Raw genomic sequence first — 110239 nt, forward strand, 5'->3', positions numbered from 1 at the left:
CTTGCAGGAAAGGCCGTATGCTGCCGCATACCGGCCTTTTTCTGTTATGGAAAGTTGCACTTCAAATGCGAATCCGCCGCCTCTTACTGTAAACGGAAGATATGCGGATGATATTCCTACAAAGCCGGGGAATTTTCGAGCAGCAAACCGCCTCCGCGGCCGCGCTGTTTATATTTTCCTGCCTTTTGCCGCCAACATATCCAGCATTCCCGCCAGATGGCTTCTGCCCTCTTCCTTGCTCACAATCGGCTCGCCGCCTTTGCGCCCTAAAATCTTGATGTCTTCCTGCGGCATTTCGTCTATAAAGCGGCTGGGTTCGGGGAACTGCCATGTGCCTTGTTTTTTGCGTTTGACGCAGTGGGTCAGCGTAAGCTGGCGTTTGGCGCGGGTGATGCCGACGTACATCAGGCGGCGTTCTTCTTCGACGTTGTCTTCTTCGATGCTGTCGTTGTGCGGCAGGATGCCTTCTTCGCAGCCGACGAGGAAAACGTAGGGATATTCCAAGCCTTTGGAGGCGTGCAGGGTTGAGAGTTTGACGGCATCGACTTCTTCTTCGCTTTTGCCTTCCAAAAGCGTCATTAGGGCGACGGTTTGGGCAAGTTCGATGATGTTTTTGCCGTCTTGCTCGCCTTTGCGCTCTAGCCAGCCGGTCAAGTCGCTGACGTTGCGCCATTTGATTTCGCCGGCTTTCCCCTCTTCGCTGGCAAGCAGGTGGTTTTCGTAGTCGATTTCTTTGAGCAGGCTGTTGATGAGTTCGCCCGCTTCGCTGGTTTCGGCTTTGGCGCGGTAGCTGCCGAACATATCCATAAAGGCTTGCAGGTGTTGGCGGTTGGTATTGTTCAGTAATGCTAGAGCTTCTTCGGTTTGCGCGGCTTCATACAGGCTACATTCGTGTTCGTGTGCGTAGGTATTGAGTTTGCCCAGCGTTACATCGCCGATGCCGCGTTTGGGCGTGGTTACGGCGCGCAGGAAGGCGGGATCGTCGTTGGGGTTGGCAAGCAGGCGCAAATAGGACAACACGTCTTTGATTTCGGCTTTGTCGAAAAAGCTTTGTCCGCCGGAGAGTTGGTAAGGAACGCGCGCGCTGCGCAAGGCTTCTTCAAAAATCCGCGCCTGATGGTTGCCGCGGTATAACACGGCGAAATCGGCGTATTGGGTTTTGTCGCCGCCGACCAGCTTCTGCTTGACGATTTGGCTGACGACCCAGTCGGCTTCGTGTTGCTCGTTTTGGCAGGCAACGACTTTGACGATTTCGCCTTCGCCGAACTGCGACCAAAGTTTTTTGGTAAACAATTTAGGATTGTTTTCAATCACTTTGTTGGCGATTTTGAGAATCCGCGCGGTGGAGCGGTAGTTTTGCTCCAATTTGATGACTTTCATCTGCGGATAGTCTTCCTGCATTTTGCGCAGGTTCTCCATGTTCGCGCCGCGCCAAGCGTAGATGGACTGGTCGTCGTCGCCGACGGCGGTAAACATGCCTTCCGCGCCGGTCAAGAGCTTCATCAGGGTAAATTGGCAGGTATTGGTGTCCTGACATTCGTCAACCAACAGATAACGCAGCCGCCGCTGCCATTTGTTGCGCACTTCGCTGTTTTGCTGCAACAGCACGGCGGGCAGGCGGATTAAGTCGTCGAAGTCCACCGCCTGATAGCTTTTTAGGGTTTCCTGATAGCTCGCATACACGCGCGCGATTTGTTCTTCCCAAGCGTTTGAGGTCGTCTGAAGCACGTCTTCGGGCGTTTTCAAATCGTTTTTCCACAGGGAAATCTGGTGCTGCGCCTTGAATAAGGCTTCTTTCCCCGTGCCGCCCAAAAGTTCGCCGATGATTTTCGCGCTGTCGGTGGAATCGAGGATGGAAAAGTTTTTTTTGTAACCGATATGGTTCGCCTCTTCGCGCAGAATCTTCATGCCTAAAGAGTGGAACGTGCAAATCGTCAGCCCGCGCGTTTGCGACTTGGACAGCATTTTGGCGACGCGTTCCTGCATTTCCGTGGCGGCTTTATTGGTGAAGGTAATCGCGGCGATGGTGTGCGGCAGATAGCCGACGTTGACAATCAAATGCTTGATTTTTTGCGTAATTACGCCGGTTTTGCCACTGCCGGCGCCGGCAAGCACGAGCAAGGGCCCGCCGAGGTAGCGGACGGCTTCGATTTGCTGTGGATTGAGTTTCATGGGGATTTTGACGCGGAAAGGCCGTCTGAAAAAGGCCGGATTATAACGCAACGGACGGTTTTCAGACGGCCTGCCATTATGGACGGACGTTTTAGCGGCAAACTTCAACCAACCAGCCGTATTTGTCCTCCGCCAAGCCGTATTGGATGTCGGTTAAGGCTTTGCGCAAAGCGTAGCCGCGTTCCTGGCTTTTCACTTCGATTTCTTTGCCGCCGATAACGAAAGAAGTAACGGGCGAGATGACGGCGGCGGTGCCGGTCAGAATCGCTTCTGCGCCCTCTTCGACTGCGGTTTTGAGTTCGTCCACGGTGAAGTTGCGTTCGCTGACGGTGTAGCCCAAGTCTTTGGCGACGGTCAGCACGGAATCGCGGGTAACGCCGTGCAGGAATTCGTCGGTCAACGGCTTGGTGATGATTTCGTTGCCTTTAATCAGGATAAAGTTGGACGCGCCGGTTTCCTGTACGTCGCCGTTCGGGCAGAACAGGACTTGGCTTGCGCCATGGTCTGCTTTCGCCTTCAACACCCAAGGCATGGCGGAGGCGTAATTGCCGCCGCACTTGACGCGGCCCATGTGCGGTGCGCAACGGATGTGTTCGGTTTCAACCAAAATTTTCACGGGCGAACCGGCTTTGAAATAATCGCCGACCGGAGAAGCGAGGATATAGAGCAATGCAGTTTCGGACGGCGAACCGGCTTTGCCGATAACGGGGTCGGTACCGATTAGCGTCGGGCGTAAATAGAGTGCGGCAGGCGCGTCGGGGATTTCGTCGGCGGCACGTTTGACCAATTCGATCAGGGCATTTAAATAGGCTTCGGTTTCGGGGCGCGGCAGGTGCAAAATATCCGCGCTTTGCTGCATACGGGCGATGTTCGCCGTCGGGCGGAATAAAACGATTTTGCCGTCCGCCTGACGGAAGGCTTTCAAGCCTTCAAAGCATTCGCTGCCGTAATGCAGGGCATGCGCGCCGGGCGCGAGGGTAAGGTCTGCGGAAGTTTGCCATTCGGTCGGCTGCCATTTGCCGTCCTTATAGGCGACAACGGGCATTTGGGCGTGGAAAACGCTGCCGAACACGGCGGGTACGGGTCTGCTCATGATGGATACTCTCAACCGGATTTCGAAAAAACGTAAAGATACGCCTTCAAGTCCATATTTGGCAAGAAGCGCGCAGCCGAACAAACGAAATGCAAACGCAGGCCAAATCGTTTACACTAGCGGCTGTTTGTCCGCCTAACCGAGCCCCGCCCGATGCGGAGGCCGTCTGAAAACATCCTTACGGAGCCGTCAATGAAAACAGTTTCCCTAATTATCAAAGTATTTATCCTGCTGATTTTCCTAGTGTTAGCCGTCATCAACAGACAGGCCGTGCAATTCAACTACCTGCCCGAACAAAGCGTGAATGCGCCGCTCATCGTCTTGCTGTTCGGCATGTTCGTCATCGGCGCACTGTTTGGCATCTTCGCCCTGTTCGGCCGCCTGCTGCGCCTGCGTGCGGAAAACAGCCGCCTGCGTGCCGAAGTGAAAAAGGCCGCCCGCCTGAACAACACCGACATCGCCGCCCCGACCGCCGCCCCCGTTCCGGCTCCGACCCAGGCTCCCGTCCCCGCCGCCGAAACCGCCAAGAAAGAATAATCCCCGATGGAAAACGATATTCCGGCATGGTGGGTGCTGATTGCCCTGCTGCCCTTTATCTGCTTCGCCTTGGGCTGGGTTGCCGCCCGCATCGACATGAAAACCGTACTGAAGCAGGCCAAAAGCATCCCGACCGGTTTTTACGCCAGCCTGGAAGCCTTGGTAGACCGCAACACAGGCAAAGCCGCACACGAGCTGGCGGAAGTGGCCGATTTGCAGCCGCAGTCTTACGACCTGAACCTCACCCTGGGAAAGCTCTACCGTTCGCGCGGTGAAAACGACAAAGCCATCCGCCTGCTGAAAACCCTGAGCGAACTGCCCGACACCGTCGGCGACAAAAAACAGCGCGCCCTCTTTGAGCTGGGGAAAACCTACCAAAGCGCGGGCCTGGTCGACCGCGCCGAACAAATCTTCCTCTCCCTACAAGACGGCAACATGGCCAAAGGCGCGCGCGAACACCTGCTCCACATCTACCAGCAGGACCGCGACTGGGAAAAAGCAGTCGAAACGGCCCAACTGCTCAGCCACGACGAACAGACCTACCAATTCGAAATCGCCCAATTCCACTGCGAAATCGCACAGGCAGCCCTGTTCAAATCCGACATCGAAACCGCCCGCAGCCATATTCAGACGGCCTTATCCGCCAACGGAAAATGCTGCCGGGCCAACATCATCTTGGGCGACCTGGAACTCAAACAAGGCAACTATGCCGCCGCCGTAGCCGCCTACACGGCCATCGAAAAGCAAAACCACGCCTATTTGAATATGGTGGGCGAACGCCTATACGACGCCTACGACGGCCTGAAACAGCCGGAAGAAGGCCTGACCGTGCTGATCGGCTATATGCAAACCTTCCCGCAGCTCGACCTGTTGAACGTCATTTACGAAAAATCCCTGCTGCTTCACGGCGAACAAAAAGCCAACGAAACCATTGCCGAACTGGTGCGCGCCAAGCCCGACCTCAACGGCGTTTACCGCCTGCTGGGCGTACAAATCAGCGGCCTGAACCCCGCATGGAAGGCAGATGCCGACATGATACGCGGCGTCGTCGGCCGCCAACTGCAAAAAAGCTGGATGTACCGCTGCCGCAACTGCCACTTCAAATCGCAGGTTTTCTTCTGGCACTGCCCCGCCTGCAACAAATGGGAAACCTTCACACCCGGCCGCATCGAAATATAGCAAATAAAGAAAAATCCAAACGAGGCAGTAAAACCGCAGGCATAAACCAACTCTTTCAGACGGCCTCCATACACATCAGGCCGTCTGAAACCGCATTTCCCATAGCCTACAGACAAAGGCCGTCTGAAACACTTTAACCAAGCGAAACCATGAACCCCATACCGCGCAATGAATCCGAATCCGACGAACAATTCGTCTACACCCTGGCCGACCGCTGCTTCGCCTATCTCGAACGGCACGGCGAAGACGCAGGCGAAAAGCTGACCGACGAACAGCACACCCTCATGGCCTACGTCTTCCTCGACAGCCAAGTGCAGGAAGGCGGCTTTCTGCAACTGATTGCCACAGGCTACGGCGAATACGTCTTCGCCAACCCGCTGGCCGACAGCCTTCGCCGCTGGAAAATCAAACCCACGCCGAAAATCCTCGACCAAGCCAAGACGCTTTATCAACGCTACGGCGCGGAAATCGAAGAATTGGCCGGACAAGGAAACGGCCTGGAAGACATACGCCGCCGCTACGGCATCTTTGAAGAACTCGACGGCGAATATTACGAAGCATCCGAAAGCGACATGCAGGCCGTGGCCGAGTACATTGAAAACGAATGGCCTAAATTCGCCGACCTTCCCGAATAACAAGGCTTTCAGGCCGTCTGAAATATAGTGGATTAAATTTAAACCAGTACGGCGTTGCCTCGCCTTGCCGTACTATTTGTACTGTCTGCGGCTTCGTTGCCTTGTCCTGATTTAAATTTAATCCACTATAAAACCGATAAGGAGACACCAGTGAAAAAATTATTGCACACCATCCCGCTCACCCTCTTGCTCGCCGCCGCCCCGCTTCAAGCCTACCCCGCTATAGAACTCACACCCGAAAACACCCCAGCTTCCGCGCCGAAACAGGAAGCTCCGCTACCCGAAATCCCAGATACCCGACTCAGCGAAGAAGCCCTGCATCAGGAACTCCGCCAACTGCGCGACCACATGCAAACCTCCCTGAACAATCGCGATTTGGATGCCCTTTTGGACGGGCTGACCGACGACGTCGTCTTTACCACCATGAACGGCGACCGCGTCATCGGCAAAGAACAAGTGCGCGGATACTACGAAAAAATGCTTGGCGGCAGCCAACCGGTCGTCAAAACCATCACCGCCCAATTTGAAGCCGACGAACTTTCCCACCTTTACGACGGCGGCAACACCGCCTTCGCCTTCGGCCGCAGCAACGACCGCTACGAACTGGCCGGCGGCGAAACATGGGAAGTCAAGCCGCAATGGAGCGCGACCATCGTCCGTCAAAACGGCCGGTGGCTCATCGCCGGCTTCCACTACTCCGTCAATATGCTCGACAACCCCGTACTGTCCGCACAGCGAAACTGGCTGATGGGCGGCGGCGCGGTGGCCGCACTTTTGGCCTGTGCCGCCGGCTTCCTGTTGGGCAGACGGACAGGCCGTCTGAAAAAATAAACCCACCGCCTCATCCTCTTTAAGAAAGGAAACCTCATGAATTTCAATAATCTGCTCAATCAAGTTTTGGATACCGTACAAAAAAGCGGCAACAGCGCACTGTCCGGCAAAAACGGCAACCCGTTGAACTCCTTCGGCGGCGGCGCACTCGTCGGCAGCCTAGCCTCCATGCTGCTGAAAAAGAAAGGCGGCGGCTCGCTGGTGAAAGCCGGTTCGATGGCCGCACTGGGCATGCTCGCCTACAAAGCCTACCAAAACTGGCAGGGCAATCAGGCACAAGCCCAACCGCAAAGCGCGTTCGCACCCGTCGGACAAATCGCCGAAGACCACAGCCGCATCATCCTGCGCACCATGATTGCCGCCGCCTCTTCAGACGGCCTGATTGACGAGGCTGAAAAACAAATGATAGCCAAAGAAAGCAGTGCCGATGCACAAGCGCAGCAATGGCTCGCAGCAGAATACGCCCGCCCGGCCACCGTCGGCGAAATCGCCCAAGCGGTCGGCGGCGACCAGGCACTTGCCGCGGAAACCTATCTGGCCGCGCGCATGGTGTGCGGCGATTTGGAACGCAAAGAAATCGTCTTCCTTGCCCAACTGGCGCAGGCTCTGAATCTGGACGACAAACTGGTCGATCAATTGGAACAGCAGCTCGGCCTGTAAAGCGCAGAAACCGGAATGAATCGTTTGTACGAAGCCGTTTGGCCGAAGCTGGAAAAACGCTGGGAATGGGCGGAAGACAATTTCGCCGACGGCATCGCCCGCCTGCTGCCGCAAGAGCAGCAGGCCGTTGCCCTGTGGTGGCTGGAGGCCGAATGCAACAACGGCTCGCTCAGCCAGTTCTTTTTCAACAATTCGGGCGAGTTTGCCTTGTCGGCATTGGACGGCCTTCAGCGTTTGAAACTGCCGAAAACTTATGCCGCCCTGCATTCGGCCATAGCCTATTTCGGCGGGGATTATCCCTTGGACCGAGAACGGCGTATGGACAAACTATTCGAAATCGAAGAACAATTCGGCGAGGATGTATTTGACGAAGCCAACGACATCATCACCGGCGGCGCGGATGAAGATTATTTTATGGACCTCGTATTGGCCGACTTGGACGCGCTCTACCGCGAACGGCCCGAACTGCTAGAAGAGGCCGTCTGAAAACTTCGATCAAGTTCAGACGGCCTCCCTTGTATGGCCGGCACGAGGAAGAATAGGTGCACGGCAAAACCTCATACCTATCTCATCACGCCCAGCGGCTTACTGTTGCACCGGACTTCCTTCTCCAGTTCGGCAAACCGGGTTTTAAATTTTTGGCTGAGTTCCTTGTTTTTTACCTTGTATTCGGGATCGCCCCAACTCAACTGATTCAGTTCGGTTTTGTACTCTTCCGACAGTTTGCGGCAATCCTGCTCATGTGCCAGCACCTTCTCCTTGAAATCGGTTCCGACCTTGGTATAACTTTGGTTGGCCATATACAGCGTTTTACCGTCGTCCGACAAATTGAGCACTATTTCCCCCATGCCGGCGTTCATCGACAGCTTGCCGTCTTTCTCGTTCAAAACTACCGCTTTTTTCTGCAAACCAAAAAAATCGGTTTTGTTTATCAGCTCCTCGGCAAAATAATTGCCGTCTTCCTTTTTGATTTCAAGGATTTCTTCGCCCTTGTCCTGCTGTTCGTGCCAATAGCCGACATAATCGTCCGCCCCCCTGCCGCAGGCGGTCAGCGTCAAGGCCAAAATCGGCAATGCCAAATATTTTAACATCATCTGTTCCTTATCTATATGTTAAAAAAGGTTGCGGCAGTATATTATTTTTTTTCGATTTACCAAATTTAATTTACCCAAACTATTCCAAACGGCGGCAAAGACCTGTGATAGACCGCCATTTCCCTACAATCCCCGAAGCCGTCTGAAACTTAAAAGGCCGTCTGAAAAATATTTTCAGACGGCCTTTCAAATGTTTGCGTAATCAGAACTTCACGCCTTTGTGCAGCGCCACGATGCCCGCGCTCATATTGTGGTAATCCACGCTGTCGAAACCCGCATCCAACATCATCTGTTTCAAAGTTTCCTGATCCGGGTGCATACGGATGGATTCGGCCAGATATTGATAGCTGTCGGCGTCTTTCGCAATCAGTTTGCCCATAACCGGCAGCAGTTTGAACGAATACAGGTCGTACACGCCTTCCAGCGGTTTGTAGACTTTGGAAAACTCCAATACTAACAGCGTGCCGCCCGGTTTCAACACACGATACATCTCTTTCAACGCCGCATCTTTGTGCGTCATATTGCGCAGGCCGAAAGCGACGGAAACCAAATTGAAATAGTTGTCGGGGAACGGCAGTTTTTCCGCGTCCGCCAGCGATACGGGCAGAATCAGGCCCTCGTTGATCAGGCGGTCGCGGCCGACGGTCAGCATCGACGAATTGATGTCGGTCAGCCAAACTTCGCCCTCTTTGCCCACCCGCTTGGCCCAGCCGCGCGACAAATCGCCCGTACCGCCCGCGATGTCCAACACTTTGTCGCCTTTTTTCAGGCGCGCGGTGTTGATGGTGAAATGTTTCCAAACGCGGTGCAGGCCGCCGGACATCACGTCGTTCATGATGTCATAGTTTTTCGCTACCGAGTGAAATACCTCGGCCACTTTGCCTGCTTTCTCGTTCTCATCTACGGTACTGAAACCGAAATGGGTTTTATGGTCGCTCATGTTGCCTGCCTTTTAAAAATAATGCGGATTCAAATATCGAATACGTCGAAATCGCCAACCACTTTCGACGCGGGAAATATGTTTTGCGCTTGCCGCTCCAGCATCAGCCGTTGCGCCTCATCGGCATAACGCGCGCTGATGTGGGTCAGGTAGAGTTGTTTCACCCCGGCTTCGGCGGCCAGGTTTGCGGCATCGGACACGGTGGAATGGAAAACTTTTTCCGCCATTGCTTCGTCTCCGGCGGCAAAAGTCGCTTCGTGCACCAAGACATCCGCCCCTTCAGCCGCCGCCGGAGCAGACGGGCAGGGCTTGGTGTCGCCGAAGACGGCGATTATCCGCCCTTTTCGCGGCGGCGAAAGGTATTCTTTGCCGTCAATCAGCCGCCCGTCGTCCAAGGTTACGGTTTCGCCGTTTTTCAGACGGCCTAACAACGGGCCGGACGGGATGCCGAGTTCACGCAGACGGTCCATCTGCAAGCCGCCCGCGCGTTCTTTTTCTTCGATGCGGTAGGCGAAGGACGGCAGGCTGTGCGCCAGTCCGAACGCACGGATGGTAAATTCCCCGTCGTCTAATATGAGGCCGTCTGAAACGAATTCATGGAAGTTTATCGGATAGCTCAATTGCGTTTGCGAAACTTCCAGCGCGCTTTCGACAAAACGGCGGATACCGGCGGGGCCGTAAAGGGACAGCGGTTCGTCCGCCCCGCCCAAAAACGAGCGGCTACTGAACAGGCCGGGCAGGCCGAAGATGTGGTCGCCGTGCAGGTGCGTGATGAAAATCCGCCTGATTTTGCCCGGCCGGATGTTGGTACGCAGGATTTGGTGCTGCGTGGCCTCGCCGCAGTCAAACAGCCAGACTTCGTTACTTTTCCCACCTGTTTTCAAGGTGGTACAGGTAACGTTGCGCTCTTTCGACGGCGAACCCGCGCCGGTGCCTAAAAATTGCAGTTCCATGTTTTCAGACGGCCTCTTCCTCAATGCCGTCCGCCGCAACCACCGCTGCCGCAGGCATGGCCGGATTTCGGCCTGGCTTGCGAATCGTCGGCAGACGGAAGGCGCGACGCGCCCGCCAGTTCGATGCGGCGCAGGTAATCCGCCCACAGCGCGTCGTAATCGTTTGCCAGTGTATGCAAATAGCCCCAATCGTACAAGCCGCTGTCGTGGCCGTCTGAAAACACAATTTTCAAGGCATATTGCCCGACAGGTTCGATATCGTTGATCAGCACGTCTTTTTTACCGGTTTGCAACACTTCCTGTCCGGGGCCGTGGCCGCGCACTTGCGCACTGGGCGAATAGACGCGCAAAAACTCAGCCGGCAGGTCGAAGGTTTCGCCGCCGTATACCAACCCCAAGGCGGCCCGGCCTGAACGGACGCGGATTTCTTCGGGCAGCGGGTGTTTCATGTCGGTTTCCTTCTTTCTTTCGATGTGCGTTCAGCGGCCGAACAGCAAAACCAGCGAGATGCTGGCAAACGATAATACCGTGGTCAGCAGCATAATCGCCGCGCCGCGCTGTTCGTGGCCGTATTGGGCATGGATAATGGCCACCATGCTGGCCATGGGTACGCAAGCCAGCAATGCGCCCGCAAAAAGCATGTCGCGCGGTGCGCCGAACAACAGCAGCAGGCCGACGACCAGTAGCGGGAACAACAGCAGCTTGCCCGCCGTCAGCAGGAAAATATCGGCCAACCTGCCGCCCAAACGCAGGCCGACCAGGCTGCCGCCAATCACGAACAAGGCCACCGGCCCCGAACCGGCAGACAGTACGCCGGCAGTTTTCAGCAGCGCGCCCGGCAGGGGCAGCCAGCCGAAGGCGAACGGCACGGCGGCAAACTGTGCGAGGATAATCGGGTTTTTCAGCAGGTTCTTCAATACTGCCGCGAGGTTTTTCAGACGGCCTCCATCGCCGCCCGCCGAATCTGCCAAGATGAAAAACAGCGGAATCAGCAACATATTTTCCACCAGCACGTTCATGGCAAAATAGCCGCCCGCCGCATCGCCGATGACCATAGACAGCAGCGGATAGCCGATGAAGCCGGTATTGGAAAACGACATGGAAAAGCCGCTCAGCGCGGCCAGCCGCGAATCACCGCCGCGCAGTCTGCCGAACAGCCAGCCGATAAAGAAAGCCGCCAGTGTCGCCGCCGCATAGCCTGCCAGGTAGACCGCATCGAATACTTCGTTTACCGGTTTGGCGGCAATGGCAAAAAACACCAATGCGGGCAGGCCGACCTTCATCACGAATTTCGCCGTACCACGCAGTTCTTCAAACCGGAATACGCCAAACCGCACCGCGCCGTAACCCAAGCCGATGATGAGGAAGATCGGCGCGGTAATGTTGAAGATTTGCAGCATGGCGGGTTTGCTCCAATCGGCGGATGGCGGGGACGGATTTTAGCAGATGCGGCAGGGGCCGTCTGAAAAGGCGGCCGCTATTCCAAATCGGTTTTGTCTTCCGGCGTTGCCGTTACGATTCCTTCGATAAAGTCGGGCTGCGGAAGGAGGCTGTCGAGATAGAGGCCAGATTTGTCCAGCGTCGGATAGCCGCCGAAGGTAACGGTGTAGCCGCCGCTGCCGTTGCCGCGGACTTTGGCCTGCGCGCCCAACGGGAAGGTGGTTTTATTGCTGATGTGGCCGAACGGGAAACCGGTCAGCACCGGAATCCGCGCCGCGCGGCTGATGGCGGCGGAAACGGCCGACAAATCGTAGCTGCTGTCGTATACGTCGCGGATGTTGCCCATGCGGAAATCGCCGAGGATGACGGCCTGCTGTTTTTGCAGGATGCCGGCCAACAGCAGGGTTTGCAGCATACGCTCGATGCGGTAGGGCTGCTCGCCCACGTCTTCCAAAAACAGGATGCCGCTGGCGATGTCGGGCATATAGGGGCTGCCGGTCAATGCCGCCAAAACGCTGAGGTTGCCGCCCCAAAGGATGCCTTCCAAGTTCACGTCGCGGCTTTGGAAGGCGGGCACGCTGACGCTGTAACTGCCGGAGGTGGTGCATTGGATGAAGGAATCCATGGTGTAGACGCTCGGCACGGGTTTGCCGAACTCGCTGTACACCATAGGGCCGGCGAAACTGAGCCAGTTGCCCCGTGCCAGCAAGGCCAGTTGTAGGGCGCAAACATCGCTGAAGCCGAAAAACAGTGTGCCGTGTTCGCGCATCCGTGCGCCCAACGAGGCAAAATCGATGTGCGGCAACAGCCGGTGCGCGCCATAACCGCCGCGCATCCCTATCAGCACTTTCGGCGTGGGTACGCGGCCGTCGGCCACGTCTTGAACGTCGGCGATCCGCTCGGCATCACTGCCGGCAAAACGCTGGTAACGGCGGAAAATTGCCTGTTCGTTGGTAACGGCGAACCCGGCCGCCTGAAGACGGGAAATACCGGCCTGCGCCCGTGCGGTATCGGGGGCAAAGCCTGAAGAAGCGATAATGCGTAACACGTTGTTTCCTGATGTTTGTTTTCGGTTTTGCTGCGACGGATCAGCTTGTGTGGTCGGTTTGAAGGGGACGGTCTGCGTGCCGCTACAGGCCTGGAGTATGCCTGCGCCAGCCACGGCGGCGGAGGTGCGGAACAGGTTGCGTCGGGATGTGAGCCAAGTCATCTTTGTATATCCTTTCAGACGGCATGGTATGAATACATGGCGGATAAGGGAAATTCCCTGCCGCTTCAATGGGATTGGCCGTAAAACGGGGATGCCGTGTTTTCAGACGGCCTCTTTCTGCAACACCGCCCTTACCTGCTGCGGCCAATCGGCAGGCAGCACGGTTACGGACGGCCTTTGCGCCGCCGCCCAAATCGGGGCGGGGAAATTGGCATCGTCGGCAAAGCGGGCGATAACGTGCCAGTGCAGGTGCGGTACGACGTTGCCCAAGCTGGCCAGATTGATTTTGGCGGGCTTGAACACCTGCCGCATCGCGCTTTCCACACGATAAACGGTTTCCATCAGTTCGGTGCGCTCGGCCGCATCCAAATCGGTCATTTCCGCCACATGGTTTTGCCAAATCACGCGGCAGAAGGCCGGCGCGTTGGCTTCGTTGTGCACGGCGATAACCCGCAGCTTGTCGTTCCGCCACAGGATTTCTTCGTTGTCGGCGGTACAGATGGGGCAATTCATGAAGCATCTCCAAACGGAAAGCCGCCATTGTACCGTAAAACAATCGGAAGACGCAGGAGGCAGGCCTTACGATACGGCCGTTCAAACTTTTCAGACGGCCTGTTTGGGAACAGAGGCCGTCTGAAAAACTGTTTATCGGTATAAAAAGGCCGTCTGAAAACCAACTGCGGCAATTTCAGACGGCCTTTCCCGTTTTAACACATACCGTTTATTGGCGTTGCGCGTCCACAGCGGCCAGTGCAATCATGTTTACGATGCGGCGGACGGTGGAAATCGGCGTAACAATCTGCACCGGTTTGTTCAAGCCCATCAGGATGGGGCCGACGGTGATGCCGTTGGTGGCGTTCACGCGCAGCAGGTTGTAGCTGATGTTGGCCGCTTCCACATTGGGCATCACCAATAGGTTGGCCGCGCCGTTCAGCGTGGTTTCGGGGAAAATGCTCTTGCGCATTTCTTCGTCCAAAGCCACATCGGCCTGCATCTCGCCGTCTATTTCCAAAGTCGGATCGAGTTCGCGGATGATTTCCAACGCACGCTGCATTTTGCGGGTATCGGGGCTGCAATGGCTGCCGTAGTTGGAATTGGACACCAGCGCGACTTTCGGTTTCAGGCCGATGCGTTTCATTTCGGCGGCGCACATTAACGTACCGTTGGCCAATTGTTCGGCGGTCGGGTTTTCGTTGATGTAGGTGTCGGCGATGAAGAAATTGCCCTTGTTGGAAATCAGCGCGTTCATGGCGAAGGCTTCTTTTTCGGGATTGTTATAGCCGATCACTTCTTCCATCACGGCAAAGTGGTCGTGGAAACGCCCCATCGTGCCGCACACCAGGCCGTCCGCGTGGCCGAGCCGAACCAGAAGCGCGCCCACCAGCGTGCTGTTGGCTTTCAGACGGCGGCGCGCCATTTCTTCGGTTACACCTTTGCGTTTGCGCAGATTGTAATATTCCTTCCAGCTTGCTTCGTAATAGGGACTGTTTTTGATGTCGATCAATTCGAAATCTTTGCCCGGCTGGATGGTCAGGCCTTGGCTGTGCAGGCGTTCTTCGATGAGCTTGGCATCGCCCACCAAAATCGGGAAGGCCAGTTTCTGCGACACGACTTGTTGCGCGGCATGCAATACGCGTTCGTCTTCGCCTTCGGTCAGCACGATGCGCTTGATGTCTTTGCGCGCCTGGTTGAACACCGGACGCATAAACAGGCTGGTTTTATAAACAAACTCGGTCAGTTTTTCCGCATAGGCTTCCAAGTCGACAATCGGACGGGTGGCCACGCCGGAATCCATCGCGGCTTTGGCGACGGCCGGGGCGATGCGGGCAATCAGGCGCGGGTCGAACGGTTTGGGAATCAGGTATTCCGGACCGAAGGTCAATTCCGCGTCGCCGTATGCGCCGGCCACCTCTGCGCTGGATTCGGCCATCGCCAAATCGGCAATCGCGCGCACGCAGGCCAGTTTCATTTCTTCGTTGATGGTGGTCGCACCCACATCCAGCGCGCCGCGGAAGATGAACGGGAAGCACAAGACGTTGTTTACCTGGTTCGGGAAGTCGGAACGGCCGGTGCCGATAATTACGTCGGGACGGGCTTCTTTGGCTTCAGGCGGCCAGATTTCGGGCTGCGGGTTGGCCAGCGCCAACACGATGGGGCTGGCGGCCATGGTTTTCAGCATTTCGGGACTTAATACGTTGGGACCGGAGAGTCCCAAGAAGATGTCTTTGCCGTTTACCGCATCGGCCAATACGCGCTGGCCGTTGTCGGCGATGGCGTAGCGCACCTTGCTTTCGTCCATGCGCCCACGGTCTTCGCGGGTTTGGTAAATCACGCCTTTGGAGTCGCAAACGGTGATGTTTTCGCGCTTCATGCCCAAAGCAACCAGCAAGTCCAGGCAGGCGATGGCGGCCGCACCCGCGCCGGAGCAGACGAGTTTGACTTGGCCGATATCCTTGCCCACCACGCGCAGGGCGTTCAATACGGCGGCGGCGGTGATGATGGCCGTACCGTGTTGGTCGTCGTGGAAAACGGGGATGTTGCAGCGTTCGCGCAATTTTTTCTCAATATAAAAACACTCGGGTGCTTTGATGTCTTCAAGATTGATGCCGCCGAAGGTGGGTTCCAACGATGCGATGATTTCAACCAGTTTGTCGGGGTCGGTTTCATTGACTTCGATGTCGAATACGTCGATGTTGGCGAATTTTTTGAACAATACGCCCTTGCCTTCCATCACGGGTTTGCCCGCCAGCGCGCCGATGTTGCCCAACCCCAAAACCGCCGTGCCGTTTGAAATGACGGCCACCAGATTGCCTTTGGCGGTGTATTTGTAGGCGTTCAGCGGATCGGCGTAGATTTCCATGCACGGTGCGGCCACGCCCGGCGAATAGGCCAGCGATAAGTCGTATTGAGTGCCCAGCGGCTTGGTGGGCGCGACTTGGATTTTGCCGGGATTGGGGTATTCGTGAAAGCGCAGTGCGGCTTCTTTGATTAAATCATCCATGCTGTTTTCTCCTGAAGGGTTTGGGATGCAGGCCGTCTGAAAACGCTGCCGGTTCAGACGGCCCGCGAAGATTTGCAAATGCACGATTCTAACATGGCGTGCATACGGGAAAAAGGCCGTCTGAAATGCCTGCATCGGCGTTTTCAGACGGCCTCCGTGTGGTGTCAGACAACTTGGGTTTGGTGTTCGTCGCCGCTGCGTTCGCGGATAACGCCCAAACGGTAAACGGTTTCGCCTTGTTCGGTTAAGAATGCCTGCACCGCGTCGGCATCTTCTTCGGCAATCACGACCACCATGCCGATGCCGCAGTTGAAAGTGCGGTACATTTCTTGCGTTTCCACATTGCCGGCCTGTTGCAGCCATTGGAACAGCTTGGGCAATTCCCATGCTTCGGCGTCGATTTGGGCGACGGTGTTTTCAGGCAGGATGCGCGGCACGTTTTCGGTGATGCCGCCGCCGGTGATGTGCGCCATGCCTTTGATGGTGAATTTTTCCAAAGCGGCGAGAATGGGTTTTACATACAGGCGGGTCGGGGCGATGATGGTTTCGCGCAGGGTTTTGCCGTTATCGAACTCGGCGTCCAAATCGGGATTGTCACGGGCAATGATTTTGCGGACGAGGGAGTAGCCGTTGGAATGGGCGCCGTTGGAAGCCAAGCCCAACACGATGTCGCCCGCTTTGATGCTGCGGCCGTTGATGACGCGCTCTTTTTCGACCACGCCGACGGCGAAGCCCGCCAAGTCGTATTCGCCTTCGGGATACATGCCGGGCATTTCGGCGGTTTCGCCGCCGATGAGGGCGCAGCCGGATTCTTCGCAGCCTTGGGCGATGCCTTTAATCACGTCGGTAGCGCGGGCGACGTCGAGTTTGCCGCAGGCGAAATAGTCGAGGAAGAACAAAGGTTCTGCGCCTTGAACCAAAATGTCGTTGACGCTCATGGCGACGAGGTCGATGCCGACGGTGTCGTGTTTGTCCCAATCGAAGGCGAGTTTGAGCTTGGTGCCCACGCCGTCGGTGCCGCTGACGAGGACGGGATTTTTGTATTTTTTGCTGATTTCGACCAATGCGCCGAAGCCGCCCAAATCACCCAACACTTCGGGACGTATGGTGCGTTTGGCAAAAGGTTTGATGTTTTCGACCAGTTGGTCGCCTGCGTCGATGTCCACGCCTGCGTCGCGGTAGCTTAAGGATTCGCTCATTTTGTCGGCTTTCTCGGTTTTGTAAACAAGGTTGGAAAAAATCGGCGGCATTTTACCCTATTCCGCCCGTTTTGTCGGGCTTGGCGGTGGTTTTATATATCGTAAAAAGTTTTCAGACGGCCTGAAGGATGCAGCCCGTGCTTCTCCGTGTTATGCTTCGCCACTTTATTTTCCCTTTAGGGCAATCCATCATGTATACAAAGAAAAAACGCGGTCTGTCGCCCTGGCTGCCCTGCGCGGTGTTTTTTATCGCCGTAAGTTGGCTGGTGCTGGCATTGAGCGATATTCTGACCCCGTTTATCGTCGCCGCCGTTTTGGCCTACATCCTTAATCCCCTGGTGGAAAAGCTGCGCGACAAAGGAGTGTCGCGCGGTCCCGCATCGATGCTGGTCATGATGTTCGCCCTGCTCGTACTGTTGGCGCTGCTGCTGATTCTGATACCGATGCTGCTGACACAGTTTCAAAACCTGGCCGGCCGCCTGCCGCAGCTGATCGACTTTGTTCAAAACAAAGCACTGCCTTGGTTGAACAGCCATTTCGGCGCACACATCCCGCTGAATAAGGAAACTTTGCTAAGTTGGCTGCAAAGCCATACCGGCACGCTGCAGAACACCGCCTCGAAAATCGCCCCCGCCCTGGTGGCGCAAGGCGGCGCGCTGGCTTCCGGCTTGAGCAACCTCGCCCTCCTGCCGCTGCTACTGTATTACTTCCTATACGACTGGCAACGTTGGTCGCACGGCATCCGCGCCCTGATTCCGCGCCGTTTTATCGATGCCTATAACCGCATCGGCGGCGAAATCGACGAAGTATTGGGCGAATTTTTACGCGGGCAGCTGATGGTGATGCTGATTATGGGCGTGGTATACGGCGTCGGCCTGATGCTGACCGGCCTCGATTCGGGCTTCGCCATCGGCATGATTGCCGGCCTTTTGGTCTTCATCCCCTATTTGGGCGCGTTTACCGGCCTGCTGCTGGCCACCATTGCCGCCCTGCTCCAATTCGGCTCATGGCATGGGTTGGTCTGGGTATGGCTGGTATTTGCCGCCGGACAACTTTTGGAGAGCTTCGTCGTTACGCCGAAAATCGTCGGCGACCGTATCGGCCTGTCGCCGTTTTGGGTAATTTTCTCTTTGATGGCGTTCGGCCAACTGATGGGCTTTGTCGGCATGCTGATCGGCCTGCCGCTGGCCGCCATCTGTTTGGTGCTGCTGCGCGAAGGTTCGCAGGTCTATTTCGCCAGCCATTTTTACCAACACAAATGACCTTCCGCATGAATCCTTCCGCCCCGCTTTGGCAAACCCGCCTGCCCGCCACCCTCAGGCCGTCTGAAAAACTGGCCGGCCTGTTGCAAAGCCCGTCGCTGACCGCCGCCTTGCGCGCCCTGCCTTGTGAATTCTCCGTCCGCCTGCTGCATCTGGGCCTGGCGGACGGCAGCTTCCTGCTCGACTGCGGCGTGCCGGGCAAATCATACTTCTGCCGCGACGTCGAACTCTGCCTCAATGGCGAAACCGTCGTTTGGGCACGCAGCCAGTGCCTGCCGTCGTCCGACTACTGGCGGCAGATGCTCGACTGCGGCAGCCGCCCGTTGGGCGAACGCCTGTTTGCCGAAGGTGCGGACTGGCAGCGTTCGCCACTGGAATTTGCCGCCCTCGAAGGCATCCCGCCCCCATCGGTGCAAAATGCGCAATTGGCCCGCCGTTCGTTTTTCCAAAGACAAAACGAAACACTGGGCTTGGTGGAATGTTTCCTGCCCGCCCTGGTCGGTTATTTGTAAAACCGATTATTGAGATAATGCGTCATACCGCCAACCGTCATTCCCGCGCAGGCGGGAATCCGGAAGTTTGGATTTACAGTAATCTTTAAATATTTCTGAAATATAGAGGTCTGGATTCCCGCCTGCGCGGGAATGACGGCGGTCGGTTATTTTTATATTCGGCAATATACGCATAAACGTAAAGGCCGTCTGAAACAGGTTGGAGCGAAGTCCAATATACCTGTTTTCAGACGGCCTTTTTCTTTCAAATCAGCCAATCAGGATACGATTTAACCCAAAGCCTTCCTTGCTCCGGCGAAGAGGCGGTACCAGCCGGACAGTTCCGTCCAGTCTTCCGGTTTCCAGCTCATTTGTGCGGCGCGGTACACGCGTTCGGGGTGGGGCATCATGATGGTAACGCGGCCGTCGGCGTTGGTCACGCCGGCGATGCCCTGCGGCGAGCCGTTGGGGTTGAGCGGGTAGGTTTGGGTAACCTGGTTTTGTCCGTCGACGTATTGCAGCGCGATGCCGAGGCCGTCTGAAATTTTGCCGCCGTGAAGCGCGAAGTCGGCGCGGCCTTCGCCGTGGCTGACGACGACGGGCAGGCTGGAGCTTTGCATTTCGTTCAGGATCAGGGAGGCTGATTGGGGGACGTGAACCATGCTCAGGCGCGCTTCGAACTGTTCGCTCAGGTTGCGCTTGAACTTCGGCCAGCCTGCCGTACCAGGGATGATTTCGGCGAGGTTGCTGACCATTTGGCAGCCGTTGCACACGCCCAATGTCAGCGTGTCCGGGTCGTCGAAGAAGGCGGCGAACTGGTCGCGCAAGGCGGGGTGGAACAGGATGGATTTCGCCCAGCCTTCGCCCGCGCCGAGTACGTCGCCGTAGCTGAAGCCGCCGCACGCCGCCAGCATTTTGAAATCGGCAAGGTGGACGCGGCCTGCCATCAGGTCGGACATATGTACGTCGTAGGCATCGAATCCGGCGCGGGTGAAGGCGGCGGCCATTTCGATTTGCCCGTTCACGCCCTGTTCGCGCAGGATGGCGATTTTGGGTTTCGCGCCGCTGTTGACGAAAGGCGCGGCGATGTCTTCGTTTACATCAAACTTCACGTCGGCAAACAATGCGCTGCGTTCATTGTCGTCAATCAGGGCGAACTCGCTGTCGGCGCAGGCGGGGTTGTCGCGCAGGCGTTGGATTTGATGGCTGGTTTCTTGCCAGGTTTGTTGCAGTTTGATTAGATTGTCAGAAATAAGGTGCGTTTGCCCGTCGCGGATGATTAACGTGTTCTCGTCAGTTAACGTACCGATTTCAAAGACATTATGATGCAGCTGTTGTTGATAGAATAAATTGATAATATCGGCAACATCTTGTTTTCTAACTTGGATAACAGCACCCAACTCTTCATTAAATAATGTGCGGGCAATGGTTTCTTGCCATTCAGCCAACGCTTTTACCTCTTCAGTCCGCAATGATTGAGACAGAGCGGTATGGTTGGTAATAAATGTTTGTGCAAGCAATAAATTTAAATCTATATCCAAGCCGCACCGTGCCGCAAACGCCATTTCCACCAGCGTCGCAAACAAGCCGCCGTCGCTGCGGTCGTGATACGCCAAGAGTTTGTCTTCGACGACAAGTTGCTGAATCACGCTGTAAAAGGCTTTCAGACGACCTGTATCGTCCAAATCGGGCGCATCGCCGCTCATATTGTTATAGACCTGACCGAACGCCGAGCCGCCCATGCGTGCTTTGCCGAAGCCCAAATCGACAAACAGCAATACGCTGTCTTCGACGTTTTTCAACTCAGGCGTAACAGTCTTGCGCACGTCTTTGACAGGCGCGAACGCGGAGATAATCAGGCTCAACGGCGAAACGACGGATTTTTTCTCTTCGCCGTCCTGCCAAACGGTTTTCATCGACAGGCTGTCTTTGCCCACGGGAATGCTCAAGTCCAATGCCTGACAGGCTTTAGAAACCGCTTCGACGGTGCGGTAGAGTTTTTCGTCTTCACCCTCGTTGCCGCACGCCGCCATCCAGTTGGCGGAGAGCTTGATATTGCCGATGTCGCCGATGTTGACTGCCGCGATGTTGGTGATGGCTTCGCCGACGCACATTCTGCCCGAGGCGGGTGCGTCAAACAGGGCAACAGTCGGTTTTTCGCCCATAGACATCGTTTCGCCGCGATAGGTGTTGAAGCCCATCATGGTAACGGCGCAGTCGGCTACTGGAGTTTGGTATTTGCCGACCATTTGGTCGCGGTGGGTCATGCCGCCGACGCTGCGGTCGCCGATGGTAATCAGAAAGTTTTTGGCGGCTACGGTGGGCAGGCGCAAAACGCGGTAGGCGGCTTCGGTGATGTCGATGTCTTTGGCAGTGAATGGTTTTTCAGACGACCTCACGGTTTTGTCGCTGCGCGTGGTTTTGGGCGGTTTGCCGAGCAAGACGTTCAGCGGCAAATCGACGGGATTGTTGGAGAACAAATCGTCGCGCACTTTCAAATGGCCGTCGTCGGTCGCCGTGCCGACCACGGCAAACGGGCAGCGTTCGCGTTCGCAGATGGCGCGGAAGGTGTCCAAATCTTTTTCCAAAATCGACAGCACATAACGCTCTTGCGATTCGTTGCACCAGATTTGCAACGGGTTGAGGCCGTGTTCTTCCAGCGGCACTTCGCGCAGTTTGAATACCGCGCCGCGTCCGGCATCGTTGACGAGCTCGGGGAAGGCGTTGGACAAGCCGCCCGCGCCGACGTCGTGGATGGAGATAATCGGGTTTTTGTCGCCGAGCTGCCAGCAACGGTCGATCACTTCCTGCGCGCGGCGTTCGATTTCAGGGTTGCCGCGTTGTACGGAATTGAAGTCCAAAGACGCGTCGTTTGTACCGGTATTCATGGATGAAGCCGCACCGCCGCCCAAGCCGATAAGCATACCCGGGCCGCCCAGTTGAATCAGTAACGCGCCTTCGGGGATTTCGTCTTTGTGCGTCTGCTGCGCCTGAATGCTGCCCAAGCCGCCGGCGATCATAATCGGTTTGTGGTAGCCGCGAACCTGACCGTCAAACTTCTCTTCAAAAGTGCGGAAGTAGCCCAAGAGGTTCGGGCGGCCGAATTCGTTGTTGAACGCCGCGCCGCCGATGGGGCCTTCAATCATGATGTCTAGCGGCGAGGAAATGTGTTCCGGCTTGCCGTAGTCTTGTTCCCACGGCTGTTTGAGGTCGGGGATGTTAAGGTTGGAGACGGTAAAGCCGGTCAAGCCCGCTTTCGGACGCGAACCTTTGCCCGTTGCACCTTCGTCGCGGATTTCGCCGCCCGCGCCCGTTGCCGCACCCGCAAACGGCGCGATGGCGGTCGGGTGGTTGTGCGTTTCCACTTTCATGATGATATGCGTGTCTTCCTCGTGGAAACGGTAGCCTTGGTTTTCCGCCGCATTCGGATAGAAACGCTCGATTTTCGCGCCTTCGATCACGGACGAATTGTCTTTATAAGCAACGACCGTGCCTTCGGGATGCGCGTTGTGTGTATCGCGAATCATGCCAAAGAGCGATTTCGGCTGTCTTTCGCCGTTGAGGATGAAATCGGCGTTGAAGATTTTGTGGCGGCAGTGTTCGCTGTTTGCCTGCGCGAACATCATCAGCTCCACGTCGGACGGATTGCGCTGCAAAGCCTGATAGTTTTCAACCAGATAATCGATTTCGTCGGCTGAAAGCGCCAAGCCCATTTCGGTATTGGCTTTGACCAAAGCCTCTTTACCGCCACCCAAAACATCAACGGTGGAGAAAGTTTCGGATTCGAGATGGTGAAATAATTTGGAGGCCGTCTGAAAATCAGGCAGCACGGATTCGGTCATGCGGTCGTGCAGCAAAGCCGCCCATTGCTGTTTCTCATCGTCGTTCAGACGGCCTTCCAGCCACACCGCCATACCGCGCTCGATGCGCTCTATGCCTTCCAAACCGCAGTTTTCCGCGATATTGGTCGCCTTGGAAGCCCACGGCGAAATCGTACCCAAGCGGGGCGTTACCAAAAATAAATGCAAGCCCTCGCGCGCTTCGGGCGTTTCTTTAACGCTTTGCGCCGCCAACAAGGCTTGCAGTTTTTCGACAGTCGCGGCATCCGGTGCTTTCTCGCTGCCGACAAAATACCAAAATTCACTTTTCAGTTTCACTTCGGGCAGGCCGAGTGCGGCCGCTTTTTGCAAGAGTTTTTCAACACGGAAATCGGAAAGGGCGGTAACGCCGCGCAAGGGCAAAACAACAGACATGATTCAGCTCTCAAATGCGGTTGGGAAAGAGGGCGGATTATACGCCGAAGCCGCGCATCCGTCCGCCTTTTTCAGACGGCCGCCCGACCTGCCCGATTGAGTGTTGCGGCGGATTGTGATAATTTCCCGCCCTGCCAAATCAAGCACACAGGAGCCAAGCCGTGAAAAAAATCGAAGCCATCATCAAACCCTTCAAACTAGACGACGTGCGCGAGGCACTCACCGACATCGGCATCACCGGCATGACGGTTACCGAAGTCAAAGGTTTCGGCCGCCAGAAAGGCCACACCGAAGTCTATCGCGGTGCGGAATACGCCGTCGATTTCCTGCCGAAAATCAAAATGGAGCTGGTTTTGCGCGACGACCAAGTCGATCAGGCGGTGGACGTCATCATCGAAACCGCCCGTTCCGGCAAAATCGGCGACGGCAAAATCTTTATCTTCCCGGTGGAAGAAGCCATCCGCATCCGCACCGGCGAGCGTTCCGATTCCGCCGTTTAAGCCTGATGGCGCACAGGCCGTCTGAAACGCGGAATGCCCCTTTTCAGACGGCCTTCCGCACCACCCAAGCCGCCCCGTATCCCACCCCATACCCAAAACAGCCGAGGATTCCCATGCACACTTCCGCCCTACCCTTTTTCGGCCTGATCCGCGTCAGCGGCGAAGACCGCGCTTCCTTCCTGCACGGCCAACTGTCCAACCACATCGAAGGACTGGCCGAAGGAGAAGCCTGCTATGCCACCTACAACACACCCAAAGGCCGCGTCATCGCCAACATGCTGGTGTTCAACCGCGGCGAAGACCTGCTGCTGCTGACTGCGGCAGACCTCGTCGAAGCCCTGTGCAAACGCCTGAGGATGTTCGTTCTGCGCGCAAAAGCCGTCTTCGAACCCCTGCCCGGCTACGGCGCGGCAGGTCGTCTGAACGAAGGCGCAACCGCCCTGCCCGCCGCCGAACCGCATCTTTCCTTCCCGTTTGCCGTTTCAGACGGCCTCATCGAATGCACCCTGCCCCACGGCGGCATCCTGCTGGCAGGCGAAAAAGACAAACTGCCCGCCTATGATGCCGAAGCGGAAAACGCCTGGCAGCTGCACGAAATCCGCAGCGGCTACCCGTGGATTTCAGAGGCGACCAAAGAAAGCTGCGTCGCCCAAATGCTCAACCAGCACACCATAGGCGGCGTGCACTTCAAAAAAGGCTGCTACCCCGGCCAGGAAATCATCGCCCGCGCCCAGTATCGCGGACAAGTCAAACGCGGCTTGGCCGTATTGTCGGGCAGCAGCCTGGAAGCCGCAGGCATCGCCGTCCTGCAAGACGGCGCGGAAGCGGGCATCATCATCAACACCGCCTGCACCGCCGAAGGCAGCCTGAGCCTGGCCGTCATCAAACACAGCGCGGCCGCCGCCCCGCTTACCGATGCCGACGGCAACCCGCTGCAACAACAGCAACTCTTCTTCGATACGGCGGAAGCGGAATAAAGCCTGCCGCCGCAGATGAGGCCGTCTGAAAATACCACACCGCTTTTTCAGACGGCCGACGATTCATCATATAGCGCAGTGGATTAAATTCAAATCGGGACAAGGCGAGGCAACGCCGTACCGGTTTAAATTTAATCCACCATACAACCCACCGAGAAAAGAAAACACCTTATGTTTACAGGCATAGTACAAGGCATGGGGCGCGTCGTTTCCATCGAACAGCCCGCCGCCGATTTCCGCACCCACACGGTCGAACTGCCCGGGGACATGGCCGGCGGCCTGCAAACCGGCGCGTCCGTCGCCCACAACGGCTGCTGCCTCACCGTAACGGAAACGGACGGCCGCACCGCCCGTTTCGACCTGATGGCCGAAACACTGGACAAAACCAACTTAGGCCGTCTGAAAGCGGGCGACTTGGTCAATCTCGAACGCGCCGCCCGCTTCTGCGACGAAATCGGCGGCCACCTGATGAGCGGCCACATCACCGCCACCACCGAAATCCTCCGCATCGAACGCACCGAGCACAACACCACGATGCACTTCGCCCTGCCCGCCGCGCTCAAACCCTACATCCTGCCCAAAGGCTTCGTCGGCCTCGACGGATGCAGCCTGACCATAGGCAACGTCGGCGAAGACTCGTTCTGCGTCCACCTGATTCCCGAAACCCTGCGCCGCACCCTGTTCGGCACACGGCAGGCGGGCGACACGGTCAATCTGGAAATCGACCCGCAAACGCAGGCCGTCGTCGATACCGTCGGCCGGATATTGGCCACCAAAGGCTGATGTTTTCAGCCGGAGCAAGTCTGAACAAAGCCTGCGCTCGGTAGACAAAGCAAGCCTATCCATTCCTTTGCGGATGCCGGACAGCTTTGCCCGTCTGCCGTCCATTCGGAAAAGCAAACAGGCCGTCTGAAAAACAAATTTTCAGACGGCCTTTATCATCCATTCGCAAACGGTTTGGCAGATTCAACTTTCCGTACAGGCCGCCCGGTTCCGCCCGTGCCGTACAGACAAAAAGACGGTTCGGGCAAGCCGTCCGCCGTCGGGCCGTCTGAAAACACCTGCTTTCAGACGGCCTGCACGGTAACGAAACCGCAGCGGGCTATTCCGCTTCCCGCCATACCGGCAGCGCGCCGAAAGCCTGCGCCGTCGGCATGATTTCTATCGCGTTCACATTGACATGCTTCGGCCTCTGATACAGCCACAGCACAGTATCCGCAATATCCTGCGGCGTAACCGGCTGCACGTTCTCATACACCTTCGCCGCCCTACCGTCGTCGCCCTTGAAGCGCACGTTGGAAAACTCAGTTCCGCCGCACAAGCCCGGCTCCACATTGCTCACCCGTACCCCCGTGCCCTGCAAATCCGCCCGCAGATTGAGCGAAAACTGGCGGACGAACGCCTTGGTCGCGCCGTAGACATTGCCGCCCGGATAAGGGTAAGTACCCGCAATCGAACCGATATTGATGATGTAGCCGTCGCGCCGCGCCGTCATCTGCGGCAGCACCAGACGGGTCAGGTACGCCAATCCGAGCACGTTGGTTTCAATCATCGTTTCCCAATCGGCGAAATCGGCGCGGTCGGCCGCATCCAGCCCCAAAGCTAGGCCGCCGTTGTTAATCAGGCAGTCGATTTCGCCAAACGGCGGCGGCAGGCTTGCCAACGCCGCCGCAACCGACGGCCTGTCGGTCAAATCCAATTCGAGCGGATAAAACGACCCGCCCAGTTCGTCGCGCAGGCCCTGCAATTTATCCATACGCCGTGCCGCGCCGACCACGCGGAAGCCGGCCTGTACAAAAGTCCTGCACATCGCTTCGCCGAAGCCCGCCGATGCGCCGGTAATCAAAACCGTCATTTTTTTCTCCTTAGCGATGGACGGCAAACCTTTTGCCGCCCTGTTTTCAGGTATGATGCGCGCTTCAAAAACCATACCGAAAGAGGAACACATGAATCTCCGTACCGTTTTTGCCGCAGCGGCCGCCACTGTAACACTGGCGGCCTGCGGCGGACAAGGCGGCCCTGCCGCAGACAAAGGCCCGATTTCCGCCGAACGCACCGCCGCCTTCAAGCGTATGATGCCCGAATTCGCCGTCATGGGGAAAATGGTCAAAGGCGACGAAGCATTCAGCCAAGGCAAATTCAAAGAACTGACGGCCGTTTTCACCCAAAATGCGAAAAAACCGTTCGACCACTTCCAAAACGACCCGCAGGGCAACGGCGACGCACTGCCCGCCGTATGGGCGCAACCCGATGATTTCAAACGCAGGGAAAGCGAATTTTTCGCAGCGGTTGACGAGCTGAACGCCCAATCGCAAACCAGCCGGCTCGAAGGCATCACCGCCGCCTACAACAACGTCAGCGCAAGCTGCAAATCCTGCCACGACGTATACCGCAGGCCGAAATAAAGGCCGTCTGAAAGCCGCAAAACCTCAAAACGCAAAAAAGGCCGTCTGAAAACGAAGTTTCTGCGAAGCTAAAACGAAGTTTCCGAAGGAAGCCGAGTTTCTGCGGAGCTAAAACAAAGTTTCAGACGGCCTCAAACATCGGCACGTCAAGTATCGGCAAAATCCGCCCGGCGGACGAGCAAAAAGCACAACGGCAACGCCACCGCCGCCAAAGCCGCGCCGGCGAAGCCGACGTGTTCCAAACCGAACTGCTGCACGGCATAGCGTCCGAACAACGCGCCGCCGCCTATGCCCACGTTGTACAGCGAAGAATAAATCGACGTCGCCACATCCGTCGCATCGTCGGCAAACCGCAGCACGCGCGACACCATTGCCAAACTGAGCGCAGTGATGCCCACGCCCCACAAGAAGCATAACACCGTCAAAACCCAAGGGGACGCGGCCGACGGCAGCAGCAAAACCATCACCGCCGTCATCAGCAGCGCGTAAGCGGCAAAAGACAAACGGCTTTTGCGGGCAAACCAACGTCCGAACAAGTACGACCCGGCAAAACCGGACGCGCCGTACACCAACAGCAGCATCGTCGCCCGCTGCGGAGGAAAGGCAGCCGTCTGAAGCGCGAACGGCTCGATATAACTGTAAGCCGTGAAATGGGCGGTTATCATCAGCACGGTAAAGGCAAACAACTGCAGCAGACTCTTGCGCCGCAACAAAAGCGGCAGGCTGGCAAGCGAACCGCTGTTGATACTCGGCAGCTTGGGCAGAGTTTTAACCAACACCGCCGCCGTCAGAGCCGCCGCACCCCCGATCAGCAGGAAACTCAGCCGCCAGCCGTACGCCTGACCCGCCAGCCGCCCCAACGGAATGCCCAACACCATCGCCAGCACCGTTCCCATACTCAACAGGCTCAAAGCCTGATTCCCCTTGCCCTTGGGCGCAATCCGCACCGCCAAAGCCGCCGTAATCGACCAGAACAGCGCGTGCGTCAGCGCAACCACAGTCCGGCTGACCAGCAAAACAGTGAAATTGCCGGCGAAAAACGACAACACATGGCCGCCTGCAAACACCGCCAGCAAAACCAACAGCAACACCTTGCGCTCCGTCGCCCGCGTCATCAGCATCAGCGGCAGCGACATCAAGGCCACCACCCACGCATACACCGTAATCATCACACCGGCCTCGGCGGGCAGCATGCCGAAACTGCGCCCGATATCGCTCAACAGCGCAATCGGGATAAATTCGGTGGTATTGAAGATAAAGGCCGCGCAGGCAAGCGCGAACACGCTCAGCCAGCGAGAAGATTCTGTCGCCATAGATTCACCGTCCGTTCACAAAAAGGCCGTCTGAAAATTCAGACGGCCCGCGATTGTACTCCATTTGGCAAACAAATACCGCCCGACGGCTTTCAGACGGCCTTACAGGCGGATATTAAAGAACTTAAAAATGCCTTTTGCCTCCAAAGGTTTCAGCTCCAAATGCCGCCCGCCGCATTTCCCGCAAAGCGGCGGCTTCGGCGGTAGCACATCCGAAACGACGGGTGGGCCGTTTACCTTGCCGCAATCGCGGCAAACCCACCCCATAGGCGTTTTCGGTTTGAATGCCATTTCAATCCCCATCCTTCACAAACGGATAAAACGGCCGCCCCCAATCGCGGGAGGAATGAAGCTGCATCACCTGCAAAATTTCCGGCAGCAAAGCGGAAAGGATGTTGCATGCATCCCGCAACTGACTGCGGTTGGCCGAACTGCCGTAAGTCGCGCCGCCGTGGATAATCTGGTTTCTCAGGGTATAGAGGCGGTCGAACAACACCAGCAATACCGTATCCGTATCCTGCGCCGACAAAGCCGTATGCACCTTCTTCTTCGCCCGATCGAAATCGTCGCGCCATGAGGCTTCGCTTGTCAAACCGTTGTGAAAATCCCAAAACGGCTGGAAAACATAGCGGTTGTCGAGCAGCGAACGGATGGCGCCGTGGAAAGTCTGCCATACCAAGCCGTAAATGCGCTTTTCCTTGTCCAAACTGCAAACCGTCTGCAAAAAACAGCGGAAACCGCCCCTGTCGCCCAGCATCGTGCGGCCGTCGATTTCATTGGCATAGGCGGCGTTGAAGGCAATCCACAATGCCTGAAAGCGGATATCCAAATCGGCCTGTGCCTGCTGCGCCTTGTCCAGCCAGCTTAGAGCGCGGTGGATACGCAGGCGGAAGGGTTCGGGATAAGTTTCCCGACAGGCTTTATAGTAAGCCTGTACTTCGGATAAATTCATGGTGTTTATCCCTTGCAATCGTATACTAAGGCCGTCTGAAGTCTCATATTTTCAGACGGCCCTTAGATTACTATATTGAACTAAAATAACCAATCCCATAAACGTTTCAATAGTTTGGGAGAATTTTCGTAAACTACCGTTTTAGCAATTTCAAGTGCAGCTTCTCCAAGCTCTGTGGCAAACTCCTTAATGCTTTCCCAAATTCCTCTCTCAGCAGCCTCTTCAGCCTGTTCTGTCTTTACCTCTTCTGTTGCTTCCCGTAAAACGGCATACTTTTTTTCTTTCGGCAATACATCCACTATCGAATCCATCAGTTGTTCCAAATTATATTTTTCTTCTGCCGAAACCGTTGCAATATAACGGGTGGAAATTTCAAACGCCTTACTGATTTCATCAATTTTTTTCAAAATATTGGCTTGTTGCCGTTCTCCGGGCAATCCTTCCTTAACATTCCACTCCCTTATCGGTTCAACTTTGTCGACTTGATTGATAACGAACAAAGTCGGACACCGTTCTTTATGTGGATGGACAATTTCTTTGTATACTTTTTCTGCTACGGCATAAGCCCTGTCATCAGCTTTAATTACCCAGAGAACCAAATCCAGTTCGGGCATCAGTTTGCGGTATAATTCGAAATATTCTTCATCCCGCTCAATTGTTTCCCCTACCCCTGGTACATCTACAAGATAAATTCCCTGTTGCTTATCCTCATTGCCGATAAAGATTTCCTGCGGCTCACGCGTACAGGCAGCCACATCACTGATTGCTGCGGCATCACTGCCGAACAAAGCATTGCACAGAGAAGATTTACCTACGCCTGTTACACCGAATATCCCAACCTTGGGTACATAAGAGCGCAACTCCTTTACTTTTCCCTGTATCCTTTTTTTCAAAATTTCAAGTTCTTCTTTACCTAAAGAATGAATATTCTGCATAGTAATTCCCATATAGACGATGTTGAAAGATTTAGACTAAAAGGGAATTTTAGTTTGTGCTAAAATTATTTAACAGTTTGCAAAAATACAAAAACTGTCCGAAAAATTCAATCGTTACACAATGAGTTCGACAGCATCATGGAAACATATGAAAAAATCCGTCTAATACGGGAACTAAACAAATGGTCTCAGGAAGAAATGGCTGAAAAGTTGGAAATGTCACCCAGCGGTTATGCCAAAATCGAACGTGGCGAAACTATTTTGAGTGTTCCCCGTTTAGAACAGATCGCCAAAATTTTCCAACTTAATATTTGGGAATTGATAAAGGACAACGGCAACACGATGACTTTGCAGATTAATAGTGAAAACAATAGCGAGGGTGGTGATATTTCTTTCTATAATGCACCAAGTACCATTATAGGAGAAGTGGAAAGGCTAAAATTACAGCTTGCCCATAAAGAAGAACTATTAATGCAGAAAGAACGCGAAAATGCTCTATTACAAGAACTAATTGCTGCTTTAAAGGCACATTCTTGAAGCTATTTATACAAAAGAAAGGCCGGCTGAATTTTCAGACGGCCTTTCTTTTCATTCCCGCAGTTTAATCAAGCCAGCAGTTCGTCCAGATATTCTATCCAGTGCCGCACTGGGGGTTTGCCGCCGCCGAGGTGGGTGATGCAGCCTATATTGGCTGAAAGGATGATGTTGGGTTGCAGTTCGTTTAAGGCGGTAAGTTTTTCGGTTTTCAGACGGCCTGCGGTTTGGGGATGGAGCAGTGCGTAAGTGCCCGCCGCGCCGCAGCATTGGCCGGAATTTGCGGGCAGGTAGAGCGGGATGCCGAGTCGGGCGAACAGTTTTTCCACGCTGCCCGATAGTTTTTGGCCGTATTGCTGGGTGCAGGGCGGGTGGTAGGCGATTTTTTCAGACGGCCTTTTGTGCATCATGGCATGCAGGCGGTGGCTTTCGTTGCTCAGGATTTCGACGATGTCTTTGGATAATGAGCTGATGCGGGCGGCCCTTTCGGCGTATTCGGGGTCGTTTTGCAGGTGGTAGCCGTAGTCTTTGACGGTTACGCCGCAGCCGGAGGCGGTGGTTACGATGGCTTCTATGCCGTCGGGCAGCCAGGGTATCCAGGCTTCTATGTTGCGGCGCATGTCGTCCAAGCCGTCTGCTTTTGCGCCGTTGTGCAGATTGACGGCTCCGCAGCAGCCGGCAAAATGGGAATAGTGGGTTTGGATGCCGAGCCTGTCCAATATGCGGGCGGCGGCGCGGTTGATGTTGGGCGAGAGGGCGGGTTGGACGCAGCCTTCGAGCATGAGGATTTGGCGCGGGTGTTCGTTGTCGGGCATGAAGCCTGCTTCCCGCAGGGGCAGGATTTTGTTTTTGAGTGCGTCGGGCAGCAGGGAGCGGCTGTGTTGTCCGATGCGGTAAAGGGGGGTGAAGAGTTGCGGGGCGGTAATCAGCCGCCGCAGTATGCCGCGTTGCAGTTTCTGCCACAGCGGCCTTTTGATGCGGCGTTCGGCTTCGTCGCGGCCGATTTCGGCCAGTTTGCCGTATTCGACTTTGGCGGGGCAGACGCTTTCGCAGGCGCGGCAGCTGAGGCAGTGGTCGAGGTAGCGGTGCAGGTTGCCGGTGGCGGGTGCTTCGTTTTCCAGCAGTTGTTTGATTTGGTAGATGCGGCCTCGGGGGCCGTCGGCTTCGTTGCCGCTGAGGCGGTAGGTGGGGCAGACGGCGTTGCAGATGCCGCAGTGGACGCAGCGGCGGATGATTTCGTCGGCCGTTTGGCCTTCTGGCGTGTGGCGGATGGGGTCGGCAAGGTTGGTTTGCATGATCTGCTGAGTGGGAATCGCGTTTTGTGCGGCGGTGTGGAGGCCGTCTGAAAGGATGGTGTCGGCAAGGGTGTTTTCAGACGGCCTGTTTCGGTGTTCAGATGCTTAGTCGGGCGCGGAACATGGCTTCTTTCATTTGGACGATGGCGGCGGGCAGGCCGAGGAAGAGTGCCTGGGCGATGAGGGCGTGTCCGATGTTGAGTTCGGCTATCGGCAGGATTTTGGCTATCGGGGCGACGTTGTGGATGTTGAGGCCGTGCCCGGCATTGACGATGAGGCCGCGTTCGGAGGCGAAATACGCACCTTCTTCGATTTGTGCGAGACGTTGGCGGCGTTCGGCGGTATCGGCGGCATCGGCATAGGCGCCGGTATGCAGTTCGACGGCGGGTGCGCCGATGTCTGCGACGGCTTGGATTTGCGCTTCGTCGGCATCGATGAAGAGGGAGACGCGGATGCCGGCCTCGCTGAGGATGCGGGTGAAATCGGCTGTTTTTTGCTGTTGCCCCAGTACGTCCAAGCCGCCTTCGGTGGTGATTTCCTGCCGTTTTTCGGGCACGATACAGACTTCTTTCGGCCGCACGCGCAGGGCGTGTTCGAGCATTTCTTCGGTCAGTGCCATTTCGAGGTTGATGTGGGTGCGGACGGCGCGGGCGATTTGTGCGACGTCGTCGTCTTTGATGTGGCGGCGGTCTTCGCGCAGGTGCAGGGTGATGTAGTCCGCGCCGTGGGTTTCGGCCAGCAGGGCGGCTTCGAGCGGGGACGGGTAGCTTGTGCCGCGCGCGTTGCGAAGGGTGGCGACGTGGTCGATATTGACTCCTAAGAGCATGGTTGTTTCCTTTCTCGGTTTTCAGACGGCCTTCCGGTGATTGACCGTCTGAAAGGTTGGACGATTCAGCGTACGGGTAGAACGGCGCAGTTGCACAAATCCGTACTTTCAAACGTGGTTCGCTCTCCGGCCTGCAAGCCCGGAACGGGAAATACGCGCACGGTGAGCGGTTTATTCAAGCGGAAGGCCATTGTACCCGTGTCGCGCATGATGGCGGCGATTTTCCCTGCAGGAGTGTCTCCGGGAATGGGGACGGTATCCAGGCCGATGCCGCATACGCTGCTGTAGGTCAGCAAGTCGTGCAATCCGAAGCGGGCATGATGGGTTGCTTCGGCCAAACCTTGGTCTTCGGTTACCGCCAGCATGAGACCTGAAAAACCAACTGCACGGACATTGTGCAGTGATTTGAACACCCGGGTTAGCAAAGCTGACGCTTCCACCGTACCTGCGGCACCGAAATGCGGTACTCGCAACAGGCGGTAGAGTTCGACCATCGAAGTGCAGTTTTTCGACGGGGCGGCGGAGGTATCCATGCCTGCATATTGCCAGCCTGCCGAGAGCGGGGTTTCGGTAATGTATTGCTGCACCGCATCGACATGATGTTGCAGTGCTTCGCGCATGGCATTTAAGGCCGTCTGAAAATAAGCGGTGTGTTCTTCGGGAAGGTTGTTTAGGCGGCGCAAGGCGGCAGCCAGCAGGTCGGGGGTTTCCAAGCCGACCACCAGGCAGTTCCCCTGCTCCCCCCTATGATAACTTGCCGGAAAATAAGGTATCAGCGGGGAGCAATTGAAATTGACGGTAAAGTTGAAATTGCCTTCGCCGCGCGATGTGATGCGGCCGATTGTTCCTACGGCATCCACGCAGCGGAGGATGGTTTCGTTGTCGGGCAGGCAGTTTGCATCGGCATGTACATTGACACAGGCGTTGCAGAGGTCGCCGTAGTCTTTAATCAGTTCGGGCAAAAGGGCAATTTCCGCCGCCGTGCATGCTTCGCCGATTGCAAACCGTATGCGCAAACTGCTGTTTTGATTGATGCGCGTCAGAATATTGCGAATCCGTTCCAAACCGGCTTTTGAGGCCGCTATGTCCGATGTGTCGAGGTATTCGCCGAACGGATTGGACACTATGCGGATGGATTGCACCTGATAGCCGCCTCGGGCCAATGAGGCGGCCAAACGGTCGCATTGGCTTTTGGCTTCGGAAAGGATGCTTTCCCAACTTGCGGCATCAGCCGGCAACACTGTAAAGGCGGTAATGGCGCGGACGCGGCACAATTTGGGAGACTGAAGTTCGGCGTGCATATGATTCCTTTTGTTTCTGGTTATTCCGGATAGAACAAACGGTATGTTTTCGGATTAAGTTGGAGGCCGTCTGAAAAATTAGTGCGATTAAAGAAGACCGGCCTTCCCTTTGCGTTCGGCCTTGCGGCGTTCGCGTTCGGCTTTTTGTTCGGCTTCGCGGTGTTGGGCGGCTTTGAGCCATTGTTCCCATTGGTTCGGGGTTTCCAAGGTGATGCGGCCGATGTGGCCGTCGCGGAAGTCAGTCAGGGTGTTTTCGGCCGCTTTTTGGTAATTGATGCGTCCGCCACCCAGCAGTGCGCCGCGCCTGCGCCCTATCCATTCCAACCATTGTTCGTCACGCCAATGGCTGCTTTCGTTTTTGTCGGCCTGATAGCGTTCCTGCAACTGCGGCAGGTAGTGGCGGCGCAGGTAATCGATGAGTTCGAGGGCGACGGTTTCTTCATCGAGTGCGTTGCGACCGACCGCGCCGCCGGCGGCCAGGTTGTAACCGCCCTCTTCCACGATGATTTTCGGCCACAGCATGCCGGGAGTGTCGTAGAGCCAGAAATCGTCGGCAAGGAACAAGCGTTGTTCGACTTTGGTAATGCCGGGTTCGTTGCCGGTTTTGGCCGATTTTTTGCCCAGCATACCGTTAATCAGGGTGGATTTGCCTACATTGGGAATGCCGCAAATCATGACGCGCAGGGGTTTGTCCACGCCTTTGCGGTTCGGCACGAGGGCGCGGCAGGCGGCAATCAGCTTTTGTGCCGCCTGCCGGTCGGAAGCGTCCAACGCGATGGCGTTGGTGTTCGGGCGGGACTGGAATTCGGCCAGCCACAGGGCGGTGCGCTCGGGGTCGGCCAAATCCTGTTTGTTGAGGATTTTCAGTTTGGGTTTGTCCGACGAGAGTTTGCCCAGCAAGGGGTTTTCGCTGGATGCGGGCATGCGCGCGTCCAGCACCTCTATCACCATATCGACGCTTTTAAGCCGTTCGATAATCGCTTTTTTGGCCTTGTGCATGTGGCCGGGATACCATTGGATTGCCATGTTTTTCGGTTCTCTGTTCTGAATATGGGAAAGGCCGTCTGAAAATGCCGGACGGCCTGTTTCAGACGGCCTCTGCGGTCTGATTATCCGCTGCACCGGTTACGCGCCTTGGTTGAGCTGGCGGTGCCGTACCAGCACCTGATAATCCGGCCTGAAATGTTCCGCCAGCCGTTCGCAAACATAAACGGAACGGTGCTGGCCGCCGGTGCAGCCGATGCCGACGGTAACGTAGCTGCGGCTTTCTTCCTGCATCCGCGGCAGCCAGCGGCCGATAAAGCGTTTGATGTCGCCCACCATTTCCTGCACCAGAGGCTGACTGTCGAGATACAGCCGGATAGGCTCTTCCGTACCGTTGAACGGCCGCAGGGCGGTGTCGTAATAAGGATTGGGCAGGCTGCGCATATCAAACAGGAAATCGATGTCGGTCGGTACGCCGTATTTAAAGCCGAAAGACTCAAACACCACCAACATGCCTTCGCGCTCTACCTTCAGCCATTGCTGCACGACATAACGAAGCTGCTGGGAATTCATCGACGAACTGTCGATGCAGTATGCCTTTTCGCGCAGCGGTGCCAACATCTCCCGCTCCTGCCGCAGGCTCTCCTGCAGGGATTGCGTCAGTCCGGCCAGCGGATGGCTGCGGCGGGTTTCGGAAAACCGGCGCATCAATACGGCTTCGTCCGACTCCAAAAACAGCAGGTCCACACTGTGCCCCTGCCGGCGCAGATAGGCAAGCTGCTTGTCGATTTCACTGATGCTCGGGCGGGAACGGATGTCCACGCTGACGGCCAAGTGCTCGACGTCTGCCCGCAAAATGTGATGCCGCACCAAATCGGGCATCATTTCCATAGGCATATTGTCGATGCAGTAGTAGCCGACATCTTCCAACAGGCGCAGTGCCACCGACTTGCCCGAACCGGACAAGCCGCTAATCAGGATGATTTTCATGCCCGACCTCTTGCTCTTTCATAATACTTTGATGCCGTTCTAAAAATTCCTTCATGCTGTCTTTTCCGCGCAGCTGGAGGATATAGTTCCGTACCGCCACTTCCACCAGCACCGCCAAGTTGCGGCCTGCAGCCACGGGGAGGGTAACGGAGCGGACATTGACGTTTAGGATGGATTCGGTTTCGCTGCGAATGCTCAAACGGTCGATTTGTTTCATGTAATCGTCGTCGGCCGCAACCAGATTGATGATGAGGTTGAGGGATTTCTTCGGACGGATGGATGTTTCACCGAAAATATGGCGGATATTGAGGATGCCCAAGCCGCGCACTTCGAGAAAGTCGCGCAGCATCGGCGGACAACGGCCTTCCAAAAGTTCCGGCGCGGTGCGGTGCAGTTCCACCGCATCATCGGCCACCAGGCTGTGCCCGCGCGAAATCAGCTCCAAAGCCAATTCGCTTTTACCCAAGCCCGACTGCCCGGTCAAAAGGACGCCGATTTCGAATACATCGAGGAATACGCCGTGCTTAACCGTAGAAACCGCCAAGGTGCGTTGCAGATAAATCCGCAGCACATCCATCAGATACGGGCTTTCCAGCTTGGAAGTCAGCAGCGGGACGTTGTGGGTATGGCAATAGTCGCGCAGACTCTTCGGCACGGGCAAGTCGTTTGCCACGATGGCCAGCGACATCGGCAACTCGAAAAGCTGGTCGAAACTGTAGGCCAAATCGCCGCTTTCCATACGGCTAAGATAATCGACTTCGGCCACACCCAAAACCTGAACCTGATTAGGGTGGATAAAATTCAAATGGCCGACCAAAGCCAAAACCGGCTTGTCGGCCTCTACTCCGATACGGTTGTCGGCCCCCGCCGCGCCTGCCGCCCAAGCCAATTGGAGTTTGTGCTGATTGTCCTGATAGAGGCTGCGTACGGAGATGCTCGGCATTATTCCTCCGTCAGAATCCGTAGGATTCCGGCGGCATCGGCAGCCTGCATTAGCTGTTCGCGCACGCCTTTGTCTGAAAATTTTCCTGCGAGTTTGGATAAGACTTCCAAATGCGTGCCTGCGGCATTTTCGGGAACCAGCAATACCATAACCAGTGAAACGGGTTTGCCGTCGGGCGCATCAAAAGGAATCGGCTCTTTACTGCGGATAAAGACACCGACCGCCTTTTTCAATGAAGCCAATCGGCCGTGCGGTACAGCCACACCGTGCCCCAAGCCGGTGGAACCGAGTTTTTCGCGGGCAAACAGGCAGTCGAAGACTTCGGCACGGGCAACACCCGCTTCGTTTTCCAACAACAGTCCGGCTTGCTCGAACAGGCGTTTTTTACTGCTGACTTCCAAATCCAGCAGGATGTGTGAAGACGGTAAAATTTCACCAATCAGACTCATAATATTTCTTTACAAAAATAAAACGCCGCCGATTGTACCGCCTGACGGCGGCAATCTCAATCGGAGGCGGGTATTGTACACAACAGGCGGCAAAGCGATGCCCAGGCCGTCTGAAACATTTCCGAAACGCGCCTTAGCCAGGCACTATTTCCCCAACCATCGGCTAAACCAGCTTTTACCTTTATTGTTTATATTTTCCGACACTTTATGCTCGAACGGTCCGGCGGCAAACACGGTTACGCCGTTGTAGTATTCGCGCAGCCACATATTGCTGAAATCTTCGCCGATGCCGCGCACATAAAAGCGTATAAACGGAAATTGCCGCGCGATTTCGTCAAACAACCCGATGACCGTTGCCGTATCCAAGCCGTTGAAAGCGAAAGAGAAAGGCTCATCCACTACGGTTTCGAGATCCATCACGGCGTGACGGCTGGCATTTTTGTCCGCCAACCATACGGCGGCCACAGCCTGCACGGCATTCATGTCGAGTTTTTTACGGCTTTGACTGTCGTCCCAATTGAATTCCAAGCGGGTCATGCTTACTGGCATTTGACTGTATTCCCTTAAAATATTTGTTAATGTGTCCGCAACTGCGGCATCCTTTTTTTGCCGCCGGCCGATACTTCGGGCAGGCAGCCGCAATGATGCAACAAAAAAATACTTGATTATTACGTTACTTTACAATGATTGCGCCAATTCGTCAAACGAACACACGGCCGTACCGAGTTTGCCCACCACCACGCCGGCGGCGGCGTTTGCCAACTGCATGGCTTCGGGAAAATCCAATCCTGCCGCCATTGCCAACCCCATGCCGGCAATCACGGTATCGCCCGCACCGGAAACATCGAATACTTCCCGCGCCTGTGTCGGCTGGTGGTGCGGTTCGCCGTCGCGGAACAGGGTCATGCCTTCCTCGCTGCGCGTCAGGAGCAGTGCCTGCAAATCCAAATTGCGCCGCAACGCGCGGGCTTTTTCCTGCAAATCGGCTTCGTTTTTCCAACTGCCGGTAACTTGGCGCAGTTCGGCACGGTTGGGGGTAAGCAGGGTTGCGCCGGTATATTTGGCGTAGTCGTCCCCTTTCGGGTCGATTAAGACCGGTTTTCCCGCCTGCCGCGCCCATTCGATAAAGGAAACCACATGGGTCAGCCCGCCTTTGCCGTAATCCGACAGGATGACGACGTCGCATTCGGCCAACAGTTCACGAAAGCGGTTTTTCACTCCGTTCAATACTTCGTGTGTCGGCGCGTCTTCGAAATCCAGCCGGATCAGCTGCTGGTTGCGCGCCACGACGCGCAGCTTGACGGTGGTAGCGATGTTTTGGTCGCGTATCAACACTGTTTCAACCCCATGCTCCGCCATCAGTGCATTCAGACAGTCGCCCGCTTCGTCGTCGCCGATGACGGACAGCAATACGGCCTGCCCGCCCAGTGCGGCCACGTTGCGCGCCACATTGGCCGCCCCGCCCGCGCGGTGTTCGGTTTTTTCGATTTTGGCCACGGGGACGGGGGCTTCGGGCGAAATACGGGACACGTCGCCGAACCAATAGCGGTCGAGCATCACGTCGCCCACCACCAATACACGCGCCTGTTGCAGGCGGGGTTTTAAGGTTTCGCTGTAAAAGGTCATTGCGCCCTCCTTGTTTTTTCAGACGGCCTGACAATCGGGAGAGGCCGTCTGAAAAGCTGATTCGTGAAAACTATACCGTGAAATAAACAATAAACCGACACAAGGCGGCAAACCGGCGGCACAAGCGGCAGAAAAAGCCGTTTCAGCCCGTTCAGACGGCCTGTGAGGCAATTCGGTTCACTTCGCGCAATACGGCTACCGGATCGGCGGCTTGGGTAACGGGACGGCCCATCACCAGATAAGTCGAACCTGCCGCCAATGCCTCGGCGGGCGTCATGATGCGGCGTTGGTCGTCGCTGTTGCCTGCGGTATCCAAGCGGATGCCGGGCGTTACCAAGACAAATTCGGAGCCGAGCGCGCCGCGCAAGGGGACGGCTTCGTGCGCGGAGCAGACCACGCCGTCCAAGCCCGAACTTTGCGCCAGCCGCGCCAGCCGCAACACTTGCTCCTCAATCGGCACATCCACGCCAGTTTCGGCCAGGTCGGCCTGCTCCATGCTGGTCAGCACGGTAACGCCGATTAAAAGCGGCTTGTCTGGACAGTTTGCCACCGCTTCCGCGGCAACCTCCATCATGCGGCGGCCGCCCGACGCATGCATATCCACCATCCAAACGCCCATTTCCGCAGCGGCTTTGCAGGCTTTGGCCACAGTATTGGGGATGTCGTGGTATTTCAGATCGAGGAAAAGTTGGTAGCCCTGATGAATTAAATTTTCCGCCAGCCTGCGGCCTGTGGCGGTAAACAGCTCTTTGCCGATTTTCAGACGGCACAGGGAGGGGTCAAGGCGGCGGACGAATTGAATGGTCGATGCCTCATCAGCAAAATCCAGCGCGACAATCACCGGCTTGCGGCTGTCGGATAAGGCGGAATCGGTAATCAGCGGGTTCATGGGGTTTCCTTTGTCGGGCGGCTTTCAGACGGCCTCAATAAAAATCGTAATACAGCGACCATTCGCCGTTTTCCGGATTGCGGGAAAACATCAGGCTGCCGCTGTCGATAACGTTGAAACAAGCCTTGCTGTCGCTGGAAATCTGAAACATAAATTCAAAATGATCATGCATCAGCAGGCGGCCTTTGGCATTTTCGCAAATGCCCGACTGGCAGAAAGACGGATAACCGCCGAACTTATGGCGGTAGTCGTGTTCGGTGCAGATGTCGTCGTAATAGCTCAAGCAGTTTGCTTCGTCGTCATCGTCTTCAAAGTCGCAGATTTCATCTTCCAAATGTCCATCCAAGCCTCCGCCGTCCCAGATGGGAAAATCCCGTTCAAGGAAGACGGGTTTGAGCGGAAAGGGCTTTGGAGAACCATTCGGATTGGCGGGATATTCATAACGGACGAGTTCGTCATCGGCAGTATACTCCCGAATCAGCCAGTCCTTGCCGTGCCGTCCGATATGTTCCAAGAACGCCATGTCCCCGCGTTTTAATTCGAATTCTTCCAACTCGGGGATTTCTTCGCCGACAAACACGGTCAGCCAACTAATATGGCGCAACTGTTCGGGCACATACGGCAAATCCGGCAGGTAAAACTGCGCCAGCGGATAAAGCGGTCTGCCCTCACTGTCCACGACCGGCCGCGCTTCTTCCGGTTTGCACAAAAACACACGGCCTATCCAGTTTTCTCGGTCATCTCCCGCCGGTCGGAAACCGCCCGTTTCAAACGCTGTGCAGGGGCGGGCGATTTTCTGCCGCAGCTCACTGATTTTCTCGGAAATAAAAGGGCTTTTTCCGCTCATTGTCCCATGCTCCCTGTCGGTATGAAAATACTTTTTCAGACGGCCTGTTTATCCTGCCCATCCTGACCGTGCCGTTCCTCCTTGGCGGCCTTTGCCGCCCAATAGGAAGCCAGCAGCGAACCGGAAATATTGTGCCACACGCTGAATATCGCACCCGGCACGGCGGCAATCGGATCGAAATATTTCATCGCCAAACCGGCGGCCAGGCCGGAATTCTGCATCCCGACTTCGATGGCCAGCGTCTTTTGCGCGTCGTAAGGCAATTTGATGAACTTGGCGGCGAAAAAGCCCAGCAGGTAGCCGATGCAGTTGTGCAGCATCACCACGCCGAAAATCAGCCCGCCCGCCTCGGCGATTTTGGTACGGTTTAAAGCCACCACCGCGCCGATAATCAGGGCAATCGACACGACGGACACCAGTGGCAATACGCCTTCCACAGCCTTGGTTTGCCGGTGTAGGAAAAGGTTGCACAGCACGCCCAGCACAATCGGCAGCATAACGATTTTCAAAATATCCATCAGCATGGCGGAAGCGGAAATGTCCAGCCACTGATGCGCCAGCAGATAAAAAATAGCGGGAGTCAGCACCGGCGCGAGCAGTGTGGAAACCGACGTTACCGCCACCGACAATGCGACATTGCCCCGCGCGAGGAAGGTCATCACGTTCGAAGCCGTCCCGCCCGGGCATGCGCCGACCAAAATCACGCCGGCCGCAATCGCGGGCGGCAGTTGCAGCGTAACGGCCAAAACGTAAGCCGTCAGCGGCATGATGACGAATTGCGCCACCACGCCCGTCAGCACGGATTTCGGATGCTGCCCCAAAATTTTGAAGTCCGACGGGCTGAGCGTCAGCCCCATGCCGAACATAATCACGCCCAGAAGCCAGGTGATATAAGGCTTGAGCCAAACAAAGGCTTCGGGCAGGGAATAGGCTGCCACGGCGGTCAGTGCCGCCCACAGGGCGAAGGTTTTACCGAAAAAATCGCTGATGGTTTTAAGTGCGTTCATATTTGTTGAGAAAGTGTCTGTGTGCGAAAGCACGCAAGGATACGTTAATTCATGTGTAAAGAAAAGGCCGTCTGAAAGTTGGTGGCGGGTGCTTTCGGCTATAATCGCGCTTTTGTTTTTTCAGACGGCCTATCCAGATGAATAAGGAACTGCTCGGACTGTTTTTCCTGCCTGCGGGCGTTTTTTCGATGTGCGGCGCGGCTTTGTGGCAGATGTATGTGGTGATGAACGAAAGCTATACCCTCAACCGCTTCAAAGACCGGCAATTGGTGTGGGCGGTTGCGGCCATGTTCTTCAGCTTCAGCCTCGCCGTTTACTGGCTGTGCCCGAACGCGCGCAAAAAAGGGATTGTGTTTGCCGTTTTGGGTTCCGGCGGACTGTTGATGTACGTGCTGGCCAAGATGTGGCTGCCTTGGAAACATTAAAATCCCGATATTTTTCTTTCAGACGGCCTTCAAACCATGAGGAGGCCGTCTGAAAACGTTTCAGGCATCCGTCAAACCCAGCGCGGCCAGTTCGGCGCGCAGCCGGTCTGCCGTCCAGGCGTTGCCTGCCGCCAGCGTCAGCAGCACGCTTGCCGTTTCGAGGTTGCATTTGCCGCCGCCGACCACGCCCGCCTGCCGCAGCGCGTCGCCTTGGGCGTAAACCGCCGCCGCGCATCCCTGCAGCACCTGGCTGATGTTGAGCAGCAGGCCGCCGCGCGAGGTGAAGCTGCGGACGGCGTCGATAAAACCGTCATCCGAAGGGGCGTTGCCGTGGCCGTAGCTTTGCAGTATCGCGGCATCCGCCCCGTCCTGGCGCAAGGCGGCGGCGATATGGCGGACGGAATCGCCGGGAATCAGGGTGTGGCAGGACACGGACACGGCGGGGTTTATCCGCTCCGCGCGCAATCCGCCCGACGGCTTTTCAGACGGCCTCAAACCGTCCCGCAGGCTCATCCGCCCTTCCGCTTCTGACCATTGCGCCAACGCGCCGAAATGCGGGTTGGCAAAACCGTCGGCCGTTTCGGTGCTGACCTTGCTGCTGCCGACGGCGGGGAACAGTTTGCCGTCAAAGGCGATGGCGCACTTCTGCAGGCCGAGGCGGAGGGCGGCGGCGGCCGTGGCCAGATTGCGCGGCGCGTCGCTGCCCGGCGCGCCGAACGGCCATTGCGAGCCGGTCAGCACCAGCGGTTTGTCCAAACCGTGCAGCGCGAGGGCGAACAGATTGGCCGTGTAGGCCAGCGTATCCGTGCCGTGCAGCACCAGCACGCCGTCGTATTGCGGGATTTTTTCCACCAGCAGGGCCAACCAGTCGCGCCAGTTTTCCAGCGTTACGGCGGACGAATCAATCAGCGGCGCACAAATGTGCCAATCGAAAGAGAGGCCGTCTGAAAACGGCAACAAGGCCTTTTCCGCCAAGGCTGCATCCGGCCGCAAGCCCCGGCCGCTTTGAACCATGCCGATGGTGCCTCCCGTGTAGAGGACGAAAATCCGCCGTTTTTCCTGACTCATCCCTGCCGCTCCTGTGCCGAAACCGTTATCAAAAACGGCACGGATTGTAGCAGCAAAACAGGCCGTCTGAAATTCGGTTACAATGGCGGCCATGAAAAAAACCGCCCCGCTGCCGCTGATCGACGGCATCAAACCGAGCTACCTCCACCTGCCGTGCGACAAAAAACTGCACGGCACTTTGCTGCTCGACTTCCTCTGCCGCCGCTTCCCCTACATCGGCCGCGAAATCTGGGCGGGCAGGCTTTCAGACGGCCACATCTTCGACGAAGCCGGCACGCCGCTGGCCGCCGACGCCGCATTCCGCCCCGGCGGCACGGTTTACTACTACCGCGAAGCCATCGCCGCCGAAGAAGAACCCGTGCCGTTTCAAGAACACATCCTGCACATCGACGAACACCTGATTGTGGCCGACAAACCGCACTTCCTGCCCGTCATCCCCGGCGGCCGCTTCCTGCGCGAAACCCTGCTCACCCGCCTGCGGCTGCGCCCCGAACTGCAACACCTGAATCCCGAAAACTTCACTCCGCTGCACAGGCTGGACAAAGACACGGCGGGCGTCATCCTGTTTGCCCACCGCCCCGAAAGCCGCCGCGCCTACCAAACCCTGTTCCAAAGCCGCGCGGTGGAAAAAACCTACGAAGCCCTCGCCCCCACCCGCACCGACCTTGCCTACCCGCTGCACGTCCGTTCGCGGCTCGAACGCGGCGAACCGTTCTACCTCACGCGGCAGGCCGAAGGCGAAGCCAACAGCCACACCATCATCGAACTGGCGGAAAACAGGGGCGGCTACAGCCTCTACCGCCTCCGGCCGGTCAGCGGCAAAAAACACCAGCTCCGCGTCCACATGGCCGCGCTCGGCATACCGCTGCTGAACGACCCGCTCTACCCCGACCCGCAGCCCGCAGACTGCACCGACTACGCCCGCCCGCTGAAACTCCTCGCACGCGCGATAGAGTTTACCGACCCCTTCAGCGGCCTCAAAAGGCGGTTTGAGAGCACAAGGGCGTTATAAGGCCGTCTGAAACCGCCGTTTGCCCCTCCTTTATTACTGCAAACCCTTTTTCAGACGGCCCGGACATCCATCCGAACCTCCGCCCGAGGCCGTCTGAAAACACACACCGACACATCATGCTCACCACCCCGCCCTTCGCCCCGTCCACCCTCCAAGCCCTGCACCGCCTCGGCATCCGCAGCCGGGAAGAACTGCGGCGGACGGGCGCGGTCAAAACCTTCCTGCTGTTGAAAGCATCGGGCCGCACGCCGACCCGCAGCGTCCTGTGGCAGCTTGCCGCCGCCTGCCTCGGCTGCGACGTCATGCAACTGTCCGACACGGACAAAACCGCGCTGCTCGCCGCCGTCAAAAACCACCCGCCCGTCGCCCTGCCGCCGCCTGCCGGAGAAGCCGCACGCTTTATGCGGCTTGCACTGCATCAGGCCGAAGCGGCGGCAGCGGCCGGCGAAGTGCCCGTCGGCGCGGTGGTGGTGCGCAACGGCGAAGTGTTATCGACGGCGCACAACCGCTGCGTCGCCGACTGCGATATCGGTGGCCATGCCGAACTGCGCGCCTTGGCCGAAGCGGGCCGGAAGACAGGCAGCTACCGCCTCGACGGCTGCGACGTTTACATCACCCTCGAACCCTGCGCCATGTGTGCCTCCGCCCTGATACAGGCGCGGGTGGCGCGCGTGGTGTACGGTGCGGCCGAACCGAAAAGCGGCGCGGCGGGCAGCATCGTCGATCTGTTTTCAGACGGCCGTCTGAACAAACACACCGCCGTGTTCGGCGGCATTCTGGCCGAAGACTGCCAAGCGGTTTTACAGCATTTTTTCCGGCAGCGCCGGAACAACCGACCTAAAAAGGAAAACCCATGAAATATCTCGCCCTTTTACTTTCAACCGCCGCCCTCGCCGCCTGCTCCGCCGACAAGGCCGGACAGGAAGTCCCGACAGACGGCATCGCCAACCCCGCCTCCGAATTCTGCATCAAACAAGGCGGGAAGCTGGAAATGAAAAAAGACAAAGACGGCGGCGAATACGGCGTCTGCCGCCTGCCCGACGGCAGCGCGGTGGAAGAGTGGGAATATTTCCGCAGCCATAACGGACAGTAAAAACAAAAAGCCGCCAAACCCAATCCGTTTGGCGGCCTTTTCAGACGGCCTTCAGGCCGTCTGAAGCCTTATTCGGCGGTTTCGGCGGCAGGCGGCACGCCCTTCGCCTCTTTCACCGCCAGAATCCGCACTTTGCCGTATTTGTCGGCCAACACCAGCTCCGCCCCGGCAGGCGTTTCGCGCAACCGATAACGGCGGACGGCGGACAGCGCGCCCGACAGTTTTTCTTCCGCCGTCATCACTTCCGGCTCGCAGGCTTTCAAGGTGGTAACGGTCTGGGAAACATTCAGACGGCCTTTCCTGACGCGGTATCCGGCCGACAACATATTGCATCCCGCATCGGCATGCAGGCGCGATGACGCGCGGTCGAAAACCAATGTGCCCGATGCGGATTTGCCGTCAACCCCCGTTATCCGCCAGCGGCCTTCCGGCACGCCGGACGGTGCGGCAAAAGACGGTGCGGACACGGCCAACAAGGCGGCGGCCAATATTGCGCTATGCTTCATTTCAGAAACTCCTTTCACTCATTACACAGAAAAATTACGAAACGGCGGCATCATCCCTTGCCCGAAGGGCAAAATGCGGCAGAAGCCAAAAAACCGGCTCAAACAACGGCGATACATTGCCGCCGCGTTTGAATAAACCTACCGCCTTTTAGCATGAATTTATTTTTCAATACAATTCCGTCCGATAGCCGAACTGTCCGATGACGTCGCAACTTTGCGCTTCGCTTCGGCATTTTTTCAACAGCGATTTAAATTCGGGCTGTTGTTGGGAAAACGGGGTGCCGTTGTCGCCGCGTGCGAGCCAATAAAGTGTATACGTACCGTCTGCCAGCCTGCCGCGAATCACGGCAATCAGGTTTTCTTCCAACCGTTCCCCTTCCTTCACGATTTTGCAATCGCTTTTTTTGCCGTATTTGCGGAGGGTTTTGTCCATTTCCTTGTGGGTAAAGCCGCCCATTTTCAGATTGAGGGCTTTATCGATACAGGAAGCCAAAGCAAATTCTTTGGTGGAAGCCAGCATGGGGTTGGCATGTACGTTTGGCTGCAACTGCGCCCACGATACCGCGGACACGCCTACAGCCCCTGTGGACGGACTGAAGGCCACGGCAATATCACTTTGACCGGCCAAATCCTGCCGCGCCCGAACAGTTGCTTTTTCAAACGCATACGGGTCATACGGCTGCCGCTGCTGCTGGCCGAGTGATTGTTCCTGCTGCATCCGGCCTTGAAATTGCTGCATTTCCATAGACTGCCGCTGCTGGTTGATACAGTTTTGGTAATTCGGCAGGTTGGGCGAACAGGCGAGTGTACTCATGCCTGACGACAACAGAATCAAACATAAGACGGTTTGGGTGTTTTTTTTCATGTATCTCTCCGGTTATGCCGCTTTCAGACGGCCTGTATTCAGGAACAGCGGTTTGCGGGATCGAGGCTTTGCATGGCCAGCCTCATCCATTGCCAGGCCAATTCGTATTGTTCGCCGAAAGCGTTGTACAGCGCGTCTTCGCTCAAAACGCGGTATTCGCCCTCCGTGCGCTCGTCGAGTTCGAGGCCGTTTTCTACGGCCTGATTGAATGCCATGTATTCTTTGGCGTAAAAAGCATCCAGTTCGGCCATCAGCCCCGCCGCCTGCCGCCATTCCTCCTGCGCCGCTTCCAATTTGGGCTGCAGCTCCAGCCAACGCCGGTAACAGCTTTGGATATGGTCGAGGCGGCTTTGCATTTGTTCTGCGGACAATTCCATCACAATCTCCCAAAATCAAAAAGAAGGATTTTACGCGCTTTTCACTTATTAGGCCGTCTGAAAGGCATTTCCCCCACAGCGGCTTCGTTTTGGCCCCGCAGAAACGCCGCCTCCCATCGTCGGCTCCGTTTTCAGGTATCATACGCCCTTTGCCCGACCGAACCTTTCCCATGCTGCACACCGACAACCTCACCGCCGCCAAACCGGAACGCATTATCAGCGCGCAATCCCTGTCATCCCAAGAAGAACAGCTCGAACGCGCGCTGCGCCCGAAGCTGCTTGCCGACTATATCGGCCAGCACAAGGCCAAAGAACAACTAGAAATCTTTATCCAGGCAGCCAAAAAACGCGGCGAAGCACTCGACCACACGCTGCTTTTCGGCCCGCCGGGCTTGGGCAAAACCACGTTGGCCAACATCATCGCCAAAGAATTGGGCGTGAACCTGCGCCAAACCAGCGGCCCGGTGCTGGAACGCGCGGGCGATTTGGCCGCGCTCCTGACCAACCTCGAACCGCACGACGTATTGTTCATCGACGAAATCCACCGCCTCAGCCCCGTGGTGGAGGAAATCCTGTATCCCGCTTTGGAAGACTACCAGCTCGACATCATGATAGGCGAAGGCCCGGCCGCCCGCTCGGTGAAAATCGACCTGCCGCCGTTCACGCTGGTCGGCGCGACCACCCGCGCGGGCATGCTGACCAATCCGCTGCGCGACCGTTTCGGCATCGTCGCCCGTTTGGAGTTTTACAACCACAGCGATTTGGCCACCATCGTCCGCCGTTCGGCGCACCTCCTGCAACTGGACATGGACGAATCGGGCGCGATGGAAGTGGCCAAACGCAGCAGGGGCACGCCGCGTATCGCCAACCGCCTGCTGCGCCGCGTGCGCGATTACGCCGAAGTGAAGGGCGACGGCAGCATCAGCGCGAAAACCGCCGATGCCGCCCTATCTATGCTGGATGTGGACGCGGTCGGCCTGGACGTGATGGACAGGAAGTTCCTCGAAGCAGTGCTGCACAAGTTCGGCGGCGGGCCGGTCGGCTTGGAAAACATCGCCGCCGCCATCGGCGAATCCACCGACACCATCGAAGACGTTATCGAACCTTACCTGATCCAGCAGGGTTTCCTGCAACGCACGCCGCGCGGCCGCATGGCCACCGAAATCAGCTACCTGCATTTCGGCCTGCCGGTAGAGAAGTAACCGCACGACCACAACAAGGAAATGCCATGAAATACCTATATTCCCTGATGGCCTGCGCCATACTGGCCGCCTGTTCTTTCGAAGCCGATGAAACCGCCCGCGCCGACAACAGCGCGGCCGTCAAATCAGCCGCCGACGCGCAGGCGAAACAGGCCGTCCATCCCGACAATCCGTCGCCCTACGGCCTGACCATGGGCAAAGCCACGGTGGCCGACGCGCTGAAAAAGCATCCGCAGCTTGCCAAGACGGGTTCCAGCACCATAGGCTACGGCAACGGCACGCCCGTGCCGATGAACAATGCCTACTCGATGCCTGACGCGGACGGTTCGATTATCGTTTTCCAATTCGACGATACGCACGACACGTTGCAAAACATCATGCTGATTCCGTCTAAAAAAACGTTCCCCCAAGCGAAAAAGGAATTTGACGCGCTCTATCCCCCCTACCCGCGCCTGAGCCGCGAAGAATTCGAAGCCCTCGCCCCGCAGGGCGCGGATTTCGAGCATCAGGAAAACTGGTTCGCGCAACACAAATCCGATATCGCCTTCTACAAACAGGGCGACACGCTGATTTTGGCCGCCGTCAGCGCGGCATCGCCGAAGGAAAGCGTCGTGATGTACCGCAACAGCAGCTACATCCCCGTATTGAAGGAAAAAGCGGCAGAAATCACCACCCGCAAACAGCCCTAATCGGCAACACGGAAAAACAATCAGTTATAATCCGCGCCAATCCGTAACAGGCCGTCTGAAAACCTTTCAGACGGCCTTCAAAGAAAGACCTACATGAAACCCACCATCATCGAAAAATTACAACAACTGTCCGACCGTTTGGAAGAAGTAACCGCCCTGCTCGGCTCGCCCGAAGCGACTTCCGACATGGACAACTACCGCAAGCTCACGCGCGAACACGCCGAAATCACCCCCGTCGTCGAAACCTTCCACCAATACATGCAGGCGCAAAACGACATGGCCGAAGCGCAGGAAATGCTGTCCGACCCCGAAATGAAAGACTTTGCCGCCGAAGAAATCGAAGCGGCAAAAGCCAAAATCGACACGCTCGATACCGAACTGCAAAAACTGCTGCTGCCCAAAGATGCCGACGACGACAAAAACATCTTCATCGAAGTGCGTGCCGGAACGGGCGGCGACGAAGCCGCACTGTTTGCAGGCGATTTGCTGCGCATGTACAGCCGCTACGCCGAACGCAACCGCTGGCAAGTCGAAATCGTTTCCGCCAACGAAAGCGAGTTGGGCGGTTATAAAGAAGTCATCGCCCGCATTGTCGGACTCGGGGCGTACAGCCGTCTAAAATTCGAATCGGGCGGCCACCGCGTACAGCGCGTCCCCGCCACCGAAAGCCAAGGCCGTATCCACACCTCCGCCTGCACCGTTGCCGTCATGCCCGAAGCGGACGAACTCGAAGACATCGAGCTGAACCCCGCCGACCTTCGCATCGACACCTTCCGCGCATCCGGCGCGGGCGGTCAGCACATCAACAAAACCGACTCCGCCGTCCGCATCACCCACCTGCCCACAGGCATGGTGGTCGAATGCCAAGACGGCCGCAGCCAACACGCCAACAAGGCGCAGGCGATGAAAGTCCTCGCCGCCCGCCTGAACGACGCGCAAAAACGCGAAGCCCAAGCCAAAGAAGCTGCCGAACGCAAATCTCTTATCGGCAGCGGCGACCGCAGCGAACGCATCCGCACCTACAACTACCCGCAAGGCCGCGTGACCGACCACCGCATCAACCTCACCCTGCACAAGCTGGATTTTGTGATGGACGGCGATTTGGAAGAAATCACCAACGCCCTGATTGCCGAACATCAGGCAGAGCTTCTGGCGGCAATGGGCGATTGATGCCGAACGAATCGGTTTCCTTTCAGACGGCCTTGTATGGCGGACGGCCGAACGCCGAATGCCATCGTTGTTTCAGGAAGGCAGCCCAAGCCGGACGCTTTTGAAAAATGAAAAAAATCCTCCTGTTTTTCGCCCTTTTCAATGTCGCTGCGGGCTGGTATTTTCTGCGGCAGCCTGCCTCCCTGCCCCTGATGCGGGCAGCGGACGGCAGCTGGATATATCCGCAATCGGCGGGCAGCGGCGATTTGCACCTGCTCTCCTTTGCCTTCTTGGGGTTTTCGTTTGCCGCATTGATGCAGCTTTTCCCGCGCAATATTGCAGCGGCGGCATATGCCGTCAATCTGGCGGTATTATGGGCGGCTTGCGCCCTGGTCTCGCTGGATAACGGCCTTTGGGCAGCCGCGGAATCCGGCTATCCGCAGCCCCTGCTGGCGGTCGTTGCAGCAAGCCTGCCCGCGCTGTTGGCCCTGTTTGCCCTTTTAAAACGGACACCGGCTCAGCGTTGATGTCCGACACGCTCCTTTCCAATCGAAATCAGGCCGTCTGAAAGCACAGCGCGTGCTTTTCATTTTCAGACGGCCTCCATACGGAAAACCTGATGCCGATTTATCTGCCGTCCGCCTTTTGTGCGGGCGTTTTGCTATCGTTCGCCCTGCCTGCCGCACCGCCGTTTTGGCTGTTTGCGGTATGGGCGGCGTGTGCCGTGCCGATACTGCGCCGTTTTCCGCGCACGGCGGTTTTCGTGCTGCTGACGTGCGCGGGAACGGCATACGGCGTTTGGCGGACGGAACAGGCTTTGGCCGCCCGCTGGCCTTTGGAACGGCAGGGCGAGGCGGTGGAAATGACGGTGAAGGCGGCCGGTTTGGCCCAGGACGACGGGCGGCGGGTGCGCTTGGAAGCCGAAGCCGAAGCGGAAACGGCCGGCGGGCAGCGTTACCGCGTGCAGTTATCCGACTATCGACGGCGCGAATGGCCGGCCGGCAGCGTGTGGCGGCTGAAGCTGAAAATGCGCCCGCCTATCGGTGAGGAAAACATCGGCGGTTTCAGCCGCGAGGCATGGGCTTTGGCCAACGGCATAGACGCATCGGCGACGGCCGGAGCGGAACGGCAGCTGCTGGCCGACAGGGAAAACGGTTTTTCAGACGGCCTCCTGCGCCTGCGCGGACACATCCGCTCAAGCTGGCAGCGGCTGCCACCCGAAGTGGCCGACGGCGCGGCTTTGATGCGCGCGCTCTCCATCGGCGAGCAGGACGCACTGTCGGGCGGCTGGTGGCAGGTGTTCCGCCCGTTGGGGCTGAACCATTTGATCAGCGTGTCCGGCCTGCATGTCGGCATGGTGGCCCTGCTGGCCGCCTGGCTGATGAAACGCCTGCTGCTCCTTTTGCCCACCGCGCCGAGGCGGCCGCGCGTTTGGATGCTGGCGGCGGGTGCGGCGGCGGCCTTGGTTTACAGCGGCTTGGCCGGGTTTGCCGTCCCCACCCTGCGATCGATGCTGATGATTGCCTCCGTTGCGGCAGTTTGGAGTCTGGGCGGCACGGCTTCGGCCTGGCGCGGCTGGTGGGCGGCACTGGCCCTGATTTTGTTGCTCGACCCGTCGGCCGCATTGGCGGCAGGCAGCTGGCTGTCGTTCGGGCTGGTGGCCGCGCTCTTGTGGGCGGACTCCTTTCGTACGGGCGGCGGGAAGCGGTGGATTTCGGCCTTGCGCGGGCAATGGGCGGCCACATTGGCCTCCCTCCCGGCGGTGGGTTTTCTGTTTTCCGCCCTGCCGCCCGCCAGTCCGTTGGCCAATGCCGCGGCGATTCCGTGGTTTTCCTGGCTGCTGGTGCCGCTGGCACTGACGGCCTCCCTCTTTCCGTTCTACCCCCTGCAATACGCGGCGGCCTGGCTGGGGCAGCATACTTTGCACGTTTTGGCCGCGATGGCGGAATTCGCGCCGGAATGGGGTTTGGCCGCCGCACCGTGGCCGCTGCTGCTGTCGGCACTGGTGGCGGTGGCCGTTTGGCTGCTGCCGCGCGGTGCGGCATTGCGCCCGTGGGCAGCCGTCGTTTTGGCCGGTTTCCTGTTATACCGCCCCGCCTCGCCAAAGGAAGGCCGTCTGAAAATGGTTGTGCTGGATGTCGGACAAGGCTTGGCTGTGTATTTTCAGACGGCCTCCCATCATCTGCTGTTCGATACCGGCACGGCGGGCGCGGCGCAGATGCAGACACTCCCCGCCCTGCACGCACACGGCGTACGCCGCCTCGACACCCTGCTGCTGTCCCACCACGATACCGACCACGACGGCGGCGCACCGCTGATTATCCGTGCACTCAAGCCCCGCGAGGTGCTGGCCGGACAGCCCGAATTTTACGGCGGCTTAGGCACGATGCAGGTGCAAAACTGCCGCACCGGCCGGCAATGGCAATGGGACGGCGTGCATTTCGAACTCCTCGCCGTCGAAGGCGAAGCCGCAGACGACAACGCCAGAAGCTGCGTCTTGCGCGCCGTGGTGGGCGGTACGGCGTTTATCGTAACCGGCGATCTCGACATCAAAGGAGAACGCAAACTGCTGGAACGCTACGGCCAAAGCCTGTACAGCCAAGCCTTGGTGCTGGGGCACCACGGCAGCAGCGGCTCGTCGTCGGGCGCATTCCTCAACGCCGTCTCCCCCGACTTCGCCATCGCCTCCAGCGGCTTCGGCAACAGCTACCGCCACCCGACCGCCGAAGTGCAAAACCGCGTCCGCGCACACGGCATCCGCCTGCTCCGCACCGACCGCCAAGGCGCATGGCTGCTCGAATCCGACGGCCAAACTGTTACCGCGCGCCAGTGGCGGCCGAAACGGTTTTACTGGCAATGGAAACCGCTGGACGATTGAACGACACGGCAAAAGGCCGTCTGAAAAGCTGTTTCCGGCTTTTCAGACGGCCTTTTTACCGCCAACCTCCGATACCGGGCGGCACGGCTACGACTGTACAATCTTCCACGCCATCCGCAGCGCAATCAACAACAGCAGGATGCCGAAACCCTTTTTCAGCTTGTCGGCAGGCAGCTTGTGGGAAAGGCGCACGCCCAAAGGCGCGGACAGCAAAGTGGCCGCGGCCAGAATGCCCACCGCAGGCAGATAGACGAAACCCGCCGAACCTTCAGGCAGACCCGCCTGATTCCAGCCCGCCCAGGCATAACCCAACGTACCCGCCGCCGCAATCGGCCAGCCCAAAGCGGCCGAAGTGCCGACGGCGCGGTGAACCGGCACATTGCAGAAAGTCAAATAAGGCACAGTCAGCGAACCGCCGCCGATACCGATCCAGCTCGACAACAGGCCGAACAGCCCGCCCATACCGAACAGCCCGCGCCGGCCGGGCAACTGCCGCTCAGGCGTAGGCTTGATGCCCAGCAACGCACGCACGGCGAGAATGGCGATAAACAGTGTGAAAAAAATCTGCAGGCCCTTGTTCGGCAAATACTGCGCCACCAACGCCCCTGCCGCCACACCGCACAACACCCCGGGCACCATCGCGCGCAGCACGTCCATATCCACCGCCTGCCGCTTATACTGCGCCCTCGCGCTGGCAAACGACGTGAACACCATCACGGCAAACGATGTGCCGATGGCGATATGCTGGGCGTATTGAAAGTTTTCCGCACCCTGCATCTGCAAAATCCACAGCACCAGCGGTACCAAAATCGTGCCGCCGCCGACGCCGAACATCCCCGCAATCACACCCGCCGCCGCCCCGACCGCCAGCATGGCGGCCACCATTTCAAACGACCACATATCCTTCCTTTGCGCTTAATCTTATTCTCAAAATCCAAAAAAGCAATCCGCCTCGGCCGAAGCCCGGCCGGGGCATAAACCATCGCCCCGGATAGAAAACAGGCCGTCTGAAACTTTTCAGACGGCCTCCGTTTGCCGGATTACTTGGCGGCAACCAACTCCTGCAATTCGCCGGCGTCATACATTTCCTGCAAAATGTCCGCGCCGCCGATAAATTCGCCGTTCACATAAAGCTGCGGGATGGTCGGCCAATCGCTGTATTCCTTAATGCCCTGGCGCACTTCGGCGTTTTCCAACACATTGACCGTAACGTACTGCGCGCCCGCCGCGTTCAGCAGCTGCACCGCGCGGGAAGAAAAACCGCACTGCGGAAACTGCTTCGTACCCTTCATAAACAACACGATGGGATGGGTGGTAACGACTTCTTTGATTTGCTCTTGGATGCTCATGGTGTTCCTAACGATTTGTCGGTTAAAAAAAACCGCGCCATTATACGCATCCTTTTGACGAATTTGAAATGCTTGTTTTAGAAACGGCGGCGAAACGGTAAAATGCCGCCTTTTTCCGCCTCCATCCGCCCAAGCTTCAAACATGATAGAAATCAAAAACCTCACCCTGCAACGCGGCCTAAAAGTGCTGCTCGACCAAGCCGCCCTCTCCCTCGCCCCCGGCCGCCGCGTCGGCCTGATCGGCAAAAACGGCAGCGGCAAATCCAGCCTCTTCGCCCTGCTCAAAGGCGAAATCACAGCCGATAAAGGCGATGTTTCCATTCCGAAACACTGGAAAACCGCTGCCGTTGCCCAGGAAACGCCCGCGTTGGACATATCCGCGCTGGATTATGTTTTGCAGGGCGACGGGGAATTGCAGCTTTTTCAGACGGCCTTACACGAAGCCGAAGCGAAAAACGACGGCATGAAACAGGCCGAATATCATGCCAAATTGGAGGAAATCGATGCCTACAGCGCGCCCGCCCGCGCCGCCAAACTGTTAAGCGGCTTGGGTTTTTCCCAAGAAGAACACGGCCGGCCGGTCAAATCCTTTTCCGGCGGCTGGCGGATGCGCCTCAATCTGGCGCAGGCGCTGATGTGCCGCGCCGATTTGCTGCTGTTGGACGAACCGACCAACCATCTCGATTTGGAAACCGTGTTATGGCTGGAAAACCATCTGTCTGGCCTGCCCTGCACCCAAATCATCATTTCGCACGACCGCGATTTCCTCAACGCCACCACGACGCAGACTGTCGAACTTTCCGATCAAAAGCTCACGCTTTACGGCGGCAATTACGATTTTTACCAGGCCGAACGCGCCCGCCGCCTGGCACAACAGCAGGCGGCCTACCTCAAACAGCAGGCGCAAATCAAACACCTGCAATCCTTTATTGACCGATTCAAAGCCAAGGCCACCAAAGCCGTGCAGGCGCAGAGCCGCATGAAGGCCTTGGACAAGCTCGAACGCATCGCGCCGGCACACTTCGACAGCGGGTTTTCGTTTGAATTCGACAGCCCCGCCCACCTGCCCAATCCGTTGCTGCAACTGGACAAAGCCGATTTGGGCTATGGCGGTAAGCCCGTTTTGCACGGCATCGACCTGTCGCTGGAAAACGGCGCGCGTTACGGCCTGTTGGGGGTAAACGGCAGCGGCAAATCGACCTTTATCAAAACTCTGGCGGGCGAACTGAATGTCTTGTCCGGCCGGATTGTCCGCTCGGACAAGCTCAATATCGGTTATTTCGCCCAGCACCAGCTCGACACCCTGCGTCCCGACCAAAGCCCGCTGTGGCACATCCAAAAACTCAGCCCCGACGTGCGCGAACAGGAAATCCGCAACTTTCTCGGCAGCTTCAACTTTGTCGGCGATGCCGCCCTGCAGAAAACCGAACCGTTTTCCGGCGGCGAAAAGGCGCGGCTGGCGTTGGCGATGATTGTGTGGCAGAAACCTAATTTGCTGCTGCTGGACGAGCCGACCAACCATCTCGATTTGGACATGCGCCACGCACTCACGCTCGCATTGCAAAGTTTTCAAGGCGCGCTGATTGTCGTCTCGCACGACCGCAGCCTACTCGAAGCCACCACCGACAGCTTTCTGCTGATAGAACAAGGCCGTCTGAAAACGTTTGACGGCGATTTGGAAGACTACCGCCGTTACCGTTTGGCGCAAGAAAACACCGCCGCCGCGCCCGCCGCATCCTCCCAAAGCCAAAACCGCAAAGACACCAAGCGCGTTGAAGCGCAAATCCGCCAGGAAAAAGCCCGCCTCGGCAAACCCTTACAGCAGAAAATCAGCCAAGCCGAAAAAGAGATGGCCGCCCTGAGCGAAATTCAGACGGCCTGTGAAGCATTTTTGGCACAGGAAGACGCCTATTCCGATGCCAACAAAGCCAAATTGCAGCAGACCCTCGCACAATTAGCGGAAACTAAAGTAAAATTAGAAAAACAAGAGGAAAACTGGCTGGCATGGCAGGAAGAATTGGAACAGATAAACCATGCCGTTGAAACAGAATTCCGGGGATAAACTTATGAACAGCATCATCAAATACAGCATCATCGCCGCCATATCCGCCGCCTCGCTGCCGGCCGGAGCCAAAGTATACGAATGCAACGTCGGCGGCGTAACCGTCTATACCTCGCGCCCGTCGGCCAACTGCCATACGCCCGACCTGCCGAGGATAGGCAGCTATACCAGCATCGCACCGCGCGTTGCACCGCCGCCGCGCGAACCGGCCGCCCAGGCCTCGGCCGCTCCGGCATCGCCGAGGCGCGCCTCCATGAGTACGAACCGCGCCGCCAACGCGCCGATACGTACCGCGCCCCCGCTGCAAACCGCCGATGCGGGCCTGCCCAAGCCTTCGGGCAGCAGCGGCCGCCGCACCATTTTGGAACAAGAACTGGCCAACGAACAGCAGGCTTTGGCATCCGCGCAAAACGAACTGAGTGCCGCCCGCGCGCAGAAAAACCAAAACCGCGCCAGCCAGCTCACGGCCAACATCCAAGACCGCCGTCAAAATATCCAGGCCCTGCAGCGCGAATTGAGTCGGATGTAGGCTGCCCGAATCCTAATGCAGAAAATCCTGAAACCCGTTGCCGGTTTCAGGATTTTTCTTTTCATATCGCTTTTATCGCTTTTTCAGACGGCCTCCTGCTTGGATCAGGCCGTCTGAAAGCTGTTATGCCAATTCAAATTCCCGTTTCATACGCTCTTGCTCCTGTTCGTTGAACAGGCAGATGCACAACGCCGAACAATCGTATGGTTCCCAGCCGTTTTGGGCGGCAAAATCAAAAAGGGACTGCGACAAGCCGGCATTGTCGTTTTTATCGGCAAACCGGGCTTGCAACCTTTCGGCGGCAACCGGTTCGGGAGTGCCGACCGGCATCACGCCGCAACCGTCGGCCAAATCCAAAGGAAACGGCAAAGGAAGGGAGAAATAAATTTTGCCGCCCCAATCCTGCAAGGCCGGCTGCCCGCCGCGCACGGTAAAAAAGGCATCCGTGCCAAACAAGGCAAATATATTTTCATGTTCGCTTTCAACTTTGCAATCTGCAAACGCCTGATGAAAATCTGCCAAAAAATTGTCTTTGCCGTTATCGAACAAAATCAGCGAATCGGGCGATGTTTGCAACAGATAAGGCTGTTTCATGGTTCAATCTTTCACGGTTCAGTCAAAATTCACATCACTTTAACGGGTTTCTCCGTTCGTCCTTCATTTTCAGACGGCCTTATATACAAAGGCCGTCTGAAAGCCTTATCTTCCGGCATCGGGATGAAACGGAATGGGGTCGGGAATTTTGTTTAAATCATAGACATCGAAATCAATCAGCTGTTCCTTTTCGTTCCATCTCAATTTGCGCGACGGGGAGGAATGTTCGGCCAAAACTTTATCCAGGGCGGCGCGGCGGCTTTCGGCGGGCAGGCGGTATAAGGCCAAGGCCGCGTTAAAGGCGCGCTGCTGCATGGCGGTGTCCTGCAGGCGGTAGACATAATCGTCAAAAGAAGGCAGGGCTGCGTCGGTGGTCAGGCAGCCTATGCTGTTGCCCAGGCATGCCCATTTTCGGGCAAATGTTTTTTCAGACGGCTGCGGCTGTCTCTGTATTTTTTGATCGGCCTTCAAAACGGCGGCGGCTTCGGGTTTGCAGTAGGAGGCATAATGCGGCGCGGTTTGCGCCATATTGTGCGTTGCATCAAAGCGCGGCAGGAATAACAGCGCGAAATCGGCGGCGGCATCGCTTTGCCCGTCGCCCAAAGCCGCAAGTTCGCGCCATTCCGCCATCTGCATCATCGGCATCCCTTCCCCTTCCAACGTGCGGTACAGGTTGGCAGTCAGGCGGAATTCGTCCTGCATGGCCAAGCAGAGGTTTTGTTCCTGCTCGTCCAATACATCAAACATGCCGCCGCATTCGGCGGGCAGGCGGTTTGCCCATTCGGGTTTTTCATGCAGCATTTGCGCTGCCAGGCCGGTGTTGCGGCGGATGACGGCGTTGCCCATCATGGGATAAATCAGGCCCGGGCGGCCGTAAAGCAGGCTGCGGCCGGTTTTGATGTTGCGGCAGACGCGCCGCCAGGCTTCGTTTTCCCTGCCCTGCGCCCAATCCAGCGCGGCAAGGCCGTGGCTGCGTACCACCCATTGGAAATACGGCAGCCGCATTTTGTTTAAGTCTTCTTTGTCGTTCGGCCAGTCGCGCGGGGCGAAAGTGTCGTAATCGGCCAGTTTGTCCACGTTGGCAAACAGTTCGGCATGCTTTTCCGCTTCGGCGCGGTATTTGGGCAGGTTGGCGCGGATTTGGGATAGGTATTCCGCCGCCGTACCGGTAAAGGTCAAAATATCGTCATCGGGCGGCGGCAGGTATCTGTCCGCCAATTCGTTATGGCGCGCAAAGGTATCGGGGGTGTATTTGAGCACTTCGCCGAAACGGCGCATCAAATCGGCGCGTTCGGCATCGTCTTTTGTGCGGTATTGCAGCAGCCACAATGCGTCTATGCCGTTTTTGACGGACGGCGGCGGTGCGGGCGGCGCGGCCAGCAACGCCAAATCGGCTTCGGCGGCGCGAATTTCGCGCTGTTTCAGCCATTCGGGAACGGCATACAGGACGGCGACGGCGGCCAGTATCAGGACGGCGGTTGCACCAAGCAGGTATTTGAGCAGGCGTTTCATAACATTTCCCTAATCGTTAAGTGCTTTTTACAACGGTGGTAATGGTATTTCAAACGGTGTTTTGGTTTTTCAGGCCGTCTGAAACGGCGTGTTCGGCCAATATTTCGCGCAACGCATCCAAACCTTCGCCCGTTTTAACCGAGATATTGGCCGCCACCGCCCTGCCTTGTACGTCGCGCAGGACGCCGAAACGGCGTTCTTCGGGCGGCAGCAGGTCGGTTTTGTTGTACAGCACGATTTGCGGTACGCCGCCCGCGCCGATTTCGCGCAATACTTCGTTCACGTCGTCTATCTGCCGTTCGTGTTCGGGATGGGCGGCATCGACGACGTGCAGCAGTACGTCGGCCAATGCGGTTTCTTCCAGCGTGGCGGAGAAGGCGGCCACCAGGCCGTGCGGCAGGTCGCGCACGAAGCCCACCGTGTCGGTGAGTATGATGCTGGCGGACGGGTTGAGATACAGGCGGCGGGCGGTGGTGTCCAGTGTGGCGAAGAGTTGGTTCTTGGCCAAGACGTCGGCTTTGGTCAGGCGGTTGAACAGGCTGGATTTGCCGGTATTGGTGTAACCGACCAGCGCGAAGGTGGGCAGGCTGCCGTGTTCGCGCGCCTTGCGGCGGGTGGCGCGTTGGCGGCGGACGGCTTCGAGCCGTTTTTTCAGGGTGGTGATTTTTTGGGCGATCAGGCGGCGGTCGGTTTCGAGTTGGGTTTCGCCCGGCCCTTTCAGGCCGATGCCGCCTTTTTGGCTTTGCAGGTGGCCGTAGCCGCGCACCAGGCGGCCGGAGAGGTGGGTCAGCTGCGCCAGTTCGACCTGCAAGCGCCCTTCCTGGCTTTGCGCCCTTTGGGCAAAAATGGCCAATATCAGGCCGACGCGGTCGAGTACGCGGCATTGCAGGGCTTTTTCGAGATTGCGCTCCTGGGTGGGGGTGAGTTCGTGGTTGAACACGGCCAGTTCGATTTGCCGTTCGCGAACGGTTTGCGCCAATTCTTCGGCCTTGCCGGTGCCGACAAACAGGGCGGGATGGGCACGGTCGCGTTTGGCGGTTTGACGGCAGACGAGTTCGCCCCCGGTGGCGCGGACGAGTTCTTCCGCTTCGGCCATTGCGGCGGCAAAGGCGCGTTCGCGGGTTTCGTTCGCGCCGGTGTAGTCGGCATCGAGCATCATGCCGGCCAGCATGATGCGTTCGGGTTTGCTCAGGAATTTGTCGGGCTGTTTGGACACTGGCTTTCCTCGGATTTCGGGTTTGCCCGCGATGATACGGCAAAGGCCGTCTGAACGGTGGAAAAGGTTTTTCAGACGGCCTTTTACTCTATCCCCGCCCATTTGTGCGTCTGCACGCTCAACTGCCAATGCACGGGCGCGTCGGGGCGGCTGTTTAAGATACCGATTTGGCGGATGGTGTCGTAGATGTTCATCGCGCCGTCTTGTTCGCAGGGCGAAAGGTAGTAATGGCGTGCACGGATTTTACGTTCCATGTTTTCACAGAACGCAACGACATCGCCGTCTGCCACGATACGTACTTCGTCGGCTTCGGCGATACAGCTATTTTCATATTTTTCGGCATAGCAGGCTTTGGGGCTGGTGGCGACGTAGTCGATTTGCGGCGGCGCGGGCTTGAGTCCGTTGGTTTCGATACAGAGGAAATAGCCTTCCGCCTTGAGCGCGTCGAGCAGCGTACCGAGGTGCGGCTGAATGGTCGGCTCGCCGCCGGTGATGATGATATTGCGCACGGCGTAGGTTTTCAGACGGCCTAAAATGTCGGACAGACTCATCATGCCGAATTTCAAATAATCGGTATCACACCAGCCGCACGCCAGATTGCATTTGCCCAAACGGACGAAAACGGCAGGCATGCCCGTGTTCCAGCCCTCACCTTGCAGGCTCTCGAAAATTTCGACGATGCGGTATTGCGGATTTTCGGGGGCAACGCTGATTTTCATGCCGCCGACACCGCTGCCTTTTTGCTGGAAACCCGAGCCATTTTGAGCCAGGCGATGTAGAAATGTTCGGCAATGACGAGGAGGACTAAGAGGGTGGAAAGGAGTTTCATGAGTATTCCTTTTAATGGGTGTGTTGGTATGAAAGGCCGTCTGAAAAGCAGGGAATCCGTACAGGAGAAAAACGGTTTTACAGTAAATTCAAAGAAGAACGCCCCACACCGTCATTCCAGCGCAGGTGGGAATCCAGGGATTTGGAATTGCTGCAATTTTTAAATTCCTGAAAAACCAAGGCCTAGATTCCCGCCTGCGCGGGAATGACGGGAGTGAACAGGCCTTATTTGAATTGACTATATCGATACGTCCGAGATATTCCCTACCCCTCCTCATACTCCGCACACGATGTCGGCGTTTCCCACAGTTTGACATTAGATACATTCAAACCCGCGTTTTTCAGACGGCCGTACATTTCGACCGCCATGTTTTCGGCGGTGGTGCGGAAGGGAAGGCGCAGGGTTTTCATGTTCCAACCCTCCAAAAGCGCGGCGATTCGGCTTTCACGTTCATTGCCGCCGTGATAGATGAAGGCGTGGTCGAAAGGTTCGATGATGTGTTGCTTGACCGTGCGTTTCAGGTCGGAAAAATCCATCACCATGCCGTCTTTCGCACCGCCTTCGATGGGGCTGCCCGCAACGGTGATTTCCAGCTTGTAAGTATGGCCGTGCAGGTTTTGGCACTTGCCGTCGTGGCCGTCGAGCATATGCGAAGAATCGAAAGTAAAGATTTTGGTGATTTTCATCATTTTGTTTTTGAGCTGTTTTGACGATATGGAGGCCGTCTGAAAGCCGTTGCTGCGGTTTTCAGACGGCCTTTTGCCGTTGCCGGACGCGCTTAGGGATTCAAAACCCGGGCGATCAGGGCTTTTTCTTTACCCTGCATATTCGGGATTTTGACTTGGATGCCGTTGCCCGGGGCGACTTCGACGGCTGTGCCTTTGCGGGTCATTTGTTCCAGCGTAATGGTTTGGTTGCCTTCGGGGTGGATGATTTCCAAGGTGTCGCCGACGGCAAAGCGGTTTTTGACTTCCACCGTTGCCCAGCCTTCGGCGTCGATTTCGGTAACGTGGCCGACGTATTGGCTTTGTTTGGCGGTGGAATGGCCGCTGAGGTAGTTTTGATAGTCTTGGGTTTGGTGGCGTTCGAGGAAGCCGCTGGTGTAGCCGCGGTTGGCGAGGCCTTCGAGTTCGCTCAGCAAACCGTAGTCGAACGGACGGCCTGCAACGGCATCGTCAATCGCTTTGCGGTAGGACTGGGCGACGCGGGCGACGTAGTAGAGCGACTTGGTGCGGCCTTCGACTTTGAGGCTGTCCACGCCGATTTTGGCGAGTTTTTCGACGACTTCGATGCCGCGCAGGTCTTTGGAATTCATGATGTAGGTGCCGTGTTCGTCTTCCATAATCGGCATCATTTCGCCTGGGCGGTTGGACTCCTCAATCAGGAAGACTTTGTCGGCGTAGGGGTGGCGTTTCTGACCGTTGATGCCTTCGAAGTTTTGGTTGGCTTCTTCTTGGGCTTTTTCAAAGTTGAAGCCTTGCAGAAGCTGGGCGTCGCCCGCATCACTTTCAGTGGCGTTGTGGACTTTGTAATCCCAGCGGCAGGAGTTGGTGCAGGTGCCTTGGTTGGGGTCGCGGTGGTTGAAATAGCCCGACAATAGGCAACGGCCTGAGTAGGCGATGCACAATGCGCCGTGGATGAAGACTTCTAGTTCGATGTCGGGGCATTCTTGGCGGATTTCGGCAATTTCTTCCATGCTTAATTCGCGCGACAGGATGATGCGCTCGACGCCGATGTTCTGCCAGAATTTCACGCCCCAGTAGTTGGTGGTGTTGGCCTGTACGGACAGGTGAATCGGCATTTCGGGCCATTTTTCGCGCACGGTCATAATCAAACCCGGATCCGCCATAATCAGCGCGTCGGGTTTCATGGCAATCAGCGGCTCCATGTCGGCGACGAAGGTTTTGAGCTTGGAATTGTGCGGCAGGGTGTTGACGGTCAAAAAGAATTTTTTGTTGCGCTCGTGCGCTTCTTTAATGCCTTGCTCGAGGACGTCGAGTTTGGCAAATTCGTTGTTGCGGGCGCGCAGGGAGTAACGCGGGCTGCCGGCATAAACGGCGTCTGCGCCGTAATCGTAGGCGGCGCGCATACGTTCGAGGCCGCCGGCGGGAAGGAGGAGTTCGGGTGCTTTCATGTTCGTGCTTTATAAAAAGGTTTCAGACGGCCTGAGTTTGGGCCGTCTGAAAAAAGATGGGTAAACGGGCGGATTATCCGTGCTTTCGCCCGTCGGGTCAATTTACCACCACCAAGGCCCCCACGGACGCGGGCCGTACCACCAGTCGTCGTAATAGCGGTAGCGGCGCATGTCTTCCAATTCGACTTGGGCGGCATAGCTCTGCCAGGCCATTTTGTAGCAGGCTTGGAACATTTTATCGTTTACCCTGTCGAGGTAGGCCAGCCGGAAAACCTGCCTTTCCTTTTCGCCCGAACCGGTATCACCGTCGAATTGGCGGCGCATCAGGCGGGCGGTTTCGGGGTCGCATTGGGCGGCCAGCCCGACTTGCAGGTTTTGGCGCGCCCGAATGCGGGCTGCCTCGCGTTCGGCCTGCTGTTCGGGTGTCAGGGCGCAGGCGGACAGCAAAACGGCGGCGGCAAGTATGGCATATTTCACAGCATATTTCATCGCAACACTCCTTGATTGCAAAACGGTATCGGACGGCGGCGGCATGTGTTCGTTTTTTTTTTGGGGCGGCGTATAGATTTTCTGTTTTCAGACGGCCTGCCTTCATTATCGCGCTTTGCGGCGGCTAGTCCAAGCCGCCCTTGCCTTTTTTACCTTCCGCCTTACCTGACGCGATATGTTCCAAAGCGGCTTGGGCGCAATACAGGCCGAAAGGTGCGGTTACCAACATACTCGCGCCGTAACCCGCGCACGACAGTCCCTGCGGTGCGGAACCGGCGGCACAGGCTTCGGCCGTTTGCGGCGGCGTGATGTTTTCCAACGAATACACGCAGGGTACGCGCATTTTTTCCTTGGCATCGCGCGGGAAACCGTAATGTTTCCGCAAGGTGTAGCGCAGGTTGGCCAGCAGCGGGTCGTGGGTGACGCGGCTCAGGTCGGCGGTTTGAATCAGGGCGGGATTTTTCTGCCCGCCCGCGCCGCCGCTCAATATGAAAGGCTGCCCGTGACGGACGAAATAGGCGGCCATCGCCGCTTTGACGCGCATCTGGTCGATGGCGTCGATAACGAAGTCGAAAGGTTGGTTGAAAAGCACGGGCAGGTTGTCTTCGGTAACGAAATCTTCGATTTCGGCAACGCGGCAGGCGGGGTTGATTTGCAGGATGCGTTCGTGCAGGGCGGTTACTTTGGCCTTGCCGAAATCGCAGGTCAGCGCATGCAGCTGGCGGTTTACATTAGACTCGGCCACATTGTCCAAATCAATCAGGGTCAACGCGCCGATGCCGGAACGCGCCAAAGCCTCGACCGCCCACGAACCCACGCCGCCCACGCCGACCACGCAGACATGCGCGGCGGCAAAACGGTTTAAGGCGTCCGCACCGTAAAGGCGGGCGATTCCGCCGAAACGGCGTTCGGAAACGGCGGCAGAAAAATCGTTGTCGTTCATTGTTGCATATCAAAACAAAATAGAAAATTTGCACACTCGGGCACAGGCTGCATTATACTTCAGGCCATGCGGCGCGTCCGTAAACGAAATCTTAATAATTTCATAAAGGAGGGTTGTATGTATAAACATCTGGTGGTAGCGGTAGACGGCAGCGAAACTTCCGTCAATGCCTTGAAACATGCCTGCAGTGTAGCCGCCGCGGGCAAAGCGAAACTGACTTTGGTCCACGTGGCCAACCCCGCCGAATATATGGCTCTGGCTCCCGAATTCCTGCAACAGGCCAGCTACGAAGAAGCCGCCATTGCCAACGGCAACGAGGTGCTTTCTGAAGCCGTGGAAATTACAAACGGCGCAGAACCGGGCATCTCCGGCGTCAATACCCACCTGCTGCTAGCCAACAAAGGCGCACGCGAAATGGCGCAGGAATTGGTGGATTATGCCAGCCAACAGGGCGCGGACCTGCTGGTACTGGGCACCCACGGCCGTACCGGACTGATGCACCTCTTGATGGGCAGCTTCGCCGAAACCGTAATGCGCCAAAGCCACCTGCCGCTGCTGATTATCCGCAGCGAACAGCCTGACGAAGCCTAAGTATCATCATCTGTCCGTAACAATCAAAATAGCAAAAGGCCGTCTGAAACATGATTTTCAGACGGCCTTCCCTATTGCCGGGCTACCTGCTTATTGCGCCTTCACCGCCGGCACTTTCGCGCCTTCGACAATCTTCATCCCTGCGGAAACCAGGCTGCCGATGTCGGCCACGTTTGCCGGCATAATCAGCGTATTGCTTTCTTTGGCCAGTTTGGCGAAGGCTTCAACGTATTGCTCGGCGACTTTCAGTTTCACCGCCTCATCGCCGCCCTCGGTGCGTATCGCTTCGGCTACGGTGCGGATGGCGTCGGCACTGGCCTGCGCAACCAGGCGGATGGCTTCCGCCTCACCCTGTGCCTGATTGATTTTCGCCACTTTTTCACCGTTGGACGCATTGATGGCGGCCTGCGCCTCACCCTCGGATTTTTGAATTTCCGCTTCGCGCTGACCGGAAGCCAGGTTGATTTGTTCGATTTTCAAACCTTCGGACTGGGCGATACGGGCGCGTTTTTCGCGTTCCGCCGTGGTCTGCGCCTGCATAGCGCGCAAAATTTCCTGCGGCGGTACCAGGTCTTTGATTTCGTAACGCAGCACTTTAACGCCCCAAGAAACGGCAGCCTCATCCAATGCCGCCACCACTGCGCGGTTGGTATCCTCGCGCTCTTCGAAGGTCTTGTCCATTTCCATCCGCCCGATAACCGAACGCAGCGTGGTTTGCGCCAGTTGCGTAATCGCCAGCACATAATTGCTGGAACCGTATGACGCAAGCTTCGGATCGGTTACTTGGAAATAAATGATGCCGTCCACGGTCAGCTGGATGTTATCGCGCGTGATACACACCTGGCTGGGTACATCAAGCGGGATTTCCTTCTGCGTGTGCTTGTAGGCCACACGGTCGAGGAAGGGGATCAGAAAGTTCAAACCCGGCTCCAATACGCTGTGGAACTTGCCCAAGCGTTCGACAACGTGCGCCTCCTGCTGCGGTACAATGCAGACGGCCTTAAAGCCGAATATGACGACCGCGGCCAGAATAATCAGCGGCAAACCTAAAAATTCCATAATATCTCCTTAGTTTAAGTGGACAAGCAATATATTGCCTTCTTTGCCGCCAATCACGGCGAAGGAAGGCTCGGCAGAGGGCCGGGCGTTCAGGGCGCGCGCCTGCCAGGTGGTGCCCCGGTAAGAAACTTCGTATTGCCCTTCGCTCACGCGGCGCAGGATTTTCACGGTTTGACCGATGTCCAAATCATTGCCGGCCTCATCAGCCGGAGTGCGGCGGCGTTTGATGAAGCCGTGCAGCCAAAAAAGGCCGACGGCGGAAATGGCGGCCGCCGTCAATATCGGCACGGCCGAGCCATCAAACAGAAGCGAGGCCGCACCCGCACCGGCCAGGGCGGCACTGATGATGAGCAGGTACAGGGTGCCGACAAACATTTCAACCACTAAAACGGCAACGGCTGCGATAAACCAATACATAACTCCCTCCCGCGTGGCAACATTAACAAATAATGTTGAGAATATAATCTATTTCAGGCCGTCTGAAAACCGTATCCGACCTGCCGCGCCTGTTTTTCCGCCGTACAAACTGCGGTAGAATGCGCACCTGTCGCATCCCGCACACAAAGGCCGTCTGAAAACCGGTTTTCAGACGGCCTATTACAGGAAATCCCCATGAACACCAAACTCTTCCCGCTTGCCGCCGCCATGTTGTTGACTGCCTGCGGCTTCCACCTGAAAGGCAGCCTGCCCTACGACCGCCTGCCCTATAAAAACTGGCACATTCAGGGCGGAGAACTGCAAGTGCCGCTGGAAAACGCCCTGCGCCGTTCAGACGGCCTCCCCGTTTCCGCCGCCCAAGCCCAGGCTTCCGTTACCGTGAACAGCGTCGAACAGCAAAAAGACGTACTCACCATCACGCGCGCCGCCATGATTAACGAATACCAGCTGGCCCTGCGCGTGCGCGCACAAGTTTCCCGCAACGGCGAACCCGTCGGTGAACCGATGCAGATCGAAGTACGCCGCACCCTGGAATATGCCGATGCCGAAATCTTGGGCAAACAGGAAGAAGAAGCCATGATATGGCAGGAAATGCGCCGCGATGCCGCACAGCAAATCGTCCGCCGCCTGCCGTTCGCCGTACACTGACTGCCTTTTCAGACGGCCTCCGTGCCATTACCCCAACCACAACACAGCAAATACAACCATGTTCCATCCCGCAGACCACCCGCACCGCCGCTACAACCCCCTTGCCGACCAATGGATACTCGTCTCCCCCCACCGCGCCAAACGCCCGTGGCAGGGACAGCAGGAAGCGGCCGACACCGCCGCCAAACCCGCGCACGACCCGTCGTGCTACCTTTGCCCGGGCAACAAACGCATCACCGGCGAGCAAAACCCCGATTACACCGAACCCTTCGTCTTCACCAACGACTTCTCCGCCCTGCTGCCCGACACCCCCGCCTATTCCGACAGCAGCCACCCGCTGTTCCAAAGCCAAAGCGTGCGCGGGGTCAGCCGCGTCATCTGCTTCTCGCCCGACCACGGCAAAACCCTGCCCGAACTGCCGCCCGAACAAATCGAAGCCGTCATCCGCGTTTGGCAGCAACAGGCGGAAGAACTGGGGCAGGCCTACCGCTGGGTGCAGATATTTGAAAACAAAGGCGCAGTCATGGGCTGCTCCAACCCCCACCCCCACGGCCAAATCTGGGCGGGCGACTTCCTGCCCGACCTGCCCGCCAAAGCCGACACCGCCCAAAGCCGCTATTTCGCCGAAAACGGCCGCGCCCTGCTGCAAGACTACGCCGAAGAAGAAGCTGCCCGCCGCGAGCGCATCGTGGCCGAAAACGACGACTGGCTGGCCGTCATCCCCTACTGGGCCGCATGGCCGTTTGAAACCCTGCTGCTGCCCAAAGGCGACATCCGCCGCATCACCGACCTGAACGACGGCCAACGCCGCACACTGGCGCAGATACTCAAACAGCTCACCACCCGCTACGACAACCTGTTCCAAACCAGCTTCCCCTATTCGATGGGCTGGCACGGCGCACCCTTCGACGGCGGCGAACACCCCGAATGGCGGCTGCACGCCCACTTCTACCCGCCGCTTCTGCGTTCCGCCACGGTTCGTAAATTCATGGTCGGCTACGAAATGCTGGCCGAAGCCCAACGTGACCTGACCCCCGAACAGGCCGCCGAACGGCTTGCCGCCCTGTCCGACGTTCATTACAAACAGGCCGTCTGAAAAACATGCAGCTTCCCCGTCCGATAAACATCGACATGCTCGATTTCCTGCGCGACGGCCGTTTCGACTGCATCGAACCCGGCCAAACGAAAGAATGGATACTCAACAATTTTCCCGATCCCGATAGAAAATGCCGCATCGCCGACGATATCTGGCTCTACGGCAACATCGAATTCCACTTCGGCGACGGGGAACTCGTCCACATCTATTCCGACCATTTCCCACATGAGAAACTGCATGGCGGGCGGCACATCGCGCTCAAACGCCGCCTGCTGTCGCGCGTGAAAAAACTCAACCTGCCGCGCGTCATCCGCTGGCTGAACCGACGCGGCATCGACTTCGTTAAACAAAGCGACAAGTTAGGCATCCGCCTATATCTGCAAAGCGGTGTGGAACTCTACTTTGAAAACGACAGCGGCCGTCCCGACCGGCCGCGCCGCTTCAAAATGACCGCATTCTGCCGCACAAACGGCGGCGCAAACCGCTATCCCGTCATCCGGCGGCTAACAGGCGGCGAATGACACAGCCTCCGACTATGCCCGACATCCGCATCCTGACCCGCAGCATTTCCGAAGAATGGGAAGACTTATTGCTTGGCGCGTACACCGACCCCGAACGGGCCGAAACCGACCGCCTGCGCTATCTGGCCGCCATCGGCGTGCAAGACCCTTGGCAGGAACGGCGCGATGACGGCGGCTTGGAAAACGCAGACAAAATCACCGCCGTCCCCTATCACGGCGACACCCCCGCCGAAACGCTGCACATCGTCATGCTTTACGAAGAATGCCTCGGCCAAACCGCCAAAACCATGCTCGCTGAGACCTTTGCAAAATCCCCCCAAAAGCCCCTAAATTCCCACCAAGACATTTAGGGGATTTCTCATGAGCACCTTCTTTCAGCAAACCGCACAAGTTGAGACCTTTGCAAAAAAAATTAAAACTTGGTACTAAAACAGGTAAATATACTTGCGCAGCCCCTTTAAATCGCAAGAAAAAATAGGATCAGATAATATGCAACTCTATACAATTTTTCCCCCAAAAAACATTAATGTCGATTTTTCTTTTAATTTAAAAGGTAACAACAAAGATAACATTTCAGACTATTTTAAATTTAATATTGATGATAGCTTCCTAAAAAAACCTCGTATAAATCTGACATATGACGATGAGTTTGAATTTCAACTTTCTGAAATTTTGGATGCAGATTTTTATTTCTCATCTTCAGGGATTTTATTGTTTTCAAAAAAATTTCTTGAAATTTCACAGGATAAATTGAAAGAGGAGGCCCTATTTTTTCCATGTTTAATCAACAATACTCCATCTAAAATATATGCTTTGTATATAAAAAATAGTATTGATTTTTTAGATAATAAATCTCTAGATTGTTATAAAGATATTTCTTATAAGTACATATTTAGAGATAAGCTAAAACCTTATATATATGGGGTTACGGATGAATTTAAAAAGATGGTCATAGAGAATAATTTAAAAATGCAATTCCTAGAATTATATAATATAGACAATATGGGAAATCTTTACTTTATTCTAGAATAATATAGGCTATTCTTAAGAAGTAAGAGGAAGTCGGGGTGAAAATCTAACCTTTACAAAAGTCGTCTGAAAAGCTTGCCCTCTTTTCAGACGGCCTCTGATGCCGTCTGAAAGATTCAGGCTGTTTCCGACCGTTTCATCACCGACCCGCATAACCGGACGGCGCACACCGCCCCGTCAGTACCCGCCGTCTGGTTTCAAACTGCCTGAAACGCCGAAGCAAACAAGCAAATACCTGATTTCGTTTGCACTGCGGTGGCGGTTTGCGTATGGTATGCGCCGTTACCGTCCCGCCGCCATGCCCCACCCCGTCGCCACAGAAAGGAAAACCATGCCGAACACCCGCTCGCCGACCGGTTGGTATTACTGCTCCTACCTCTTGCGGCTGACCCTTGCCGGCAGCCCGTCCGCGCAAGACCCGGAAGCGCGCTTCCTATCGTATGAAAACACCGTGCTTATCCGCGCCGACAGCAGTTTGGAAGCCTACGACAAAACCCTGCGCATCGCACGGGAAAACGAAACGTCCTACACCAACGAACATCAGCAGGATGTGCAATGGAAACTGGTCGACATCACCGACATCCTGCCGATTTACGAAGCACTCGGAGACGGGGCGGAAATCGCGTTTACCTCGCGGCCGCCGCGCAAACTCAAAAACCTGCAAAAATGGGTGTTGCCGCGCGAACGGTTTGCCGAAAGCTGAAGCCCTCCGCCGGCCCGTGTGCCATTATTTTTTCAGACGGCCCCAATCCATGCAGGCCGTCTGAAAAAATTGATACAATACACACCCCGTAAAAAGCCTGTCCGTTGGGCTTTTTCCTTATTCGGGCGGGCATAAGCCGAACGGCCTGCCTGCCCGCAGATACAACCACCACCGACTTGGCACGCATCATGACTCAACCTACCCCTGCCGCATGGCGGCAAAAAATCGGCGCGGTCGTCCTGCACCCGACCACGCAGCTGATCATCCTCCTCATCATCGTACTGAACGCCGTCGTACTCGGCCTGCAGACCTCGCACGGCATCGTCGCCCGCCACGGCACGCTGCTGCACTGGCTGGACATGCTCGCATTGGGCATTTTCATTGTCGAACTGGCGGCAAAATTCATCGCGCTCGGGCGGCGTTTTTTCCGCGACGGCTGGAATGTTTTCGACTTCCTCGTCGTCGCCGTCGCCCTGCTGCCGAACGCCGGCGTGTTCTCCGTCGTCCGCTCGCTGCGCGTCTTGCGCGTGCTGCGCCTGATCAACCGTATGCCGCAGCTGCGCCGCATTGCCGATGCGATTCTGCAGGCCGTGCCCGGCATCGGCGCGATTGCCAGGCTGATGGGGATTCTATTTTATGTCGGCGCGGTGATGGCGACCACGCTCTTCGGCGAACGCTTCCCCGAATGGTTCGGCAGCCTCGGCAATTCGCTGTACACCCTATTCCAAGTCATGACGCTGGAAAGCTGGTCGATGGGCATCGTCCGCCCGGTGATGGAAGTGTATCCGCACGCATGGCTGTTTTTCGTCCCGTTCATCCTGGTTTCCGCCTTTGTGATGCTCAACCTGTTCGTCGCCGTGATTGTGGACACCATGGCAAACTTGGGCGCGGACGGCGAAGAAACGGACAAACAGGCCGGGCTGGAACCAAAGACGGCGAACTGCCCGTCAGCAAAGACGAAATCGAACGCCTTCATCGGGAACTCGCCGAAATCAAAGCCATGCTGCGCGAACAATCACCGCGATAGTTTTCAGACGGCCTGACCCGCAAACCGAACAACATCCCGACAAACACCAACCGAAAGAACCTTATGAACCTCTCACAAATCTTTAAAAGCCAATTCGGCCGCCGGCCGGAATTTACCGTCCGCGCACCCGGCCGCGTCAATCTGATCGGCGAACACACCGACTACAACGACGGCTTCGTCCTGCCCTGCGCCATCGATTTCGCCACCTGCGCCGCCGCCGCCAAAAACGGCACGGACACCGTGCGCGTATATGCCGCCGATTACGGCGAAAGCGACGAATTTTCCCTCGCCCAAGCCATCGAATCCTCCGGCAAACAATGGGCGGACTACATACGCGGCGTGGTTTGGGCATTACGCGAACACGGTTTCGCCTTTTCAGACGGCCTCGATATCGCCGTCAGCGGCAACGTGCCGCAGGGCGCGGGCCTGAGTTCGTCCGCCGCATTGGAAGTCGCCGTCGCCCAAGTGTTTCAGACGGCCTTCGACCTGTCCGCCGACAAACCCATGCTGGCCAAAATCGGCCAATACGCCGAAAACCGCTTCGTCGGCTGCCAATGCGGCATCATGGACCAACTCGCCAGCGCGTGCGGACAACGCGGCCACGCCCTGCTCATCGACTGCCGCAGCCTGCACACCGCGCCCATCCCCGTCCCCGACACGCTCAGCGTCATGATTATCCATTCCCACGTACAACGCGGCCTGGTCGGCAGCGAATACAACACCCGCCGCCGCCAGTGCGAAACCGCCGCCGCCCACTTCGGCGTCAAAGCCCTGCGCGACTTGACCTTGGAACAATTCGAGGCCGGCAAAACAGGTTTGGACGAAACCGCCGCCCGCCGCGCCCGCTACATCATCGAAGAAAACCGCCGCACGCTGGATGCCGCCGAAGCACTCCGCCGCAACGACGTCCCCACCCTCTCCCGCCTGATGGCCGAAAGCCACACGGGTATGCGCGACGGCTTCGAAATCACCCACCCCGCCGTCGACACGCTGGTGGAACTGGTACACGAAATCATCGGCGAACAAGGCGGCGTGCGCATGACCGGCGGCGGCTTCGGCGGCTGCATCGTCGCCCTGCTGCCGCACCACCTGGTCGAACCCGTCAAACAGCATCTGGCGGCAAACTACCAGGCACGCACGGGGCTGAAAGAAGAAGTCTTCGTCTGCACCGCGCACGAAGGTGTCAGCGTAGCGAAAGAGGCCGTCTGAAAACGGCTCGGGGATTCAGACGGCCTTGCGCGGCAACGGCCGTTCCGTCCCATTCCTTCATCCGCTGAAAAAGTGTTGAGGGCAAGGCGGCCTGATGTGCGGCGCATGACTCATTCATTTACCCACACTGTGGTAATATACCCGCCCAAAAGGAAAAAGAAACGGTTGTCCGAAAGCACGGGCATCCACACCAATCTGTTTTGTTGCACGGAAAGAAGTACGGACTTTAAGCGAATCCCTCTGAGCATCCGAAACAACCCATAAAGAAACCTTGGAAGAAGCGGTGCACGTCAATTTGAGGAACTTGAAACTTTGTTGTCAGTCTGGCTAAACAATCAGATCTAAAGCAGACTGCCCAAGGATACGGAATGATTCAATCAAAGGAAATCTATGTTGCCCAGCGTCGTACCGGTAATAGCCGCCGCCACCCTTACCCAACTGTATTGGGTAACGCATAATTTAAGCGGAAGTATGGACGGCGGGTGCCTTTCCGACAGCATCTATTGCAGCTATTACATAAGCATCATCATTGATACGCTGGTCGTTTTGCTGCTGTATGCTTCGGTATCTGCCATCCCTCTGCTGAAACGCTGCCCGCACATCCGTTTTGCCGTCGGCGGGTTGTGGCTGGCCGGTTTGTGGTTTTGTGCAGATATGGAAATATGGAATGCTTACGAAGGCAGTTGGAGCACATACAGTTTTACTGAAACCCTTCATAGCGTATGGCAGCTGGCAGCCACTCCTATCGCTATAACCATCGTACCTACGTTATTGCTGCTTTACCGTCTGCAGTTTCGAGCTGCCTGATACCTGTGGACATTCATTGTCGTGTTGCATCGCACGTTATGGTAGCCATGAACCTTATAACCGAATCTGATACTCTGCCCGAAGGCCGTCTGAAAACGGAACTTCACCAGTATTAAGAAATACAGAATCCTGTCTAAGTGCCCGAGTGCCGCACACAAATTTTCGCGTTTGCGAAAAGCAGTCTACATATTACCCCTGCCCATACCGGCTGTAAAAAGGCCATCTGAAAACCGGTTTCCCCGTTTTCAGACGGCCTTTTTATGCCCGACGCAGCCGTTATCCTTGATGCAGCCTGTTCACATAATCCACTTCCTCGCGGCTGCCCAAAACCACGGCGACGCGCTGATGCAGGCCTTCCGGGCGGATGCTTAGAATATCTTGAACGGCGTTGCTGGCCGCACCGCCCGCCTGCCGCATAATCAGGGCCATCGGATTGGCTTCGTACATCAGGCGCAGCTTGCCCGGCTTAGACGGATCGCGCTTATCCTGCGGATACATAAATACCCCGCCGCGCATCAGGATGCGGTGCACTTCGGCCACCATGCTGGCCACCCAGCGCATATTGTAATTCTTGCCGCGCACGCCGGTTTCGCCTGCCAACAACTCGGCGATATACTGCTGGACGGGCGGCAGCCAATGGCGTTGGTTGGATGCGTTGATGGCGAATTCTTTGGTCTGCACCGGAACCTGCGGCTCTTGTTGCGTTAAGACGAAATCGCCGCCTTCGTTCAAAGTGAAAACATACACGCCGTGCTTGAAGGTAATCACCAACTGGGTTTGCGGGCCGTACAGCACATAGCCCGCCGCCGCCTGGTTTTCTCCGCTTTGCAGGAAAGAGGCCGTATCCAGTCCGCCTTCGGGCTTGAGCAGGATGGAAAAAATCGTGCCGACGGAAATATTGACATCGATGTTGGACGAACCGTCCAAAGGATCGAACAGCACCAGATAGCGGCCGTTTTCATGGCAGGCGACGAAGCTGTCTTCTTCTTCGCTGGCCAACCCCGCCACCTGCGGGTTATGCCGCAGCGCGTCTATCAGCAAATCATTGGCCAGCACGTCGAGTTTTTTCTGTTCCTCGCCCTGCACGTTGCCGCTGCCCGCCGTACCGAGCACTCCCGCAAGCGCGCCCAACCGCACCAGCCGGCCGATCTGCACGCAGGCAGAAACGACGGTTGCCGCCGTTTCGCCCAGTTCGGGCGGCAGATTATGCCGGCGCAGGTGTTCGGGTAAAAATTGTGAGAAGGTGGTATTCATGGCTGCTCCCTATCGGTTCGGCATTCAGGCCGTCTGAAACAATCGAAGCCGCCGTTTATACCCTTTTCAGACGGCCTGAACAAGCCGCAGCCGCACTTATCCGCGCCTTTTTCCGATTTTGCCGCGGCAAAAGGCGAAATTTCTTGGAAAAAATCCCGTCGGCCTTTAAAATACTCCGTTTCCTGCGGCATACAGCATGCCGCCGCCATTTCTCAAACCAAGGATAGAAACCATGATTGGACTAACTTATGCCGCAGATGCCGCACAACCCGGCGGATTGATGTCGTTTGCCCCGTTGGCACTGATTTTAGTGGTATTTTATTTTCTGATCCTGCGTCCGCAGCAGAAAAAATTTAAAGCCCACCAAGCCATGCTGGCCGAACTGAAAACCGGCGACAAAGTGATTCTGGCTTCCGGCTTTACCGGCAAAATCACCAAAGTCGGAGAAAAATTCTTCACTGTCGAAATCGCGCGCAACGTCGAAGTCGAAGTGGAACGCCATGCCGTGGCGGCTAAAAGAACCGATGCATAAGCCGTCAGAAGATTGATTCCGAACAGGCCGTCTGAAACCGGATTTTCAGACGGCCTCATCCCGAAGGTTTGATTATGAACCGTTATCCCTTGTGGAAATACCTGCTGGTTCTCGCCATACTCGGCCTGGGCCTGCTCTACACCCTGCCGAACTTCTTCGGCGACACCCTGGCGGTGCAGATTTCGACCAACCGCCAATCCCTCGCCATCAACAGCCAAACCGAAGCGCGCGTCAGCGAAGCCCTGCGTATGGCCAACATTCCCGACGACGGCATGTTCATCGCCAACGGCTCGTTGAAAGTGCGTTTTAAAGATTCGCAAACCCAAATGAAGGCGCGTTCGGTGATTGAAAGCACCTTGGGCGAAGGCTACATCACCGCCCTCAACCAAATCGCCAACACGCCCGAGTGGATGGCGAAAATCCGTGCCAACCCGATGTTCCTCGGCCTCGACCTGCGCGGCGGCGTGCATTTCACCATGCAGGTGGACATGAAGGCCGCGATGCAGAAAACCTTCGACCGCTACGCCGGCGACATCCGCCGCGAGTTGCGCCGCGAAAAAATCCGCGTCGGCACCATCGTGCAGAACGACAACAGCCTGGCCGTCCCCTTCCAAGACGAAGCCGACCTGAACAAAATCCTGCCGACGCTCAAAAATATGTTCCCCGAAGCCACGCTCACCAGCGACGGCAGCCGCCTGATTCTCACCCTTTCGGAGCAGGCCGTGGACAATATCCGCAAACAGGCCGTGGCGCAGAACATCAACACCCTGCACAACCGTGTGAACGAATTGGGCGTAGCCGAACCGATTATCCAGCAGGCGGGTGTAGACCGCATCGTCGTGCAACTGCCCGGCGTGCAAGACACGGCCAAAGCCAAAGACATCATCGGCCGTACCGCCACCCTGGAAGTTCGCATGGTAAGCGACGATACCAACGCCGTCCAAGCAGCCTTAGACGGCAACGTACCCGAAGGTTACGAACTGTTGTATACCTCCGGCGATATGCCGCAGCCCCTGCTGATTAGCAAGCAAGTCGAGCTGACCGGGGAAGATATTGACGATGCACAGCCCGACCGCAACGAAAAAGGCCAACCCGGAGTAAGCGTCAGCTTCAACAACTCCGGTGCCGCCATCTTCGCCGACCTGACACGCAACAACGTCGGCAAACGCATGGCAATGGTCCTGATTGACCAAGGTAAAGCAGAAGTCGTCACCGCACCGCAAATCAACGAACCGATTCCGAACGGTAAAACCATTATCTCCGGCAGCATGTCGTTTGCCGAGGCCGAAGATATTTCCCTGCTGCTGCGTGCCGGTTCGCTGGCCGCACCGATGGAAATCGTCGAAGAGCGCACCATCGGCGCCTCGCTCGGAGCGGAAAACATCAAAAAAGGCGTGGATTCCACCCTGTGGGGTTTTGCCGCCGTCGCCCTGTTCATGGTGGTTTACTACCGCCTGATGGGTGTGTTTTCCGTAATTGCGCTGGTCGCCAACATCCTGCTGCTGGTTGCCGCCCTGTCTTTCCTCGGCGCCACCCTGACCCTGCCGGGCATCGCCGCCATGGCATTGACGCTGGGTATGGCAATCGACTCCAACGTGTTGATTAACGAACGTATCCGCGAAGAACTGCGCGACGGTGCCAAACCGCAAGCCGCAATTTTTGAGGGCTACAAACATGCTTGGGATACCATTGTCGATTCCAACATCACCTCGCTGATTGCCGGCATCGCCCTGCTGCTGTTCGGTTCCGGCCCGGTACGCGGCTTTGCCGTGGTGCACTGTCTGGGCATTCTGACCTCGATGTTCTCGTCGGTCGTCGTATCCCGTATGTTCGTCAATCTGTGGTACGGACGCAAACGCAAACTGCAAAGCATCTCCATCGGCGGCGATATCAAACCGGCCGTGGCTGCGGATAAGGAGTAACCATGGAACTGTTCCGTTTCAAACGCGATATTCCGTTTATGAAATACGGCAAGCTGACGACATTCATCTCGTTGGCCACCTTCATACTCGCCGTATTTTTCCTTGCAACAAAAGGCCTGAACTATTCGGTGGAATTCACCGGCGGCACAGTTATGGAAGTCGAATACGCACAAGGTGCGGAAGTCGATAAAGTGCGCGACAGCCTAAACAGCCTGCAACTGGGCGAAATTCAGGTTCAGGCCTTGGGAACCAACAAACACTTGATGATCCGCCTGCCGAACAAAGCAGGCACCACATCGGCCCAGCTTTCCAACCAAACTATGGACATCCTGAAAAAACAGGATGCCTCGGCCAAACTGCGCCAAGTGGAATTCATCGGTCCGCAAGTCGGCGACGAGTTGGTGCATAACGGCCTGATTGCATTGGGCATGGTGGTGGTCGGCATCATCATCTACCTGTCGATGCGTTTCGAATGGCGTTTCGCCGTCTCGGCCATCATCGCCAACATGCACGACGTCATCATCATCCTCGGCTGTTTCGCCCTCTTCCAATGGGAGTTTTCCCTGACCGTATTGGCGGGCGTGCTGGCAGTGTTGGGTTATTCTGTAAACGAATCGGTGGTTGTGTTTGACCGTATCCGCGAAAACTTCCGCAAAGGTGCGATGCGTAACCACACCGTGCCGGAAGTCATCGACAACGCCATTACCGCCACCATGAGCCGTACCGTCATCACCCACGGCTCTACCGAGGCTATGGTTATCTCCATGCTTTTGTTCGGCGGTGCGGCACTGCACGGTTTCTCCATGGCGCTGACCATCGGCATCGTCTTTGGCGTTTATTCTTCCGTACTCGTCGCCAGCCCGCTGCTGCTGTTATTCGGTCTCAGCCGTGAGAACATCGGCCGCGTCAGAGAGAAAAAAGAAGAAGCCGTCGTCTAAAACGGCCGGCCGTATACGAAGGCCGTCTGAAAAGGAATCATCCGTTTTTCAGACGGCCTTTTCCTTTCAGACGGCCTCATTCACCACCAAGCGATAAACTGTTATACTTTTCACATTTTTTAACATCCATGGCACGTTGAACAGATAACTTCGCTTGACAATACCCGGCCGCCAATCAAAGCCGATTCGAATAGCGTAAAAAAATAACACCGCACTGAAGCCATAATTGGGTTAATCCGCACTATATTGCCAGGCCGTCTGAAACATCCGCTTCAACGGAGTGAAACATGATCAGCAAACAAGAATACCAAGCCCAAGCCGCCCAAGGCTACAACCGCATCCCGCTCGTGCAAGAACTCCTTGCCGACTTGGATACGCCGCTTTCCCTCTATCTCAAACTCGCCAACCGCCCCTATACCTACCTGCTCGAATCCGTTGTCGGCGGCGAACGTTTCGGCCGCTATTCCTTTATCGGGCTGCCTTGCAGCCACTATCTCAAAGCCGGCGGCAAACATGTCGATGTTTACCAAAACGGCGAAATCGTCGAGCAACACGACGGCAATCCGCTGCCCTTTATCGAAGCCTTCCACAACTGCTTCAAAACGCCCGAAATCCCAAGCCTGCCGCGCTTTACCGGCGGACTGGTCGGCTACTTCGGTTACGAAACCATCTACAATTTCGAACACTTCGCCCACCGCCTGAAAAACACCGCCAAAGCCGACCCGCTCGGCACGCCCGACATCTTGCTGATGCTGTCGCAAGAATTGGCGGTTATCGACAATTTGAGCGGTAAAATCCACCTCATCGTTTACGCCGATCCCTCGCAGCCCGACGGCTACGAACGCGCCCGCGAACGCCTTGAAGACATCCGCACCCAGTTGCGCCAAAGCTGCGCCATCCCGCTCTCGCTCGGCAGCAAACACACCGAAGCCGTCAGCGAGTTCGGCGAAGAACCGTTCAAAGCCTGCGTCAATAAAATTAAAGACTACATCTTCGCCGGCGACTGCATGCAGGTCGTCCCCAGCCAACGCATGAGCATGGAATTCACCGACAGCCCGCTCGCCCTCTACCGCGCCCTGCGCACGCTCAACCCTTCGCCTTATCTCTTTTACTACGATTTCGGTGATTTCCACATCGTCGGTTCCTCGCCCGAAATCCTCGTCCGCCGCGAACGCGACGACGTCATCGTCCGCCCCATCGCCGGCACGCGCCTGCGCGGCAAAACCCCCGCCGAAGACCTTGCCAACGAACAGGACTTATTAAGCGACGCCAAAGAAATCGCCGAACACGTCATGCTTATCGATTTAGGGCGCAACGACGTCGGCCGCATCAGCAAAACGGGCGAAGTCAAAGTAACTGACAAAATGGTGATTGAAAAATACTCCCATGTAATGCACATCGTTTCCAACGTCGAAGGCCGTCTGAAAGAGGGCGTCACCAACATGGACATCCTCGCCGCCACTTTCCCCGCCGGCACACTCTCCGGCGCACCCAAAGTCCGTGCCATGGAAATCATCGAAGAAGTCGAACCGAGCAAACGCGGCATCTACGGCGGCGCTGTCGGCGTATGGGGTTTCAACAACGACATGGACTTGGCAATCGCCATCCGTACTGCCGTGGTGAAAAACAACACGCTTTATGTCCAAAGCGGCGCAGGTATCGTCGCCGACTCCGACCCGACCTCCGAATGGCAGGAAACGCAGAACAAAGCCCGAGCAGTGGTTCGGGCGGCGCAGATGGTGCAGGAAGGGTTGGATAGGTAGCCTTGGAGTTTTCAGACGGCCTTTAAGGAATCAACAGGCCGTCTGAAAATCCAAACAATAAGCAGCAATCGTTTGATTAGAACAGCTACCTTTACCGCGTCATTCCCGCGCAGGCGGGAATCCAGAAATTTGAAATGACGGTAATCCTTAAATATTCCTGAAAACCGGAGGCCTGGATTCCCGCCTACGCGGGAATGACGGATTAAAGTTTTTTGCGGAAACATGATGCAACCTGCCGTTTATATACTCGTCAGCCAAAGAAACGGAACGCTGTATATCGGTGTAACATCCAATCTTATCCAACGTGTTTACCAACATAGAGAACATTTGACGCAAGGATTTACAAATCAGCATCATGTAACCATGTTGGTTTGGTACGAACTGCATTCCACAATGGAACACGCCATTACTAGGGAAAAGCAACTGAAAAAATGGAATCGGCAATGGAAGCTACGTCTTATTGAAGAGAAAAATCCCAGTTGGCAGGATTTATGGTTTGAAATTATTAAATAACCATCATTTCCATAAAACATGTAAATTAACCCTGGTGCCCCTTGAATTTCGTCATTCCCGCGCAGGCGGGAATCCAGACTCTTAGGTTTCAGAAATCTTTAAACATTGCAGGGTATTTACCCTCTGGATTCCCGCCTGCGCGGGAATGACGGATTAACGGTTTCAGACGACCAGAAATAAACAACAGACAGATTAAAACGCTATGAACAAATCCCCCATTCTCCCCCCTTCCATGCTCGGCATCCTCGGCGGCGGCCAGTTAGGCAGAATGTTTACCGTTGCCGCCAAAACCATGGGCTACAAAGTAACCGTACTCGACCCCGATCCGAACGCGCCGGCGGCGGAATTTGCCGACCGACATTTGTGCGCGCCGTTTGACGACCAAGCCGCTTTGGACGAGTTGGCAAAATGCGCAGCGGTTACCACTGAATTTGAAAACGTCAATGCCGACGCGATGCGCTTTCTGGCAAAACATACCAACGTTTCCCCCGGCGGCGACTGCGTGGCCATCGCGCAAAACCGCATTCAGGAAAAAGCGTGGATACGCAAAGCGGGGCTGCAAACCGCGCCGTATCAAGCGGTTTGCCGTTCAGACGACATCAGCGAGGCAAGTGCGCAATTTTTGCCCGGCATCCTGAAAACGGCTACTTTGGGCTACGACGGCAAAGGTCAAATCCGCGTCAAAACGGTGGACGAACTCAAATCCGCGTTTGCCGAACACGGCGGCGTGGATTGTGTTTTGGAAAAAATGGTGGATTTGCGCGGTGAGATTTCCGTTATCGTATGTCGTCTGAACGATGAAAACGTGCAAACCTTCGACCCCGCCGAAAACATCCACGAAAACGGCATTCTTGCTTACTCCATCGTCCCCGCGCGGCTGAGTGCCGACGTGCAGCAACAGGCGCGGCAGATGGCGCAACGCTTGGCGGACGAATTGGATTATGTCGGCGTATTGGCGGTGGAAATATTCGTCGTCGGCGACACGCATGAATTGATTGTCAACGAAATCGCCCCTCGCCCGCACAATTCCGGCCACCATACGTTGGATGCCTGCGCCGCAGACCAGTTCCAGCAGCAGGTACGCATTATGTGCAACCTGCCGCCCGCCGACACCAAGTTGCTTTCTTCATGCTGCATGGCGAATATTTTGGGCGACGTCTGGCAGGAAGACGGCGGCGAACCGAATTGGCTGCCGTTGCAAAGCAATCCGAATGCACACCTGCACCTATACGGCAAAAAAGCCGCGCGGAAAGGCCGCAAAATGGGGCATTTCACCGTTTTGTCCGCCGATGCCGACGACGCATTTGCCGCCGCTCAAAAACTGCACAGTGCTTTGTAAATCTTTTCAGACGGCCTAAAACATAACCGGGCCGTCTGAAAAATCAGTACCGCCGATGTGTAAACGCTTGCACACGGCTTTTTTCAGACAGTTCAAACACATTTCCCATATTCTAAGGCCGTCTGAAAACTGAAATACACAGGAAACATCATGGCCATCCTTACCCTTCTACGTTCGGCACAACCTGCCGACTGCGACGATATTTATTATGTTCATAAATACGCCGTGCAATACACCTGCCGCCACGGTTACGGCCCTAAAGTACTGGAAGCATGGCGCGAACTGCTGGCTCCCGAGAGCTATCTGGAAACCCTGTCCGATCCGAAACGGGAACTGTGGGTAGCTGAATACAAGGGCAACATCCAAGGCTTTTTCCAACTTGATTTGAAAGAGGCGCAACTGGACGCGCTGTACGTCCATCCCTTCGTCCACAACCAAGGGCTGGGCACTGCCCTCCTGCATAAAGCGGAGACGCTCGCCGTCAAGGCCGGCCTGAGCTTTATCAAACTTTACGCCTCCAACAACTCGGTCAGCTTCTACCGCCTCAACGGTTACGATTCGCTGGGCAAGGCCGAACTGCGCCTCAACCCCTCGGTAACCGTAGGCTGCGAACTGATGCGGAAAAACCTGGAAGACTGATAAGCCCCGCCTGTTTCGTTCACATTCCGGCCAGGTAATAATATGAATCTCGATACTTAAGAAAAATCACAAAAGGCCGTCTGAAAATCCGAAATCCGGTTTTCAGACGGCCTTTTCAAAACCAGGGCGGCAGGCTACGAACGGCGGCCCAACATACGCGGCAACACATCATTGCCCTGCATACGGTGCACAATAACCATCGCAATATGCCCCGCTACCAAAACAAACAGCAGCCAAGCCATCTTACCGTGCAACATATTGCCCAGATTCGCCATCCATTCAACCTTTTCCGGCGTACCCTGCATCACCTGCAAGCCAAACACCTTCAACGGCCCGCGACCGCTGCCGTATTGTCTAATCATGCCGACCAGCGGCACAAACAACATCAGCGCATACAATGCCAAATGCCCCATCTTGGCCGCCGCACTGTCGGCGGGCGGGCGTTTGCCCATATTGGCAGCCGCCCATAGGATACGGACGACGATCAACACCATCAAAATAAAGCCAAACGATTTATGCAGGCCGTAAAGACTGCCGACCCAGTCGGCCTCGGTCAGATTCCAAATAATTGCCGTTACCAGCATTACAACAAAACAAGCAGCCATCAACCAATGCAGCAGGCGGCTGACGGTACCGTAATAGCGGGAAGAATCAGGTGTCATAGGGGTTCCTTTGAAATTTTGTTTTTCATCAAATATACAGATAGGGAGGCAGTGTAAAGGAAATCTCGGCGACAACAAACCTGCCGTACGGTAAAGCTGCATTTCCCATTAGTAAACCAAACCAAAAATCAAATACCTAAAATGATGTTTAATCACTTTACAGCCAACCCAAATAGCATCCCTATCCCGACAGGCCGTCTGAAAACATACCGCCCGAACCGAATGCCGCCACGGCATTTCAACGCTTTTGAGACACCGTTATTTTTCAGACGGCCTTCTTGACAGCCCGCCCCACACTACATAAAATGCAGCCCGCTAATCCGCCGCTTCCGTCGGCGGTTCCCATTTTTCAAAATTCAATTTCCATATTTCCAAATACAAAACCATCACTATCCACCCTCCGACCACTTTTTTCAGACGGCCTCACGCGCCGTATTTCCGCTTATACTGACTTACAAAAACAATCTTATGCACGTCTCCGAACTACAAACCCAACATATTTCCAAACTTCTGGAACAAGCCGAACAACTCGGCATCGAAAACGCCAACCGACTGAGAAAACAAGATTTGGTTTTCGCCATCGTCCGCCAATTGATGCGCCAAGGCGAAGATTTTAACTGCTCCGGTACCCTGGAAATCCTGCCTGACGGCTTCGGCTTCCTGCGTAGCGCCGACACCTCATATCTCGCCGGCCCGGACGACATCTACGTCTCGCCCAACCAAATCCGCCGTTTCAACCTCCACACCGGCGACACCATCGAAGGCACCGTTCGCGTACCGAAAAACGACGAACGCTACTTTGCCCTCGTCCGCCTCGATTCCATCAACGGCGACCACCCCGAAGTCTGCAAACATAAAATCCTCTTCGAAAACCTTACCCCGCTCTTCCCAACCAAACAATTCAAGTTGGAACGCGACATCAAGGCGGAAGAAAACCTCACCAGCCGCGCCATCGACCTCGTCTCCCCGATCGGACGCGGACAGCGCGCACTTTTGGTTGCCCCGCCCAAATCGGGCAAAACCGTGATGCTGCAGAACATCGCCCATGCCATCACCGCCAACTACCCGGATGCCGAACTCATCGTCCTGCTGATTGACGAACGCCCGGAAGAAGTAACCGAAATGAGCCGTTCCGTACGCGGCGAAGTCGTCTCCTCCACTTTTGACGAACCCGCCACCCGCCACGTCCAAGTGGCCGAAATGGTGATTGAAAAAGCCAAGCGCATGGTGGAACACAAAAAAGACGTGGTCATCCTGCTTGATTCGATTACCCGCCTTGCCCGCGCCTATAACACCGTCGTCCCCGCATCGGGCAAAATCCTGACCGGCGGCGTGGATGCCAACGCCCTGCACCGTCCCAAACGCTTCTTCGGTGCCGCCCGTAATGTTGAAGAAGGCGGCTCACTGACCATCATCGCCACCGCCTTGGTAGAAACTGGCAGCCGTATGGACGATGTGATTTACGAAGAATTTAAAGGCACAGGCAATATGGAACTGCATCTCGACCGCCGCATGGCCGAAAAACGCCTGTTCCCCGCCATCAACATCAACAAATCCGGCACGCGCCGGGAAGAACTGCTGGTGCCGAACGACCAATTACAACGCATGTGGCTGTTACGGAAATTCCTGCACCCGATGGACGATTTGGAAGCCACTGAATTTTTGGTGGACAAACTCAAAGCCTCGAAGGACAACAACGATTTCTTCGAATTGATGCGGGGCAAATAAAGTAAAGGCCGTCTGAAATATTTTCAGACGGCCCTTTTGATTCAATGTGCGGTTCGAAATAAAAACAATATAAGCAGATTGGCAACTGCCGCTTTGACTTCTCAGCCTGTCCGCCGCAATGGTTCCTAACTCCCTCCGTTAATGCACAAAGACTCTATTTTTCCTGCTCGCGGAAAGTGAATGGTGTAACGTCCTTTCTCTATGATTTCCGCAAAACTGAATCCGCCTTCGTCATTACCGCCAATCCTTCCCACTTCCAATGCAACCTTTTTACCCTTTGGATTCCTTACCACCACATCAGGACTGATTGGTTCAAATGAAAGCAACAAACCCGTATCTGTCTGGCTGTCAAAATAATATATCGCACCGCCGCGCTTGATTTTTAAAGGCTTAGATAAACAACCTGCCTCATCCAAAGGTAATTTTTGAGTCGCTGAAGCATATGCCGAGCTGCACCATCCTAAAGCCAACAACAAAATAACTTTTGAAAATTTCATAAAATATCCTTCATTATTTTCAAATAAAAAATATGGCATCTACAGCAGACTAATTTGAAACTGAAGCGGGTCAATCTTATTGCCTCAATCGTACACCGCAAGTATCAAATCAATCCGCCATGGATTGCCATATTATTGATTAAACAGCCCATTTTATTCGAATAGGCCGTCTGAAACAAAGTTTTCGTCAGTCGGACAGTCGATTGGCGAAATTAAAACGAAATCCAACCTGCTTATTTACTGCGTTTGACAATCAGCTTGTCGGCCGTAACTTCGCCATCCAGTGCGGTAGCCAATTCTTTCACGGTTGCCTCTACATCGGTTGAACCATCGCCTATTCCGTAAACAGCCATCAGCTTCAATATTCCTTCGATAAATTTCTTATCGACTTCGACAGCCGCGTTGTACTTCAATTTTTCCATCACGGCCTGTTCTAACTGCTGGTCGTTTTCATAAGCAATGGGCGGCAATGAGGCATCTGCATCGGCCTTCACCATGCTGCCGTCCAAGTAAATCTGGTTGCCTTTACTGTCTACCTTGAGGCCGGATTTCAACAGCAGTTTGACAATTTCCTTCATTTCGGTCTGTGATTGTTCCGGACTCAGGCACTCTTGCCCTTCTCGCTCCAAGAAGGCGTTGGCACGTTCAACAGCCTCTCCGTTCAAATCTTGCAGGCTGAAGTTTTGCTGTATGCGGTCGAACTTGGCCTGATTAACCTCAATATCGCCAATGGTGTTACGGCTGGCAAATGTGAACTTGCCGTCTTTAATCGTTTGCTCGCTTTCACTCTTGACATTATTTACCTTCAAATTGAAGTCCGGGCCCTCTACTTTGAATGAACCTAGAGAAAAAATCGCGGTTCCGTTCTGTGGTTTTACAACCTGGCCCATAATGGTATCCGTGCTGTATTTCAAATTATTCATTTGAACAAGGAATTTCCCTTCCTCGGCAGCTTTGATGTTTTCCATGGAAACAGAAGGGGCGTCAAAATCGAATTTGCTCAAATAATAGCGTTGATCTGCTTTTCCGCCGGAAATATTGGAAGTTACAGCATCCCAAGTAACTTTCATTCCCGCCTCATCGTCTTGATACGAGCTTGCGGGAGCAGTCAGCTTACTGTTGAATTCACCTGCCCAAGAAATATCGGTATCGCCGTTGAACAGGAGAAATTCTTTGCCATTTTCCACAACCAGATAAAGCTTGCTTTTCATGTTGTAACCGCTCAGGCCGCGCGTAATCACGTCCTCTCCGCGCAAGGACAATTTTTCCTCCGTATTGCACAGATCGGGAGTAAATTCGCCCGTCCACGAAGCTTTGCCCGATGTCACGCCCATATCGAATTCTTTGAGCGTGATTTTCAGACGTTTGTCCGCTTTGGGATTATTTTGGAAATAAAAATCCTGCTTCAGTTTTTTATCGGCATAAACACTGCCGCCGACAGCTCCGCCGCCTAAGATGGCGATTCCGACCAATGTTGCAATAACGGTTTTTTTCATGCTTTATTCCTTAATTGAGTATTCCGGCTGTGCCGTTTGATTGTTATACCATCCTGACTATTCAGCATACAAGGCCGTCTGAAAATATTTCTTTCAGACGGCCTCAATCGGGCATAGTGGTAATCAGCCCTTTTATTTGGCAAAATATTTATCGGTAATTTTATCGTATTCACCTGATTCACGTACTTTTTTCAAGGCGTCGTTCAACATGGTGGCTGTTGCGGCATCGCCTTTACGCACGGCAAATCCATAGTTTTCCTCGGTAAAGTCGGGAATTTCAACCATAGAAAAGCCTTTGCTGCCATTATTTTTGATGTAGTTGGCGATTACCGCGCTGTCGCTGATTACCGCATCCAAACCGCCGTTTTCCAGTTCTTTGGTTACCAAAATAATGTTTTCAAAACGGGCGATTTTAGTGCTGTCCGAACCGAGGGTTTTGCTGGCAGCCAAATCGCCGGTCGTGCCGGTTACCACACCTACTTTATTCACCTGTTTCAAATCTTCAACCGATTTGATGGTTTTACCTTGCGGCACCAAAATCACTTGGGTGATTTTGTAGTATGGATCGGAAAAATCCATGGTTTGTTTGCGGTCGTCGGTAATGGTTACCGCAGAAGCCAGGATATCGACATCGCCGTTGCCCAATGCGGGGAACAGACTGTCCCACGGCTGATGTTTAAACTCAACTTTAAAATTACCCGCCTTAGCCATGGCATTGACCAAATCGACATCAAAGCCTTGGATATTGTTTGCACTGTCCATAAATTCAAACGGCGCAAATTCGGCATTCATAGCAACACGGTAAACCTTCTCGCCGCCTTGCGCACCCGCCGAAGCCGATGCCTGACCCTGGCTTTGATTTTGACCCTGACCGCCGCAGGCAGTCAATAATGCGGAACAAGCCAATGCTGTTGCCAACCATTTTTTCATGCTCATGTTTGTTTCCTTTTACTTGATTTTTAAAAGTGGCTTTCGTTTTATTTTAGCATGAATTTACTCTTTTTCACGAAAAAACGCATAAGTAACGTCATGAAACAAATCGACATGCGGGCTATCTTCGTAAACCAATTCATTTACCGCATCTTCAAATGCCAGCTGCACGGATTCCACCACATCTTGCGCAAGCTCTGCCGGCAACCCGCGGAGCATACCTTTGAATGCCGTAACCAGCACCTTGTTCTGCATTTTCAACGCCTCATTGGCCTCTTCCAAATACTCCAAACGACGTTCGATATCTTCCATCACCGAACACTCCTTATATTCTGTTAAAATGGGCGACATTATAAGCCGTACTGACGAAGATAACCATGTCGAACAAACAACCCGAATGGGAAAAAAAACTACAACAAATGCGCGCCAAACGCGACAGCCGCCCGTCTGAGCAGCCTGAAACACACACTGCCCCTGCTCCCGCACCGACACAAGCAACAGAAAAAAAACACCACCTGCATGCCGAATTCAAACGGCAGGTCATGAAAAACTATCTGAAAAGCTGGCAGGCCCGGCACAATGCCGCACTGGCCGGCGAGCTGACCGAAACCGACACCACCGTTCTGCTTGAAGAAGACTGGCTGAACGCGCAAAACGCCCTACAAGGCAACATCAAACCGGAAGACATCCAGGAAAAGCAGACCGTCTGGCTGAACCCCAAGCGTCAATCCGCGCAAACGCCTATCGCCGAAGAGCCGGAGGAAAATGCCGACAGCACCGAAGCCGTGCCCGCCCTAGCCGACATCCCCGTCAACGTGAACGTCTTAAATCCGCAGGGCGTACCGGGTAACCGCCCTGTATTCTGCCTGTCGGAACAAGAATTGATCGACCGCCTGATGCAGCGTCTGATGCCTCACCTGACCGATGCCGTAAACGGAGTCGTCCGCACCGCCATCACCCGCCAGGCCGCCAACCTGAACCAACAGCTTTATCAGGCCGTTACCTCGGAAATGCCCGAATTGGTGAAAGACATCCTCGACTACAACCTGAAAAACGTCCTTACCGAACTGAAATACGACGTAAAATACAACAGCAAATAACCGCAAGGCCGTCTGAAAACACCTGCAAACCGCTTTTCAGACGGCCTCGTCCGCACCATGTCCGACCGCAACCACCGCATCAACCACGAACCCGTTTTCCTGCTGAATGCTGTACCCTGGCGTGAAAGCAGCTTGAGGCTCGAAGTATTCAGTCGACGTTACGGCCGCGTCGCCCTGCTGGCACGCAGCGCGCGCAAAAGGCAGAGCGAACTGCGCGGCATCTTGGTCCCGTTCGTCCCCATCGACGCATCATGGTACGGCAACACCGAACTCAAAACCCTGCACCGCGCCGAATGGCTGGGCGGCTGGCCCCAACCGCAAGGCAGGGCCCTCTTCAGCGGCCTGTACCTGAACGAACTGGTTTGGAAACTGACCGCGCGCGAAGACCCACATCCGAAGCTATACGACGCGCTGGCCGAAGCACACCGGGAAATCTGCACACGAAACAACCATGTTGCCGCCCTGCGCCGCTTCGAATGGCGGCTGCTGACCGAACTGGGCTACGCCCCCGACCTGCTGCACGACGCCGACGGAGCAGCCGTCGAAGCGGAAAAACAATACCTGCTGCAAGCCGAACAAGCCCCGCTATTGCTGGCATCGGCACCGAATACTGCAAACGGTATCACCGCAAACGGCAGTACCCTGCTGCAACTGCACGCAGGCCGCTTCGACAACGGCGAAAGCCTGCAACAGGCATTGCAAATCACCAGGATGCTGCTGGACTTCCGCCTGCCGGAAGGCATCAAATCGCGCCGCATCCTGCAACAAATACAGGCTTTTCAGACGGCCTGAACCACTGGAAACCCTTTTTTCAGACGGCCTCCCCGAGTGTATATGGAAGGCCGTCTGAAAACCGAAAACATCATGAATAACACGCTTCCCCCGGATACGCTTATCGAAGCCGCCCTGCTGACCCAAACCGAACCGCTGAGCGAAAAAGCCATGCGCGAACTGTGCGTGCCGCCGCTGTCGGCCGACAAGCTCATAGACGTGCTGGCCACCTTGAAAACCCGCTGGCAAAACCGCGCCCTGCAACTGGTGCATACCCACGAAGGCTGGCGGTTCCAAATCGCGCAAGCCGCATTCGAACGGCTCGGCAGCCTGCAGGAACAGCGTGCGCCGCGGTATTCCCGCGCCGTAATGGAAACACTGGCCATCATCGCCTACCAGCAGCCTGTAACGCGCGGGGACATCGAAAACATACGCGGCGTGGCCGTTTCGCAAAACATCATGCAAACCTTGCAAGACCGCGGCTGGATAGAAGTCATCGGCCACCGCGACAGCATAGGCCGCCCCGCCCTATGGGCAACCACACCCGCCTTTTTGAGCGACCTGCAGCTGGAAACGCTGGAACAACTGCCGCCGCTGACCGAATTGGGCGAACTCGTCCTGCCCGAAGTGTTTCCCCAAGACGGCGCAACGGAAGAAACCGATATCAATCAAACAGAAAGTGAAGAATAATGCGAACCATATTGGCAACTCTATTGGCCGCCTTGGCCGTCAATGCTCATGCCGACACCATCCCCGCCGAATGCGAAAAAGCCCTGCAAGGCACATTCGAGCGGGACAAACGTATAGGTGGCAGCTTCGCCGATGAGCTGACCCGCGAATTTAAGCTTCCTATGAAAGTACAAAAACAGCCGGACGGCTGGAAGATAGCCGGACAGCCCGACTGGAAGGTTCGACCCTACTATCTGGCTGCAGGCGAAGAAGAAAAAGACGAAAAATACGGCTTTTGGCGGACGAAAAACCAACCCTTGTGTGCCCTAATCGTCCAACCTGCCACATCGGACGAACTGATTTTGCAAGTGGTGGACAGCGGCGGCTGGCCGCAAGAACTGCACCCCATGTTGGCTTATGCACTGATACAGGACGAAAAAACCGACCCGGGCATAGTGGCCAAAGTCCGCTATGTTTACGGCCTGCCTTTCAGATTGGTGGGCGTAACCGGCGGCTGGCTGGGTATCGCCGTGAAGAAAACCCGTTGAGCGGCTTAAAAACAGAGTAAATTAAATCATGGTTAGGCAAAATATCGTTTTGGACGGAAACGGTGATACAACCGTCAGAATCCCGCAGCAAGCGGCAGAAATCATACTGTCCCTTTCGAACGATTTGGCCGTTTTCGGCAGTCCCCCGACCGAAGCCTATGTTGAACAAATCGCCGGATTTGTCGGCCAATCGGACTTGTGGTACGCCAAGGCGGTCGCCGCCGTTTTTGATTACGGCCAAAAAGTGTACGGCTCTTGGGTGGATGGTTTCCCGTCCGAGACATAACATTGTTGGCGATACACATCCTATTTGATGTGGGCGAACCGCCGCTGTTCGGCCTGGAATTTGGCACAAAATGGGGCAGCGAACACGGTTGCGGCCTGAAAATTTGCGGCGGCAATTTCAAAATCACGGATATAGGAGGGGCGGATGCCGCCTTCTGCTAATCTTTTACCAACCCCTGCCGCGCAAGCCGCAGAAGAACCCGCCGTCCGGCGGGTTGGAGAACATTATGACCCAAAAAATAATCAGCAAACGACAATGGCGCGACGGCGTGTCCGCCAAACCGAAAAACAGCCGCAGGCCGTCTGAAAACACGGCAGCAAAGGCAAAAAGGCCATCTGAAAAGCCTGCATCAGGCCGTGCCGCCGTGCAGAGGCCGTCTGAAAACAAAACGTCAAACCGTTTTGAAAACCGCACTGAAGCACCGAAGCAGCATGCCGCCAAAGCAAAAAAACTGGTCGTCCGCAACCCGAACCGAAAAATCATGGAACGCGCGCGCGATTTGAAAGAACGCCGCAGCGATTTGTCGCGCATGGAACCCGAACGCCTGCAAAAAGTGCTGGCGGCCTCAGGCGTCGGTTCGCGCCGCGAAATGGAAGATTGGATTAACAACGGCTGGGTAACGGTCAACGGCAAAACCGCGCAACTGGGCGACAAAATCACGCCCGACGACCAAGTGCTGGTCAAAGGCAACATCATCAAACTCAAATGGGCAGATCGCCTGCCGCGCATCATCCTGTATTACAAACAAGAAGGCGAAATCGTCTCCCGCGACGACCCGCAAGGCCGCGTCAGCATCTTCGACCGCCTGCCGCAGGCCGCCAGCAGCCGCTGGGTCGCCATCGGCCGCTTGGACATCAACACCAGCGGCCTGCTGATTCTGACCACCTCGGGCGAACTGGTGCAGCGTTTCGCCCATCCGCGCTTCGAGGTGGAACGCGAATATGCGGTGCGCACGCTGGGCGGCCTAACGACCGAACAAATGCGGATGCTGACCGAAGAAGGCATCATGCTCGAAGACGGCTTGGCCAAAGTGGAGCGCATCCGCGAACAAGGCGGCGAAGGCGTCAACAAATGGTACAACGTCGTGATTAAAGAAGGCCGCAACCGCGAAGTACGGCGCATATTCGAATACTTCGATTTGACGGTCAGCCGCTTGGTCCGCATCGGCTTCGGCCCCATCGGCCTGCCCAACCGCCTGAAGCGCGGCCAGTTTTACGAACTGAATCCGGCCGAGGTGGCCAACATTGTGAAATGGGCCGATATGGGTCTGCCCGGAGAGCTGCGGCGCAGATAAGGCCGTCTGAAACACCCGGCCGTCTGCTTTATTTTCAGACGGCCTTCAATCCGTCTCACACCAAGTACCGAACATGACCAAAATATCATTAAGCCTCTGCATCCTGTTGCCGTCTGCCGCCGTTTCCGCCTTCTCCATCCGCCCGCTGACGGCACCGGCAGGCTACACTTTAAAGGAAACCGTCTGCCGCACACACACAATGCAGCAAGACGGCTTCCGCTTCGACAAACAACCGCCGCACTCCTATCTGGTCCGACGCGGCGGCTTGTTCCGCATCGTGTTCCCCGACGGCCGCGCCGCCTCCAACACCGCTTACCGCAACGCAAAATGCGCCGAACCCTACGGCTACATCCTGCAAAATTCAAACGGCAAATGGGGGATGACGGATAGCGACGGTCAAACCATACTGCCGTTCGAATACGAAGACATCGACTCCGTCAACCGCCAATATGCCGCCGCCAAACGAAACGGCGGCTACGGCCTGATAGAAATCAGACCGAACGGCACACCCGCCGTATCCGCCTCATTCGTGTGGCAGCAAATCCGCCCGGGTTACGAACATTACCGCCTCACCCACCTCCAAGTGCGGCAAAACGGCAAATGGGGCATTGCCGATTTGAAAGGGCGCGTCCTGATTGCCCCGCGCTATCAAGATGTCGGCTCACTTTCCGAAAACCGCCTGCCGTTCAAACAAAACGGCAAATGGGGGCTGGCCGACGGCAAAGGCCGCCAAATCCTGCCGCCCTCGCTTGGCCAGATTTCCGATTTCCGGCACGGCTTGGCGATATTGTCCAACCGTTCCGACGGGCAACACGATAAAAACACCCGCTACGGCTATATCGACCGCCAAGGCAAAATCGTCCAGCCCGCGCGCTTCACCGCCGCCTCGCCGCTGGCGGAAGAGATAGACAAACGCATATACGGCCGTGCAACAGACGCGCAGGGGCAACACTGGAAAATAAGCCCTTCCGGAAAAATGGAAAAAAACTGATTAACCAACCCGCCCCAACCGACCGTCTGAAAACAAAATCCTACTTTCAGACGGCCTTTCCCTTAAAAGCAAAGCAATATGGACTGTTGGCAAATACTGGGCATAGAACCCACCAACGACGAACGCGCCATCAAACGCGCCTACGCCAAACAACTGAAAACCACCCGCCCCGACGACGACGCGGCAGCCTACCAACAACTGCGCGAAGCCTTCGACTACGCCCTTGCCGCCGCACCCTATATCCATGTCGATGCCGGTGATGAAGACGAAGATGCCGACGGCGATATATGGCCGTCTGAAAACAACGGGCAAGCCGAAACAGGGCAAACCGGCTGTTCAGACGGCACATCCGCCATTCCCCCTGCTTGGGAAAACGGCAGCAACGGCGAAGAAAAAACCGTTGAGAGGCCGTCTGAAAGTTCGTTTGACGGCACATCCGCCGCTTCCGATACAGATAAAGCCTTTTCAGACGGCCGCAACATACACAGCCCCGAATACCTGTCATCCAAACTGGAGCAATGGTTCAATGAAGCGGGCAGCGAAGGGTTGCTGAACAGACTCGGCGAATTCCGCGCCTCACTGTCCGGAATGTCCTTAGACGAGAGCGGGAAAATGTCGCGCTACTACCTCGACTTCCTGCACAAACACGACATTACCCACCCCCTCTTGTGGTCGGAATGGTCGGACACTTTCGGCTGGCCCGAAGAAAGCACAGCCGATACGGACAAAGGTTTTTCAGACGGCCCCTATGCCGCAATATTGCCCGAAGAGCTCGAAACCCGGCTGGAAGAATGGTTTGAACAGGGCGGCTGCAACAGCCTGCTGGAACACCGCGAACAAATTTTCGCCATGCTCGACCAAATGCCTTTGGGCGGCAGCGAAGAAGCATCGTATATGTGCGCCGCCTTCCTGCGCCGGCACGACATTTACGACCCGCTGCTGTGGATAGAATGGTCGGATTATTTCGGCTGGCACGAAGACAAGCACGGCCGGATTCTCACACCCGTCGAAATGATGCGGCTGCAGAACTTTCGCGAAACCGCAGTCCTCTCCCGCCTGCTTGCCCGCTCCGACGGCGAAACCCGTTTTGATGCCGAACCCGACCCCATCCCCTACACCCGCGCCTTCGACCGCTTCCTCGGCAAACAGCCCGGATTTTTCAGGCAACAGCTTGCCGGCTTGGCCGCCGTTTTATCCTGGCCGAACTTATCGTCCGAAACCACCCAAGAGCAGCGCGAAGCCCTCGCCTTGTCCCATTTTTCACTCTACGACCTCCTGCAAGGAGGGAAAACCGGCTACGGGGCTTGGATAGTCATCCTCGGGCTGCTGCTGTTTACCCTGTCGTTCGCCGCTCCGAATCAAACATTTTTCGGCCTGCTGATTGCCGCCCTCCTCGTCTCCTTTGCGGCCGGCCTGACCTCCGCGCTCCACAATCAATCGCTGTATATGAGCGTACATTTCCCACAAACGGAAAAATGGCAGCGGCTTTGGTTGGATTTCAAATACCGCCCGGCCATGGCGGTTGCCATCCTGTTTGTCCTGCCTGCTGCCGCCGCAGCCCTACAGTTTTCCCCCTTGCACGACAATCCGGACTTTGCCGTCATCGTCTTCCCCCTCATTATTTTATTTTCATGGACTTACTATATTATCCGCCTCAATGCACACAAATACGGCTGGCTTTTAATCAGCTTGTCTGTAACCGGCCTGCTCGCCATGTCTTGGTCATTGAATGATCAGAAGCTGCTGCCCGAAAACGGCATCGCGGCCGCCTATTGCGCCATCCTGCTGTGGTTCAACGCCGCCCTCTACCTGCTTGAGCACAAACCAAACTGGCTCGCCGCCGTCGAACGCCCGATCAACCTCTTATTGAACGGGCAGGCCTCCCGCCTGCAACAGCCGTTCTGCGCCCTGTATGCCGCTGCCGTCTGGCCGCTGCTGTTGCCCGCACACGTTGCCCGCACAGTGCAAAACGGCCATTTGGGCACGGTGCTGGAAATTGCCGCTATCGGCCTGTTTTTGATGCTGATCATTCCCGACAGCCTCCATCCTTACGGCTTCCTGTTGTTCTATCCTGCCATGATGCTGGCAGCCTGGCTGCGCCGCTCCTCCATGCGCGGGCTGCTGAAACTGATGCGGCGTTACCCTGCCGCCGACGGCCAAACTTAGTCCGCCGTATCTGCCCGGACATTTGTCTGCCACCTAAGCAGGCCAACCCTTCAGCAGACATCGGCAGACATCAAAAGGCCGTCTGAAAGCCCGACTTCAACGAAGTCCGAAGCTTTTCAGACGGCCTTTTGATACCCTGCCGAAACCTATGCCGCGTTTTCCGTATCGCGGCAGATTTCGATGGCTTCCTGAAGGCTAGAAACGCCGAAGATTTTTAGGTTTGGGAACTCTTTTTCATTGCGCGGCATATTGGCTTTGGGAACGATGGCGCGTTTGAAGCCGAGTTTTTCCGCTTCTTTAAGTCGCTCCTGTCCGCGTGCGACGGGGCGGACTTCGCCGCTTAAGCCGATTTCGCCGAAGGCAACCATTTTTTCGGGCAGCGGGCGGTTGCGGAAGCTGGAGAGCATGGCGAGGATGACGGCGAGGTCGGCGGCGGGTTCGCCGATTTTGACGCCGCCGACGGCGTTGAGGAACACGTCTTGGTCGAAACAGGCGATGCCGCCGTGGCGGTTGAGGACGGCAAGCAGCATGGCGAGGCGGTTTTGTTCGAGGCCGACGGTGAGGCGTTTGGGGGTGAAACCGTGCGCGTCATCGACCAATGCCTGAATTTCGACGAGAAGCGGGCGGCTGCCTTCCTGTGTGACCAAAACGCACGAGCCGGGCGTGTCGTCGCGGTAGCTGGCGAGGAAGATGGCGGACGGGTTGGACACGCCTTTCAAACCGTTTTCGGTCATGGCGAACACGCCCAGTTCGTTTGCCGCGCCGAAGCGGTTTTTGATGGCGCGTATCATGCGGTAGTTGGAATGTTGGTCGCCCTCGAAATACAGCACGGTATCGACCATGTGTTCCAGCACGCGCGGGCCGGCAATCGCGCCGTCTTTGGTAACGTGTCCGACCAGTATCATGGCGATGCCCATTTGTTTCGCCATGCGCGTCAGTTGGGCGGCACATTCGCGTACCTGCGACACGGAGCCGGGGGCGGAGGTGATTTGGTCGGAATACATGGTTTGGATGGAGTCGATGACGACGACTTCGGGCTGATGCTGTTTCAAGGCCGTCTGAATCGCTTCCATGCGGATTTCGGCAAGCAGGTTCACGCCTTCGGTGGGCAGTTCCAAACGTTGCGCGCGCAGGGCGACCTGTTGGGCGGATTCTTCGCCGGAAACGTACAGCACTTTGCGGCTTTGCGCCATTTTGGCGATGGTTTGCAACAGCAGCGTGGATTTGCCGATGCCGGGGTCGCCGCCGAGCAGGATGACCGCACCATCAACCAGACCACCGCCCAATACGCGGTCGAGTTCGCCCATGCCGGTCGGATTACGCGGCACTTCGGTAGCGGTAACGGCGGAGAGGGATTGGACGGTCGAGGTATCCGCCGCCCAAGATTGGAAGCGGGCGTTTTTCGGTTCGGGCGCGGCAAGGCTTTCCTGAAGCGTGTTCCACTCGCCGCAATGCGGGCATTTGCCTTGCCATTTCGGGGAAGTGCCGCCGCATTCGGTACATTGGTAGATGGTTTTGGGGGCTTTTGCCATGTGTCGGTTTCCGCTGTCGTAATGATATTGGGAGGCCGTCTGAAAAACCGGTTCGGCGTTTTCAGACGGCCTGTTTGCGCTTATTGTTTTTGTGCCGTATTTTCCAGTGTGTTGAGGAATTTTTCTACATCTTGCCTGAAATAACTCATCCGATTGCCGCTTGCCTCATCGGTCAGTTCCAGCATACTCGGCTTGTTATCGACCACTAGCATCCTGACTTTGATCGTACTTTTCTTGCCGATTTCTTGCCTGTCCCGCTGTTCTTTGCCGTTTTTCACAACCCGATAATCGGTAACGGTCTGCCGCAACACCTGCCGCTCTTCGTCGAATGTCCAAGTGAATTGCTGTTTGATGATAACGGGCTTGCCCTCGGCTTTGACCGTCAGAATCATTGTGTCCACACCCGTCCCGTCAGGATGCATGGCCGTCGTGTTAATCAGCGAACCTTCTTCATTTTCTGCCGCATTGCCCCAAAATCCGTACAAATCATTTTGTCCGACTTTGTCGGCAATGCGCATCCTGTCGGCCTGCCCGGCGGCGGGTTTCTGCTTGGGTGCGGCGGAAACGGGCGGGCTGAGGAATATCAGGCTTGACGAAACCATTAAGGCGGGCAAAATGCTTTTTAAAATCTTCATGCTGTTTTCTTCCGGCTAAATTCAATCAAAACGGCAAAGCCGTATGGGGATGCTTATTTCAATGTGAGGCCGTCTGAAAAACAGTTAAGCGTTTTCAGACGGCCTTTTTCCGCTAACAGGCTACAAATAAACCGTTTCGCCGTTTCTGCCTTTGCTTTCGCTGCCCAGCCAATAAATGAAGGCGGGCATGATGTCGGCCGGTTCGCGCCGTTCGCTTTTCGATTCGCCGGGGTGAGTTTTTTCCCGCTGCGGCGAGTTTACCGCGCCGGGAATCAAAATGTTGGCGCGCAGGTTGTCGAAGCGTTCCCATTCGTCGGCAATGCTGAGGGCGAGGTAGTTCACTGCCGCTTTCGATGCGCCGAACCCGCCCCAGTAGGCCTGCGCTTTTTCGCTGTGGCTTTCGCTGACGAAGAGGACGGATGCGTCGTCGGACTGTTTCAGCAGCGGGGTGAAGGCGCGGGTCAGCCCCATCGGGCCGACGGTGTTGATGCGGTATTGTTTCACCCAGTCGCCGACGGTTTGGAATTCGAGCGGGGACAAGGCGGTGAAGCAGCTCGCGCAGTGTACGATGCCGTCCAGCCGCCCGCCCGTGGCTTCGCCTATGGTGGCGGCCAGTTGGGCGAATTCGTTTTCTTCTGCCGTGAGGAGGTCGAAGCAGACGGCAAAAGGTTCGGGCGAACCGGCGGCAACGATTTCGTCGTACACTTTTTCCATGCGTTTCTGGCGGCGCGCCACCAAGATGACTGTCGCGCCTTCGGCCGCGCAGTGTTTCGCCACTTCCGCGCCTATGCCTTGCGAGGCTCCGGTTACCAAGATGGTTCTGCCGCTTAATTTTCCTGCCATGGCTGTTACTCCCGTTTTATTGAAGGTTGATAGGCTGTCGAGGCCGTCTGAAAAAGGTTTTTCAGACGGCCTCTTTGGTCTGTTGCCTTTGCTACTGCCCTGCTTTCAATTCCTGCCACAGTTTGGTTTGCAATTTGACGGTTTCCCGCGATTTGGGCAGGACGACGAAGCTGTTGGCCCGGACTTCGTCGTCGGGGAAGACCGACGGGTCGGCGGCATATTTCGGCTGCATCAGTTCGCGCGCCGGTTTGCTCGCCGGTGCGTAGGTGACGAAATTGCCGTTTTTCGCCGCCACGTCGGCCTGAAGGGTGTAGTTGATGTATTTGTGGGCGTTGAGGACGTTGGCAGAATCACGCGGAATCATGAAGGAATCCACCCAAAGTCCGACGCCGGTTTTCGGGGTGAGCACGCGCAGTTTCACGCCATTGCCCGCTTCTTCGGCACGGGTTTTGGCAATGTTCAAATCGCCGCCGTAGCCGATGGCGACGCACAGGTTGCCCGATGCCATGTCGTCGATGTAACCCGAAGAGGTAAAGCGTTTGATGTCGCCACGCACTTTCCTCATCAAATCGGTGGCGGCTTCAATGTCGGCCGCTTCTTCGCTGTTGGGGTTTTTGCCCAGATATTTCAAGGCCAGCGGGTACTGTTCGGTCGGGCTGTCGAAGAAGCTGATACCGCAGTGTTTCAGTTTGGCGGTATATTCGGGGTTGAAAACCAAATCCCATTCGTTTTCCGGCCATTTATCGCCCAAAGCGGCTTTCACTTTGTCTTCGTTGATTGCCAAGGTGTTGATGCCCCAAAAATACGGTACGGCGTATTTGTTACCGGGATCGACCTGTTCCATCTGTTTGAGCAGTTCGGGATCGATGTTGCTGTAATTCGGGATTTTGCTTTTATCGATTTCCCGATAGGCACCGGCCTTGATTTGGCGGCCGATGTTGGAGATGGAAGGGGCAACCAGGTCGTAGCCGGAATTGCCGGTCAGCAGCTTGGCTTCCAAGGCTTCGTTGCTGTCGTAGAAATCGTAGCGTATTTTAACGCCTTCGGCCGCTTCGAATGCGGAAACAGTGTCAGGATCGACGTAATCCGACCAGTTGAAAATATTGAGTTTTTTTGTAGCGGCAGACTGTTTGTCTGCGGCAGTATCCGCGCCGTCGGATGTTTGGTCGGAACCGCCGCAGGCTGCAAGCAGCAGGGCGCTCAGCACGAATGCCGGTAGTATTTTTTTCATGGGTGTGTCCTTGGAGTGTGCGCAACCGCATCTTCCGGCCCAATTGCAGCCGGCTGAGGTTCCGCTGGAAAAAATGATTCCGCCTGCCGTATTTTCACGGTTTCCGGCGCACCCCGCCGCGATCCTGAATGTCCTTCTCTCTCTTAACGGTGTTGCCGCGCATTAAACGGCAAAAGCCCGTACGATGCAAGCGGCTTTCAGGGTTTGGCCGACATTTTTTAACGGCCTGTTACGTTATCGATACGCCGCCGCTTGCTTTTCAGACGGCCTGTAATATGGGAAAATCGCCCGATTTGAAATTTGTACGAGGGCGGAATCATGTTGGACAGGGAAGGCTATCGCCCTAATGTCGGTATCATCCTCATCAACGGCCAAAACCGTGTCTTCTGGGGCAAGCGGGTGCGCGAGCATTCGTGGCAGTTCCCGCAGGGCGGCATCAAGCCGGGCGAAAGCCCGGAAACGGCCATGTACCGCGAATTGATGGAAGAAGTCGGCCTGCTGCCGCACCATGTGAAAATCATCGGGCGCACGCGCGACTGGCTGCGTTATGACGTGCCGAACAACTGGGTACGGCGCGAATGGCGCGGCTCTTACCGCGGGCAGAAACAGATTTGGTATCTGCTGAAACTGGTCGGACGCGAAAGCGATGTGCACCTGCGCGCCACCAGCCACCCCGAATTCGACGGTTGGCGTTGGCACGATTACTGGGCACCGATAGACGAGGTTATCGAATTCAAACGCGGCGTTTACGAAGGCGCGTTGTCCGAACTGGCGCGTTTCTTAAAGAATTTGGAACCGCGCGAAGTGTTTGAACGTAAAAAATTGGAAAACGCACGATAATCGATTTTCCAATACGTCAGGCCGTCTGAAAACACTGCGGGAGAAAATCCCCTGCCGTATTTTCAGACGGCCTTCCCTTTGCCCGCTGCTTTCTTCACTAACGGCCGGACGATAAAACCGAAAACCCTGCATACCGTTCCGATATGCAGGGTTTGTTACGCCAATCCGCTTATTTCTTCACTTCTTTGGCCAGATACAGCCAAGTTTCAATCACGGTATCGGGGTTCAACGAAACGGTATCGATGCCCTCTTCCACCAGCCATTTGGCAAAATCGGGATGGTCTGACGGGCCTTGCCCGCAGATGCCGACATATTTGTTGTGCTTGCGGCAGGCGGAAATAGCCAGATGCAGCATAACTTTAACCGCAGGATTGCGTTCGTCGAAAGAGGAAGCAATCGAACCGCCGCTGTCGCGGTCCACACCCAAAGTCAGCTGGGTCATATCGTTTGAACCGATAGAGAAGCCATCGAAATACTGCAGGAATTGCTCGGCCAAAAGCGCGTTGCTCGGCACTTCGCACATCATAATCAGGCGCAGGCCGTTTTTACCGCGCTCCAATCCGTTGGCTTTCAATGCCTTAACCACGGCTTCCGCTTCCGCCAAGGTGCGGACAAACGGAATCATGATTTCGACGTTGGTCAGCCCCATGTCGTCGCGGACGCGTTTCAAGGCACGGCATTCCAAAGCGAAACATTCGGCAAAGTCTTCGGAAACATAACGCGCCGCGCCGCGGAAGCCCAACATCGGGTTTTCTTCATGCGGTTCGTAACGGCTGCCGCCAATCAAGCCCATGTACTCGTTGGATTTGAAATCGGACATCCGCACGATGACTTTGCGCGGGAATACGGAAGCGGCCAGCGTGGATACGCCCTCGGCAATTTTATCCACATAGAAATCAACCGGAGAGGCATAACCGGCGATACGGTCTTCGATTTCCTCACGGACGTCTTCGTCTTGACGTTCGAACTCGAGCAATGCTTTCGGATGGATGCCGATTTGGCGATTGATGATAAATTCCATGCGCGCCAAGCCGATGCCTTCGCTGGGCAGGCTGGAGAACGAGAAAGCCAATTCGGGATTGCCCACGTTCATCATGATTTTCACCGGCGATGCGGGCATGTTGTCCAAAGCGATGTCGCTGACTTCCACATTCAGCAAACCGTCGTAAATAAAGCCGGTGTCGCCTTCGGCACAAGAAACCGTTACTTCCCGGCCTTCCTGCAGGACGGAAGAGGCGTTGCCGCAACCAACGACGGCCGGAATACCCAATTCGCGCGCGATAATCGCCGCGTGACAGGTACGTCCGCCACGGTTGGTAACGATGGCTGCCGCGCGTTTCATTACCGGCTCCCAATCAGGGTCGGTCATATCGGTAACCAATACGTCGCCTTCTTTCACGCTGTCCATCTCGGAAGCGTCTTTCACCAGGCGCACTTTGCCTTGGCCGACCTTCTGGCCGATGGCCCGACCTTCGGCCAATACTTTTTTCTCACCGGAAATCGCATAACGGCGCAGGCTGCGGCTGCTTTCCTCTTGGGATTTAACGGTTTCGGGGCGGGCCTGCAAAATATAGATTTTACCGTCCACGCCGTCGCGGCCCCATTCGATGTCCATCGGGCGGCCGTAGTGTTCTTCGATAATCAGCGCATATTGTGCCAACTCGGTAATTTCTTCGTTACTGATGGAAAACTGTTTGCGCTGCTCGGCCGAAACGTCCACCACCTGCACGGACTTGCCTGCCTGGGCCTGTTCGGTGAACACCATTTTAATCAGTTTCGAACCCATGGTTTTACGCAACACGGCGGGACGGCCGGCACGCAAAGTCGGTTTATGGACATAGAATTCGTCGGGATTGACCGCACCCTGAACCACCATTTCACCCAAACCATAAGACGAAGTCACGAAGACGACTTGATCGAAGCCGCTTTCGGTATCCAGCGTAAACATTACGCCCGAAGCACCGCTGTCGGAGCGGACCATGCGCTGCACACCTGCCGACAAGGCCACGATATCGTGCGCGAAACCTTTGTGGACACGGTAGGAAATGGCGCGGTCATTGTAAAGCGAAGCGAAAACGTGCTTCATGGCTTCTTTGACGTTGTCCAGCCCGTTGATATTCAGGAAAGTTTCCTGCTGCCCGGCAAAAGAGGCATCCGGTAGGTCTTCGGCGGTGGCGGATGAGCGCACGGCAACGGAAATGGCGGCAGTGCCCGCATCGGCCGTCATTTTGTTCCAGGCTTCTTCAACCGCGCGGTCCAGCTCTTCCGGGAACGGGGTTTCCAAAATCCACTGGCGGATTTCTTTGCCGACGCGCGCCAATTCGTTTACGTCGTTCACATCCAATGTGGCCAGCGCGGCGGAAATGCGTTCGCTCAGGCCGTTATGCGCCAAGAATGCGCGGTAGGCTTCCGCCGTTGTGGCGAAACCGCCCGGCACGCGCACGCCTTTTTCTGTCAGTTGGCTAATCATCTCGCCGAGGGAAGCGTTTTTTCCGCCAACGCGATCCACATCGGTCATGCGCAGATTTTCAAACCAGATAACATAATTTTCAGCCATTTGTGTCGTCCAAAATAAAGGTTGGGAAAGGTAAGAATTCAGCGCGGCATTGTAACCAGCCTGTGCCTTCGTGTCATGCTTTTTTCAGACGGCCCGTGTGTTTCGGCCGTCTGAAAATTGCGCTCCGCCTCATTGTAGTCGAGTGAAACAAAATCCGCCCGACAAATGTAAAACCGATGTAAACACCACCAAATCTTATAGTTAAATGATATTGCAAACCCCTAATCAAGCAAATTTTACGCACAACAAAGAAATTTTATGCCAATAAAGAAAATAAAAAGAAATTTAATAGCTAAATTATATTTGACCAAAATTTCATGTAGCGCCATGTAACATCCGTCCCTCACTTCAATTTCAGACGGCATCTTGCTATCATCCGCGCCTGTTTTCCAAACCAGACAGCGAAAGAGAGCCGCATCATTATGTCGCGCAGACACGCCTTTTTTATTTCCGACCGCACCGGCCTGACTTCCGAGAGCATGGGCGAAGCCTTGCTCGACCAATTTCAGGAAGTGAAATTCAAACGCTCCACCTACCCCTTCGTCGATACGCCGGACAAAGCCCGCGCGATGGTAAAAATCATTGAAACCGCCGCCAATCAGACCGCCATGCGGCCTTTGGTTTTTTCCAGCATCATCAACGAAGAAATCCGCGACATCATCCGCAACAGCCCGGGCCTGCACCTGAGTTTTTTCGATGCCTTCCTCGGCATATTGGAAAAAGAACTGGGCACCAAGGCCCGCAACGAAGTCGGACGCAATCACGGCATCTCCGACACCGCCCGCTACGATGCCCGCATGGAAGCGGTAAACTTTACCCTCAACCATGACGACGGCGTCAGCGACAAAGACCTGAAAGATGCCGACGTAATCCTGATGGGCGTATCGCGCAGCGGCAAAACCCCGACCTGCCTGTATCTCGCCCTGCAATACGGCATCCGCGCCGCCAACTACCCGCTCACGCCCGACGACCTCGACAAACCCGACCTGCCGCCGATGGTGAAACAGTACCGCAATAAAATCTACGGCCTCACCATCAAGCCCGAACGACTGGCCGACATCCGTGAAGAACGCCGCCCGAATTCGAACTACGCCAGCATCTCCACCTGCAAACAGGAAGTGGCCGACGCGCAGGCCATGTTCCGCCGCTTCGACATCCCGTTCACCAATACCACGCACAAATCGGTGGAAGAACTCGCCGCCAGCATCATGCAGGCCTGCGGGCTGAAACGGCGTTTCTAAACGCGCACACGGTTCAGGCCGTCTGAAACACCGTTGTTCCGGTTTTCAGACGGCCTGAACCTTTATCCGCCGCAGCCTATTGCAGCCTATTTATGGCGGAGAACCAGCCTGAACACACCTTCCCGCTCCTCCGAAGCCAGCAGCACATGACCGGTTTGGCGGCAGAAAGCGGCAAAATCGTCCGGCGCGCCCGCATCCGTGGCATCGACCGTCAAAACGTCGCCGCAGGCCAAAGCGGCCAAAGCCTTTTTCGCCCTCAAAATCGGCAGCGGGCATTTCAGCCCGGTTACATCGAGATAATGTTCGCTCATTTTCATCGCCTCAAATCAAAAGCGGCGGATTATACGCCTTTCGTCGGCATACCGCCCCACGGTACGGCAAAACTTGTCTGCCGACCCGCCGTTGGTGCTAGAATCCGCCGCACAACCTCCCACACAAGGAAATGACATGCCGAGAAAATACGCCGCCCTATTCGCCCTCCTGCTTGCCGCCCCCTTTGCCCAAGCGGAAAGGTTCAGCCTGAAAGACAACGAAAACAGCTCCCGCTATGTGGAAACCGAGGCCGACATCAAACGCCGCACCTTCACCGAAGCGGAAGAAGCCCTGCCCCCCTTCCCTGCCGAAGGCACAAAATGGTTCGAACTCTACGTTTCCCCCACCTTCGACAAACACCTCCTGATTTCCCCCGACAGCATCCATGCGGCCGAAGACGGCACCGTACGCTACGTCCTCAACCTCCGTTCGGGAAAAGGCATTGACAACATCAGCAGCGAGGCACTGTATTGCGCGCCCGGCTCGTTCTCCAGCCAACAAGGCAAAAAACACTCTTACAAAATTTATGCCTACGGCGATCCCGTAAACAAACGCTGGATCAAGGCACGCAATCCGCAATGGCAGGAATTGGGCGGCGCAGCCACCAGCAATGCCGCCGTACGCGCCGTACTCCACGATGTCTGGTGCGTGGACGGCATACCGTCCGGAGACGGCGCACTGCTGGAGCGGCTGAACATACGCGGCGGCAAATATGAAGCCGACGGCCGCCGAAGCGACCGTGAAACCAAAAAATAAAAACCGTCCGGTTTTTAAGCAAACAAAACCGACAAACATTGAGGCCGTCTGAAAACTGTTTTTCAGACGGCCTCAAAGCATGTATAGCGGATAACGGCACCGTCTTTCGGGTCAATCCGTTTCACTGCCGCCATGCCCTATGCCAACCACTCCTTCGGCACGTTGCAGACCGGAATCGGTTGGATTTTGTGCTGCGCGGCACGGTTCAGACGGCGGTAAATCGCCAGCACTTCGCGCTGCCGCCCTTCGAAATCTTCGGGCTGCTTGTCGGCTGGGATGTCCATCGCCCATTCCAATTCGGGATAACTCGCGCCCATTTGCTGTTCGTCGGTGCGCTCAGTGTCCCACAGGCCGTCGGTGGGGACGGCTTTCCGTATCGCCTCGATAATGTTCAGACTTTCGGCCAAACGGTAAACCTGAGTTTTGGTGAGGTCGGCAATCGGGCTGATGTCCACGCCGCCGTCGCCGTATTTAGTAAAGAAACCCACGCCGAAATCTTCGATTTTGTTGCCCGTCCCCGTAACCAGAAGGCCATTGATTTGGCCGTAGTAATACAGGGTCAGCATACGCAGGCGGGCGCGGCTGTTGGCCAGCGCGAGCTGCTTGGCCGGATATTCGGATTCGTTTACGTCCACCGTGTCGGCAAAGCAGTTGAAGGCGGGGGTGAGGTCGACGCGCAGGCTGCGGACGTTGGCAAAACGGCTTTGCAAATCGGCAATGTGCTGCTGCGCGCGGTCGATTTGTTCGGCCTGCTGGCGGATGGGCATTTCCAACAGCAGCACGTCGAGGCCTGTTCGGGCGGCCAATGCGGAAACGACGGCGGAATCGATGCCGCCGGAAATGCCGACGATAAAGCCTTTAACGCGCGCCTGGCCGGCATAGTCGTGCAGCCAGCGGACGATGTGTTCGATAACGGCTTGTGTTTGCATGATTTTCTCTTTCTGATGTTTGTTTCAGACGGCCTTTTCGATGCAGAGGCCGTCTGAAAACAGATAAACGGGATTTAGGAATATTTGTCGGACAGCCATTTTTTCAGGTTTTCACGCAGAAAGGCAAGCTGTTTGCGGTAGCGGCGGCAAGGTGGGCAGACGGCCAGGTGGAAGTTGAGCAGGACGCGTTCGCGCAGGGTCAGTTTCCTGTCTTGCGCTTCGGACAGCAGTTTGCAGGCTTCGCGGCATTTGAACATGTTTTCCTCCTTACGCGCCGATGTCGAACCAACGCAGTTGCAGACAGCGGCGCAGGCTGTTGCGGGCCCGGTGCAGGATGACGTAGCAGTTGTCCCGCCCGATGCCGAAGCGGCCGCAGATTTCTTCTACTTCCATGCCCATGATTTCGCGCAGGTAGAAGATGCGGGCGGTGTCTTCCGGCAGGCCGCCGAGGCAGTTTTCCAGCGTGCGGAAAAAATCCTGCTGTTCGGCATAGTCTTCCGGCGGCCGCCAGGCGGCGGGGGCGGCGGTTTCGAGCCAGTGGCCGCCGGCATCGAAGCAGGTGTGCCAGGCTTGGTCAGCGGCTTCGTTTTCTTCGCGCAGGCTGTCGAGGCTGACGGCGGTGCGCCTGCCACTGCGGAAATGGTCGGCGATTTTGTTTTTGAGAATAGCCGTTACCCAGGTTTTCAAATCGGCTTCTTCGCGGAATTGGCCGAGCTTGCCCCAAGCGGCGGCAAGGGTTTCCTGCACGATGTCTTCCGCCTGCGCCTGGTCGCGCAGTTGGATGAGTGCGAACCGCAGGAGGCCGGGGCGCAGGGCGGCAAGCAAGCGGCCGTAGGTGTCTTGTCCGGGCGTGGTCATAAATCCCGATTCCGCCCGGCAGGCGCGGGCAGCAGCACGCCTGCTTCCACCCAGCTTCGGACGGTCTCTTCCAGCCAATCTGAAGCGTCGAGGCCGTCTGAAAGCGCGGCCAGTTGCGCCGAGATGCCCGACAGCGTGTCTGCGCCCGCTTCTTGGAAGTAGTTCAGCAGTAACAGGTCGGCTCCGTCGAGGGCGGTGTAATATACTTTGCCCGCGTTGTCGCGCCAGGTGAGCACGTCGGCGGCCGCACCGTCTATGCGTTCGAGGCCGGAAGAGACGAAGTCGCAGGGATAGTGTTTCAGCCGCGCGCCTTCGGCCCAGCGCAATTCAGTGTTTTCGTCCCATTGCGGGGCGGCTTCGGGCTGGATGACGGTTTCGGCGTGCAGGAGGTCGGTTTCGAAAGCCATCATGTGCAGGATGTTTTCAGACGGCCTTTCGTTTTCCGGCCTGCTGCGGACGTAGTCGAGAAACTGTTTGGGGATGTCGTTGAAAAACGGCGACTGCGGGCGGGCTTCGAGCAGGAAACGCCGTTGCAGGTTCTGCCACAGGCCGGCTTCGGCGAAACTGCCGGAAGCACTGAAGCATAAGTCGATGAAACTGTTTAGGTTGTTCAGCAGCAGGCGGCGGTAGACGCCGAGCCGTCCGATGTCCACGCCTTCGGGGGCTTGCGCCGCGCCGCGCGCATAGTCGGCCAAGGCCGTCTGAAAGGCCGCGCTGCGGCCGCTTCCGTTGTCAGGCTGCATGGTTTTCATGACGCTCCTGTTCCGTTTGTTGTTGGATTCGGGTGATGCGCGCCACTTCCGCTTCGAGTTCGGCAAACGGCGGCAGGTTGTTGTCGCGTTCGAGCAGGGTCGGCACGCTGTGCGGCAGGCGGCAGCAGGTGTAGGCGAAGAGTTCCCATACGTCGCCGCAAACGGCCTGCCCGTGGGTGTCAATCAGCAGGTCGTCCCCTTCCCGGTCGTGCCCGGCCATGTGCATATAGGTAACGCGCCCCGCATCCACTTGGTCGATGAAGTCGTGCGCGGCCAACAAGTTGTGGTTGAAGGCATTGACGTAGATGTTGTTCACGTCGAGGTGGATGTCGCAGTCGGCTTCCCGTGCGACGGCGTTGAGGAATTCCACTTCGCTCATTTCAGCCAGCGGGCTGTGGGCGTAATAGGAGGTGTTTTCCACCGCAATCCGCATTTCCAATATTTCCTGCACGCGGCGGATACGCGCGGCGGTGTGGCGCACGGATTCCCAGGTAAACGGCAGCGGCAAAAGGTCGTATACAAAACCGTTGTCGCCGCAATAGCTCAGATGCTCGGAAAAAAAGCCGATGCGGTAGCGGGCGATAAAATCTTTAATTTGTTTCAGGAAATCCACCCGCAGCGGGTCTTGTCCGCCCAAGGAAAGCGACAAGCCGTGGCAGGCGACGGGGAAGCGTTCCGCCACTTGGTCGAACTGCCTGCGCGCCGCGCCGCCCATACGCATCCAGTTTTCCGGTGCGACTTCGATAAAGCGGATGGGGCTGCCTGCGGGGTCGAGGTGCAGGAAATCCTCCGCCATCGCGCGCTTGTAGCCCAAGCCCGCGCCTTGAAGTGTGGTTGCCATATCGTTCCTTTCGAAATCGGATGTTCCTGTAAGGAAGGCCGTCTGAAAGCGCGTTTTAACGTTGTCAAAACGGATTGTGCCTTTTCAGACGGCCTCGGTTTATTTATGCGGCCGGATTAGTGGCTGCCGCATTTGCCTTCGCCGCATGCGCCTTCGGCCGCTTTAGGGGCGGCTTTTTTGGCGGCCGCGCATTTGCCTTCGGCCGCTTTGCTTTTGGCGGCACCGCATTTGGCTTCGGCGGCTTTGCCTTTTGCAGCGGGTTTGGCCGCGCCGCATTTGCCTTCGCCGCATGCGCCTTCAGCTGCTTTTTTCGCTGCCGCTTTGGCCGGAACGGTTTGTGCGGGTTTTGCGTTTTGGTCGGCAGCGGCGGCAGCCTGTGTGCCCATCAATGCCAATGCACCGGCCAGGGCGGCCAAAGAAGAAGTGGTTTTCATATGTTTACTCCTGAGTGTTAAAAAACGAATGAATATACCGGAAACAGTCCGGCAGGCTGTAAAAGGCCGTCTGAAAGCAAAATTTCCGTCTTTCAGACGGCCTGAAAGCTATTTTTTGCGGAAAAGCAGGTAATCCAGCGAATACTTTCCCGCGCCCTGCAACAGCAGGGGCAACAGTAGCAGCAGGTAAATAAAGGCCATTTTATAGCCGTTGTCGCAAACATTGTAGCCGTTGCCCGCGTGCACCGCATACCAGGCCACAGCGGTCAGTATCATCAATGCCAGCGCACCCAGGCGCGTCAGCAGGCCCAACACCAGCAAAACGGGTACGACCAATTCCGCCCCCATCGCCAGATTCCAGCTCAAACCCGCCGGCAGCAGGTCGAAGGGAAACGGAAACGCATCCCGTATATCGGCAAACCAGTTTTCGCCGCGCCATTTGGCCAAGCCTGCCTCGCCGAATTCGTAGGCGGCAAACAGCCGCAACGCCAACATTGAAATGCCTTTGCCGCAATCTTCCGTCGAGCGGCAAAGGCCGAGCGTTTTATCCATAAGAAACTTCCTCCGATGTCTTGATGCACGCTTAGACGGCGAGGGCGGCCGTTTCTTACAAATAAAGGGGAAAAATTTTTTGGTTTTCCCATAAGCCGATGAACGGAAATGAAATA

General features: G+C 56.2%; 118 protein-coding genes and 2 pseudogenes. 54 read left to right on the plus strand and 66 right to left on the minus strand.

Annotated features, from left to right (window positions below):
• Positions 1 to 168 precede the first annotated feature (168 nt).
• Positions 169 to 2172, minus strand: a complete 2004-nt coding sequence (gene rep, locus ACTHSL_RS01495; RefSeq protein WP_440380159.1) for a DNA helicase Rep — start codon at positions 2170 to 2172, stop codon at positions 169 to 171.
• A gap of 91 nt (positions 2173 to 2263) precedes the next feature.
• On the minus strand, positions 2264 to 3265 hold the full coding sequence (ilvE, locus tag ACTHSL_RS01500) for a branched-chain-amino-acid transaminase (RefSeq protein ID WP_440380076.1): 1002 nt from the start codon (positions 3263 to 3265) through the stop codon (positions 2264 to 2266).
• A 192-nt stretch (positions 3266 to 3457) separates the two neighbouring features.
• On the opposite strand from ilvE, the gene ACTHSL_RS01505 reads away from it, so the two are divergent.
• The 3 genes from ACTHSL_RS01505 to ACTHSL_RS01515 all read left to right on the plus strand — a co-directional run bounded on the left by ACTHSL_RS01505 (position 3458) and on the right by ACTHSL_RS01515 (position 5616).
• Positions 3458 to 3802 (plus strand): LapA family protein, encoded by a 345-nt coding sequence (locus tag ACTHSL_RS01505; RefSeq protein WP_049250107.1) that lies wholly within the window; start codon positions 3458 to 3460, stop codon positions 3800 to 3802.
• A 6-nt stretch (positions 3803 to 3808) separates the two neighbouring features.
• On the plus strand, positions 3809 to 4981 hold the full coding sequence (lapB, locus tag ACTHSL_RS01510) for a lipopolysaccharide assembly protein LapB (RefSeq protein WP_440380077.1): 1173 nt from the start codon (positions 3809 to 3811) through the stop codon (positions 4979 to 4981).
• 149 nt (positions 4982 to 5130) lie between these two features.
• Positions 5131 to 5616, plus strand: a complete 486-nt coding sequence (locus tag ACTHSL_RS01515; protein WP_440380078.1) for a DMP19 family protein — start codon at positions 5131 to 5133, stop codon at positions 5614 to 5616.
• 22 nt (positions 5617 to 5638) lie between these two features.
• Here the strand turns inward: ACTHSL_RS01515 and ACTHSL_RS01520 are convergent.
• Positions 5639 to 5746, minus strand: a pseudogene (locus ACTHSL_RS01520) (IS5/IS1182 family transposase); the annotation flags it as partial.
• Between the two features lie 20 nt (positions 5747 to 5766).
• Here ACTHSL_RS01520 and ACTHSL_RS01525 point away from each other — a divergent pair.
• The 3 genes from ACTHSL_RS01525 to ACTHSL_RS01535 are packed head-to-tail and all read left to right on the plus strand — an operon-like array spanning position 5767 to position 7593.
• Positions 5767 to 6447: an SgcJ/EcaC family oxidoreductase gene (locus ACTHSL_RS01525; RefSeq protein WP_440380079.1), complete on the plus strand. Its 681-nt coding sequence runs from the start codon at positions 5767 to 5769 to the stop codon at positions 6445 to 6447.
• A 36-nt stretch (positions 6448 to 6483) separates the two neighbouring features.
• Positions 6484 to 7107, plus strand: a complete 624-nt coding sequence (locus tag ACTHSL_RS01530) for a tellurite resistance TerB family protein (protein ID WP_049254248.1) — start codon at positions 6484 to 6486, stop codon at positions 7105 to 7107.
• Between the two features lie 15 nt (positions 7108 to 7122).
• Complete coding sequence (locus tag ACTHSL_RS01535) at positions 7123 to 7593, plus strand: DMP19 family protein (protein ID WP_440380080.1); 471 nt, start codon at positions 7123 to 7125, stop codon at positions 7591 to 7593.
• Between the two features lie 77 nt (positions 7594 to 7670).
• Here the strand turns inward: ACTHSL_RS01535 and ACTHSL_RS01540 are convergent, their stop codons facing one another.
• The 9 genes from ACTHSL_RS01540 to purM form a co-directional block, all read right to left on the minus strand.
• Entirely contained in the window at positions 7671 to 8201 is a 531-nt protein-coding gene (locus ACTHSL_RS01540) for a hypothetical protein (protein ID WP_440380081.1), read from the minus strand.
• A 202-nt stretch (positions 8202 to 8403) separates the two neighbouring features.
• A complete protein-coding gene (gene ubiE / locus ACTHSL_RS01545; protein WP_003771461.1) occupies positions 8404 to 9141 on the minus strand; it encodes a bifunctional demethylmenaquinone methyltransferase/2-methoxy-6-polyprenyl-1,4-benzoquinol methylase UbiE in 738 nt (245 codons plus the stop codon).
• Between the two features lie 29 nt (positions 9142 to 9170).
• The gene (gene rnz / locus ACTHSL_RS01550) at positions 9171 to 10094 is read right to left on the minus strand and encodes a ribonuclease Z (protein WP_440380082.1); all 924 of its coding nucleotides are present in this window, start codon (positions 10092 to 10094) and stop codon (positions 9171 to 9173) included.
• 20 nt (positions 10095 to 10114) lie between these two features.
• On the minus strand, positions 10115 to 10543 hold the full coding sequence (locus ACTHSL_RS01555) for a gamma-butyrobetaine hydroxylase-like domain-containing protein (RefSeq protein WP_440380083.1): 429 nt from the start codon (positions 10541 to 10543) through the stop codon (positions 10115 to 10117).
• Positions 10544 to 10573: 30 nt separating this feature from the next.
• A complete protein-coding gene (locus ACTHSL_RS01560; RefSeq protein ID WP_440380084.1) occupies positions 10574 to 11494 on the minus strand; it encodes an AEC family transporter in 921 nt (306 codons plus the stop codon).
• Positions 11495 to 11571: 77 nt separating this feature from the next.
• A complete protein-coding gene (locus ACTHSL_RS01565; RefSeq protein WP_440380085.1) occupies positions 11572 to 12744 on the minus strand; it encodes an LD-carboxypeptidase in 1173 nt (390 codons plus the stop codon).
• Between the two features lie 102 nt (positions 12745 to 12846).
• Complete coding sequence (locus ACTHSL_RS01570) at positions 12847 to 13257, minus strand: HIT family protein (RefSeq protein WP_440380086.1); 411 nt, start codon at positions 13255 to 13257, stop codon at positions 12847 to 12849.
• Positions 13258 to 13465: 208 nt separating this feature from the next.
• Positions 13466 to 15745, minus strand: a complete 2280-nt coding sequence (locus ACTHSL_RS01575) for an NADP-dependent malic enzyme (RefSeq protein ID WP_440380160.1) — start codon at positions 15743 to 15745, stop codon at positions 13466 to 13468.
• Positions 15746 to 15909: 164 nt separating this feature from the next.
• Complete coding sequence (gene purM, locus ACTHSL_RS01580; protein ID WP_440380161.1) at positions 15910 to 16944, minus strand: phosphoribosylformylglycinamidine cyclo-ligase; 1035 nt, start codon at positions 16942 to 16944, stop codon at positions 15910 to 15912.
• A gap of 191 nt (positions 16945 to 17135) precedes the next feature.
• Here purM and ACTHSL_RS01585 point away from each other — a divergent pair, with 191 nt between their 5' ends.
• Positions 17136 to 18206 carry an AI-2E family transporter gene (locus ACTHSL_RS01585; RefSeq protein ID WP_440380087.1) on the plus strand — a complete coding sequence of 357 codons (1071 nt, stop codon included), beginning with the start codon at positions 17136 to 17138 and terminating at the stop codon, positions 18204 to 18206.
• 8 nt (positions 18207 to 18214) lie between these two features.
• Entirely contained in the window at positions 18215 to 18718 is a 504-nt protein-coding gene (locus ACTHSL_RS01590; RefSeq protein WP_440380088.1) for a chorismate--pyruvate lyase family protein, read from the plus strand.
• Positions 18719 to 18987: 269 nt separating this feature from the next.
• Here ACTHSL_RS01590 and purL read toward each other — a convergent pair whose 3' ends face one another.
• Positions 18988 to 22950, minus strand: a complete 3963-nt coding sequence (purL, locus tag ACTHSL_RS01595) for a phosphoribosylformylglycinamidine synthase (protein WP_440380089.1) — start codon at positions 22948 to 22950, stop codon at positions 18988 to 18990.
• Between the two features lie 161 nt (positions 22951 to 23111).
• Between purL and ACTHSL_RS01600 the strand changes: the two genes are divergently transcribed.
• Entirely contained in the window at positions 23112 to 23450 is a 339-nt protein-coding gene (locus ACTHSL_RS01600) for a P-II family nitrogen regulator (RefSeq protein WP_003771425.1), read from the plus strand.
• Here ACTHSL_RS01600 and ACTHSL_RS01605 read toward each other — a convergent pair.
• On the minus strand, positions 23447 to 23569 hold the full coding sequence (locus ACTHSL_RS01605) for a hypothetical protein (protein WP_440380090.1): 123 nt from the start codon (positions 23567 to 23569) through the stop codon (positions 23447 to 23449). The genes ACTHSL_RS01600 and ACTHSL_RS01605 overlap by 4 nt on opposite strands.
• Here ACTHSL_RS01605 and ygfZ point away from each other — a divergent pair.
• Together ygfZ and ACTHSL_RS01615 are read left to right on the plus strand one after the other, a co-directional pair.
• Entirely contained in the window at positions 23564 to 24427 is an 864-nt protein-coding gene (ygfZ, locus tag ACTHSL_RS01610) for a CAF17-like 4Fe-4S cluster assembly/insertion protein YgfZ (protein WP_440380091.1), read from the plus strand. The two genes, ACTHSL_RS01605 and ygfZ, sit on opposite strands and share 6 nt — an antisense overlap.
• Before the next feature lie 171 nt (positions 24428 to 24598).
• Positions 24599 to 25210: a riboflavin synthase subunit alpha gene (locus ACTHSL_RS01615; protein WP_440380092.1), complete on the plus strand. Its 612-nt coding sequence runs from the start codon at positions 24599 to 24601 to the stop codon at positions 25208 to 25210.
• Positions 25211 to 25529: 319 nt separating this feature from the next.
• Here ACTHSL_RS01615 and ACTHSL_RS01620 read toward each other — a convergent pair whose 3' ends face one another.
• Complete coding sequence (locus ACTHSL_RS01620) at positions 25530 to 26282, minus strand: SDR family oxidoreductase (RefSeq protein WP_440380162.1); 753 nt, start codon at positions 26280 to 26282, stop codon at positions 25530 to 25532.
• A 91-nt stretch (positions 26283 to 26373) separates the two neighbouring features.
• Between ACTHSL_RS01620 and ACTHSL_RS01625 the strand changes: the two genes are divergently transcribed.
• Positions 26374 to 26832 carry a c-type cytochrome gene (locus ACTHSL_RS01625; RefSeq protein ID WP_440380093.1) on the plus strand — a complete coding sequence of 153 codons (459 nt, stop codon included), beginning with the start codon at positions 26374 to 26376 and terminating at the stop codon, positions 26830 to 26832.
• Between the two features lie 146 nt (positions 26833 to 26978).
• Here the strand turns inward: ACTHSL_RS01625 and ACTHSL_RS01630 are convergent, their stop codons facing one another.
• The 3 genes from ACTHSL_RS01630 to ACTHSL_RS01640 form a co-directional block, all read right to left on the minus strand.
• Positions 26979 to 28145, minus strand: coding sequence for a sugar transporter (locus ACTHSL_RS01630; protein ID WP_440380094.1), 1167 nt, complete (start codon positions 28143 to 28145; stop codon positions 26979 to 26981).
• A 292-nt stretch (positions 28146 to 28437) separates the two neighbouring features.
• A complete protein-coding gene (locus ACTHSL_RS01635) occupies positions 28438 to 29097 on the minus strand; it encodes a hypothetical protein (RefSeq protein ID WP_440380095.1) in 660 nt (219 codons plus the stop codon).
• 80 nt (positions 29098 to 29177) lie between these two features.
• Positions 29178 to 30032 (minus strand): GTPase family protein, encoded by an 855-nt coding sequence (locus ACTHSL_RS01640; protein ID WP_440380096.1) that lies wholly within the window; start codon positions 30030 to 30032, stop codon positions 29178 to 29180.
• Positions 30033 to 30170: 138 nt separating this feature from the next.
• Here ACTHSL_RS01640 and ACTHSL_RS01645 point away from each other — a divergent pair, with 138 nt between their 5' ends.
• A complete protein-coding gene (locus ACTHSL_RS01645) occupies positions 30171 to 30569 on the plus strand; it encodes a helix-turn-helix domain-containing protein (protein WP_440380097.1) in 399 nt (132 codons plus the stop codon).
• A 68-nt stretch (positions 30570 to 30637) separates the two neighbouring features.
• Here ACTHSL_RS01645 and glcF read toward each other — a convergent pair whose 3' ends face one another.
• From glcF to ACTHSL_RS01705, 12 genes are all read right to left on the minus strand, one after another.
• Entirely contained in the window at positions 30638 to 31861 is a 1224-nt protein-coding gene (gene glcF, locus ACTHSL_RS01650; RefSeq protein ID WP_440380098.1) for a glycolate oxidase subunit GlcF, read from the minus strand.
• A gap of 97 nt (positions 31862 to 31958) precedes the next feature.
• Positions 31959 to 32687 carry a pyridoxine 5'-phosphate synthase gene (gene pdxJ, locus ACTHSL_RS01655; protein WP_440380099.1) on the minus strand — a complete coding sequence of 243 codons (729 nt, stop codon included), beginning with the start codon at positions 32685 to 32687 and terminating at the stop codon, positions 31959 to 31961.
• A 65-nt stretch (positions 32688 to 32752) separates the two neighbouring features.
• Complete coding sequence (locus ACTHSL_RS01660) at positions 32753 to 33988, minus strand: DUF711 family protein (RefSeq protein WP_440380100.1); 1236 nt, start codon at positions 33986 to 33988, stop codon at positions 32753 to 32755.
• A gap of 87 nt (positions 33989 to 34075) precedes the next feature.
• The gene (gene ylqF, locus ACTHSL_RS01665; protein WP_440380163.1) at positions 34076 to 35014 is read right to left on the minus strand and encodes a ribosome biogenesis GTPase YlqF; all 939 of its coding nucleotides are present in this window, start codon (positions 35012 to 35014) and stop codon (positions 34076 to 34078) included.
• A 99-nt stretch (positions 35015 to 35113) separates the two neighbouring features.
• Positions 35114 to 35962 carry an RNase adapter RapZ gene (gene rapZ, locus ACTHSL_RS01670; RefSeq protein ID WP_440380101.1) on the minus strand — a complete coding sequence of 283 codons (849 nt, stop codon included), beginning with the start codon at positions 35960 to 35962 and terminating at the stop codon, positions 35114 to 35116.
• Complete coding sequence (hprK, locus tag ACTHSL_RS01675) at positions 35943 to 36905, minus strand: HPr(Ser) kinase/phosphatase (RefSeq protein WP_107885840.1); 963 nt, start codon at positions 36903 to 36905, stop codon at positions 35943 to 35945. Before hprK ends, rapZ begins: the two co-directional genes overlap by 20 nt.
• A complete protein-coding gene (gene ptsN, locus ACTHSL_RS01680; RefSeq protein ID WP_283113598.1) occupies positions 36905 to 37354 on the minus strand; it encodes a PTS IIA-like nitrogen regulatory protein PtsN in 450 nt (149 codons plus the stop codon). Before ptsN ends, hprK begins: the two co-directional genes overlap by 1 nt.
• A gap of 144 nt (positions 37355 to 37498) precedes the next feature.
• The gene (locus ACTHSL_RS01685) at positions 37499 to 37903 is read right to left on the minus strand and encodes a hypothetical protein (RefSeq protein WP_440380102.1); all 405 of its coding nucleotides are present in this window, start codon (positions 37901 to 37903) and stop codon (positions 37499 to 37501) included.
• 129 nt (positions 37904 to 38032) lie between these two features.
• Complete coding sequence (rfaE1, locus tag ACTHSL_RS01690) at positions 38033 to 38980, minus strand: D-glycero-beta-D-manno-heptose-7-phosphate kinase (protein WP_314933561.1); 948 nt, start codon at positions 38978 to 38980, stop codon at positions 38033 to 38035.
• 151 nt (positions 38981 to 39131) lie between these two features.
• Complete coding sequence (gene pyrF, locus ACTHSL_RS01695) at positions 39132 to 39869, minus strand: orotidine-5'-phosphate decarboxylase (RefSeq protein WP_440380103.1); 738 nt, start codon at positions 39867 to 39869, stop codon at positions 39132 to 39134.
• 34 nt (positions 39870 to 39903) lie between these two features.
• The gene (locus tag ACTHSL_RS01700; RefSeq protein WP_440380104.1) at positions 39904 to 40716 is read right to left on the minus strand and encodes a DUF1963 domain-containing protein; all 813 of its coding nucleotides are present in this window, start codon (positions 40714 to 40716) and stop codon (positions 39904 to 39906) included.
• Between the two features lie 35 nt (positions 40717 to 40751).
• Complete coding sequence (locus ACTHSL_RS01705; RefSeq protein WP_440380105.1) at positions 40752 to 41723, minus strand: bile acid:sodium symporter family protein; 972 nt, start codon at positions 41721 to 41723, stop codon at positions 40752 to 40754.
• 137 nt (positions 41724 to 41860) lie between these two features.
• Here ACTHSL_RS01705 and ACTHSL_RS01710 point away from each other — a divergent pair, with 137 nt between their 5' ends.
• Positions 41861 to 42148, plus strand: coding sequence for a hypothetical protein (locus ACTHSL_RS01710; RefSeq protein WP_440380106.1), 288 nt, complete (start codon positions 41861 to 41863; stop codon positions 42146 to 42148).
• A 60-nt stretch (positions 42149 to 42208) separates the two neighbouring features.
• On the opposite strand, the gene ACTHSL_RS01715 is transcribed toward ACTHSL_RS01710, so the two are convergent.
• Positions 42209 to 43216, minus strand: coding sequence for an asparaginase (locus ACTHSL_RS01715; RefSeq protein ID WP_440380107.1), 1008 nt, complete (start codon positions 43214 to 43216; stop codon positions 42209 to 42211).
• A 91-nt stretch (positions 43217 to 43307) separates the two neighbouring features.
• Between ACTHSL_RS01715 and ACTHSL_RS01720 the strand changes: the two genes are divergently transcribed.
• The 3 genes from ACTHSL_RS01720 to ACTHSL_RS01730 all read left to right on the plus strand — a co-directional run bounded on the left by ACTHSL_RS01720 (position 43308) and on the right by ACTHSL_RS01730 (position 45321).
• Complete coding sequence (locus ACTHSL_RS01720) at positions 43308 to 44228, plus strand: pseudouridine synthase (RefSeq protein ID WP_440380108.1); 921 nt, start codon at positions 43308 to 43310, stop codon at positions 44226 to 44228.
• 116 nt (positions 44229 to 44344) lie between these two features.
• Entirely contained in the window at positions 44345 to 45085 is a 741-nt protein-coding gene (gene tadA / locus ACTHSL_RS01725) for a tRNA adenosine(34) deaminase TadA (protein WP_440380109.1), read from the plus strand.
• Positions 45082 to 45321: a putative hemolysin gene (locus ACTHSL_RS01730; protein ID WP_440380110.1), complete on the plus strand. Its 240-nt coding sequence runs from the start codon at positions 45082 to 45084 to the stop codon at positions 45319 to 45321. Before tadA ends, ACTHSL_RS01730 begins: the two co-directional genes overlap by 4 nt.
• A gap of 68 nt (positions 45322 to 45389) precedes the next feature.
• On the opposite strand, the gene ACTHSL_RS01735 is transcribed toward ACTHSL_RS01730, so the two are convergent.
• From ACTHSL_RS01735 to ACTHSL_RS01745, 3 genes are all read right to left on the minus strand, one after another.
• Positions 45390 to 45827: an META domain-containing protein gene (locus ACTHSL_RS01735; protein WP_440380111.1), complete on the minus strand. Its 438-nt coding sequence runs from the start codon at positions 45825 to 45827 to the stop codon at positions 45390 to 45392.
• Positions 45828 to 45993: 166 nt separating this feature from the next.
• Positions 45994 to 46692, minus strand: coding sequence for a hypothetical protein (locus ACTHSL_RS01740; protein ID WP_440380112.1), 699 nt, complete (start codon positions 46690 to 46692; stop codon positions 45994 to 45996).
• A 38-nt stretch (positions 46693 to 46730) separates the two neighbouring features.
• A complete protein-coding gene (locus tag ACTHSL_RS01745; RefSeq protein WP_107918413.1) occupies positions 46731 to 47069 on the minus strand; it encodes a DUF4298 domain-containing protein in 339 nt (112 codons plus the stop codon).
• Positions 47070 to 47239: 170 nt separating this feature from the next.
• On the opposite strand from ACTHSL_RS01745, the gene ruvB reads away from it, so the two are divergent.
• The 5 genes from ruvB (at position 47240) to ACTHSL_RS01770 (ending at position 52987) form a co-directional block, all read left to right on the plus strand.
• Entirely contained in the window at positions 47240 to 48271 is a 1032-nt protein-coding gene (gene ruvB, locus ACTHSL_RS01750; RefSeq protein ID WP_204811884.1) for a Holliday junction branch migration DNA helicase RuvB, read from the plus strand.
• 26 nt (positions 48272 to 48297) lie between these two features.
• On the plus strand, positions 48298 to 48960 hold the full coding sequence (locus ACTHSL_RS01755) for a hypothetical protein (RefSeq protein ID WP_440380113.1): 663 nt from the start codon (positions 48298 to 48300) through the stop codon (positions 48958 to 48960).
• A gap of 93 nt (positions 48961 to 49053) precedes the next feature.
• The gene (gene prfA / locus ACTHSL_RS01760; protein ID WP_049250170.1) at positions 49054 to 50130 is read left to right on the plus strand and encodes a peptide chain release factor 1; all 1077 of its coding nucleotides are present in this window, start codon (positions 49054 to 49056) and stop codon (positions 50128 to 50130) included.
• Between the two features lie 107 nt (positions 50131 to 50237).
• Positions 50238 to 50636 carry a hypothetical protein gene (locus ACTHSL_RS01765; RefSeq protein ID WP_440380114.1) on the plus strand — a complete coding sequence of 133 codons (399 nt, stop codon included), beginning with the start codon at positions 50238 to 50240 and terminating at the stop codon, positions 50634 to 50636.
• 92 nt (positions 50637 to 50728) lie between these two features.
• The gene (locus ACTHSL_RS01770; RefSeq protein ID WP_440380115.1) at positions 50729 to 52987 is read left to right on the plus strand and encodes a DNA internalization-related competence protein ComEC/Rec2; all 2259 of its coding nucleotides are present in this window, start codon (positions 50729 to 50731) and stop codon (positions 52985 to 52987) included.
• An 87-nt stretch (positions 52988 to 53074) separates the two neighbouring features.
• On the opposite strand, the gene ACTHSL_RS01775 is transcribed toward ACTHSL_RS01770, so the two are convergent.
• On the minus strand, positions 53075 to 53887 hold the full coding sequence (locus tag ACTHSL_RS01775) for a sulfite exporter TauE/SafE family protein (RefSeq protein ID WP_440380116.1): 813 nt from the start codon (positions 53885 to 53887) through the stop codon (positions 53075 to 53077).
• A gap of 140 nt (positions 53888 to 54027) precedes the next feature.
• On the minus strand, positions 54028 to 54336 hold the full coding sequence (grxD, locus tag ACTHSL_RS01780) for a Grx4 family monothiol glutaredoxin (protein ID WP_040665786.1): 309 nt from the start codon (positions 54334 to 54336) through the stop codon (positions 54028 to 54030).
• Between the two features lie 142 nt (positions 54337 to 54478).
• On the opposite strand from grxD, the gene ACTHSL_RS01785 reads away from it, so the two are divergent.
• Positions 54479 to 56398, plus strand: coding sequence for an ABC-F family ATP-binding cassette domain-containing protein (locus ACTHSL_RS01785; protein ID WP_440380117.1), 1920 nt, complete (start codon positions 54479 to 54481; stop codon positions 56396 to 56398).
• Between the two features lie 4 nt (positions 56399 to 56402).
• Positions 56403 to 56927 (plus strand): hypothetical protein, encoded by a 525-nt coding sequence (locus tag ACTHSL_RS01790; protein ID WP_074896258.1) that lies wholly within the window; start codon positions 56403 to 56405, stop codon positions 56925 to 56927.
• Positions 56928 to 57050: 123 nt separating this feature from the next.
• Here ACTHSL_RS01790 and ACTHSL_RS01795 read toward each other — a convergent pair whose 3' ends face one another.
• From ACTHSL_RS01795 to ACTHSL_RS01835, 9 genes and pseudogenes are all read right to left on the minus strand, one after another.
• Entirely contained in the window at positions 57051 to 57521 is a 471-nt protein-coding gene (locus ACTHSL_RS01795; protein WP_440380118.1) for a hypothetical protein, read from the minus strand.
• Positions 57522 to 57626: 105 nt separating this feature from the next.
• The gene (locus tag ACTHSL_RS01800; protein WP_440380119.1) at positions 57627 to 59033 is read right to left on the minus strand and encodes a hypothetical protein; all 1407 of its coding nucleotides are present in this window, start codon (positions 59031 to 59033) and stop codon (positions 57627 to 57629) included.
• A gap of 49 nt (positions 59034 to 59082) precedes the next feature.
• Complete coding sequence (hflX, locus tag ACTHSL_RS01805) at positions 59083 to 60204, minus strand: GTPase HflX (RefSeq protein WP_440380164.1); 1122 nt, start codon at positions 60202 to 60204, stop codon at positions 59083 to 59085.
• A 128-nt stretch (positions 60205 to 60332) separates the two neighbouring features.
• On the minus strand, positions 60333 to 60968 hold the full coding sequence (locus ACTHSL_RS01810; RefSeq protein ID WP_440380120.1) for a 7-carboxy-7-deazaguanine synthase QueE: 636 nt from the start codon (positions 60966 to 60968) through the stop codon (positions 60333 to 60335).
• An 11-nt stretch (positions 60969 to 60979) separates the two neighbouring features.
• Positions 60980 to 61078: pseudogene (locus ACTHSL_RS01815) on the minus strand (DUF1304 domain-containing protein); the annotation flags it as partial.
• Positions 61079 to 61341: 263 nt separating this feature from the next.
• On the minus strand, positions 61342 to 61764 hold the full coding sequence (queD, locus tag ACTHSL_RS01820; RefSeq protein ID WP_114922691.1) for a 6-carboxytetrahydropterin synthase QueD: 423 nt from the start codon (positions 61762 to 61764) through the stop codon (positions 61342 to 61344).
• Between the two features lie 92 nt (positions 61765 to 61856).
• Positions 61857 to 63212, minus strand: a complete 1356-nt coding sequence (trhP, locus tag ACTHSL_RS01825) for a prephenate-dependent tRNA uridine(34) hydroxylase TrhP (protein WP_049250182.1) — start codon at positions 63210 to 63212, stop codon at positions 61857 to 61859.
• Between the two features lie 102 nt (positions 63213 to 63314).
• Complete coding sequence (locus ACTHSL_RS01830) at positions 63315 to 63701, minus strand: hypothetical protein (protein ID WP_440380121.1); 387 nt, start codon at positions 63699 to 63701, stop codon at positions 63315 to 63317.
• A 124-nt stretch (positions 63702 to 63825) separates the two neighbouring features.
• Positions 63826 to 64644 (minus strand): tRNA threonylcarbamoyladenosine dehydratase, encoded by an 819-nt coding sequence (locus ACTHSL_RS01835; protein ID WP_440380122.1) that lies wholly within the window; start codon positions 64642 to 64644, stop codon positions 63826 to 63828.
• Between the two features lie 117 nt (positions 64645 to 64761).
• On the opposite strand from ACTHSL_RS01835, the gene ACTHSL_RS01840 reads away from it, so the two are divergent.
• A complete protein-coding gene (locus tag ACTHSL_RS01840) occupies positions 64762 to 65235 on the plus strand; it encodes a universal stress protein (RefSeq protein WP_049250187.1) in 474 nt (157 codons plus the stop codon).
• A gap of 90 nt (positions 65236 to 65325) precedes the next feature.
• On the opposite strand, the gene ACTHSL_RS01845 is transcribed toward ACTHSL_RS01840, so the two are convergent.
• Positions 65326 to 66294 (minus strand): SPFH domain-containing protein, encoded by a 969-nt coding sequence (locus tag ACTHSL_RS01845; protein ID WP_003771580.1) that lies wholly within the window; start codon positions 66292 to 66294, stop codon positions 65326 to 65328.
• 9 nt (positions 66295 to 66303) lie between these two features.
• Positions 66304 to 66711 (minus strand): NfeD family protein, encoded by a 408-nt coding sequence (locus tag ACTHSL_RS01850; RefSeq protein ID WP_214038213.1) that lies wholly within the window; start codon positions 66709 to 66711, stop codon positions 66304 to 66306.
• 195 nt (positions 66712 to 66906) lie between these two features.
• Here ACTHSL_RS01850 and ACTHSL_RS01855 point away from each other — a divergent pair, with 195 nt between their 5' ends.
• The 9 genes from ACTHSL_RS01855 (at position 66907) to ACTHSL_RS01895 (ending at position 73772) form a co-directional block, all read left to right on the plus strand.
• On the plus strand, positions 66907 to 67380 hold the full coding sequence (locus ACTHSL_RS01855) for an LPS-assembly lipoprotein LptE (RefSeq protein ID WP_440380123.1): 474 nt from the start codon (positions 66907 to 66909) through the stop codon (positions 67378 to 67380).
• A 58-nt stretch (positions 67381 to 67438) separates the two neighbouring features.
• Positions 67439 to 68476 carry a UDP-glucose--hexose-1-phosphate uridylyltransferase gene (locus ACTHSL_RS01860; protein ID WP_440380124.1) on the plus strand — a complete coding sequence of 346 codons (1038 nt, stop codon included), beginning with the start codon at positions 67439 to 67441 and terminating at the stop codon, positions 68474 to 68476.
• Between the two features lie 5 nt (positions 68477 to 68481).
• Entirely contained in the window at positions 68482 to 68997 is a 516-nt protein-coding gene (locus ACTHSL_RS01865; RefSeq protein ID WP_440380125.1) for a hypothetical protein, read from the plus strand.
• Positions 68994 to 69347 carry a hypothetical protein gene (locus ACTHSL_RS01870; RefSeq protein ID WP_440380126.1) on the plus strand — a complete coding sequence of 118 codons (354 nt, stop codon included), beginning with the start codon at positions 68994 to 68996 and terminating at the stop codon, positions 69345 to 69347. The genes ACTHSL_RS01865 and ACTHSL_RS01870 overlap by 4 nt, the downstream gene beginning before the upstream one ends.
• A gap of 139 nt (positions 69348 to 69486) precedes the next feature.
• Entirely contained in the window at positions 69487 to 70029 is a 543-nt protein-coding gene (locus tag ACTHSL_RS01875) for a hypothetical protein (RefSeq protein WP_440380127.1), read from the plus strand.
• A 97-nt stretch (positions 70030 to 70126) separates the two neighbouring features.
• The gene (locus tag ACTHSL_RS01880) at positions 70127 to 70729 is read left to right on the plus strand and encodes a DUF4288 domain-containing protein (protein WP_440380128.1); all 603 of its coding nucleotides are present in this window, start codon (positions 70127 to 70129) and stop codon (positions 70727 to 70729) included.
• 188 nt (positions 70730 to 70917) lie between these two features.
• Entirely contained in the window at positions 70918 to 71772 is an 855-nt protein-coding gene (locus ACTHSL_RS01885) for an ion transporter (protein WP_440380129.1), read from the plus strand.
• 47 nt (positions 71773 to 71819) lie between these two features.
• On the plus strand, positions 71820 to 72965 hold the full coding sequence (galK, locus tag ACTHSL_RS01890) for a galactokinase (protein WP_440380130.1): 1146 nt from the start codon (positions 71820 to 71822) through the stop codon (positions 72963 to 72965).
• Positions 72966 to 73355: 390 nt separating this feature from the next.
• Positions 73356 to 73772, plus strand: coding sequence for a hypothetical protein (locus tag ACTHSL_RS01895; protein ID WP_107885866.1), 417 nt, complete (start codon positions 73356 to 73358; stop codon positions 73770 to 73772).
• A 276-nt stretch (positions 73773 to 74048) separates the two neighbouring features.
• Here ACTHSL_RS01895 and ACTHSL_RS01900 read toward each other — a convergent pair whose 3' ends face one another.
• Entirely contained in the window at positions 74049 to 75026 is a 978-nt protein-coding gene (locus tag ACTHSL_RS01900) for a class 1 fructose-bisphosphatase (protein WP_440380131.1), read from the minus strand.
• A gap of 232 nt (positions 75027 to 75258) precedes the next feature.
• Here ACTHSL_RS01900 and yajC point away from each other — a divergent pair, with 232 nt between their 5' ends.
• The 7 genes from yajC (at position 75259) to ACTHSL_RS01935 (ending at position 82672) form a co-directional block, all read left to right on the plus strand.
• Positions 75259 to 75558, plus strand: coding sequence for a preprotein translocase subunit YajC (gene yajC, locus ACTHSL_RS01905; protein WP_041961430.1), 300 nt, complete (start codon positions 75259 to 75261; stop codon positions 75556 to 75558).
• A 74-nt stretch (positions 75559 to 75632) separates the two neighbouring features.
• Complete coding sequence (gene secD, locus ACTHSL_RS01910) at positions 75633 to 77480, plus strand: protein translocase subunit SecD (RefSeq protein ID WP_440380132.1); 1848 nt, start codon at positions 75633 to 75635, stop codon at positions 77478 to 77480.
• A gap of 2 nt (positions 77481 to 77482) precedes the next feature.
• Positions 77483 to 78418, plus strand: a complete 936-nt coding sequence (secF, locus tag ACTHSL_RS01915; protein WP_107970913.1) for a protein translocase subunit SecF — start codon at positions 77483 to 77485, stop codon at positions 78416 to 78418.
• A 287-nt stretch (positions 78419 to 78705) separates the two neighbouring features.
• Positions 78706 to 80181, plus strand: a complete 1476-nt coding sequence (trpE, locus tag ACTHSL_RS01920; RefSeq protein WP_440380133.1) for an anthranilate synthase component I — start codon at positions 78706 to 78708, stop codon at positions 80179 to 80181.
• 225 nt (positions 80182 to 80406) lie between these two features.
• Positions 80407 to 80694: a GIY-YIG nuclease family protein gene (locus tag ACTHSL_RS01925; RefSeq protein ID WP_440380165.1), complete on the plus strand. Its 288-nt coding sequence runs from the start codon at positions 80407 to 80409 to the stop codon at positions 80692 to 80694.
• 202 nt (positions 80695 to 80896) lie between these two features.
• Complete coding sequence (locus ACTHSL_RS01930; protein WP_440380134.1) at positions 80897 to 82033, plus strand: 5-(carboxyamino)imidazole ribonucleotide synthase; 1137 nt, start codon at positions 80897 to 80899, stop codon at positions 82031 to 82033.
• Positions 82034 to 82183: 150 nt separating this feature from the next.
• The gene (locus ACTHSL_RS01935; RefSeq protein ID WP_440380135.1) at positions 82184 to 82672 is read left to right on the plus strand and encodes a GNAT family N-acetyltransferase; all 489 of its coding nucleotides are present in this window, start codon (positions 82184 to 82186) and stop codon (positions 82670 to 82672) included.
• A gap of 134 nt (positions 82673 to 82806) precedes the next feature.
• Here ACTHSL_RS01935 and ACTHSL_RS01940 read toward each other — a convergent pair whose 3' ends face one another.
• Complete coding sequence (locus tag ACTHSL_RS01940) at positions 82807 to 83334, minus strand: cytochrome b (protein ID WP_377077647.1); 528 nt, start codon at positions 83332 to 83334, stop codon at positions 82807 to 82809.
• A gap of 468 nt (positions 83335 to 83802) precedes the next feature.
• On the opposite strand from ACTHSL_RS01940, the gene rho reads away from it, so the two are divergent.
• On the plus strand, positions 83803 to 85062 hold the full coding sequence (gene rho / locus ACTHSL_RS01945; RefSeq protein WP_003771621.1) for a transcription termination factor Rho: 1260 nt from the start codon (positions 83803 to 83805) through the stop codon (positions 85060 to 85062).
• Positions 85063 to 85187: 125 nt separating this feature from the next.
• On the opposite strand, the gene ACTHSL_RS01950 is transcribed toward rho, so the two are convergent.
• The 4 genes from ACTHSL_RS01950 to ACTHSL_RS01965 form a co-directional block, all read right to left on the minus strand.
• A complete protein-coding gene (locus ACTHSL_RS01950; protein ID WP_440380136.1) occupies positions 85188 to 85559 on the minus strand; it encodes a hypothetical protein in 372 nt (123 codons plus the stop codon).
• 233 nt (positions 85560 to 85792) lie between these two features.
• Complete coding sequence (locus ACTHSL_RS01955; RefSeq protein ID WP_440380137.1) at positions 85793 to 87055, minus strand: DUF945 family protein; 1263 nt, start codon at positions 87053 to 87055, stop codon at positions 85793 to 85795.
• A gap of 132 nt (positions 87056 to 87187) precedes the next feature.
• The gene (locus ACTHSL_RS01960) at positions 87188 to 87991 is read right to left on the minus strand and encodes a basic amino acid ABC transporter substrate-binding protein (protein ID WP_440380138.1); all 804 of its coding nucleotides are present in this window, start codon (positions 87989 to 87991) and stop codon (positions 87188 to 87190) included.
• Between the two features lie 57 nt (positions 87992 to 88048).
• A complete protein-coding gene (locus tag ACTHSL_RS01965; RefSeq protein ID WP_049250219.1) occupies positions 88049 to 88297 on the minus strand; it encodes an NGO1151 family protein in 249 nt (82 codons plus the stop codon).
• Between the two features lie 65 nt (positions 88298 to 88362).
• Here ACTHSL_RS01965 and ACTHSL_RS01970 point away from each other — a divergent pair, with 65 nt between their 5' ends.
• The 9 genes from ACTHSL_RS01970 to ACTHSL_RS02010 all read left to right on the plus strand — a co-directional run bounded on the left by ACTHSL_RS01970 (position 88363) and on the right by ACTHSL_RS02010 (position 95810).
• Positions 88363 to 89085 carry a hypothetical protein gene (locus ACTHSL_RS01970; protein ID WP_440380139.1) on the plus strand — a complete coding sequence of 241 codons (723 nt, stop codon included), beginning with the start codon at positions 88363 to 88365 and terminating at the stop codon, positions 89083 to 89085.
• A 57-nt stretch (positions 89086 to 89142) separates the two neighbouring features.
• Complete coding sequence (recO, locus tag ACTHSL_RS01975) at positions 89143 to 89877, plus strand: DNA repair protein RecO (RefSeq protein WP_338194676.1); 735 nt, start codon at positions 89143 to 89145, stop codon at positions 89875 to 89877.
• Between the two features lie 72 nt (positions 89878 to 89949).
• Positions 89950 to 90546 (plus strand): SMC-Scp complex subunit ScpB, encoded by a 597-nt coding sequence (gene scpB / locus ACTHSL_RS01980; RefSeq protein WP_107885998.1) that lies wholly within the window; start codon positions 89950 to 89952, stop codon positions 90544 to 90546.
• Positions 90546 to 91073, plus strand: a complete 528-nt coding sequence (locus ACTHSL_RS01985) for a hypothetical protein (protein WP_107885999.1) — start codon at positions 90546 to 90548, stop codon at positions 91071 to 91073. Before scpB ends, ACTHSL_RS01985 begins: the two co-directional genes overlap by 1 nt.
• Before the next feature lie 28 nt (positions 91074 to 91101).
• Entirely contained in the window at positions 91102 to 91359 is a 258-nt protein-coding gene (locus tag ACTHSL_RS01990; protein ID WP_107886000.1) for a hypothetical protein, read from the plus strand.
• A 5-nt stretch (positions 91360 to 91364) separates the two neighbouring features.
• Complete coding sequence (locus ACTHSL_RS01995; protein ID WP_159070422.1) at positions 91365 to 91520, plus strand: hypothetical protein; 156 nt, start codon at positions 91365 to 91367, stop codon at positions 91518 to 91520.
• Between the two features lie 65 nt (positions 91521 to 91585).
• On the plus strand, positions 91586 to 92653 hold the full coding sequence (locus ACTHSL_RS02000) for a pseudouridine synthase (RefSeq protein WP_440380140.1): 1068 nt from the start codon (positions 91586 to 91588) through the stop codon (positions 92651 to 92653).
• Positions 92654 to 92726: 73 nt separating this feature from the next.
• Positions 92727 to 93644: a WG repeat-containing protein gene (locus ACTHSL_RS02005; RefSeq protein ID WP_440380141.1), complete on the plus strand. Its 918-nt coding sequence runs from the start codon at positions 92727 to 92729 to the stop codon at positions 93642 to 93644.
• Between the two features lie 78 nt (positions 93645 to 93722).
• Entirely contained in the window at positions 93723 to 95810 is a 2088-nt protein-coding gene (locus ACTHSL_RS02010; protein WP_440380142.1) for a hypothetical protein, read from the plus strand.
• A gap of 146 nt (positions 95811 to 95956) precedes the next feature.
• On the opposite strand, the gene radA is transcribed toward ACTHSL_RS02010, so the two are convergent.
• The 4 genes from radA to ACTHSL_RS02030 all read right to left on the minus strand — a co-directional run bounded on the left by radA (position 95957) and on the right by ACTHSL_RS02030 (position 100051).
• The gene (gene radA, locus ACTHSL_RS02015) at positions 95957 to 97342 is read right to left on the minus strand and encodes a DNA repair protein RadA (protein ID WP_440380143.1); all 1386 of its coding nucleotides are present in this window, start codon (positions 97340 to 97342) and stop codon (positions 95957 to 95959) included.
• Between the two features lie 80 nt (positions 97343 to 97422).
• Complete coding sequence (locus ACTHSL_RS02020; protein WP_107886002.1) at positions 97423 to 97977, minus strand: hypothetical protein; 555 nt, start codon at positions 97975 to 97977, stop codon at positions 97423 to 97425.
• Between the two features lie 120 nt (positions 97978 to 98097).
• Positions 98098 to 98820 (minus strand): SDR family oxidoreductase, encoded by a 723-nt coding sequence (locus ACTHSL_RS02025; RefSeq protein ID WP_003771648.1) that lies wholly within the window; start codon positions 98818 to 98820, stop codon positions 98098 to 98100.
• Positions 98821 to 98911: 91 nt separating this feature from the next.
• Positions 98912 to 100051, minus strand: a complete 1140-nt coding sequence (locus ACTHSL_RS02030) for a polyamine ABC transporter substrate-binding protein (RefSeq protein ID WP_440380144.1) — start codon at positions 100049 to 100051, stop codon at positions 98912 to 98914.
• 318 nt (positions 100052 to 100369) lie between these two features.
• Here ACTHSL_RS02030 and ACTHSL_RS02035 point away from each other — a divergent pair, with 318 nt between their 5' ends.
• Positions 100370 to 100891, plus strand: coding sequence for an RNA pyrophosphohydrolase (locus ACTHSL_RS02035; RefSeq protein WP_003771657.1), 522 nt, complete (start codon positions 100370 to 100372; stop codon positions 100889 to 100891).
• Between the two features lie 169 nt (positions 100892 to 101060).
• On the opposite strand, the gene ppsA is transcribed toward ACTHSL_RS02035, so the two are convergent.
• On the minus strand, positions 101061 to 103448 hold the full coding sequence (gene ppsA, locus ACTHSL_RS02040) for a phosphoenolpyruvate synthase (RefSeq protein WP_440380145.1): 2388 nt from the start codon (positions 103446 to 103448) through the stop codon (positions 101061 to 101063).
• Positions 103449 to 103870: 422 nt separating this feature from the next.
• On the opposite strand from ppsA, the gene ppsR reads away from it, so the two are divergent.
• Positions 103871 to 104689 (plus strand): posphoenolpyruvate synthetase regulatory kinase/phosphorylase PpsR, encoded by an 819-nt coding sequence (gene ppsR, locus ACTHSL_RS02045; RefSeq protein ID WP_003771664.1) that lies wholly within the window; start codon positions 103871 to 103873, stop codon positions 104687 to 104689.
• Between the two features lie 86 nt (positions 104690 to 104775).
• Here the strand turns inward: ppsR and ACTHSL_RS02050 are convergent, their stop codons facing one another.
• Positions 104776 to 105000, minus strand: a complete 225-nt coding sequence (locus ACTHSL_RS02050) for a sulfurtransferase TusA family protein (RefSeq protein ID WP_040665792.1) — start codon at positions 104998 to 105000, stop codon at positions 104776 to 104778.
• A gap of 136 nt (positions 105001 to 105136) precedes the next feature.
• Between ACTHSL_RS02050 and ACTHSL_RS02055 the strand changes: the two genes are divergently transcribed.
• Positions 105137 to 105757 carry a CNP1-like family protein gene (locus tag ACTHSL_RS02055; protein WP_107886005.1) on the plus strand — a complete coding sequence of 207 codons (621 nt, stop codon included), beginning with the start codon at positions 105137 to 105139 and terminating at the stop codon, positions 105755 to 105757.
• A gap of 137 nt (positions 105758 to 105894) precedes the next feature.
• Here the strand turns inward: ACTHSL_RS02055 and nadE are convergent, their stop codons facing one another.
• From nadE to ACTHSL_RS02090, 7 genes are all read right to left on the minus strand, one after another.
• Positions 105895 to 106686: an NAD(+) synthase gene (gene nadE, locus ACTHSL_RS02060; protein ID WP_107992794.1), complete on the minus strand. Its 792-nt coding sequence runs from the start codon at positions 106684 to 106686 to the stop codon at positions 105895 to 105897.
• Between the two features lie 74 nt (positions 106687 to 106760).
• Complete coding sequence (locus tag ACTHSL_RS02065; protein ID WP_107853769.1) at positions 106761 to 106943, minus strand: zf-HC2 domain-containing protein; 183 nt, start codon at positions 106941 to 106943, stop codon at positions 106761 to 106763.
• Positions 106944 to 106953: 10 nt separating this feature from the next.
• Entirely contained in the window at positions 106954 to 107544 is a 591-nt protein-coding gene (locus tag ACTHSL_RS02070; RefSeq protein WP_440380146.1) for a sigma-70 family RNA polymerase sigma factor, read from the minus strand.
• The gene (locus ACTHSL_RS02075; RefSeq protein WP_440380147.1) at positions 107541 to 108296 is read right to left on the minus strand and encodes an HvfC/BufC family peptide modification chaperone; all 756 of its coding nucleotides are present in this window, start codon (positions 108294 to 108296) and stop codon (positions 107541 to 107543) included. Before ACTHSL_RS02075 ends, ACTHSL_RS02070 begins: the two co-directional genes overlap by 4 nt.
• Positions 108277 to 109137, minus strand: a complete 861-nt coding sequence (locus ACTHSL_RS02080) for an HvfB family MNIO-type RiPP peptide maturase (RefSeq protein WP_440380148.1) — start codon at positions 109135 to 109137, stop codon at positions 108277 to 108279. The genes ACTHSL_RS02075 and ACTHSL_RS02080 overlap by 20 nt, the downstream gene beginning before the upstream one ends.
• A 116-nt stretch (positions 109138 to 109253) precedes the next feature.
• Entirely contained in the window at positions 109254 to 109571 is a 318-nt protein-coding gene (locus tag ACTHSL_RS02085) for an HvfA family oxazolone/thioamide-modified RiPP metallophore (RefSeq protein WP_049250249.1), read from the minus strand.
• A 108-nt stretch (positions 109572 to 109679) separates the two neighbouring features.
• Positions 109680 to 110123, minus strand: a complete 444-nt coding sequence (locus tag ACTHSL_RS02090) for an HvfX family Cu-binding RiPP maturation protein (RefSeq protein ID WP_003771689.1) — start codon at positions 110121 to 110123, stop codon at positions 109680 to 109682.
• Positions 110124 to 110239: the final 116 nt, after the last annotated feature.

It is taken from the genome of Neisseria sp. P0008.S010, assembly GCF_051962715.1.
Taxonomy (GTDB): domain Bacteria; phylum Pseudomonadota; class Gammaproteobacteria; order Burkholderiales; family Neisseriaceae; genus Neisseria; species Neisseria elongata.

Coding starts and splice junctions, on each gene's coding strand:
- rep (WP_440380159.1), bottom strand. CDS start 2,172: ATGAAACTCAATCCACAGCAAATCGAAGCCGTCCGCTACCTCGGCGGG.
- ilvE (WP_440380076.1), bottom strand. CDS start 3,265: ATGAGCAGACCCGTACCCGCCGTGTTCGGCAGCGTTTTCCACGCCCAA.
- ACTHSL_RS01505 (WP_049250107.1), top strand. CDS start 3,458: ATGAAAACAGTTTCCCTAATTATCAAAGTATTTATCCTGCTGATTTTC.
- lapB (WP_440380077.1), top strand. CDS start 3,809: ATGGAAAACGATATTCCGGCATGGTGGGTGCTGATTGCCCTGCTGCCC.
- ACTHSL_RS01515 (WP_440380078.1), top strand. CDS start 5,131: ATGAACCCCATACCGCGCAATGAATCCGAATCCGACGAACAATTCGTC.
- ACTHSL_RS01530 (WP_049254248.1), top strand. CDS start 6,484: ATGAATTTCAATAATCTGCTCAATCAAGTTTTGGATACCGTACAAAAA.
- ACTHSL_RS01535 (WP_440380080.1), top strand. CDS start 7,123: ATGAATCGTTTGTACGAAGCCGTTTGGCCGAAGCTGGAAAAACGCTGG.
- ACTHSL_RS01540 (WP_440380081.1), bottom strand. CDS start 8,201: ATGATGTTAAAATATTTGGCATTGCCGATTTTGGCCTTGACGCTGACC.
- ubiE (WP_003771461.1), bottom strand. CDS start 9,141: ATGAGCGACCATAAAACCCATTTCGGTTTCAGTACCGTAGATGAGAAC.
- rnz (WP_440380082.1), bottom strand. CDS start 10,094: ATGGAACTGCAATTTTTAGGCACCGGCGCGGGTTCGCCGTCGAAAGAG.
- ACTHSL_RS01555 (WP_440380083.1), bottom strand. CDS start 10,543: ATGAAACACCCGCTGCCCGAAGAAATCCGCGTCCGTTCAGGCCGGGCC.
- ACTHSL_RS01560 (WP_440380084.1), bottom strand. CDS start 11,494: ATGCTGCAAATCTTCAACATTACCGCGCCGATCTTCCTCATCATCGGC.
- ACTHSL_RS01565 (WP_440380085.1), bottom strand. CDS start 12,744: ATGACTTGGCTCACATCCCGACGCAACCTGTTCCGCACCTCCGCCGCC.
- ACTHSL_RS01570 (WP_440380086.1), bottom strand. CDS start 13,257: ATGAATTGCCCCATCTGTACCGCCGACAACGAAGAAATCCTGTGGCGG.
- ACTHSL_RS01575 (WP_440380160.1), bottom strand. CDS start 15,745: ATGGATGATTTAATCAAAGAAGCCGCACTGCGCTTTCACGAATACCCC.
- purM (WP_440380161.1), bottom strand. CDS start 16,944: ATGAGCGAATCCTTAAGCTACCGCGACGCAGGCGTGGACATCGACGCA.
- ACTHSL_RS01585 (WP_440380087.1), top strand. CDS start 17,136: ATGTATACAAAGAAAAAACGCGGTCTGTCGCCCTGGCTGCCCTGCGCG.
- ACTHSL_RS01590 (WP_440380088.1), top strand. CDS start 18,215: ATGAATCCTTCCGCCCCGCTTTGGCAAACCCGCCTGCCCGCCACCCTC.
- purL (WP_440380089.1), bottom strand. CDS start 22,950: ATGTCTGTTGTTTTGCCCTTGCGCGGCGTTACCGCCCTTTCCGATTTC.
- ygfZ (WP_440380091.1), top strand. CDS start 23,564: ATGCACACTTCCGCCCTACCCTTTTTCGGCCTGATCCGCGTCAGCGGC.
- ACTHSL_RS01615 (WP_440380092.1), top strand. CDS start 24,599: ATGTTTACAGGCATAGTACAAGGCATGGGGCGCGTCGTTTCCATCGAA.
- ACTHSL_RS01620 (WP_440380162.1), bottom strand. CDS start 26,282: ATGACGGTTTTGATTACCGGCGCATCGGCGGGCTTCGGCGAAGCGATG.
- ACTHSL_RS01625 (WP_440380093.1), top strand. CDS start 26,374: ATGAATCTCCGTACCGTTTTTGCCGCAGCGGCCGCCACTGTAACACTG.
- ACTHSL_RS01630 (WP_440380094.1), bottom strand. CDS start 28,145: ATGGCGACAGAATCTTCTCGCTGGCTGAGCGTGTTCGCGCTTGCCTGC.
- ACTHSL_RS01635 (WP_440380095.1), bottom strand. CDS start 29,097: ATGAATTTATCCGAAGTACAGGCTTACTATAAAGCCTGTCGGGAAACT.
- ACTHSL_RS01640 (WP_440380096.1), bottom strand. CDS start 30,032: ATGCAGAATATTCATTCTTTAGGTAAAGAAGAACTTGAAATTTTGAAA.
- ACTHSL_RS01645 (WP_440380097.1), top strand. CDS start 30,171: ATGGAAACATATGAAAAAATCCGTCTAATACGGGAACTAAACAAATGG.
- glcF (WP_440380098.1), bottom strand. CDS start 31,861: ATGCAAACCAACCTTGCCGACCCCATCCGCCACACGCCAGAAGGCCAA.
- pdxJ (WP_440380099.1), bottom strand. CDS start 32,687: ATGCTCTTAGGAGTCAATATCGACCACGTCGCCACCCTTCGCAACGCG.
- ACTHSL_RS01660 (WP_440380100.1), bottom strand. CDS start 33,988: ATGCACGCCGAACTTCAGTCTCCCAAATTGTGCCGCGTCCGCGCCATT.
- ylqF (WP_440380163.1), bottom strand. CDS start 35,014: ATGGCAATCCAATGGTATCCCGGCCACATGCACAAGGCCAAAAAAGCG.
- rapZ (WP_440380101.1), bottom strand. CDS start 35,962: ATGAAAATCATCCTGATTAGCGGCTTGTCCGGTTCGGGCAAGTCGGTG.
- hprK (WP_107885840.1), bottom strand. CDS start 36,905: ATGCCGAGCATCTCCGTACGCAGCCTCTATCAGGACAATCAGCACAAA.
- ptsN (WP_283113598.1), bottom strand. CDS start 37,354: ATGAGTCTGATTGGTGAAATTTTACCGTCTTCACACATCCTGCTGGAT.
- ACTHSL_RS01685 (WP_440380102.1), bottom strand. CDS start 37,903: ATGCCAGTAAGCATGACCCGCTTGGAATTCAATTGGGACGACAGTCAA.
- rfaE1 (WP_314933561.1), bottom strand. CDS start 38,980: ATGACCTTTTACAGCGAAACCTTAAAACCCCGCCTGCAACAGGCGCGT.
- pyrF (WP_440380103.1), bottom strand. CDS start 39,869: ATGAACCCGCTGATTACCGATTCCGCCTTATCCGACAGCCGCAAGCCG.
- ACTHSL_RS01700 (WP_440380104.1), bottom strand. CDS start 40,716: ATGAGCGGAAAAAGCCCTTTTATTTCCGAGAAAATCAGTGAGCTGCGG.
- ACTHSL_RS01705 (WP_440380105.1), bottom strand. CDS start 41,723: ATGAACGCACTTAAAACCATCAGCGATTTTTTCGGTAAAACCTTCGCC.
- ACTHSL_RS01710 (WP_440380106.1), top strand. CDS start 41,861: ATGAATAAGGAACTGCTCGGACTGTTTTTCCTGCCTGCGGGCGTTTTT.
- ACTHSL_RS01715 (WP_440380107.1), bottom strand. CDS start 43,216: ATGAGTCAGGAAAAACGGCGGATTTTCGTCCTCTACACGGGAGGCACC.
- ACTHSL_RS01720 (WP_440380108.1), top strand. CDS start 43,308: ATGAAAAAAACCGCCCCGCTGCCGCTGATCGACGGCATCAAACCGAGC.
- tadA (WP_440380109.1), top strand. CDS start 44,345: ATGCTCACCACCCCGCCCTTCGCCCCGTCCACCCTCCAAGCCCTGCAC.
- ACTHSL_RS01730 (WP_440380110.1), top strand. CDS start 45,082: ATGAAATATCTCGCCCTTTTACTTTCAACCGCCGCCCTCGCCGCCTGC.
- ACTHSL_RS01735 (WP_440380111.1), bottom strand. CDS start 45,827: ATGAAGCATAGCGCAATATTGGCCGCCGCCTTGTTGGCCGTGTCCGCA.
- ACTHSL_RS01740 (WP_440380112.1), bottom strand. CDS start 46,692: ATGAAAAAAAACACCCAAACCGTCTTATGTTTGATTCTGTTGTCGTCA.
- ACTHSL_RS01745 (WP_107918413.1), bottom strand. CDS start 47,069: ATGGAATTGTCCGCAGAACAAATGCAAAGCCGCCTCGACCATATCCAA.
- ruvB (WP_204811884.1), top strand. CDS start 47,240: ATGCTGCACACCGACAACCTCACCGCCGCCAAACCGGAACGCATTATC.
- ACTHSL_RS01755 (WP_440380113.1), top strand. CDS start 48,298: ATGAAATACCTATATTCCCTGATGGCCTGCGCCATACTGGCCGCCTGT.
- prfA (WP_049250170.1), top strand. CDS start 49,054: ATGAAACCCACCATCATCGAAAAATTACAACAACTGTCCGACCGTTTG.
- ACTHSL_RS01765 (WP_440380114.1), top strand. CDS start 50,238: ATGAAAAAAATCCTCCTGTTTTTCGCCCTTTTCAATGTCGCTGCGGGC.
- ACTHSL_RS01770 (WP_440380115.1), top strand. CDS start 50,729: ATGCCGATTTATCTGCCGTCCGCCTTTTGTGCGGGCGTTTTGCTATCG.
- ACTHSL_RS01775 (WP_440380116.1), bottom strand. CDS start 53,887: ATGTGGTCGTTTGAAATGGTGGCCGCCATGCTGGCGGTCGGGGCGGCG.
- grxD (WP_040665786.1), bottom strand. CDS start 54,336: ATGAGCATCCAAGAGCAAATCAAAGAAGTCGTTACCACCCATCCCATC.
- ACTHSL_RS01785 (WP_440380117.1), top strand. CDS start 54,479: ATGATAGAAATCAAAAACCTCACCCTGCAACGCGGCCTAAAAGTGCTG.
- ACTHSL_RS01790 (WP_074896258.1), top strand. CDS start 56,403: ATGAACAGCATCATCAAATACAGCATCATCGCCGCCATATCCGCCGCC.
- ACTHSL_RS01795 (WP_440380118.1), bottom strand. CDS start 57,521: ATGAAACAGCCTTATCTGTTGCAAACATCGCCCGATTCGCTGATTTTG.
- ACTHSL_RS01800 (WP_440380119.1), bottom strand. CDS start 59,033: ATGAAACGCCTGCTCAAATACCTGCTTGGTGCAACCGCCGTCCTGATA.
- hflX (WP_440380164.1), bottom strand. CDS start 60,204: ATGCTGGCCGGCATGATGCTCGATGCCGACTACACCGGCGCGAACGAA.
- ACTHSL_RS01810 (WP_440380120.1), bottom strand. CDS start 60,968: ATGAAAATCAGCGTTGCCCCCGAAAATCCGCAATACCGCATCGTCGAA.
- queD (WP_114922691.1), bottom strand. CDS start 61,764: ATGAAAATCACCAAAATCTTTACTTTCGATTCTTCGCATATGCTCGAC.
- trhP (WP_049250182.1), bottom strand. CDS start 63,212: ATGAAAGCACCCGAACTCCTCCTTCCCGCCGGCGGCCTCGAACGTATG.
- ACTHSL_RS01830 (WP_440380121.1), bottom strand. CDS start 63,701: ATGAAATATGCTGTGAAATATGCCATACTTGCCGCCGCCGTTTTGCTG.
- ACTHSL_RS01835 (WP_440380122.1), bottom strand. CDS start 64,644: ATGAACGACAACGATTTTTCTGCCGCCGTTTCCGAACGCCGTTTCGGC.
- ACTHSL_RS01840 (WP_049250187.1), top strand. CDS start 64,762: ATGTATAAACATCTGGTGGTAGCGGTAGACGGCAGCGAAACTTCCGTC.
- ACTHSL_RS01845 (WP_003771580.1), bottom strand. CDS start 66,294: ATGGAATTTTTAGGTTTGCCGCTGATTATTCTGGCCGCGGTCGTCATA.
- ACTHSL_RS01850 (WP_214038213.1), bottom strand. CDS start 66,711: ATGTATTGGTTTATCGCAGCCGTTGCCGTTTTAGTGGTTGAAATGTTT.
- ACTHSL_RS01855 (WP_440380123.1), top strand. CDS start 66,907: ATGAACACCAAACTCTTCCCGCTTGCCGCCGCCATGTTGTTGACTGCC.
- ACTHSL_RS01860 (WP_440380124.1), top strand. CDS start 67,439: ATGTTCCATCCCGCAGACCACCCGCACCGCCGCTACAACCCCCTTGCC.
- ACTHSL_RS01865 (WP_440380125.1), top strand. CDS start 68,482: ATGCAGCTTCCCCGTCCGATAAACATCGACATGCTCGATTTCCTGCGC.
- ACTHSL_RS01870 (WP_440380126.1), top strand. CDS start 68,994: ATGACACAGCCTCCGACTATGCCCGACATCCGCATCCTGACCCGCAGC.
- ACTHSL_RS01875 (WP_440380127.1), top strand. CDS start 69,487: ATGCAACTCTATACAATTTTTCCCCCAAAAAACATTAATGTCGATTTT.
- ACTHSL_RS01880 (WP_440380128.1), top strand. CDS start 70,127: ATGCCGTCTGAAAGATTCAGGCTGTTTCCGACCGTTTCATCACCGACC.
- ACTHSL_RS01885 (WP_440380129.1), top strand. CDS start 70,918: ATGACTCAACCTACCCCTGCCGCATGGCGGCAAAAAATCGGCGCGGTC.
- galK (WP_440380130.1), top strand. CDS start 71,820: ATGAACCTCTCACAAATCTTTAAAAGCCAATTCGGCCGCCGGCCGGAA.
- ACTHSL_RS01895 (WP_107885866.1), top strand. CDS start 73,356: ATGTTGCCCAGCGTCGTACCGGTAATAGCCGCCGCCACCCTTACCCAA.
- ACTHSL_RS01900 (WP_440380131.1), bottom strand. CDS start 75,026: ATGAATACCACCTTCTCACAATTTTTACCCGAACACCTGCGCCGGCAT.
- yajC (WP_041961430.1), top strand. CDS start 75,259: ATGATTGGACTAACTTATGCCGCAGATGCCGCACAACCCGGCGGATTG.
- secD (WP_440380132.1), top strand. CDS start 75,633: ATGAACCGTTATCCCTTGTGGAAATACCTGCTGGTTCTCGCCATACTC.
- secF (WP_107970913.1), top strand. CDS start 77,483: ATGGAACTGTTCCGTTTCAAACGCGATATTCCGTTTATGAAATACGGC.
- trpE (WP_440380133.1), top strand. CDS start 78,706: ATGATCAGCAAACAAGAATACCAAGCCCAAGCCGCCCAAGGCTACAAC.
- ACTHSL_RS01925 (WP_440380165.1), top strand. CDS start 80,407: ATGCAACCTGCCGTTTATATACTCGTCAGCCAAAGAAACGGAACGCTG.
- ACTHSL_RS01930 (WP_440380134.1), top strand. CDS start 80,897: ATGAACAAATCCCCCATTCTCCCCCCTTCCATGCTCGGCATCCTCGGC.
- ACTHSL_RS01935 (WP_440380135.1), top strand. CDS start 82,184: ATGGCCATCCTTACCCTTCTACGTTCGGCACAACCTGCCGACTGCGAC.
- ACTHSL_RS01940 (WP_377077647.1), bottom strand. CDS start 83,334: ATGACACCTGATTCTTCCCGCTATTACGGTACCGTCAGCCGCCTGCTG.
- rho (WP_003771621.1), top strand. CDS start 83,803: ATGCACGTCTCCGAACTACAAACCCAACATATTTCCAAACTTCTGGAA.
- ACTHSL_RS01950 (WP_440380136.1), bottom strand. CDS start 85,559: ATGAAATTTTCAAAAGTTATTTTGTTGTTGGCTTTAGGATGGTGCAGC.
- ACTHSL_RS01955 (WP_440380137.1), bottom strand. CDS start 87,055: ATGAAAAAAACCGTTATTGCAACATTGGTCGGAATCGCCATCTTAGGC.
- ACTHSL_RS01960 (WP_440380138.1), bottom strand. CDS start 87,991: ATGAGCATGAAAAAATGGTTGGCAACAGCATTGGCTTGTTCCGCATTA.
- ACTHSL_RS01965 (WP_049250219.1), bottom strand. CDS start 88,297: ATGGAAGATATCGAACGTCGTTTGGAGTATTTGGAAGAGGCCAATGAG.
- ACTHSL_RS01970 (WP_440380139.1), top strand. CDS start 88,363: ATGTCGAACAAACAACCCGAATGGGAAAAAAAACTACAACAAATGCGC.
- recO (WP_338194676.1), top strand. CDS start 89,143: ATGTCCGACCGCAACCACCGCATCAACCACGAACCCGTTTTCCTGCTG.
- scpB (WP_107885998.1), top strand. CDS start 89,950: ATGAATAACACGCTTCCCCCGGATACGCTTATCGAAGCCGCCCTGCTG.
- ACTHSL_RS01985 (WP_107885999.1), top strand. CDS start 90,546: ATGCGAACCATATTGGCAACTCTATTGGCCGCCTTGGCCGTCAATGCT.
- ACTHSL_RS01990 (WP_107886000.1), top strand. CDS start 91,102: ATGGTTAGGCAAAATATCGTTTTGGACGGAAACGGTGATACAACCGTC.
- ACTHSL_RS02000 (WP_440380140.1), top strand. CDS start 91,586: ATGACCCAAAAAATAATCAGCAAACGACAATGGCGCGACGGCGTGTCC.
- ACTHSL_RS02005 (WP_440380141.1), top strand. CDS start 92,727: ATGACCAAAATATCATTAAGCCTCTGCATCCTGTTGCCGTCTGCCGCC.
- ACTHSL_RS02010 (WP_440380142.1), top strand. CDS start 93,723: ATGGACTGTTGGCAAATACTGGGCATAGAACCCACCAACGACGAACGC.
- radA (WP_440380143.1), bottom strand. CDS start 97,342: ATGGCAAAAGCCCCCAAAACCATCTACCAATGTACCGAATGCGGCGGC.
- ACTHSL_RS02020 (WP_107886002.1), bottom strand. CDS start 97,977: ATGAAGATTTTAAAAAGCATTTTGCCCGCCTTAATGGTTTCGTCAAGC.
- ACTHSL_RS02025 (WP_003771648.1), bottom strand. CDS start 98,820: ATGGCAGGAAAATTAAGCGGCAGAACCATCTTGGTAACCGGAGCCTCG.
- ACTHSL_RS02030 (WP_440380144.1), bottom strand. CDS start 100,051: ATGAAAAAAATACTACCGGCATTCGTGCTGAGCGCCCTGCTGCTTGCA.
- ACTHSL_RS02035 (WP_003771657.1), top strand. CDS start 100,370: ATGTTGGACAGGGAAGGCTATCGCCCTAATGTCGGTATCATCCTCATC.
- ppsA (WP_440380145.1), bottom strand. CDS start 103,448: ATGGCTGAAAATTATGTTATCTGGTTTGAAAATCTGCGCATGACCGAT.
- ppsR (WP_003771664.1), top strand. CDS start 103,871: ATGTCGCGCAGACACGCCTTTTTTATTTCCGACCGCACCGGCCTGACT.
- ACTHSL_RS02050 (WP_040665792.1), bottom strand. CDS start 105,000: ATGAGCGAACATTATCTCGATGTAACCGGGCTGAAATGCCCGCTGCCG.
- ACTHSL_RS02055 (WP_107886005.1), top strand. CDS start 105,137: ATGCCGAGAAAATACGCCGCCCTATTCGCCCTCCTGCTTGCCGCCCCC.
- nadE (WP_107992794.1), bottom strand. CDS start 106,686: ATGCAAACACAAGCCGTTATCGAACACATCGTCCGCTGGCTGCACGAC.
- ACTHSL_RS02065 (WP_107853769.1), bottom strand. CDS start 106,943: ATGTTCAAATGCCGCGAAGCCTGCAAACTGCTGTCCGAAGCGCAAGAC.
- ACTHSL_RS02070 (WP_440380146.1), bottom strand. CDS start 107,544: ATGACCACGCCCGGACAAGACACCTACGGCCGCTTGCTTGCCGCCCTG.
- ACTHSL_RS02075 (WP_440380147.1), bottom strand. CDS start 108,296: ATGAAAACCATGCAGCCTGACAACGGAAGCGGCCGCAGCGCGGCCTTT.
- ACTHSL_RS02080 (WP_440380148.1), bottom strand. CDS start 109,137: ATGGCAACCACACTTCAAGGCGCGGGCTTGGGCTACAAGCGCGCGATG.
- ACTHSL_RS02085 (WP_049250249.1), bottom strand. CDS start 109,571: ATGAAAACCACTTCTTCTTTGGCCGCCCTGGCCGGTGCATTGGCATTG.
- ACTHSL_RS02090 (WP_003771689.1), bottom strand. CDS start 110,123: ATGGATAAAACGCTCGGCCTTTGCCGCTCGACGGAAGATTGCGGCAAA.